Below are 114,008 nucleotides of genomic sequence, written 5' to 3'. Positions count from 1 at the left end.
CGTTGGTTGGGCCGGGTATACGCGCCCCTGATGCGACGCACGCTGTCTTCAGCCGACACCATCGTGGCTACCTCACCCAACTACGCCGCCAGCAGCCCGGTGCTGTCCGACCCGCACTGGAGCGGTAAGGTGCGCACCATTCCGCTGGGCATTCTCGAGTCCGAGGAACCCGAAGAGACGGGCGTGCTTGATCGGCTCGGCTTGCTCGAGGGACAGCCATTTTTCCTCTTTTTGGGGGCCTTGCGCTATTACAAGGGACTGCATACCCTGGTGGCCGCCGCCCGCCGTGTCAACGCACCCATTGTGATCGCCGGTTCGGGGACGGAGGAGTCGGCTCTACGCCTGCAGAGCATACGCCTGGGCGCTGACAATGTGCGGTTTGCCGGTCAGGTCTCGGACGCCGAAAAAACGGCGCTCATGCGGCGCTGCCACGCTTTTGTTCTACCCTCGCATTTGCGCTCGGAAGCCTACGGCATGGTGCTGGTCGAGGCGTCGAGATGGGGCCGGCCCCTGATCTGCTGCGAGATCGGGTCCGGGATGTCTTTTATCAACGTCCAAGGCGAGACCGGTTTGTTGGTGCCGCCAGAAAACCCGGAGGCCCTGGCGCGGGCCATGAATACATTGCTCGGCGACGGTGCGCTGGCGTCGCGGCTGGGCGATGGCGCTCGCGCGCGATACGAGCGGATGTTTTCGGGGCCCGCGTTGGGCGCTTCGTATGCCGCGTTATTCAAGGAACTCGCTGGGCGCTGAAGGCCCCGTGTCCGCTGTCGCCGCGTCAGCGTTTCAGCGTCACGCGTTCGGCGCTGAGTTCCTGGCCGACCCTGCCACGGTCCCGCCCCGCATCCTCCGGCCGCGGCGCCACCCAGCCCTGACCCAGCGCGTATAGCCACACGTTCGCCACGACAATCAACAGAAATAGCACACGCATGATGAGGCGCTCAAAAAGACAGGGGGTCGGGTTGCGCGGCGATCAACGCCAAGCCGTCCAGGACGGGCCGATCCAGATAATAGGCCGTGGGGTGCGTGTTTGGCGAGCCGCCGGTCTGTTTTAGCAGACGCTGCATTTCCTGCTCGACCTCCGGCCAGCTGCCGCCGGCCACGAAAAGCGTGGCGGCTTGGCCGTAGTAACGGCAGGCCGCCAGCCACTGGCGCAGGACAGCGCCGGCCTGCGCCGCGGCGATACCGGAGGCAATCGCCTGATGCGTGTCGGTCGGAAACTCGGTCACCTGCCCATTGGCCAGCGGCAGATGCGCGGTGCCTCGCGCCAGGGAGCTGCGCATCAGCACCGGGCCGGGGAGAATCAGGCCCCCGATGAAGCTGTCGTCCGGGCCGACCGTATCGATCGTGGTCGCCGTGCCGAACGACGCCAGCACATACGGCGGATGAGCGCTGGGCAGGCGACTGCGCACGCCCAGCAGCGCCACCAGGCGGTCCGCGCCCAGTTGGGTCGGCTCGGTGTAGCGGTTTTTCAGATAAAGCAGTTGTTCGCGCGAGGTGATCCACCGCACGGGACATCCGTGCCGGGCCAGGGCGTCATGAATGCCTTGCGCGCGTTCCGGACCCGCGACGTTTACCCCCAGCGCCAGACGCGGTGTCTGGGGCAGCGTGCCCAGCCAGTCGCCCAGCGCGTGCGGGTTCAGATTGTCGAACGCGACCGCGGCCGGCTCGCGACGCATGAGCGGCCCAGCAGTTTGCCCGTTCGCGGTTGTCTGCGTGGCGGCGTCTTCGGTGGCTGTCAGCCAGCCGACCTTCAGGCGGCTGTTGCCGGAGTCGATCAGCAGGATCAAGGTGTGTGCTCCGTCTGGCGCGGCCGAATGGAGATTTCTCCCACGGTGATGGGAACGCGCCGCCCGTCCGTCTGCACCATCAGCCGCCCATGCTCGTCCAGACCGTCCGCGATGCCGCGATATAGCACCGTCCCCCGGTCGATGACGTCGATTTCCCGTCCCGCCAGGGCGTCGAGGCGGCTGAAGCGTTCGATGAAGTGACCGAACCCATGTCTTTCCAATTCGTCTATGGCGTCGCGCCAGGCACAGACCGCGGCACAGACAAGATCGGCCGCGCTCACCGCTTGCGCGCCTGTGTGCTGGATGACGGTATGCCAGTCGGCAATTGGACGGCTCAGGACCTGCGACAGACGCTCGGCGTCCGACATATTCAAACCCATGCCGATAACGATGGTGGGCGTCTGCGGCAGGGTCGGGTGGCGGGCCGATTCCACCAGAATACCGGCTAATTTGGCGTCGTGCCATTGCAAGTCGTTCGGCCACTTGACGCGCAGAGCGTCTGGCTGGTGTGGCTCGGCCTCCTCTCCTGCGGGGCGCGCCAGGCGGCGCAGCGCCTCGGCGGCGGCCAATCCTGCCAGGGGCGAAAGTGCTGGCAGCCGGACCGAAGGCAGGCGCACCGGCAAGGCGCAAGAGAACATCAAAGTCGCGCCCGCGCGACATTGCCAGGGTCGTCCCGCGCGGCCGCGGCCCGCATCCTGATGGTGCGCGCCCAGCAGCATCGGGCCGGTACTGTGGCGGGCGCGCACGAGCAGGTCTGCATTGGTCGAGCCGGTCGAGACGGTCCAGTCAATACTTTCAAAGCCGTCCAATCGCGCGGACAGCTCGCGAGCCAGCGTTTCGGGTGCAGGCAGACCAGACGGAGGAGTGTCGATGAGCATGGCGGCGATTGTAGGACACGCAGGGCCGGCGAGGGGGCGCGGCGCGTCGCGAGCCGATCCACCTGGCGTGAGGCAGTTGTCGTCCGGGGTTGTTAACATGCAGGCTGCTTGTTTTTACTGCATACGCTCATGTCCGCTCGCACCGAAATCCAAGGCTTTGCCGGCCAAGCCGGTCGTATTGATTGCGCCATCGACTGGCCGGCGGACACGCCGCGTGGCTGGGCACTGGTGCTGCATCCCCATCCCTTGCAAGGCGGCGCGCGCGATAACAAGGTCGTGACCACGATCTCGCGCGCTTGCGTGCAGCATGGCCTGGTGGCCGTTCGGCCCAATTTCCGCGGTGTGGGCGCCTCCGAAGGCGAATTCGACCGCGCACGGGGCGAAACCGAAGACATGCTCGCGCTGGTCGAACAGATCCGCGCACAGTATCCGGAGTGGGCCAACGCCGCGTGGGCCCTGGCCGGCTTTTCGTTTGGCACCGCTGTGGCCGCGCGCACCTATGCCGGCCTGGCGGACGCGGGTGATACCGCGTTGCCGTCGGCGCTGATGTTGATGGGCGCGGCCGTTCAACGCTTTCAGGACAGCGAGGTCGCCGTGCCCGCCGATACGCTGATGGTGCATGGCGAACAAGACGAAGTCGTGCCGCTGTCTGAAACGCTGGACTGGGCACGCCCGCGTGATGTGCCCGTGGTCGTCGTGCCCGGCGCTTCGCATTTCTTCCATGGCAAATTACTGGTGCTGCGCGCGCTCGTTCAGGCGCGTTTGAAGGTTGCGCTGGATTGATGGGTGTGGCGTTCCTATTTGCTCCACGCGGAACGTTTGCGTTCGCGCGCGGTCTTATCGCCTGCCTATAATGATGCTGCTCTCTACGAGGCCGTGCGCTGGCCGACCCGCCTGGGCTGCCCCAGCAGTCCAGTGAACCGTATCCGGCCCGCCCGTATGGGCTGCTTTTGATTGTGGACCCTATTTGCTGATGAAACTCACTCGCTCCTTCTCGCTTTCCCCTGCGTGTTCCCGCCGTGCACTGGCTGGCGCTTTGTCGGCTGTATTAATGGCGTCCACGCCCGTGTGGGCGCAGCAGCAATCGGCGGCGCCCGCTGCCGCGACCAGCACGGCCGCCTCGGCCGTCTTGCCGCAGCTGGCGGAACTCTCATCGGTGCCGGCGCCGACCATCGCCGCCCGCGCGTGGATCACCATCGACGTCAACAGCGGCCAGGTGCTCGCCGCGAACAACGCCGATATGCAGATCGAGCCGGCGTCGCTGACCAAGATCATGACGGCCTATGTGGTGTTCAATGCCCTGAAGGAAAAGCGCATCACGCTGGATCAGCAGGTGCCCGTGTCCGAGCAGGCGTGGCGCACGGGAGGCTCGCGCATGTTCATCGAGCCGCGCAAGCCCGTGACCGTCAATGAACTGATCCAGGGCGTCATCGTGCAATCGGGTAACGACGCCTCGGTCGCGCTGGCCGAGGCCGTTGGCGGAACCGAGGAATCGTTCGCCACGCTGATGAATCAGGAAGCCGAACGCCTGGGGATGACCAGGACGCATTTCAAGAACGCCACCGGTCTGCCCGACCCCCAGCACGTAACCACCGTGCGGGATCTGGCCAAGCTTGCCGTGGCCTTGATCGACGATCATCCCGACTATTTCCACTACTACAAGCAGAAAGAGTTCTCCTATAACAAGATCACGCAACCGAATCGCAATCGCTTGTTGTGGGCAGATCCTTCAGTCGATGGCATGAAGACCGGGCATACCGATGCCGCCGGTTATTGCCTCGTCTCCACCGCGATGCGCGGTGACCGACGCGTGTTGAGCGTCCTGGCGGGCGCTGATAGCGAGGCCACCCGCGCCGAGGAAAGCCTGAAGCTGCTGAACTGGAGCTTCCAGAATTTCGATTCGGTGAAGCTTTACGATCAAAGCCAGCCCGGCCTGGAAGCGCGCGTCTGGGAAGGCGCCGTCGAAACCGTGAAACTGGGCCCGCCCGCGCCGATCTGGGTAGCCGTCCCGCGTGGCAAGGCAGCCGAAATCAAACCCGTCGCGCAGCGCACCGACCCGCTGGTCGCCCCGCTGGCCAAGGGTCAGGACGTGGGCACTTTGAACGTCACGCTCGACGCCAAGGTCCTGCGCACCGCGCCGTTGGTCGTGCAGGAGTCGGTCGAGCGCGCTGGCTTCTTCGGCCGTATGATCGATCTGGTCAAACGGCAGTTCCAATAGGATATTTTGAAATGGCGGACAGGGACATCGCGCATCGCATTGCCGCGGTGCCTGTCTGCCCACGTCGCAGGCACAGCGAAAAGGCGCTCAGAACGCGACCCGTGCTGTGCCTGATTGCTATCTAGCACTCTCTACAGCTTACTCAGGAGTTATCCCATGATCCCCGGCATGCCAGGTGAAAGCCAGGTCTATTTGAACGGTGAATTCACCAGGGCGGACGAGGCCAAAATCTCGGTACTGGATCGCGGCTTTATCTTTGGCGACGGTATTTACGAGGTCGTGCCGGTCTACAACGGCAAACCGTTTCGTATGACCGAACACCTGAACCGCCTGGACCGCAGTCTGAAGGCCTTGAGCATCCCGCAGCCCAAGTCGCGCGCGCAATGGGAAGCGTTGGTCGATGAACTCAGCCGCCGCTCGGGGCTTTCCGATTGCCTGGTCTATCTGCAGGTCACGCGAGGTGTTTACAAGCGCGACCATGCATTTCCGAAAACCGCGATCGAGCCCACCGTATTCGGTATGGCCACCGAGTTCAAACGCCCCGGCAGCCAGGTGCGCGAGCACGGCATGCGCACCATCAGCATCGTCGATGAACGTTGGTTGCACTGCGAAATCAAATCCACTTCCTTGCTAGGCAATGTGCTGGCGCGGCAGCGTGCCGTCGAAGCGGGCGTTGATGAAGTCGTGCAATTTCGCGATGGTTTTCTCACCGAGGGCTCGTCGAGCAATATCTGGGTCGTGTCGGGCGGCAAGCTGATGGCCCCGCCAAAGAACAACCTGATCCTGGAAGGCGTGCGCTATGGCTTTATGGCCGAGCTCGCCGAGGAAATCGGTATTCCGTTCGAGTCGCGTCGCATTACGCAGGACGAGGTTGTGCAGGCCGATGAACTCCTGTTGACCTCCGCGAGCAAAGAAGTCCTGCCGATCGTGGAAATGGATGGCCGCGCGATTGGCGCGGGTGTTCCGGGTCCGATTTATGCCAAATTGCGGGCGGCGTATGATGCCCGTATTGCGGCGTTATAAACCGGTAACGCCTTTGGCCTACGGTAGATTGCTATGAAGACGATTGCACCCGAAGACTCTCTGATCGAATATCCCTCGGACTTTCCTATCAAGGTGATGGGCAAACATCATCCGGAACTTGCCCAGATTCTCACCGAGGTCGTGCTGCAGTTCGATCCGGAATTCGATCCGGCGACCGTTGAGATGCGGCCGAGCAAGGGCGGCAACTATCTCGGCTTGACGTTCACCGTGAGGGCGACCTCGCGTGAACAGCTCGACGCGCTGTATCGCGCGCTGCATGGCCACGACATGGTGTCCATCGTTCTCTAAAAGCCGGCGGTTTGTTAGCAACATGATCAAATGGCTGCCCCGTCCTGCCGATTACGGTACTACTTGGCAGGACATGCGTGCTTTTACCGCGGCGCGCGATGCGACGACGGCCGATGAAATCTGGCTGTGCGAGCATGCCCCGGTGTATACGCTGGGGCAGGCCGGCAAAATGGAACACCTGCTCAACCCCGGCGCGATTCCGGTCGTGCCCTGTGACCGGGGCGGGCAGGTGACGTATCACGGCCCGGGTCAGGTCGTCGCCTATACCTTGTTTGATTTGCGCCGTGCCGGTTTGTACGTGCGCGATTATGTCCGCCTGTTGGAAGATGCCGCCCTGGACACCTTGCGCCATTTCGGCATCGACAACGCGTGTCGTCAGCCGGGCGCGCCCGGGGTTTATGTCCCCTACGGAGACGCGGGCCAATTGGCCAAAATTTCCGCCCTGGGCATCAAGATCCGGAATGGATGCGCCTATCATGGGCTGGCGCTGAATGTGGACATGGATCTTTCCCCGTTTCGGGGCATTAATCCCTGTGGCTACGAGGGTCTGGTGACCGTGGACATGGCCACCTGTGACGCCTCCTGTGACCTGCCCGAGGTGGGCGAGGTCCTGGCCGGCCGCCTGGCGGCCCTGCTGGCCGCGCGGGCCGCACAGCCGTTGGAAGTGTGACACGTTAAAATGCAGGTTTTCTCTCCCCGTCCCGCGCGCCTGGCCGCGCCGCGCGTCGGTCATGATGAAGGGTAATGTATGTCTACGCTTGAGCCTACCGCTGGATCCACCGATGTGACAGCGGCGGCGCCCGCTTCGGCGCCTTACGACGCCACCCAAAAGCAAAAATCCCAAGCCAAGACCGCCCGCATTCCGATCAAGGTGGTACCCGCAGAACGCCTGAAAAAGCCGGAATGGATCCGTGTCCGGGCCGCTGCGCCGGGTTCGCGTTTCTACGACATCAAACGTATCCTGCGCGAGCACAACCTGCATACCGTCTGCGAGGAAGCTTCTTGCCCCAACATCGGCGAATGTTTCGGCAAGGGCACGGCGACCTTCATGATCATGGGCGACAAGTGCACGCGCCGTTGCCCGTTCTGTGATGTTGGCCATGGCCGCCCCGATCCGCTCGACGCGAACGAGCCCGAAAATCTGGCACGCACCATCGCCGCGATGAAGCTGTCGTACGTCGTCATCACCTCGGTGGACCGTGATGATCTCCGCGACGGGGGTGCTGCGCATTTCGTGGACTGCATCTCGCGTATCCGCGCCTTGTCGCCCTCGACGCGCATCGAGATCCTGGTGCCCGATTTCCGTGGCCGTCTGGAGCGCGCGCTGGCGATTCTGAACGCCGGGCCTCCCGATGTGATGAACCACAACCTGGAGACCGTGCCGCGTTTGTACATGCAGGCGCGCCCGGGGTCGGACTACGCGCACTCGCTAAAGCTGCTGGCCGAATTCAAGCAGCTGCATCCCGAGGTGCCGACCAAGTCCGGGCTGATGCTGGGCTTGGGCGAAACGGACGAAGAGATCTTGCAAGTCATGCGCGATATGCGCGCGCATGGCGTGGACATGATTACCATCGGCCAGTATCTGCAGCCGTCAGAGCATCACCTGCCGGTGCTGCGCTACGTGCATCCGGATACCTTCGCGATGTTCGAGCGCGAGGCCTACGACATGGGCTTCACCCACGCTGCCGTGGGTGCGATGGTGCGGTCTTCCTATCATGCGGATGAGCAGGCGCACGCGGCGGGTGTGAATTAACCTGCCGGTTTGACCCTCGATTGGGGGCTGGTCCAGAACACATCCGGCACGTCTTGCGCCTGATTCAGCGCGCGCGCCAGGACAAACATCAGATCGGATAAGCGATTCAAGTATTGCTGGACCGATCGATTTACGGTGTCGCGCCGCCCCAGGCTCACCACCGAGCGTTCCGCCCGCCGGGCGACCGTGCGGGCCAGATGCGCCAGCGCGGCCTGTCGGCTGCCACCGGGCAGGATGAATTCGCGCAAAGGCGGCAGGCTGGCGTTGTAGTGCGCCAGTCGCTCATCGAGGAACGCGATACGTGCATCCGCCAACGCGGTGTGGCCGGGGATGCACAGTTCCGCGCCCAAGTCGAAGAGGTCGTGCTGGATCGCATTCAAGTCAGCTTGAACGCTAGCGGGTAGTGGCTCGGTGCGCAGCAGGCCGATGACGGTATTGAGCTCGTCCACATCGCCCATTGCGGCGATGCGCGGCTCGTCTTTAGCCACCCGGCTGCCATCGCCCAACCCGGTCGTGCCGTCGTCGCCCGTACGGGTGGCGATCACGGATAGTCGGTTACCCATAGGTATGTGTTCTCGCGGTGCTGACATGCCCGCTAGTGTAGTGCGCGCGAGCCGGAAGCCAGAAAGCGTTATCCTGTACGTATTACGCCAAACCGGAATTCCTCTTTGGGAAGCCGGCGGCAGGAATCAGGAGTTGCTGTATGAAAGGGATAGGAAAGCTGGCCAGGCAGACAATCGCAGCGGCCAGTCTGATCGGGGCAACCGGATTGGTATCAAGCGCGCCCGCCATGGCGGATGAAAGCAAGGCGAGCAGCAATGCCACCACGTCCAGCGCTCGCGATGCGACGGCCACGGCCAGTGGCGAGGTACGCCGCGTGGACAAGACTGCTGGCAAAGTGGCCCTCAAGCATGGTGAGATCGCGGCGCTGGAATTGCCCGCGATGACGCTGGTGTATCTGGCAACGCCGGCCATGCTGGTGGATATCGAGCCGGGCGACCGTGTCAGGTTCACAGCCGCCCGGCGTTCGGGTCAATATATCTTGCTGGAAATCGGCAAGTAGCGCCCGAGGGTTTATAGGACGTAGCGCGCCAGATCCTGGCTCGCCGCCGTCTCCGACAGCTGCGCGTCCACGTACGCCGCGTCGATCTTGACCGTCTTGCTGCCCGCGGACGCAGCGTCGAACGACAGCTCGTCCAAGAGCTTTTCCATGACCGTGTACAGACGGCGCGCGCCGATATTCTCGGTGCGCTCGTTGACCGAAAAGGCCAGCTCGGCCAGGCGCTCGATGCCGTCGGTCGTGAATTCGAGCTCCACATCCTCGGTCGCCAGCAAGGCCGAGTACTGCTTGATCAGCGAAGCGTCCGTATCGGACAGAATGCGCACGAAATCCTGTGCCGACAGCGATTCCAGTTCCACGCGGATCGGGAAACGGCCCTGCAGTTCTGGGATCAGATCCGACGGACGCGACAGGTGGAATGCGCCAGAGGCGATAAACAGGATGTGATCGGTGCGAACCATGCCGTAGCGCGTATTCACCGTGGTGCCTTCAACCAGCGGCAGCAGATCGCGCTGCACGCCCTGACGCGACACATCGGCGCCACCGCTTTCCTGACGGGCGGCGATCTTGTCGATTTCGTCCAGGAAAACGATGCCGTTCTGCTCGACGTTCGCGATGGCGGCCGTGCGCAGATCGTCTTCGTTGATGCGCTTGGCGGCTTCTTCCTCGACAATGAGCTTGAAGGCTTCTTTCACCTTCATTTTCTTGGGCTTTTTCTTGTCGCGCGCCAGGCCGGCGAACATGCCGCGCAGCTGCTCGGCCATTTCTTCCATGCCGGGCGGCGTCATGACATCCATCTGCGGCACGGCCTGGGAGACTTCGATCTCGATCTCCAGATCGTCGATCTTGCCTTCGCGCAGACGCTTGCGGAACGTCTGACGGGCGCTGCTGTCATCGTTGCGCTCGGGTTCGCCCGAGGCATTGCGGGCCGGCGGCACCAGGGCGTCGAGAATGCGATCCTCGGCGGCGTCTTCGGCCTGGGTGCGCACGCGGCGCATTTCCTGCTCGCGGGTCTGCTTGATCGAGTATTCGGTCAGGTCACGAATGATGGTGTCTACATCGCGGCCGACGTAGCCGACTTCGGTGAACTTGGTCGCTTCGATCTTGATGAAGGGCGCGTTGGCCAGTTTGGCCAAGCGGCGGGCGATTTCGGTTTTACCGACGCCCGTGGGCCCGATCATCAGAATATTTTTCGGGTGAATCTCATGGCGCAGGGGCTCGGGCACCTGCTGGCGGCGCCAGCGGTTACGCAGCGCCACGGCGACCGCGCGCTTGGCGCGCTGCTGGCCGATGATGTATTTGTCGAGCTCGGAGACAATCTCTCCGGGGGTCATGGAGGATGCGGACATTAGCGAAATCCTTCTGCAGTCGGCCGAAGAGGGCGGTTACTCGCCCAGCGTTTCGATGACGTGATTCTGATTGGTGTAGATGCACAGGTCGCCGGCGATTTCCAGCGACTGTTTGACGATGGCTTCGGGCGCGAGCTCGGTATTGCGCAACAGCGCGAGCGCTGCCGATTGCGCGTAGGCGCCACCGGAGCCGATGGCGGCCAGGCCATGCTCGGGCTCGAGCACGTCGCCATTGCCGGTCAGCACCAGCGTGTGTTCGGCATCCGCCACGATCAGCATGGCTTCCAGGCGGCGCAGCACGCGATCCGTGCGCCAGTCGCGCGTCAGTTCGACAGCGGCGCGCATCAGGTGACCCTGGTGTTTTTCCAGCTTGGCTTCGAAACGCTCTTGCAGCGTAAAGGCGTCGGCCGTGGCGCCGGCAAAACCCGCCAGGATTCTGTCGTGATACAGGCGACGGATCTTGCGCGCGGTGCCTTTGATGACGATATTGCCCAGCGTGACTTGGCCATCGCCGCCGAGGGCGACCCGGTTGCCGCGACGCACGCAGACGATGGTAGTGGCGTGAAATTGTTCCATGCGTTCCTTCCTATGAAGGGATGATATGGGGTCGCCTCTCACGGTTTCAAGGTGGAGCGCGAGCAAAACATTATCCGTCCCGGTTCAAGAGGACGCTATCGGACAAGCGTCGCGCACGCATGAAAAAGGGCCGTGGCGGAGATCGCCACGACCCTGCAAGACCAACAATCCAGAACGGATCAGTCGCCGTAGAGTTTCTGACGCATTTCGCGGCGCTCCTGCGCTTCCAGCGACAGGGTAGCGGTGGGGCGCGCGAGCAGGCGAGGAATACCGATGGGCTCGCCCGTTTCTTCACACCAGCCGTATTCGCCGGAATCGATGCGAGCAATCGATTGTTGCACCTTTTTCAAGAGCTTGCGTTCGCGGTCGCGCGTGCGCAGCTCGAGCGCGTGCTCTTCCTCGATGGTGGCGCGATCGGCCGGGTCGGGCACGAACTGCGTTTCGCGCAGGTGCTCCGTGGTCTCGCCAGCGTTAGCCAGGATGTCCTGTTCGAGTTGCTTGAGCCGCTCTTTGAAGAAAGCCAGCTGGCGATCATTCATATATTCAGACTCGGGCATGGCCAGCAATTCTTCTTCGCTGGGCAGATCAATCGCCGTATCGCTCGCCGACTGGTTTAATTGTTTGGTTGCTGCCTTGGTAGCCATGAAAACACTCCACTATGAATCGATCCTGGCGCGACACGCGCGTCGGGACGGGATGTCAACCCGCCAGGCACTGCTCTAGACCCCGGGTAAAAATCTCCTGGGGTAGTTTGCGGCCGATGAAAACCATCTTGGTGGATGGTTTCTCGGCTGCGGTCCACGGTTTGCCGGGTTCGGCGCCCATCATCATGTGCACGCCCTGGAACAACATGCGGCGGTTCAGGCCTTTCATGTACAGGATGCCCTTGTAACGCATCAAATCAGGGCCGTAGACCTGCACCACGCCGCCCAGGAATTCTTCCAGGCGCGCGGGGTCGAACGGCTTGTTCGAGCGGAACACGAACGCGCCGATCTCGTCGTCGTGGTGCTTGTGATGATGGTGATGATGTTCGTGATGGCAATGCGCCCCGCATTCGCCTTCGTGGTCATGATCGTGGTCGTGGCCATGTCCATGGTCGTGATCATGATCGTGCGCGGCGTCGGGGTGCTCATCGGCCAGGAATTCCGGGTCGATGTCGAGAATGGCATTCAGGTTAAAGCCGCTGATGTCGATGATGGACTTCAGATCGACTTCGCCAAAGTTCACGGGCGTGATCGGCGCGCGCGGATTCATACGCACCAGACGGGCGCGCAGGGCCTCGTAATCGGCATCGTTGACCAGATCGCGCTTGGAAATCAGGATGCGATCGGCGAAGCCGACTTGTTTCTGCGCCTCGCTCTGGGCGTCCAGCGTCGCCATGCCATGCTTGGCGTCAACCACCGTGACAACCGCGTCCAGGCGGTAGTATTCGGCGATTTCATCGTCCATGAAGAACGTCTGGCACACCGGGCCGGGGTTGGCCATGCCGGTCGTCTCCAGAATCACGCGTTCGAAATTCAGCTTGCCCGCCTGGCGCTTGGCGCGCAGATCGGCCAGCGTGCGCATCAGGTCGCCACGGACCGTGCAGCAAACGCAGCCATTGCTGAGCTCGACGATTTCTTCTTCGCTATCTTGCACCAGCAGATCGTTGTCGATGCTTTCCGGTCCGAATTCGTTTTCGATCACGGCGACGCGTCGACCGTGGAATTCGGTGAGGATGCGCTTGAGCAGGGTGGTCTTGCCCGCACCGAGAAAGCCGGTGAGGATGGTGACGGGAACCATTTTGTCCAAACTGCGCTGGGTATTCATGGCAAGGCGATAAGCTAAATGCTTCAGGCGCAGGAGGCGCCCGAGGCGGAAATGATGGCGGTCGCGGGTTGCGACCGGACGCAGGATTACAGCACAGTCGGCCCAGGGGGGCAAACTCGGGACAACCCCTGAATCTTTCTAGCGTTACGCAATGCAACTCTAGGCCGTGGACCGCGTGGAGCAACTATATGGAGGCTTTCAAGCAATTTTCAAGCCCAGGGATGAATCCCGGACTCGGCGCGCGTTGGCGGGCATACGGGCTGGCGCTAGTGCTCATGCGGGTGCGAGGAGCCCTCGGTTGCGTGAGCAGAGGATTTTTTCTGACATTGCGGGCAGAGCGCACGGATTTCCATCTCATGCGTGGCCAGGGCGAATCCGGTACGCGCCACGCGCTCGGCCAGTTGCCGGCTCATCGCCGGGTCGCTGACCTCGGCCACCGCGCCACAGCCGGTACACACCACCAGCAGATCGTGGGGCTCGCCCCCGGCGTCGTGGCAGGCGGTCCAGGCGTTGACGGCATCGAGGCGGTGGATCAGACCTTCGTCCACCAGAAAATCGAGCGCCCGATAGACGGTGGGAGGCGCCGCGCCAGGATGTTCAGCCCGCATCGCGTCCAGCAGTTCATAGGCCTTCAGGCTGCGGCCATGGCGTAGCAACAACTCCAGCACCTTGCGACGGATAGGCGTGAGCCTGCGGCCGCGCTCTTCGCAAAGCGAATCGGCGATGGTGAGTTGTTCGTCCACGGAATTCGGACGGGGTGTACGCGACGAAGTGTGCATTGAAACGGGGGGCAGCCAAAAAGCGGCGGTCAGGCAATGCTGCGAAGGTATCAGAAAACGGCGTTCTCGGGAGCAAAGGCGGACGCTAAGCCTACGCCAATTTGGAATGCATCCTGCAATTGAAATGTTATATCATTCCCATTCTTTGAAACGATATAACATTACATTAACAAGACGATGAACCCGACGCCATCCGCTCTGTGCCTTGTCCTGTCCTGCATGCTCGGGCACACCGCCCCATCGTTCGCCGAGACCGGCGAACGTCCTGATGCCGAATCCGCAGCAACCCTGAGCCCGATCCGGGTGGCCGCCAACCCGCTGGGCTTGACCAGTGACCTCATGGCGCTGCCCGCGCTGGTGTTGGACGGGCAACAACTCCTTATCCGTCGCCAAGGAACGTTGGGCGACACCTTGAACGGTCTGCCCGGCGTGCATGCGGATACCTTTGGCGGCGGCGCCAGCCGTCCGGTGATCCGGGGCCAGACGGCGCCGCGCGTCAAAGTGGTTTCGGACGGATCGGATCTGATGGACGCCTCGGCCATATCGCCAGACCACGCGATCACGATTGAACCGCTGCTGGCGGATCGCATCGAAGTGTTGCGAGGGCCATCGACGCTTTTATTTGGGGGCGGGGCCATAGGCGGGGTGGTAAACGTGCTCGACCGTCGCATTCCCACAGCCATCCCGGAGCGCGGCATCGAGGCCGACGCCGAAATACGTGGCGCGACTGGCACGGGCGAGCGCTCTGGCACGGTGGGTATCACCGCCGGCGCCGGCGAACTGGCGGTGCGGGTCGAAGGTTTGAGGCGACGCACCGACGACTATCGTGTGCCGGACTGGAGCAGCAAAACTCTGGCGGGCTCGTATAGCGAATCCTCGCAGGGCAGTCTGGGCTTGTCATGGGTGACGCCGCGAGGTTACGTGGGCGCGGCCTTTACCTATCTGGACAGCAAGTATGGGCTGCCCGGTCATAGCCACGAGTACGAGGATTGCCATCCGCACGGCTCGCATTTGCATTGCGGGGGGCATCATGATCACGACGAGGAGCATGACCATGGGCATGAGCACGAACATGGCGATGATCAAGCTCCCTACGTCAAATTGCGCAGTCAGCGCGTCGATGTCCGCGCGGGTTACACCGATCCGTTCGCGGGCGTCGAGGAGATCCGGTTTCGGGGTGGGCTGACCGACTATCAGCACCAGGAAATAGAACATGGTGAAGTCGCCACGACGTTCAAGAACCGAGGGTACGACGCCCGCCTGGAATTGGTTCATAAGCCGCTATACGGATGGCACGGCGTGATCGGGCTGCAGAATTCGTTCAGCAACTTTCGCGCCGACGGTGAGGAAGCCTTCTTGCCGCGCAGTGATACGCGGGCCACCGGTCTGTTTGTGCTCGAAGAATATCGGTGGCGCGACTGGCGATTCGAATTGGGCGCGCGCCATGATTGGCAACGCATCTCTCCGGAAGGCGGTAACGCGAGCACTCATCAATCAGGCACGTCTTTGTCGGCGGCAGCGATCTGGGACTTCGCGCCCGCCTACTCCATTGCGCTGTCCCTGGCTCGCTCGCAGCGCTTGCCCACGGCGCAGGAGCTGTATGCCGACGGCGTGCATCTGGCGACCAACACGTATGAGATTGGCAATGCTTCCTTGGGAAAAGAGACCTCGCACAATATCGATCTGACCTTGCGCAAGCATGAAGGCGACACGACCTTCAGCGTCAGTGCATTCCATAACCGGATCCATGACTACATCTACGCCCGCACGCTGGACCGGTTCGAGGATTTCCGCCTGATCGAGTATGCGCAGCATGATGCGGAGTTCACCGGGATCGAGGGCGAGGTCAATCATCAATTCACCAGCGTGTGGTCCGCCGGCGTATACGGCGACTACGTGCGGGGAAAACTCAGCTCTGGTGATGGCAACCTGCCGCGCATCCCGGCGGCGCGGCTCGGGGTGCGGGTCAACGCCAAATGGCAGGCGTGGGCGGCGGGGGTGGAATACGCCCACGTGTTTCGCCAGAGCCAAAACGCGGATGATGAATCCAGTACTGCGGGGTATGAGATGCTCAATGCCATGGTGAGCTATCGCGGACGGTGGGATTCCGACGTAGGGTACGAGGTGTATCTGCGCGGCACCAATCTGTTAGACCGGCTGGCGTATAACCATGCCTCGTTTCTCGCCACCAGCGCGCCGCTCGCGGGCCGCAGTGTCTTGCTGGGCGCGCGAGTCATGTACTAAAGCTAGGACTTACGACCGGCTCGCGGGTGTGCTTGGTCGTAGACCTGCGCCAGGTGCTGGAAATCCAGTCGTGTATAGATCTGCGTCGTGGAAATGTTGGCATGACCCAGCATTTCCTGCACGGCGCGCAGGTCTTGGGCCGATTGCAGCACGTGGCTGGCGAAACTGTGGCGCAGCACGTGGGGATGCACGTGGGTAGGCAGGCCCGCGGCCTGGGCCAGCTGCGCCAACTGCGCGCGTACGACGCGGGGGTTGATGCGTCGTCCTTGCTTGCCGATGAATAGCGCATACCGATCGCTCACCGTGGCGTGGGCAGCGCAGAGTTGCGCGCGGACTTCCATCCAGCTACGCACGGCGAGCAGGGCGGCCTGGCCCACCGGCACCGTGCGGCGTTTGCCGCCTTTGCCCAGCACGATGACTTCGGCTTCGTCGAAATGGATCCAGCCCATCGACTCGTAGTCTGTCGAGCGGGTGTATTGCAGGTCCAGACCGGTCAGCTCGGATAAGCGCAATCCGCTCGAATACAACAACTCGAACATGGCGATGTCGCGCAACCCAGCGGGGTCATTGGTCAGGCGCGCCGGGGCGTAGTCTAAGAGGGCCTGCGTTTGCTCCACGGACAACGCTTTAGGCAGGCCGCGAGGCGCTTTCGGCGCGCGTACCCCGGCAACCGGGTTCGCGGTCAGGCCGACAATCGGCGCCCACCATTGATAAAAGCCGCGCCAGGCGGCCAAGGTGCGAGCCAGGGTGCGCGGCCCGGCGCCTTGCGCGTGCAGCTTGGCCACGAATTGCCGGACATGGGTGTGCCCTAGCGTCTCGAGCGTCAGATTCGCGGACTGGACAAGGGAGTTCAGTTGGCGCAGATCGCGCCGGTAGGCGTCCAACGTACGCGGCGAATAACGTTTATGCGCGCGCAGATGCTCCAGCCAGTCCTTCAGCGACCCGGACAGCGTCGTATCGGGGGCGGATGCCGGCTCGACCATGTGCGCGGCAGATTCAGACCGCAGGAACCATCAGGCGGCGCAGCGCCGCCGAAGCGAGACGGCCGATGGCTTCGAGAAACACGGTGCCCATTTCCGGATTGAAGCGCGTGGGGTCGTCAGAGCCCAGTACCAGCAGGCCGACGCTAGGCCCATCGACCTCCAGCCGCAATGGGATGAGGGCCAGGGACTGCGGTTTGGCGTCGAGCCAGCTGACGGCTTCGAACGAGGTCTCGTTGCCGCAGTAAGGCGTTTTCAGACTATCGGTAAAGTCGCGCACATCCTGCGACACCGCTGCGCCATAACCGGTGGCGGGCTGACCGGGCAGATTCCACAGCCGCAGGCCCACATGGTTCAACTCGAACTGTTCCGCCAGGCCCAGGGCGATCTCGCCCGGCAGACGCTGAGGATCGCTTTCCCCCAGCAGCCGCGCACACCATTTGGACACATGGTCGCCGATGGTCTCGTTCGAATTCGCCTGATTGATGAGCTCATTGAGCTGCCATTCGAGCGCGCGATTGCGTTCGCGCAAGGTCAGGACTTGTCGCTCGCCCAACGAAATGGCCCGGCTGGCGTGGGGGTGCGGCACATGCAGTGCGGCGAAGACCTCGGCGTGCTGATCGAAGAACTCCGGATGGTTCTGCAGGAAATCGGCGATCTCCTGGGCGGTGTAAGCAGGTTCGGTCATGGTTCAGCTATCGGCCCAGGGCCATGGAGAAAACCAGCTTGTCGATATCGACCTGGCCGTTATAGACAGAAGTGGCGGGCCCGGTCATGCGCAGACGTTCGCCATTCCAATCGATGGTCAGCACGCCTCCCCGCGTATGCACCCGCACGGGCGTATCCAAGAGGTCGCGACGAATGCCCGCCGCCACGGCCGCGCACGCGCCGGTGCCGCAGGCCAGCGTTTCGCCGGCGCCGCGTTCATACACGCGCAGGCGGATCGTGTGGCGGTCCACGACTTGCATGAAGCCGGCGTTCACGCGCCGCGCGAAGCGTGGATGACTTTCCACCAAGGGGCCAACGATGGAGACTGGCGCCGTGTCCACGTCTGCCACTTGCTGCACTGCATGCGGGTTGGAAATCGCCACCGCCGACACCAGCACGCTGCGAGCAACGCCGTCGGGCGCGCCGGGCAGATCCAGCTCCCAGAGCGTGTCTTCGCCTTGGCGCTGCGATGCCAGCCCCTGCACGTCAAACGGCAGCGCCGACGGATCGAAACTGGTCACGCCCATGTCCACGGTGACTTGCTCGTCCGCGCCTTCGTCCAGCACGATCACGCCCGTGGCGATCTCCGCGCGCAGCGGGTTACGCTCTGACAGGCCTTGTTCATGCACGAAGCGCACGAAGCAGCGCGCACCGTTGCCGCAATGCTCGACCTCGGAGCCATCGGCGTTGAAGATGCGGTAGCGGAAATCCGCGTCGGCACGCGTGGCGGGCTCGACCAGCAGAATCTGATCCGCGCCGATGCCGAAGTGCCGATCGGCCAGCGCACGGGCGCGTTCGGCCGTGAGTTCGATGGTTTGGCGCACGCCGTCGAGCACGACAAAGTCGTTGCCCGCGCCGTGCATTTTGGTGAAGTTCCAGATCATCCGGGGATTATCGCCCATTACGCGCGGGGCGTGGGCGAGCCCCTGCCGGCGTTAATAGTATTTCTTCTCGCCCAACGGGCGCGTTTTAAAACGACGGTGCACCCAGTAGTACTGGCTGGGGCAGCGGCGCACCCAACTCTCGATATGCAGATTGAGCCGGGCGGTGGCTTCTTCCAACGACCCTTCGCCGGGGAAGTCGGCCAAGGGCGGCATGACCTGGACATGGTACTTGCCGGTGGCGGGATCCCAGAAATCGATCACCGGCAGTACCGCCGCGTCCCATTTGCGCGCCAACTGCGCGGTGGCTTCGAGTGTCGCGGCCGGAATGCCGAAAAACGGCACAAATACCGCGCCTTGACGACCAAAATCCATGTCCGGCAGGTAATACACCGGGCGCGGGGCGCGCAGATGCCGGATCAGATCGCGCACGCCATCCTTGCGGCTCACCAGGAACACTTCATTGAAACGGCCGCGACCGCGCCGCACGATCTCGTCAACGGCCGGGTCGCTCTGCGGCGTGTACATGGTGGCGCTGCTGGGCACCTCCATGGTCAACCGGGTCGCGGCGGCATCCAGCGCGACAAAGTGGGGCGCGAGCAAGAGGACGCGTCGCCCCTCGGCAATCAACGCATTGATGCGCTCGCTGCCTTCGGCCGTCACCATCTCGCGAATGGCCTCGGGTGTGCCATACCAAAGCACGCCACGGTCCACGATGGTTTGCGCCAGGGCGCGAAAGTGCGCGCGCATCAGGGATTCACGTTCGGCCTCGCTCAGTTCGGGAAAACAGAGCTTCAGATTCAGCCGAACGATACGCACGCGCGAGCGCGCCAGGTGACGTGTCAACCATCCCAAGGTCGCGCCGATGCGCTGCCGTGTCGCGGGACGCACGCGGCCAAACCACGCGAACAGCGCGTTGAGCAGCTTGAACTTCAGATCTGTCATGGGGTGTCGGTTCCGGTCGGCGTTTGCCCGGCCGTCGTGTTGTCCGGCATGGGTGGGGCAGGCGGTGCGCCGCGCGGGGTTTTGTAGCGGTTGTAGCTCCACAGGTACTGCTCTGGCATCTGCCGGATCAGCTTTTCCATGGCGGCGTTAAACAGGGTGGCCTGAGCTTGTGGATCGTCTGGCAGTGGCTCGGGCACGCGGGAGAAATGGATGCGCCAGCCCCGGCCGCGGGGCAGACGTTCGCCGGCCAGCACGATGACTGCCACGCCGGTCTGCGCGGCCAGCTTGCCGGCCAGCGTCATGGTGTAGGCCATGCGGCCGAAAAAGGGCGCCCAGACGCCGTCGCCTTCGCCCGGCGCCTGATCGGGCAATAAGCCCACCGTGCCGCCTCGGCGCAGCGTGCGCACGAACTCTCGCACGCCTTGCCTGTTGGCTGGCACCGCCTGAAGCCCCGGCGTGTTGCGCGCCGTGTCCAAGAGCGGCGCGAACGCCGCCATACGCGGCGGGCGGAACATCACTGTCACGGGGATATGACGCGCGATGGCGACATAGCGCGCCGTGATCTCAAAACATCCCAGGTGCGGCGTCAGAAACAGGATGCCGCGATTCTCGGCCAACGCCTGCTCGACTACGTGGAAATCGTCGCTGACGGTCTTGGCCAGGCTCTCCTCGGGTCGAAACCAGACCTTGGGCATCTCCATCATCATCGCGCCCGTCTCGGCGGCAGCCCGGCGCGCGAAAGACGGATCCGGGTAGCCCGCCTGAGCCGCATTGGCGCGCAGACGTTGCCGATAACGCCCAGGAAACGCATAGACCACACGGCCCAGGAATCGCCCCAGCACGTGCAACACGGGCAAAGGCAGCAGGGCGATGAAGCGAAACAGAGCTAGCAGCATGCGGGTCCGGGCAGGATCGCAGCAAGCGGCTGCGACAGGGCCAAAGATAAGCGTATGAATTTATGCAATAAGCATTGACCCGACATTTTCGCCTAAAATGGGTTCTGTCGCCGAGTTAACCGACAACTTGCGGGGCGACGTCCGTGACGCAGTTCGTGTCTCTGACAAAATCCGCTAAAGCGTCGCGCCCCGATCGTTCTTCATTCAGGTTCAGATCTGGCGCTACGCGCCTCGTAACCTGTGTTCCGGCTTTGCCGGTTTCGTAAGGACGTATCCGTGGCCAGTAACGATTTTCTTTTTACCTCTGAATCCGTCTCCGAAGGGCACCCGGACAAGGTCGCAGACCAGATTTCCGACGCCATTCTTGACGCCATTTTCACGCAAGACCCCAATGCCCGCGTGGCAGCCGAGACCTTGTGCAACACCGGCCTCGTGGTTTTGGCCGGTGAAATCACCACGACCGCCAACGTCGACTACATTCAGGTCGCGCGCGATACGATCCGTCGTATTGGCTATGACAATACGGAATACGGTATCGACTACAAAGGCTGCGCGGTGCTGGTGGCCTATGACAAGCAGTCTCCCGATATCGCTCAGGGCGTCGATCGCACCTCGGACGATTACCTGAATCAGGGCGCTGGCGACCAAGGCCTGATGTTCGGCTACGCCTGCGACGAAACGCCGGACCTGATGCCCGCACCGATCTGGTATGCGCACCGCCTGGTGCAGCGCCAGAGCGAGCTGCGCAAAGACGGCCGTCTGCCCTGGTTGCGTCCGGATGCCAAGTCGCAAGTGACCTTCCGTTATATCGATGGCCGCCCGGCCGAAGTCGATACGGTGGTGTTGTCGACCCAGCACGCGCCGGAAATCTCGCAGTCGGCGATCCGCGAGGCGGTGATCGAAGACATCATCAAGCCCAGCTTCCCCGAGGGCCTTATCACGCCCAAGACGAAATTCCTGGTCAACCCGACCGGCCGTTTCGTCATTGGCGGCCCGCAAGGCGACTGCGGCCTGACCGGTCGCAAGATCATCGTCGACACCTACGGCGGCGCTTGCCCGCACGGCGGCGGCGCGTTCTCGGGCAAGGATCCGTCCAAGGTGGACCGTTCGGCCGCTTACGCCGCGCGCTATGTGGCCAAGAACATCGTCGCGGCCGGTCTGGCCCGTCAGTGCCAGGTGCAGGTGAGCTACGCCATCGGGGTAGCCGAGCCGATCAACATCACGGTGTACACCGAAGGCACCAGCGTCATTCCTGACGACCAGATCGCCAAGCTCGTGCGTGAGCACTTCGACCTGCGTCCGAAGGGCATCGTCAACATGCTGGATCTGCTGCGTCCCATTTATTCCAAGACAGCGGCCTACGGTCACTTTGGCCGCGCCGAGCCGGAATTCTCGTGGGAAGCCATCGACAAGGCGCAGGATCTGAAAAAGAGCGTCTGATCGCACTCAGACACTGATCGGCCCGGGCGACTCATAAAGCCTCCCGGGCCGGCAGATGGATTGATAATCCGTCTCGCGTGATACGCCACGGGCCGCACTAGCGCGCCGCGTGGCGTTTTTATTTGGGGCGCCGCGGATATCCCTGGGCGCGGATCCGCGTCCAGACGATTTGTTTTTCTTCCTCGGTCATAAAGACCCAGTTGGACACTTCCATGGCGCTGCGACCGCAGCCGCGGCAGATTTCGTCGAACAGGGTCGAGCAGATTGCCACGCACGGAGAGTCGGTCGCGACAAAGGCTTTTTGGGTCGAATCGGGTTCGCTCGCGGCGGGGGCGTCGCCGACGGGGGGTGAAGAAGGGGTGTTACGCATTCGCCGCAGCTTAGCATCTCGCTTGCGTCCCCGATTGCATAGCCCTGGCGTAGCGTCGGATATCCGGGCTTCTCACGCGGTGCCGAATAGCCGGTGCGCCTCTTCGATGATCAGTTCGGGAACCTCCTCGGCCAGATAATGTGCGCCGGGTAGTGCTCGCCCGTCGACATCGTCCGCGATGGCACGCCACAATCCCAGCACATCGAAATTGCGCCCGACCGCGCCGCGCTCGCCCCAGAACACGCGCAGCGGCATGCGTAGGCGCTCGCCCCGCGCACGGCCTTCGCGGTCGTGGTCCAAATCGATCGTGGCGGCGGCGCGATAGTCTTCGCAAATGCCGGTGGCCGTACCGGGCAGGGCCGCGCATCGCTCATATTCCGCCAAGGCTCGCGGGTCGAACAGCGCCAGTCCGCCCGGCCGTCCGCCCATGATGGAACGCACATAGAACTTGGGGTCGTACGCGATCATCGTTTCCGGTCCGGGTGCGGGTTGAATGAGCCAGAACCAGTGATAGTAGGCTTGGGCAAAGGCGCGGGTCGTGCCTTCATACATGTCCAGCGTGGGTGCGATATCCAGCAGCATCATGCGGCGTACGCGTGACGCATGATCAAGCGCCAGACGATGCGCTACGCGCGCGCCACGATCATGCGCGAGCACATCGAATTGCGCATGGCCCAACGCCGTCATCAGTTCTGCCATATCGCGCGCCATTTCGCGTTTGGAATACGGCGCGTGGTCCGGCGTAGCCGCTGGTTTGTCGCTATCGCCATAGCCCCGCAGGTCCGCCGCCACGCAGGTGTGGTGGCGGGTCAGCTCGGGCCACACGCGATGCCAGATCACATGCGTTTGCGGATGTCCGTGCAACAGCAGCAGTGGTGGGCCATCGCCCGCTACCCGTGCTGCGATTTGCACGCCGTTGACGGTGTGTTTCTGGAGAGGCAGATCGAAAAGGCTCGGGCTCATGTCGGCTCCTAGGTGGTGGCTTATGGTAGCGTCCAAGGAATAGAGGCGTCACCTGCCCCCCGGCTCCTGGCCGCGCAACGACCGTGTGCCAGCCACGCGCGGGGCCTTGCCAGCGCACACGTAGATTGGATATTCACGGGCCTTCGGCTTGCGCAGTTTCATCCAACCGGTACAATTCATTTCAGTCCTGAGGAGCGCTGCGACGATCCCCGGCTGCCCTTTGCGGGCGCCAGGCGGGTTGCCAGGCTCAGGAATCTCACCAGACGTCGCCAGAGGCGGCGTCCAGCAACGGCGCTCACCTTTGTCGCGGCAGGCGGTAAAGGCGGGCGCCTTTTTCATGATCAGGTGTTCCGTACGGCTGTCCGCGGCATGCGTTGCCGTTGATATTTTGGAGCACTGATTACATGACTACCACCACTGATTATCTCGTTGCGGATCTCTCGTTGGCCGGCTGGGGCCGCCGCGAACTGGCGATCGCCGAAACCGAAATGCCCGGCCTGATGGCCATCCGCGAGGAATTCGCCGCCAGCCAGCCGCTCAAGGGCGCGCGCATCGCCGGCAGCCTGCACATGACCATTCAAACCGGCGTGCTGATCGAAACGCTGGTTGCGCTGGGCGCCGAAGTCCGCTGGGCTTCGTGCAATATTTTCTCGACGCAGGATCACGCAGCGGCCGCCATCGCCGAGGCCGGCATCCCCGTGTTCGCCGTCAAGGGTGAGACGCTCGAAGAATACTGGCAGTACACGCACCGCATTTTCGAATGGCCCGAAGGCCGTCACGCCAACATGATCCTGGATGACGGCGGCGACGCCACGCTGCTGCTGCACCTGGGCGCCCGCGCCGAGAAAGACGCGTCCGTGCTGGACAAGCCGGGCAGCGAAGAAGAGCGCGTGCTGTTTGCGGCCATCAAGGCCACGCTGGCGCGCGATCCCAAGTGGTATTCCACGCGTCTGGCCGAGATCAAGGGCGTGACCGAGGAAACCACCACCGGTGTTCATCGCCTCTACCAGATGTCGCAAAAGGGCGAGCTCGCCTTTGCCGCCATCAACGTCAACGATTCGGTCACCAAGTCCAAGTTCGACAACCTGTACGGTTGCCGTGAATCGCTGGTCGACGGCATCAAGCGCGCGACCGACGTGATGGTCGCCGGCAAGATCGCCGTGGTGGCGGGCTATGGCGACGTGGGCAAGGGCTGCGCGCAGGCGCTGGCCGCGCTGCGCGCCCAAGTCTGGGTCACCGAAGTCGACCCGATCTGCGCGCTGCAAGCCGCGATGGAAGGCTACAAGGTCGTCACGATGGAAGAAGCCGCGCCCATGGCCGACATCTTCGTCACGGCGACCGGCAACTATCACGTCATCACGCGCCAACACATGGAGGCCATGAAAGACCAGGCCATCGTGTGCAATATCGGTCACTTCGATAACGAGATCGACGTCGCCAGCATCGAAGACCTGCAATGGGAAGAGATCAAGCCCCAGGTCGATCACGTGGTGTTCCCCGATGGCAAGCGCATCATTCTGTTGGCCAAGGGCCGTCTGGTGAACCTGGGCTGCGCCACCGGCCACCCCTCGTTCGTGATGTCCTCGTCCTTTGCCAACCAGACCATCGCGCAAATCGAGCTCTTTACGCGCAACGACGCGTACGAGCGCGGTCAGGTCTATGTGCTGCCCAAGCATCTGGACGAGAAAGTCGCGCGTCTGCACTTGAAGAAACTCGGCGCCAATCTGACCACGCTGCGTCAGGATCAGGCCGACTACATCAACGTGCCGGTCGAAGGCCCCTTCAAGCCTGCGCACTATCGCTATTGATCGTGTAGCACAATAGGTGGATGCTTAAGGCTGTGCCGTGGCATCGTGGGGGCGCCTCTCGCGGGGGTCCCACGGTCATGGCACGGCGCCGTTCCATCTGGCCGTTGTACCTGAGGGTGTAATGGGTTCTGCCTGCCAGGGCGTTTTACCGGAGAGACCACGATGACTTTGATCTTAGTTTGGCTGTTGAATGCGGTAGCGTTGCTGATTGTGGCGTATCTGTTGCCCGGCATCACTGTGGTGGGCTTCGGGTCCGCACTGATCGCGGCCCTGGTGTTGGGCTTGTTGAACATGTTGGTCAAGCCGGTGCTGGTCTTGCTGACCTTGCCCATCACGATTGTCACGCTAGGCCTGTTCTTGCTGGTGCTCAACGCGCTGCTGTTCTGGCTGGCGGGGTCGATCTTGAAGGGTTTTCAGGTCAATGGATTCTGGTGGGCGGTGGCCGGCGCGTTGTTGTATAGCATCATCTCGGGCCTGCTCTCGCGCCTGATTCCCTGATTTGATATTCTTTTTTGATTTCTGATGACTGGACCTAATACTGCGGCTCTGAGCCTGGAGTTTTTCCCCCCGCGCGATATCGCCGCTCAAGAGCGGTTGGTACGCACGGCCAAGCAGCTGCTGGCGATTCAGCCACGTTATGTGAGTGTGACGTTCGGCGCGGGCGGGTCCACCCGCGCCGGCACGGCCGATACGGTGCGCATGCTGCAAAACCTCGGTTGCGACGCTGCGCCGCATTTGTCTTGCATTGGTTCGACCCGTCAGGATCTGCGTCAGATTCTGACGGCCTATCGTGATCAGGGCGTGCGTCGGCTGGTGGCGTTGCGTGGGGATTTGCCCTCAGGGATGGGGGGCGATGCGGGCGAGCTGCGGTATGCGGCGGATCTGGTGGCCTTTATTCGCCAGGAAATGGGCGATGCGTTTCACATCGAGGTTGCCGCCTATCCGGAAATGCACCCTCAGGCTTCGAGCCCGCAGGCGGATCTGGATCACTTCGTGACCAAGGTGAACGCCGGCGCGAATGCGGCGATCACGCAGTACTTCTTTAACGCGGATGCGTATTTTGATTTTGTTGATCGCGCGCAGAGTAAAGGAGTGACGATTCCGATTGTGCCGGGGATTATGCCGATTACCAACCATACGCAGTTGGTGCGGTTTTCGGAGATGTGCGGGGCGGAGATTCCGCGCTGGATTCGGCTGCGGTTGGCGGAGTTTGGGGATGACAAGGCGTCTATCCGCGCGTTTGGCGTGGATGTGGTCAGCCAGCTTTGCCAGAATTTGCTGGATAACGGGGCGCCGGGCTTGCATTTTTATACGCTGAATCAGGCGGATGCGGCGTTGGCGATCTGGCGGGAATTGGATTTGTAATCGCGTGAGTGGTCAGCGGCTCGCAGCGTGGAAAACCCTCATGCACTAACGCAGCATGAACGAGCCTATGACGCCGCCGGTCGGCGCGCTCGGTCCTAACAAGGGTGGCTCGGGTACCCATCCATCCGGGGTCAATATCGCGTCCAGACGTTCATCATGGGCGGCCGGAACGTACTCGTCTTCTAAAAAGCCCTCATTCCATGCAATACCGATACTGGTGAAGGCGTGTCCGGTCTGGCGCAGATCCGCCAGCGTGCGGTCATAGTATCCGCCGCCATAGCCCAGGCGATCCGCCTGCAGTGTGTACCCCAGCGTGGGCACCAGCACGACGTCGGGACGCACGACGGGGCGATCGGGGGAGGGTTCTTGTACGCCCATCGCGCCACGCTGCAGCGCGTCGCCGGGCACCCAGGCGCGAAATTCCAGCGGCGCATCCGGTTCACGGATGGCGGGCAGCGCGACAGAGATGCCGGCTTGGGCCCATTGCTTCAGTAAGGGCCGCAAATCCGGTTCTCCCGTCAGGGGCCAGAACGCCGCCACGGTGGCGGGGGCCGCGTTGCCTTGTTTGCTGGCCTGCTCGCGCACCGCGTTCAGCCAGGTAAAGAGGCGACCGCGCATCAAGAGCGCGCCCCGGCTGCGCTGCGCCTCCGGGATCTCGGTGCGGGCCTGGCGTAATCGCGTCCGTAACGCGACTGCGTTATTCTGTGCAGTATTTTGATCGTTCATGCGGGTCGGTGATGCAGCAGTGGCTTGAATCCAGACGTTATCAGAAATCGGCGACCGCGGAGTCTCGTCGCGCGCTGACCGCAGGCACGGGGGATCGGCGTTTCAGGCGGTGGTTGCCTGCGCTGGCCTTGATCACCGTGGCCTGTTCCTCTGTTGACGCGCAACAAAAGCAAGTGTCGGCCGCTGGGCCCGCGCATGCCTCGTCGGCCAGGCTGCATGTGCCGCCTGTCAAACTGGCGGGCTTGCCGCCGACGCCGCAAACACCCGCGTTCCAGGCCGTGATGGCCGCGCGCGAGGCGTACGAGCGCAAGCAATGGTCCGCGCTCGGCATGGTCGCGCCGCAGGCGCGTGGCGATGTTCTGGGCGATTATCCGCAGTTCTGGCTCTTGAATTATCAGGTTTGGAACGCGCCCGCGGCGCAGTTTCCCAAAGCCGAGGTGCAGCAGTTCCTGCGAGAAAAACAGAATACGTATCTTGGTGAGCGCCTGCGTGGCAATTGGATACTCGCCGCCACGCGCCGTGGTGATTTCGAAACCGCGCGTGAGCTGGGCGAGGTGCCAGAGGCCGGTTCGCAGACGCAATGCGCCATGCTCGAAGCCCGGCATATGACGGGCCAGCGCGCAAAGCCGCACGAGGCGCTGGCCGTCTTCAAGCCGGGTACGGATTGTTGGAAACTCTACGATCAGCTGGTGGCCGACGGCGTGCTGGGTTGGGAGCAACTACAACCCCAGCTTCGCGCGGCCATCGAGGTCAATGAGCTCGCGCACGCGCGCAAGTTCGCCGCCTATCTTTTCGAACCTCAAGACCAGAAAACCTACGACGCCTTGATGAAGAGCCCGATGAAATGGCTCACGCGTCAGGATCACCAGCGTATCGGCCGTAACGAAAAAGAGCTGGTGGCGATCGCGCTTGCACGGTTGGCGCGTCAGGATCTCGATGTGGGAGACAGCTATCTCCAGCGCGAATGGGCGTCGCACCTGACCAAGTCGGACCTGGCTTGGGTGCGCAGTCAGTTTGCGTTGATTGCTGCGCTGAATCTCGATAGCCGCGCGGATGCCTGGTATCGCCAGGCTGGCAACGCGGTGGAGCTGACTGAATACAACGCGGCGTGGCGTGTGAGGTCGGCACTGCGTCAACCAAAAATCGACTGGCGCTGGGTGGAGGACTCGATCAACCACATGCCGAAATCCCAACAAGAAGAACCCGTTTGGATCTACTGGAAAGCACGCGCCGACGCCGCGCGCGGCCGTCATGAACAGGCGCGTCGCGGCTATGCCAGCATTGCCGATCAATACAACTTCTATGGCCAACTGGCCGCCGAAGAGCTCGGCCGCAGCATCACGGTGCCGCCACGTCCGGCGCCCGTGACGGATGCCGAGATGCAAGAGGCCCGGGCCAACGCCAGCTTGCGCCGCGCGGTGCATCTGTTCCGCCTGGGATGGCGTTCGGAGGCGGTGGGAGAGTGGAATTACGCGCTGCGTGGCATGTCCGATCGTCAGCTGCTGGCCGCCGCCGAGCTGGCCCGCGCCGAAGACATTTACGATCGAGTGGTCAACACCTCGGAGCGCACTCGCAACGAGGTCGACTTTACGCAACGGTATATCGCCCCGTTCGAGGGTCGTGTCACCGCGCAAGCCAACTCGATCGGATTGGATCCGGCATGGGTGTATGGCTTGATCCGCCAGGAATCGCGATTCATCATGAATGCGCGCTCGCATGTCGGGGCATCGGGACTGATGCAGCTGATGCCCGCCACCGCCAAGTACGTGGCCAGCCGGATTGGCATGGCGGACTTCACGCCCGCTAGCGTCAACGATTTTGACACCAACACGATATTGGGCACGAACTATCTGAATATCGTGCTGCAGGGTTTAGACGGCTCGCAGGTGCTGGCCAGCGCGGGATATAACGCGGGCCCCGGGCGCCCCAAGACGTGGCGCGCCAAGCTCTCGCATCCCGTGGAAGGCGCGATATTCGCCGAGACGATTCCGTTTACGGAGACCCGTCTGTACGTTAAACACGTGCTGTCTAACGCCACTTACTACGCCGCCATGTTCTCCGGGCAACCCCAGTCTCTGAAGGCGCGCCTGGGCGAAATCGTCCCGCCTGGCGTTGTGCGGACTGCGGAGAGTCGGTGATGGTCGCGAGTTCTTCCTCTGCAGGGTCTGTCGCCGCCGCGGTGCAGGGTTTAGCGCACGACGACACCGTCACCGGCCTGCAGGTGTACATCGTGGGCGGTGCCGTGCGCGATGCGCTATTGGGTTTGCCCGCCGGCGACCGTGACTGGGTGGTCGTGGGCGCGGCCCCCGAGGAAATGACCCGGCGCGGCTTTATTCCGGTAGGCGGCGACTTTCCGGTGTTTCTTCATCCACGGACCAAAGAGGAATACGCGCTGGCTCGTACCGAGCGCAAATCCGGCCGTGGCTATAAAGGATTTACGTTCTACACCGGCGTTGATGTGACGCTTGAGCAGGATCTGCAGCGACGCGACCTTACGGTCAATGCGATCGCCTGCACACCGGATGGCCAACTGCAGGATCCGCTAAACGGCGCGCGCGATCTCGAAGCGCGCGTGTTGCGCCATGTAGGCGAGGCCTTTGCCGAAGACCCGGTGCGGATACTGCGCCTGGGCCGCTTCGCCGCGCGGTTCGCTGAGTTCCGCGTCGCTGACGAGACCATGGCGCTATGCCGGCGCATGGTCGAAGACGGCGAGGCCGATGCTCTTGTGCCGGAACGCGTATGGAAAGAACTGTCGCGTGGCCTCATGGCGGCGACACCGTCGCGCATGTTGGATGTGCTGGCACAATCCGGCGCGCTGGCGCGCGTGATGCCGGAACTGCAGGAGGTGGCGATTGTCGGCCAGGATCTTGATCGCGCCGCGGCACGCGAGCAACCTCTGCCCGGACGCTATGCCTTACTCTGCCGTCTGACGCCGGAGCGTGATGCTTTGGCCCGGCGCCTGCGCGTGCCGGGCGAATGTGCCGATCAGGCGCGTTTGCTGCCTTTGATGTTGGAGGCGTTGCACGCGGACGATGCCGAGGACCAACTGGGGCTGATCGAGCGCACCGACGGACTACGCAAGCCGGAGCGGTTCCTGGCAATGCTCGATGCCGCGACGGTGGTGATTGCGGCCGAGGTTAACGCGTGGCGCGCGCGGCTGGACACGGCCCGCGGGGTGGATGCGGGGGCAATCGCCAAACAACACAGTGGCAACCCTGGCGAGATCAAAGCGGCCGTACGTGCCGCGAGGTTGCAAGCGCTGCAATCGCTGCGGCATTAAGCCGCCGGATTCGCTGTGGAGCGCCGTTCAGTATGCGCTGCAGAACGTAGCCCGCCTTTTACCCGGCTTGCCTATAAGGTTGAAAGTCTGTCGCCGCGCGCGAATCCCAGCAGCGCGGTTTCGACTCCACGCCCTACAGCCAGCACTTTGAACAGCTCCCCCATCTCCGCTTCGCTGAGAAGCTTTTGCACCGGTGCGACGGCCTGCGCGTAGCTGCGCACGTCGGTCGGGTCGAGCTGCGCCAGCAACTCGGCCAGACCCGCGTTCATCAAAAACCGCGCTTGCGAGGTATAGCCCAGCACCTGCATGCCCGTCTCAAACGCGGCGTCCGCCATCGCGGTGAAGTCCACGTGCGCGGTGATGTCCTGCACGCCCGGCGCATAAAACGGGTTGTCATGCGCGTGATGATGCAGATGGCACATCAGCGTTCCGCCCGCGCGCTGCGGGTGGTAATACTCGCGACGAGGAAAGCCGTAGTCGAACAGCAAGGCAGCGCCTTTTTCCAGCCAGCCGCTCACACCGCGCATCCAGGCTTCGGCTTGGAGGTTGATCTCTGACACATAACCAGCCAAAGGCGGCATACGCGCCGTTACCGCGCGTGCAAGCTCAGGCCCCGCAGTGCGCTCCTGCCAACAAAACGCGCCTTGCGCATCGAGTGCGACACCCCGCTCCAGCACATCGCCATCCTCGCTCCAGCGAAACACCGACACGGGCATGGCGTCCAGCACTTCATTGGCGAGCACGCAGCCGGAAAAAGCCCCTGGCAAGGCGTCGAACCACTGTACGCGATCACCAAACTTCGCTAGCCGCGCCTGCTGACGAGCGCGCAGATCCGCCGAGATCTCCATGATGCGATATTGCACATCCGGCAGCAGCTCATCGAGCGCGTTGAGTACGCTCTCGGCCAGTGCCCCGGTCCCGGCGCCAAACTCCAGCACCGTGTGCGTGTCAGTCGCGGAAAGAATCTGCGCCACCTGCCGGGCTACCGACTGCCCAAACAGCGGTGTCAGTTCCGGCGCAGTCACAAAATCGCCCTCTGCGATCGGAGTGCCGCGCGCATCAGTGGCAGCCGCGGAAGCAAGCTTGACCGCGCCGGCCGCGTAATAACCCAGGCCCGGCGCATAGAGCGCCTGTGCCATCCATTGGTCAAAGGGCAGCCAGCCGCCCGCCGATTCAATCGCGAGACGCAAATGGGCCGCCGCGCGGGCGCTGTGGTTCGCGCTGTCCGTATCCAAGACAGGCAGTGAGGAAGACGTATTGCGTTGCATAGGCGCTATTGTCCCATGGTGACGGCATGCCGATACCAGAGCTATGCCCGCGCGTCATTGGAGACGGAAATGCTTGCGACGCTCCTCTCAAACGAAACGCCCGCCGAACCCGTCATGGAACGGGCAGGGCGGGCTGTGTGTGCTTTACAACGGGTTGCTTGCGTCAGGACTTCCTGCGTAACACCCCGATGTCAGTCGCGGATTTAGTCGCGACGTGCGCCAGCGGGCTTGTTAAAGCGCTTGGCCGGTGCGCCGTCGCGCGAGGCGAACGGCTTGGCCGACGGGCGGAAACCGCTGGGACGACGGTCGGCGCCGCGGAATTCACCTTCGGCACGGGCACGCGGGCGGAACTCGCCACGAGGTTGGAATTCGCCGCGAGGCTGGAACTCACCGCGTTGACCTTCACGCTGCGGGCGGCCGGCAAAACCGGCAGTCGGACGCGAGTCGCGTTCAGCACGCCAGTCGCCGCGAGGCGCACCAGTACGGGCGGGACGGAATTCGCGATCGCCAGCAGGGCGCTCGTCACGACTGCGCCATCCGCCTTCACGCGGTTGGAAATCGCCACGAGGACCGGCCGCACGCGGCGCGAACTCACCGCGCGGCTTGAACTCGCCACGGGGCTTGAATTCGCCGCGAGGCTGGAACTCACCACGGGGCTTGTGCTCGCCACGCGCTTGGAATTCGCCACGGGGCTTGAACTCACCGCGCGGTTGGAATTCACCACGCGGCTGGAAGTCACCACGTGCACCGCCTTCGCGAGCGCCTTCACCACGCGCGCTGTATCCGCCACGGCTTTCGCGGAACGGACGGTCACCACCGTGACCACCAGGACGCTTGCCAAACGGCTTGCCACCCCGGCCAGCACCAGCGCCGGTCGGACGCGGCGTGCGCTTCGGTTCCAGGCCCGCGATGATTTCGGGGGTGATGGATTGACCGATGTAGTGCTCGATGCGGCGAACCTTATGGCGTTCCGAGTGCGTAGCCAGCGTAAACGCCTGACCATCACGACCGGCACGACCGGTACGACCGATACGGTGCACATAGTCCTCGGCCTGCATGGGCAGGTCAAAGTTCACGGCATGGCTGATGCCTTGCACGTCGATACCGCGAGCGGCCACGTCGGTAGCCACCAGGATACGCAGCTGGCCGCGTTGCAACTGAGTCAGCGTGCGAGTGCGTTGACGCTGGTTCATGTCGCCATGCAGCGCCGCGGCGGCAAAGCCTTGATCGGCCAGGCGATCCGCCAGATCATCGGCACCACGCTTGGTCGCGGTAAACACAATGGCTTGATCCAGCTTCGCGTCACGCAACACGTGATCCAGCAACTGCATCTTGTGGCTCGCATCGTCCGCGTACAGCAGGCTTTGCGTGATATTCGTGTGCTTTTCTTTGTGGCCGGTGATCTCGATGCGTTGCGGTTCGCGCATCATCTTGGCGGCCAGCTTGGCCACCGTGCCATCGAGCGTGGCCGAGAACAACAGCGTCTGACGATCTTCCGGCAGACGCGAGACGATGGTCTCGATGTCCTCGATAAAGCCCATGTCCAGCATGCGATCGGCTTCGTCCAGCACCAGCGTGTGCACGGTGCTCAGTTTGACGCGACCGGCCTTCAGGTGATCCAGCAGACGGCCCGGGGTGGCGACCAGCACGTCCACGCGACGCGACAGGGCCTTCAATTGGGCGCCGTAGGGCATGCCGCCTACGACCGTGGCGGTACGCAGACCCGGCAGATTGCGGCCATACGAGGCGGTGGCTTCGGTCACTTGCAGCGCCAGTTCACGCGTCGGCGTGAGCACCAGCACTTGCACGCCCACACCCTTGTTGCCAGGCTGGCCCGCGATGCGGTTCAGCGCGGGCAGCATGAAGGCGGCGGTTTTGCCGCTACCGGTTTGCGAGGACACCATCAGGTCGTGGCCGGCCAGCGCTTGCGGGATGGCCTGAGCCTGCACCGAGGTGGGCGTGGTGAAACCGGCTTCTTGCAGAGCCGACAGAAGAGTGGGGGTTAAACCTAGGGATTCAAAAGACATTACTTGTCCTTACCGCAAATGCGGCGCATGTGCCGGGTACTGCCGGGAATATGCGGCGAAGTCCGGACGACGGTTGATGGAGCATCGGGCCGACCGGATCAACCGTGCGCACGGCGCGTTTTGCTACAACGCGAGGCGGAAGGAAAGGAGGTCAGGAATCGATGGTGTTCGGCATGAGGCCGGGCTTAATTCCCGACGATGACTGCGAATACCAATGGCGCTAAAACGCGCATGAATGCCGAAACAATTTGTGCAGTCCGAAGACTATAACGCGAATTCGCCCTGACGTACAGTCTTTTGAGATTTTTCCGTCGTCCAGTCAATAGGGGGTTTTCCCTGGTCCGCCAGCCAGGCATTGACCCGGGCGAAATGCCCACAGCCCAGGAAGGGGACAGGCGGACGGCGCGCCGACAGCGGCGAGGGGTGATTCGCCGTCAGCACCAAATGCGGGCTGTGGCTTGGCAGCAACGCTTGTTTTGCCTGAGCATGCGCGCCCCAAAGCAAAAAGGCCTTAGGCGTCGGATCCTCTGCCACGCACCGGATCAAAGCATCCGTCACGGTCTCCCAACCGCGCTTGGCGTGCGACGCCGGCTGGCCGTCTTCGACGGTCAGCGAGGTATTGAGCAGCAGGACTCCTTGGTCCGCCCAGCGCGACAGATCATTGCCCTGTGGCATGGGCGTGCCAGGGAACTCGGCCGCGATTTCGTTAAAAATGTTCCGCAGGCTCGGCGGGCGTTTGCAGTCGTCGGGGACGGAAAACGCGAGCCCTTGTGCCTGGCCCGGGCCGTGGTAGGGATCCTGGCCCAAAATCACGACACGCACCTCAGATGGCATCAACCCGGCGAGCGCGCGAAAAGGCGTGGCGGGGTACACCACCGCACCGTCCGCCAGTCGGGATTCGACATGCGCAATCACCCGCGATAACGCCTCGGCGACCGGCGGTGCGTCCAGCGCGGATCTCCAGGCAGCGTCCAGTTGCCGGGCTTGCTTGGCCAAGGTGTTGCTGATCAATTGATTGTCGTGTGCCATAACGCGATTTTGGCATACCGAATGCTGGCCCACGGGCCACGGGAGATGGGCGAGCCGGGAGTGCCCGGAGTCAGGTATGCCCATGACTAGGCCAGCCAAAATAGGACAGGCTAACCACCGACAGAGTCCCTCCCAACGTTGGCAAGAAAGTTTTTGCCGGTGGGAGTAAAGTAATCACAGCGATCAATGCTAGTTTGGCGGCGCGTACGCGGGCGCCAGACAAATTTTTTTGGAATACGAGTATGAAGTCCCGATTTTGGCGCGCGGCGGCGGTAGCCGTCGTGCTGGCGACCTGCAGTGCTCAAGTCGTGGCCGGTGGGCATCGTCATTACCACGGCTCGCGCTATTACGGTGGCGCCGGCTGGTGGGTGGGCGGTGCGCTCCTGGGCGCCGGAGTTGCCCTGGCGCTAAGCAGCGGTCCGCGTTATGCCTATAGTGGCGTGACCTACGTCTCGCCGCCGGTTGTCTATCCGGGGCCGACTTATGTGGCCCCGGCTTATGTCGCTCCGTCGTATGTGGCTCCCTCTGTCACCTACGTGACTCCAGCCCCCGTGGTGACATACGCGCCACCGCGGCTGGCCGTGGCCCCCTCGAGCTTGAATGTGGTGGCCTATCCCGCCAAGGGGCAAAGCGAATCGCAGCAAATGCAGGATCGCCAAGCCTGCGAAAACTGGGCCATGAATCAAAGTGGCCTGAATCCGAGCAACATTACCGAATACACGACCACGGCGTCAGCGGACTCCTACACGCGCGCGTTGGGTGCCTGCTTCAAGGGTCGCGGCTACAGCATAAATTAAGGCGGCAATGGCTCGGCGGGGGCACGCTTTGGAGGCAAGCGCCTCCAAAGCGCTAGCGATGAATTAATAAGAGCGAATTCGCCATACGTAATCCATCGTTGACCGGGAGGCCTGACTCGCGGTCCAGATTTGCCGACGCAGTATCGACGCCGCGTCGGCAAAGCCGAGATCACCGGATTGGCAACGCGTACATCAAACCGCCTTGCGTCCACTGCGCATTCAGGCCGCGAGGGATTTTCAGCGGGCTGGCTTCACCGACGTTGCGATCAAAGCTTTCGCCGTAATTGCCGACCTGCTTGATGATGTTGTAGGCCCATTTCTCATCCAGGCCGAGATTCGCGCCCGCGCCTGGTGTGACGCCCAAAATACGCTTGATATTGGGATTCTGGCTCTGCGTTTGCTCGTCCACGTTGGCAGACGTGATGCCGTATTCCTCGGCCTCGATCATCGCGTTCAAGGTCCAGGACACGATATTGCGCCAGCCGTCATCGCCCCGGCGCACGAAGGGCCCCAACGGCTCCTTCGAGATGATCTCGGGCAGCACAATGTAATCGTCCGGATTTTGCAGCTTCGAAATGCGGATGGATGCCAGACCCGATGCGTCGGTGCTGAATACATCACAACGGCCCGCGGCGAACGCATTGACCACCTCGTCAAAGGTCTCGATCACGACCGGCTTGTACTCGACATTGTGCGCACGCGCCCAGTCGGCCATGGTGTTTTCGTTCGACGTGCCGGTTTGCATGCAAATCGACGCGCCATTCAGCTCCGTGGCGCTTTTAACACCGAGCGCCTTGGGCACGAGAAAGCCCTGGCCGTCATAGAAGTTAATGCCAGCGTGAGTAATGCCAAGCGCCGTGTCACGCTGTTGTGTGACGGTCGTATTGCGCGTGAGTACATCGACTTCGCCCGACTGCAGCGCGGTGAAGCGCTGTTGTGAGTTCAATGGGACGACCTTGATCTTGTTCGCATCGCCGAATACCGCCGCCGCCACCGCACGGCAAAGGTCCACATCCAGACCTTGCCACACCCCCTTCGCATCGGGCGCGGAGAATCCCGCGAAGCCGGTCGTTGTGCCACAGCGAACCTCGCCGCGCTTTTGCACCACATCCAAGGTCGCGGCTTGTGCGCCGGCTAGCGCTCCCAGCGTCAGTGCCGCGCCGACCACGCTTTTTGTTATGAGTTTCATGATGAGCTTCTCCGTCTAGCTTGGGCCGGATAGCGTTGGCCCGTATTGGTATTCGATCCTACAGATTACCGGGCACTTCATGGCTTGCCAAATTACCAGCCGGAATAAGCTTGCATGTCGCGCCTGCAGCCTTCGCGCAGGCAGTGGCTCTAATCGGTTGGCGTGGCCGAAAGCGCGCGAATCAATTGTTCCCGATATTGCGGCAGCACAGCGCGTACCCGGTCTAGCCTGGCTCTCCATTCCGGAGGCTCCGTCCCAGGGACGATGCGAGGCGCGGCCCATACCGCATCGGGGAAATGCCGGTCACCGCGCCAACGCGGAATCACATGCCAGTGCAAGTGCGGCACCATATTGCCCAAGGAAGCGAGGTTCACTTTATCCGGATGGAACACCTCGCGCTGGATCTGCTCCACGATATATACCGTGCGCATCATCAGGTCGCGTTCGGACAGAGACAAATCTGTCATCTCCGCGTGATGTGCGTTCCAGACAACGCGCGTAAATCCGGGATAGTCGGCGTCTTCGACTTCGATTACGCGCAGTCGTGGGCCGCGCCAAAGCACAACGCCGCCGTCTTGTGCGCAGAGAGGACAATCGAAATCACATGCAGTCATGGCGTCAAAAATAGCGTCGAGTTCGTTGATTGGGAGAGATGCCTGGCGTGCTTAACTGCACACTGACGGCAATGGATGTGACTATAGCCTGCAAGAGGAACCGGAGGCTCCTTTTATATGGAACATCTCACCATCCCCTGTTACTCACGAGTGGCTGGATTAATCTTCATATCAAGGACACTTCATGACCACTCCCATTAGCCTGAGCAGCACCTGGGGCGACATACAGCAGACGATTCAGAGCTACGTCGCCCCGTTTGCGTCCAATGACGCTGCGGTGCGCGAAAGCTACAACGCCAAGGTTACCGAGGCTTACGTCGAATTCGTGAGAAAGGCCAAAGAGTTCCACGATAACGAGCAGTGCTTTGGCGAAGACCTCGCCCGCGAGGCGTTTGAAATCCGTAATGCCATCAAAGAGGCTCACCAGGCGCAAACCTCCTGGCTGGGACGCGCCGCGATCTTCGTGCGCAATGTCTTTACATACGGTTCTGGCAACGCCACGTTCGAAAGCCTGAGCAAGAAGAAAAACCCCGAAGAGCTGGCTTACTCGGCGTTCAGGACCGACGGCCGTGACCTGGGTTTGAAAGGCAACGAGCTGGCGGACGTTCTTGGCACGTGGTATGCCATCAAGGATGTCAGCACCCTCTATCCGGAAGACATCACTCGCGCGATGGTCGCAGCGTTCAAGGCTCAGCCCCTGGACAATATCAATCCGAATCCTATCCTCGCCGCTTACAGGCCGCCTGCCACGGCGAAACCGGTGAAGCTAGAGCATCCGCAGGAGACGGTGGCCGAGCGACTGGTTGCGCAGTTCATGATGAAAGACGAGCAGGAAAAAGCACCCGCGGTACTCTCCAAGGATGCGCTAATGGCCACGATCAAGCCCGCGCACCACCGCGACTACGCGTCGTACATGTAAGACCCGCTTGTAAGCGTGCAGCCCCGCGCGCGACTCTGCCGAAGCAGGCCGGGTCGTGCGCGGTTTTGTTTTTGTTTGCCGATTAAACGATCAAGCAGAAAGTCCATTCATCGCCAACCTTACAGCCAAGGCAATCATGATGAGCGCAATGACGCCATCAAGTACCCGCCAGGCCTTCGGGTTGGCAAAGTAGGGCGCAAACACACGTGAACCCACGCCCAGCACGATCAGCCACAACACACTGGCCGTGACGGCCCCGGCGGCGAACGCCAATCGAGCCTCGTCAAAGCCATGCGCCAAGGACCCCAACACCATGATGTCCAACCAAAAGTGGGGGTTCAAGAGCGTAAAGCCCGCTGCAGCCAAGAGTGCCGCCGACCGAGAGGGCACGGCATGTTTCGCGGCCACCAATCCGCCCTCGGCGCGGATCGCACGGCGAGCCGACTGAATCGCATACCACGATAGAAACAGCACGCCGAACCAAAGCACCGCATGCGTCAGCCACGGGAACCAGCTCACGACGGCTTGCAGGCCCCACACGCTGGCAAAAATACAGATGCCATCCAGCAGCGCGCAGATCGCGAGGATGCTGAGCAGGTGTGCACGCATCAAACCCTGACGCAGGATGAAGGCGCTTTGCGCGCCCACGACCGCGAACAGACCCAGCCCGGTGGCCGTGCCGCTGGCCCAGGCAGAAAACGTGGCAGGGGTAGAGATGAGCGAGAACATAACTGCAAGCCGAATTAAAAAATTACGCCGCAAAAGGGGCGGCGAGATGCAGCCATTCTGGACCATTCTCGATATGAAATGAAGCTAATTTAATTTAAGCTGATTTAGAATCTCTTAATCGTCACATATAGGGGTTCTCATGCGAATTGACCATGGCCATCTGCGCGCCTTGGCCGCCGTGGTGCGCGAAGGCACGTTCGAGCGGGCGGCGGCCGTCCTGCACGTCACGCCGTCCGCGGTCTCGCAACGCATCAAGACATTGGAAGAGCGCATGGGCCGCTTGCTGGTACAGCGTACGGTGCCAGCGGTGGCGACAGCAGATGGACAGGTACTGGTGCAGCTGGCCGAACAAACCGCCTTGCTGGAACACGATGCGCTAGGACGCCTGGGCCTGGATGGTGACGCGGCGGCACAAGTCAGTTTGACGGTGGCGGTCAATCACGACAGCCTGGAAACCTGGTTTATGGAAGCGGCACGCCAGTTCGCCAGCCGCAGCCGGACGACCCTCGAACTGCAATCCGAAGACCAGGACCATACTGCCGCGCTGTTGCGTAACGGGACCGTGCTCGGCGCGGTCACGGCCATGGGCGATCCGGTGCAGGGCTGTCGGGTCCACGCCTTGGGCAGCATGCGTTATGTGGCCACCTGCACGCCCGCGTTTCACGAAAAGTATTTTTCGTCGGGCGTGAGTGCCCGCACCTTGGCGCGCGCGCCGGTGCTCGTGTTTAACCGTAAGGACGCCATGCAGGCGCGTTTTGCGCGCAAGGTGATGGGCGACGAACCCTGGCAGCCACCGGTGTGGTGGTTGCCTTCATCGCGCGCCTTTGTGCAGGCGACGCTGGACGGGCTGGGTTGGACGATGAATCCATTGCCGCTGGTGCAGCAGGCATTGCAAGCAGGTGATTTAGTCCCATTACGCCCGCGCGCCACGGAAGACGTGCCGTTGTATTGGCAACATTGGGGGGTAAACTCAGAGGCTCTAAAGACTTTGACCGATTCGGTTCTGGCTGCTGCCAAGGCGGGCGGGTTGATCCGACGGCGTTAATCGTCAGCGCCGCATAGCGCTGATCAGTTCTCGGAGACGTATACATGAATTTCCGTCAGTGGGCGCTGGCTGCCACATTGGGTTTGTCCTCCATCGCGTCGGCTTGGGCGCACGATTACACCATCGGGCAGATTCGCGTCGATCATCCGTGGGTGCGTGCCACCGCGCCGGGTCAGGCCAATGGCGCTGGCTATATGGAGATCAAGAATTCCGGCGCCAACGCCGATCGCCTGCTATCGGTGAATTCGGATGCCGCCGCACGCGTCGAGTTGCACACCATCGAGACCGAGAACGGCGTGGCGCGGATGCGCCACGTGCCGGACGGAATTGCCGTGCCCGCCAATGGCGAGGTCAAGCTCGCCCCGGGTGGCTATCACGTGATGTTCCTGAATCTAAAGCAACCCTTTAGCCAGGATGGCGAAATTCCGGCCACGCTGAAATTCGAAAAGGCGGGCGAGGTGGCCGTGAAATTCCATGTCATGCCGATCGGTCACATGCAAAAAGGCGAGCATGATCACAGCTCGCATTCGATGAAGCACTAATTCAGGCGTAGTTCCGGGCGCCAAAAATGGCGCTGCCGATACGGACCTCGGTGGCGCCTTCTTCGATGGCGATTTCGAAATCGCCACTCATGCCCATGGATAGTCGGTCGAGCTCGACACCCTCGATGGCTTCCGCTTGCAGACGATCGCGCAAATCGCGCAGCGCGCGGAAACACGCGCGAACGGCCTGCACGTCATCGGACTGCACGGCCATCGTCATCAGGCCCTTCACGCGCAGGGCCGGGCAGTCGCTCGCGAGCGTACGTAGAAACGCGGCGGCCTCCTCGGGTGGCAATCCATGTTTGCTGGGCTCGGGCGAGGTCTTGATCTGAACCAGCACGTCCAGCTCGCGGCCTTCCGCGTCGAGGCGACGCTGCAACGCGTGAGCAAGCTCCAGACGATCGAGCGACTGGACTTCGGATGCGTCGCGCGCGGCGTCTTTGGCTTTATTGGTTTGCAGGTGTCCGATCATCACCCATTGCACCGCCGCGTCGGATAACGCTTCGCGCTTTTGCCGGATCTCCTGCGTTTTGTTCTCGCCAAATCGGGTGTAGCCCAGCGCGATGGCTTCGCGCACGGCTTCGGGTCCGAATGTTTTGCTGACAGGCAAAAGGGCGACGCTGCCGGCCGGGCGCCCAGCGCGGGCGCAGGCGGCGTCGATACGTTGCTGGATACGGGCCACGCGGGCCGACATCGTGTCCTCGATATTCATCGGAATGTGCTGACTGTGTCGAAAACACGATGATAAACGTCCCGGCGGCACCTCGTGGTTCTACCTCCACGGGCTCGCGTTGACCCTGGGCGGGGCCAGGCATAGAATCGTCGGGCTTTTGTTCCTGTATCCGTGCGCTACGTCATTGGTCGCCGGATTTTGCGCCGGCAGCCCGGCGCCCACTTTTTCGGCTATTTCGCTCCATGTCGCTCGCCGCACCCAACTACGCGTTCGCCGCGCCCTTTCAGAACCCGCCCGCCTCGCCTATCCGTTCGCTGATGCCTTACGCTTTGCAGCCGGGCAACATATCCGTCGCGGGCGGCTATCCCGCCCAGGAGTTGTTCGACGTGGAGGGTCTGAACGCCGCGGCCGAGCAGGTAGCGGGTCGTCTGGGCAGCTGTTTGCAGTATTCCAATATCGACGGACAGGCGAGCCTGCGGCATGCGTTGGCGGCCTTGACCGCCGAGCGGGGGCTGATTTGCGACCCCGACACGGAATTGGGCGTCACGGGCGGTTCGCAACAGGCGCTGGCCTTGGTGAGCCGCGTGATGTTGCAGCCGGGCGACCACGTCATTATCGAAAGCCCGGCCTTTCCCAACTCGGTGCAGGCGCTGCGCTATACCGGTGCCACTGTGCATACCGTGCCGTCGGGGCCGGATGGCGTGGATATCGACGCGCTGGATGAAATGGCCGCGCGGATCCGGCCCAAGATGGTTTGCGTGGTGGCTTCGTTCTCCAACCCCTGCGGCGCCACGATCAGTCGCGAACGCCGTTTGCGTCTATTGGAGCTGGCGGTCAAATACCAATTCCTGATCGTGGAAGACGATCCCTACGGCGAACTGCGCTTTGCTGGCGAGAGCGTGCCCCCGATCGCGGCGCTCGCCGAGGGCGAGGCGCGGCAGTGGGCGGTGTATCTGTCCACGATGTCCAAGACCATGGCGCCCTCCTTGCGTATCGGCTGGCTGGTGGCGCCGCCCGAGGTGCGCCGCCGCTGCGTGGGCGCAAAAGCGGCGGATGATATGGCGTCGTCGGCCTGGATCCAGGAAATCGTGGCGCAATACCTGGCCGATGGCCGCTACACCAAGCATGTGCCGCGTATCCGCGCCGCCTACGGCGCGCGCTGCGACGCGATGGCGCGATCGCTGCGTGAGTCGCTCTCGGACCGCATTGTATTTAGCCAACCCGAGGGCGGCATGTTTTTCTGGGCGCGGCTAAATGGGGATATCGACGCCACGCGGCTGTTGCCCTACGCCATCGAACACGGGGTGGTTTATGTGCCCGGTAAAGTGTTCTACGCGGATCCCGAGCAGGCCGATCTGCACGCAATGCGGATGTCGTTTGCCACCATGAACGAAGCCCAGATCGCCGAAGGCATGGCACGGCTGGGCCGGGCGCTGCAAGCCTGCGAGGCCAATGCGCCGGTGTCTATCACGTTGCCGTAACAGCGAGATCGGCGCAGCCGCGGCTGACCGGCCAGCCTCTGGCCTTTCAGCACACCGCGTCAGCCTACTGCTTGCGCCGATACAACAGCGAGATCTTCGCAAAGGCAATTTGCAATTCGCGTGTGCCGCCCTGGAACACCACGGGGCGGCCGCGCTGGGTAAAGACCACCAGACGTTTGGAAAAGAGCAGCGGCACGAATTTCGCGTAGTGCATCTCGTCCCAGGTCACCGCGCGTCGCGTGATCCAGGTCTGATGCAGCCCCGCCTCGTCGATCGTGGTGACGGATTTTTGCATGTGCCACGTCACCAGCGCGAGGCCAACGAAACACAGCAGAACAATTCCCGCAGCCGTGGCACTGATCTGTTCCGGCGACAGGCGGATGGCCGTCAGCACGATCTGCAAGCCGATGATGCCGAGAATGACCCACGCCAAGATGCGTACCCAGTCAGGCCAAGCCTGGCCGGATAAGGGCAAGGGACCGATTTCGCGTAACAGGGCCTGGCGCTCTTCGAGCGGGGGTATTGCAGTCAAAGGATGCATAAGTTCTACCGTCAGGCCGCCCGTTTAGCCGCGATGGCGTTGCCCGCGCGACTGCCGCTGGCTCGATTCAGATTCGCCGCCATCCACTGCCCGATATCGACGACCGCATCGAAATCGACGCCGGTTTCGATGTCCAGACCGCGCAGCATGTACAGCACGTCCTCGGTCGCCACATTGCCGGTGGCCCCGCGCGCGTAGGGGCAGCCGCCCAGCCCCGCCACGGAGGTATGGAATATAGCGATCCCCGTCTCTAATGCCGCGAGAATATTGGCCAGGGCTTGACCATAAGTGTCGTGGAAATGGCCAGAGATGCGCGCCGGATCGACGACTTGTGTGACCGCGCTCATCACTTCCCGCACACGTTTGGGCGTACCGACACCAATCGTGTCGGCCACGTCGATCTCATCGCATCCCAGGGCAAGGTAGCGCCGCGCCACATCGATGACGGCGGCCACCGGGACCTCGCCCTGATACGGGCAGCCCAGCGCACAGCTGATGCTGCCGCGCAAGCGCAAGCCCGCCGCCCGCGCTGCCTCGGCCACGGGCTCGAAACGCGCGATGGATTCGGCAATGGAGCAGTTGATGTTTTTGTGGGAGAACGCTTCGCTGGCCGCGCCGAAGATCACGACCTCGTCGGCTCGGGCGGCGATGGCCCCATCCAGCCCCTTCATATTCGGCGTCAGCACGGAGTAGATGACGCCCGGTTTGCGCTGGATCCGCGCCATGACATCGGCCGCATCGGCCATTTGGGGCACCCATTTGGGCGACACGAATGACGTGGTCTCGATATTTGGAAACCCAGCGGCGGTCAGCCGGTCGATCAGTTCCACCTTGATATCGGTGCTGATGAGCGATTTCTCGTTCTGCAGGCCATCGCGGGGCGAAACCTCGACGATCTTGGCGCGGGATGGCAAGCTCATGGCGTTTCCTCTGGTGCGCATCGTCGCGTGATGCGATTGGCTAAATCGGCAATGACGCGCGCGCATGACTCGGTAAATGATCGAGAAATCATATCGCAGTCGATTGGCATGGCAGTGGATGGGGGTAACCGAGGTGATCCTCGCCCGCCCGGCGCATGGGCGGAGACGAACTGTGGGGGCCTCCGCATTCGCGCAATTACGACTTTACGACTTCAGCCGCTGAAACCGGCCGCCCTCCAGGCGTGCAATGTGGCCTGCCAGTTCCAGTTCAAGCAGCTGTGCGGTCAAGGTCGGGATGTCCTGGCCGGTGCGTTCTTGTAATACGTCCAAATGCAGCGGGTCATAGCCCAGCGCACGCAGTAATGGCGTATCAGAAGGATCAGAAGGGTCGGAAGGATCGGAGGCATCCGTGTCGATGTGGTCAGGCGGCGGTGCGGCCTCCTCGTCGGACGTCGCGGGCGATTGCGAAGATCGAGCCACCGCTTTCGTTTGCCCACGAGCACGGCCCCGCGTTGAAGCGGCCGGTCGCCCGCTGTCGGCTGAGCGGCGTGTCCCACCCAGTTCATCGGTGATGTCTTGTGCGGTCTCCACGAGCTTGGCGCCCTGGCGGATCAGGGCATGACAGCCGCGCGACAGGGGTGAATGGATGGATCCTGGTATCGCGAACACCTCTCGGCCGCTTTCGCCCGCGAGACGCGCGGTAATCAGCGAACCACTTTGACGGGCCGCTTCTACGACGAGTACGCCACGCGCCAGTCCGGCCACGAGGCGATTACGCGCGGGGAAATGGTGTGGCAGGGCGCCCATGCCCAGCGGCAATTCGGATACCAGTGCACCACGCTCGGCGATACGGTGCGCGAGGTCGCGATGGCGCGCCGGGTAAACACGGTCGTCGATGCCCGTGCCCATGATGGCCACCGTGCCCGCGCCCTGGGAGCCGGCTTGCAGCGCGCCCTCGTGCGCGGCGGCATCGACGCCCTGCGCGAGACCGCTGACCACGCACCAGCCTTCGCCGGCCAGATACTGCGCAAAGGCGCGCGCGTTCTCGCAGCCGCCCGGCGTGGCGTTGCGCGCGCCCACTACGGCCAACGCGGGCCGGCTGAGATAGCCAGGGTCGCCGTTCACGTAGAGCAGCAAGGGCGGGTCAGCAATGGTGAGCAGGTTTTGCGGATATCCGGCGTCCGCCAGCGTCAGGATGGTATGGCCGGGTTGATCCACCCATTGCAGCGTGCGATCGATTTGTTCCTGTACTTCGGGCGGCGTGCTGGCGGCCAGTTGGATAGCCAGCGCTTGGGGCACTACTTTGGCCAGCGCCGACGCGCCGAGAGAATAGATGTGTTCGGGCAAGCCGAGCGTGGACAGCAGCGGGTAGCGCAGGGCGGGCGTGAGGCCCGGCTCGAGCGAAAAACGTAACCAGGCGGACAGCTCGGCAGGAGAATGGGTAAGCGGCATGGATCAACGAATGGCCCAACGAACGGATAGTGTCGCATGCGCCATCCGGGCGGTCGGGCGGAGATGGGACGAATTTAGCCCGCTTTGTGCATCGTTCTGTTAGAAGAAAACTATTAGAAATCAAGTGTCTAATGAATTATTATTAACGAACCGCTGAAATCTCAGCTTTAACACCTGTTTTTGCTATGGCTCTGCTTCCTATTCTTCATTACCCCGACCCGCGCCTGCACAAAAAGGCCAAGCCGGTTGCGGTGGTGGACGACCGCATCCGGAAGCTGGTGCGCGACATGGCCGAGACGATGTACGACGCCCCGGGCGTGGGCCTGGCCGCGACCCAGGTCGATGTGCATGAGCGCGTCGTGGTCATCGATGTGTCCGAACAGGGCAACGAGCTGCGTGTGCTGATCAACCCCGAGATCACCTGGAAAAGCGAAGAACTCCAGACGTATGAGGAAGGCTGTCTGTCGGTGCCTGGCATCTACGACGAGGTGCAACGCGCCGCCCGGATCCGCTATCGCGCGCTGGATGTTGAAGGCAATTCGTACGAGGCCGAAGCCGATGGTCTGCTGGCGGTGTGCGTTCAGCACGAGCTGGATCACCTGGACGGCAAGGTCTTTGTCGAGTACCTCTCGAACCTCAAACAGAATCGCATCAAGACCAAGCTGAAAAAAGCCGAACGCGAAGCGCTGCGAGCCTGATCCATGCGCCTGGTCTTTGCTGGTACGCCGGAATTCGCCCGCGTCGCGCTCGACGCGTTGTTGGCTGCGGGGCACGAGATCCCGCTCGTATTCACGCAGCCGGATCGGCCGGCCGGCCGTGGCTTGAAATTAACGCCGAGCCCGGTGAAACAAGCGGCCGTGGCAGCTGGGATCCCGGTCGCGCAACCTCGTAGCTTGCGCCTGGATGGCAAGTTCCCGGAGGATGCCGCCGAGGCACGCGCGCAGCTGGAGCAAGCGAACGCCGAGGTGATGATCGTCGCCGCCTACGGCTTGATCCTGCCGCGCTGGACGCTGGAGCTGCCGCCGCGCGGCTGCCTGAACATTCATGCGAGCTTACTGCCGCGCTGGCGCGGCGCTGCGCCGATTCAGCGCGCCATTGAAGCGGGCGACACCGAAACCGGCGTCACCATCATGCAGATGGACGAAGGCCTGGATACGGGCGATATGCTCTTGGAACGCCGTGTGCCCATTGGCCCGACCGACAGCGCAGCGCAATTGCATGATGCGCTGGCCGAGGCAGGCGGCGTCGCGATTGTAGAGGCCTTGCGGGCGTTGCAAGCCGAGGGTCTGACCGCACGCGCGCAGCCGGCCGAAGGCGTGACCTACGCGGCCAAACTCGACAAGGCCGAAGCCGCGCTGGATTGCACGCAACCTGCCAGCCTCCTGGCGCGGCGGGTACGTGCCTTCAATCCCGTGCCGGGCGCGACAGTACGTCTGCCTGGCTTAGACGCGCCTGTTAAAGTGTGGCGCGCCGAGGCCTTGGATACCGCTGCGCAGGCTGCACCGGGAACGATTTTGCAGGTATCTGGCCAAGGCATCGATGTGGCCACCGGGGCAGGCGTCTTGCGGCTGCTTGAACTGCAAAAAGCGGGCGGTAAGCGTCAGCCGGTTGATATTTTCGTGCGGGGCTGGCAGCTACCCGTTTGAGTCGCGCCACCCAGTGAAAAGCCGCGTCGAGCGTCATGCTTGCGCGGCCTGCCGCCCCTCAATACAGCGTTTTACGCACCCGATCCGCGAGTTCGCGGTCATAAGTCTCGCCGTCGAACGTCCCTGCGCTCAAGTCAGCCAGCATGCAGCCCACGCTGGGTAGGGTGGTGCGATCAACCTGCTTGTCGGCATCCCAAAGCGCGGAGCGCAGCAGTGCGCGCGAGCATTGAAAGTAGACCGTTTCTACCTCGACCACTACGACAGACCGAGGCGGCTTGTCGTTGAGGGCAAAGCGTGCGAGCAGATCGGGATCGACGCTGATACGCGCGCGGCCATTCACGCGCAGCGTTTCATTCACACCCGGCACCAGAAAAAGCAGCGCCACGCGCGGATCGGCCACGATGTTGCGCAGGCTGTCCAAACGGTTGTTGCCCCGACGGTCCGGAATCAGCAGAGTCTTGTCATCAGCGATGGTGACAAAACCCGCTGGGTCGCCACGCGGCGAGGCATCAAGGCCATCGGGGCCGACGGTGGCGAGAACGACAAAGGGCGCGGCCTCGATAAAGGCACGATAGTGCGGGTGAACGTGGTCCACTTCCTTGAGCAACGAGGCCGGAGCGGGCTCGCCGTAAAGCGCCTGGAGTGCTTCGGTATCATTAATGAAGTGGGTCTCGTTCAGGTCCATGGTTTCCTCTAGATGAGTCTGGCCGGCAGATCAGCAACGGTCAGAATGAGCTCGTCGGGTCCGTGCGCGCGCAAGGCATCGACATGGTTATAACCCCAGGCCACGGACGCCACGTTTACCCCCGCTTTGCGCGCCGCATCAATATCGCGCATCTCATCACCGACAAGCAAGCACCGTTGCGGCGCCAGGCGGTAACGGGCAAGCAGGCGTCGTAGCTTGGAGGCCTTGCCGAACATGTCCGTGCCACACTCGTAATCATCGAACCACGACGAGGCTTGCGGACCCAGCACACGCTGCACGTTTGCCTGCGAGTTGGAACTGAGCACCGTCATACGCAGTCCCGCCGCGCGCAGTTGGGTCAGTGCCTCGGGTATGCCGTCAAATAGCCGCACATCGGGTGCGACGTCGTGCATTTTTCTGCGCACATGCGCCATGATGGAGGGAAGCTTCCAGATCGGCACGCCCAGAAACGCCAGGATTTCGTGGGCGCTGCGGTATCGCAGCTGAGCGCGTTCCTCCGCGTTGGCTTTGCGAAACCCGTATTTCTCGGCCACCTCGTCCATGATGGACTCGAACCAGGGCAGCGTATTGGCCAAGGTCCCATCAAAGTCGAAGGCGACCAGGTCGTATTTCACGCGGTGCTGCCTACCGGGTCGGTAACGTGTCCGCGGCGCAGCCATTGCATGACCGGGGCCATGGCCTCGATAGGGGGCGCCGTCTGCACTACGCGCTCTGCATCCGTCCAGGGATAGGGCAGGGTGGTGATCCAGCCAAAGACAGAGGGCCCGGTGTCGGCCGGCAGGTCCAGCATGGTTTCGATTGTGATGACCAGGCTGGTTGCGAGATGCGGTTCGCGCTGGAATGTCCAGTCATAGCGCCCGCAGCCGATGCGAACGCGCCCGCTGGCTTTCTCGTTCATGGCGACGAACCAGTCGCATGCGTAGTCCTCCAGCAGGGCTTGCTCGCCGGGATGGTCCAGATAAAACGTGTAGACGTTCTCGTAGGTCTGTCCGAACGTTCTGACCAAGGTTTCGGTAATGGCCTCGCGGCCATGGGCATGCGGAGGAAAAGCGATGGCGGCCGTGCGCAACGTCATTTTCAACGAGGCGTCGGACGCAAAGGCACGCGTCATAAAGAATGGGCGATTCTCGTCCTTGGCGTGCAGGTAGTTCCGCATGACGGATGCGGTGGTGGGTGAGGAGGCGGAGGCGATGGACATAATCGATAAGGATGGGCAGAGCAGTCCGATTAATGCTCGCCTTGGTCTATCCATTTCGAGACCGTAGGCGGCGTGTAAGCGGCATAGCGATCCAGCAGAGTGGCGGGTTGTTGTTCGACGATGAGCATGGCGCGGTGCTCGGCGCGTATGAATGACTCTTGCACCGCGTGGTCGAGGAAGCCGGCCAATTGATCGTAATACCCGGCGATGTTCAGCATGCCGCAGGGCTTTTGGTGCATACCGAGCTGTGCCCAGGTCCACGTCTCGAATAGTTCTTCCAGCGTGCCCGCGCCGCCTGGCAGGGCAATAAAGCCGTCCGAACGCTCGGCCATCATGGTCTTGCGTTCGTGCATGGAGCCGACGATGTGCAGCTCGGTCAGCTCGCGGTGCCCGATTTCCTTGCGCATCAGACTTTCGGGAATGATCCCGACGGCCCGGCCGCCCTCGGCCAGCACCGCATCGGCCACCGCGCCCATGATGCCTACGCTGGCGCCGCCGTAGACCAGTCCGATATCGCGGCGGACCATCTCGCGCGCCAGCGCGCGGGCGGCTTCGATATAGTCGGGACGGTTGCCGGCGTTCGAGCCGCAATAGACACAGAGATTTTTGATTGTCATAGCGTTGAAAAGACAATGAACGGACTTTCCAATCGTGCAGAAAGCCCTCTTCCTAATCTCTTAGTTTACGCAAATGGCAGTTTGGCCGCGTGGCGGCCGGTTTTCTCGCGTGTCGGGGGGGGCAAACGGGCATGCGCGGGCGCTCGCCAGGAGCGCCCGCGCATGTGGTGGAGTGGGGGCGGGTTTAGATCAGGTCGCCGTGCAGATCGTACTCGTCAGCGTCGGTGACCCGCACGCGCACCAGTTCTCCCGGGCGCAGTTGGCGTTCGGCGCTGACATATACATTGCCGTCGATCTCGGGCGCATCGGCGCTCGAGCGGCCTATGGCGCCGTCCTCATCGACTTCGTCGATCAGCACATCGATCTCGCGACCGATGCGGTTTTGCAGACGCGCGGCGGAGATCGCTTGCTGATGTTCCATGAAGCGTTCCCAACGTTCCTGCTTGACCTCGTCGGGCACCGGATCGGCAAGCGCATTGGCTGGCGCGCCGTTGACCGGCGAATACTGGAAACAGCCGACGCGATCCAATTGCGCCTCGCTCATCCAGTCCAACAGGTATTGAAAGTCTTCTTCCGTTTCGCCGGGGAAGCCCACAATGAAGGTCGAACGCAGCGTCAGGTCCGGGCATTCCTCGCGCCAACGCTTGATGCGCGCCAGCGTTTTGTCTTCGAACGCCGGGCGCTTCATGGCCTTCAGAATGCGGGGGCTCGCATGTTGGAACGGGATGTCCAGATAAGGCAGGAGTTTGCCCTCGGTCATCAGCGGGATGACTTCGTCCACATGCGGATAGGGATAGACGTAATGCAGGCGCGTCCATACGCCTAGCTCGGACAAGGCCGAACAGAGTTCGGTCATGCGCGTTTTCACCGGACGGCCGTTCCAGAAGCCGCTGCGGTATTTCACGTCCACGCCATAGGCGCTGGTGTCTTGCGAGATGACGAGCAGTTCTTTTACGCCGGCTTTAACCAGGCGTTCGGCTTCGCTCAACACATCGCCCACGGGGCGGCTGACCAGATCGCCACGCATCGACGGGATGATGCAGAAGCTGCAACGGTGATTACAGCCTTCGGAGATCTTTAGATAGGCGTAGTGACGCGGGGTCAGTTTGATGCCTTGAGGGGGAACCAGGTCGATGTAGGGGTTGTGATCGGCCTTGGGCGGCGCGGCTTGGTGGACGGCGCGAACGACATCCTCGTATTGCTGCGGGCCGGTCACGGCCAGCACGCTGGGGTGCACCTCTCGAATGACGGATTCTTCAACGCCCATGCAGCCCGTCACGATGACTTTGCCGTTTTCCGCGATCGCCTCGCCGATGGCCTCGAGCGACTCGGCCTTGGCGCTATCGATAAAGCCACAGGTGTTTACGACAACCACGTCGGCGTCGTTGTATTCGGGCGTGACTTGATAACCCTCGGTGCGCAGTTGCGTGAGGATGCGTTCAGAGTCGACCAAGGCTTTAGGACAGCCGAGGCTGACAAAGCCGACTTTGGGGGAAGACATGGGGGATACCTCGAAGGGCGCTTGTGCGCTCGGGTCGAAAAAAGGGGATTTTACCGTGGGCGGATCGCCTCGATTGCAGGCGGGGGCAACAGGGGTTTTGTAGGTCTCAGTAGGGCTGGTCTGAGATGGGTCATCGGATGTGTGTCGGCAGGGGCGGGTGCGGCGCGACGAGACTCTGTCCCATGGCGCGAGCAGCGGCAATATCAGACCGATGCCAATCGAAATCGCGGCACGCTCATGATAATTTTTTGCCCTCATATTCCGTGCACGTTCTGGCTGCCAAAGCCACGCCTGATCCTTGCAATTCTCTTCGCGGGCTTTTCGATCGTGCAGGTCAAACCTCCTCTTTAGCATCCCCGTTTCGTGCTCAAACTCCCGTTCTTGCGGTTCTCATTTCTTTCTATTTGCCTGATCGGGATCACGTGTCTTGCTCATCCTTTGAGGGCTCAGTCACTGGCGACCGAGGCCGCGGATCATGCCGCTGACATCCAGCGCCGCCAAGATCAGCAGCTCGAATTGCAACGTGAACGTGCCGTGCAGCGGCCCGATGTGCTCTCGGATCCGGACGCGCCAGTGACTGGCTCAGAGGTGCTGCGGCTGCCGCAAGAATCCCCTTGTTTCGAAATACGGGAAGTGCTGTGGGACGGTGATTCCCCGCCGGCGCAATTGCGCCGTCAGGCAGAGGTGAGCACCGGGACTTGCGTGGGAGGGCGAGGTCTGCAGATGTTGCAACAGCGCTTGACTGCCATTTTGATCGAACGCGGGCAGATCACTGCCCGGGTGCTGATTCCAGAGCAGTCCTTGCGCGACGGACGCCTGATATTGCGTTATCTGCCTGGACGCATCTCAGCGGTCGAGGGCGACCCCACTATCGGTTGGTGGCGTACCGTCGTGCCGACCGGGCCCGGTGGCAACTTGAATCAGCGGGATCTGGATCAGGCGCTGGAGAATATGCGCCGGCTTAGCGGGCAGGCCGATGCCAGCATCGATGTGGTTCCGGGTGCGGGGCTAGGTGAGTCGGATATCCATATTCGTCCCGGCACGGGCAAGCGCTGGCATGGCTACGTTGGAGGCGATAACTCGGGCATGCAGAGCATAGGCAGAGAGCAAGTCTATGCCGGCTTGACGTTGGATTCCCCGCTATTTCTGTATGACCAGTTGTCCGTGTCGTGGAGTAGCAATGCCGGATGGCGCGATCACGATTCCAACACGCGTGCCGGGTCGATCAATTACAGCATCCCGTTCGGGTACTGGATGTTTTTCGCGGGCGCGGGCAAGTCGACGTATCGGCAGACGCTGCCGGGGTTTGATGAACCGCTTATCTACAGCGGTAGCACCAAGCAATGGCAAGCCGGTGTGTCCGTCGTACCGTATCGCGGACCCTCATATAAGGGCAGCGCCTCGTTGGCCGTGGTGCGCAAGCGCACATCCAGTGCGCTTAATGATGTGGCGATCGACGTGCAACGTCGGGATATCACGGGATACGAGTTCAATGTGGGCCATCGCCACTATGTGGGGCGGGCGGTGCTGGATATCGGCGGCGGCGTGCGCGGCACGATGCCACAGTTTTCCGATCGGCCGGGCTTTGTATTTGGCGACCCGGACTGGAATGGTCAAAGCACGATCCTGACCGCCCGTGCCGGTCTCTATTTGCCTTTTCGATGGGGCGAACAAGCGCTTGCCTATCAAGCCAATTGGCAGATCCAACACGCCAAGACAGCGATCATTCCCGCCGATTATTTCAACATCGGCAATCGATACACCGTGCGCGGTTTTGACGGCCAGATGACGCTGGCTGGTGAAGACGGATGGTATCTGCGCAATGACTTGTCGTTCAACCTCGATCGGCTGCTTCGCACGCCGGGGCATCAGCTATACGCCGCGCTGGATGCCGGCCGCGTGGGGGCGCTTCATCCCAGTATCTCACTGAACGGACCTTGGTTGGCACGGCGATCGGCGTGCGGGGACGATGGACTTTGCCGTATGTCACTGCGGGTTATGACCTCTCGGCCGGTTGGCCCTTGAAAAAGCCGCAGGCATTGAAGACGGCGCCTACCGTTTATTCGCTGGCAGTGATCTTCGAGTTCTGAGTATCACCTCAACTCGCCAGATCCATCGCGTTCATGGGATATGCCCGGTGGCCGATCGGCGTGCGGGCAAGTCTCAATAAAAACCTGCGTTACGAGGTAAGCATGTCAAAGCTGCGCTCATTCGTTGTCTGGCTCATCCTCTGCACTCAGGTGTGGACGCCCGTCATGGCGCAGACGTTGCCGATCTCGGTGGACAAGGGTGTGCCCGGACAAAAGCCGGTGGTCGTTCTACAGAACGGTGTCCCCGTCGTTCACATTGCACCGCCGTCGGCGGATGGCGTATCGGACAATCGATACACGCAATTCAACGTCGGGCCTGGCGGTGTGGTGTTGAACAATAGCGGTGGTGCAAGTCAGACACAGTTGGCCGGGAGAATCAGCGGCAATCCCATGCTGGGCAATCAGCGAGCGACCACCATCCTGAATCAGGTCACCGCGCCCAATCCCTCGCAACTGCTCGGCGTTTTGGAGGTCGCCGGGGGACGCGCGCGTGTCATCGTGGCTAATCCTGCCGGCATCACCTGTAGCGGCTGTGGGTTCTTGAACTCGGATCACGCGACGCTTACCACCGGCCGGCCGATCGTCGGGCCTGACGGCACCCTGCGCTTCGACGTGGCGACGGGCTACATTGCTGTGGCAGGCAACGGATTGTTAGGTGCTGACCTCAACCAGGTCGATCTGATCGCCCGGTCACTGGAAGTCAACGCCGGCATTTGGGCGCAGCGACTGAATGTGATCGCCGGCCCGTCTCAGGTGGACGATGTGACGGGGGCCGTCCAAACGCGCCCCGGCGAGGGCGCAGCACCTCCGTTCGCCCTGGACACAGGGGCTTTGGGGGGCATGTACGCCAATAGCATCCGGCTGATCGGCACCGAGGCCGGCGTGGGCGTCAATATCGCTGGCAACCTGATCGCCATGACGGGCGACCTGCATGTAAACGCGGCGGGCGATCTCACCATCCAGCCCGGCGGCACCGCGCAAGCCGCGGGCAACGCGCATCTGCATGCCGGACGCGATCTGGCCATGCACGGTAACGCGACGACCGTAAACACGTTAAAGCTCGCCGCAGGGCGTGATGCTTCGGTCTATGGCCTTGCAAGCAGCGGCGCAGGCCTGGACATCCTGGCGGACGGCGACTTGTCGATGGGCGCTCAGGCGGGCGTGATGTCGCAGGCCGCTGTGCAGTTGATCGCGGGCCGGAACTTGACGGCCCGTAACCGGTTAGTCCTCAGCGATGGCGACGTGACGGCATCCTCGGGCGGCAGCTTGCGATTTGAAACAGTGAGCGAGACGGAGTCGCAAACGCCGCCAGCCGCCGAGCAGCAGGGCGCATGCTCTGCCGCCGACGACGCCTCGCCATCGGCCATCAAACTCGCCACAGCGGGCGTGATTTCCAGCACAGGACCAATATTGCTGAAAGCGGGTGACGATGCGGTATTGCCGGGCCAAGTCACTACGGCTGGCAATTTGCAGGTTAATGCCGCGCGAGCGATGAGTGCGGATCATGGCGCCATCTTGCATGCGGGCAAGGAGATGAATTTGGGCGCAGGCGCGGACATGCGGCTGGCCGGGACATTGCAATCTGCGGATATCACGCTGAACACAGATTGGGATCTGAGCGTGGACGGCAGCGCCTTGGCTGAAAACGGCGTGTTGCGCATGACGGGCGGAAAAGATGTGGCGTTGGGCGCCGCCAGTCATGTCCAAGGCAATGACATCCAGATGACGGCGACGCGCGACCTTAAAGCGTCTGGCGCACTGGGCTCGGTCGGACCTGTGACAGCGCAGGCAGGCCGGGACGCTTGGTTGGACGGGCCTTTCGGGGCCGCTGGCGATTTGAGCGTAACCGCTCCGAATTCCATTGTGGTTGACCAGCGGGGGCAACTGAGCGCTGGCGGCAGTTTGACGCTGGCAGCGGATCAAGATCTCGACGTAAGAGGCGCCGTGCGAGGTCAAGGTGTCACGATGCTGACGGCGGGGAATGCGCTAAATGTGGGGGGTCTGGTTTCGTCTACGTTGGGGCCGCTTAATCTCGAAGCTGATGAATCCTTGACGATAGCTCCCCAGTCCTTCGTCGTGGCGGGCGGCAGGCTTAACTTGCGGTCGCTAGGCGAACTGCGTACCGCAGGCACGGTTTCATCCACGACTGACCTGACGCTACATGCCAAAAAGAACGCGTCGTTAGGCGGTCACATGCATGCGGACGGGACATTCAAGGCAAGCGCCGATGGTCACCTAGCGACCCGTCCGCTGTCCCGATTGGATTCGGGGGGGACGTTCAGCCTCACCGCGAAGAAGTCGATGTCCGTCGCTGGCTTCGCGCGCACGAACGGACGCCTGACGCTCTCGGCCGATGAGGACTTGCGCGTCAACGGCAACGCTCTTGCGCTGGGTGGCCTGAACATGACGGCCGGGCACGACCTGACGCTTGGGGAGAAGGGAGAAACGCAAGGCCGTGGCGTCGCCATGCGAGCGTGCAGAGACGTCCGCGCAGGCGGGCGCTTGACGTCAGCTGGCGGTCTGTCGGTGCAGGCGGGGCGTGATGTGCGCTTCGAGGGTGAAACCAGCGCGTTAGCCGGCATCGTGTTAAGCGCAGGTCGGGACATAATCGTTTCGTCGTCCGAGCAGCGCAAGACGCTGGGTCCTTCGACGCCGAGGGCCACAGGTACGGATTCCGCCGTAGGTGCACCCCGGCTTTTGATAGGAGACGGTCGCGCCGGCGGCTGGGAAAGCACCGAGTTGATCGGGTACAACGCGAGCCAGTCGGAGACTGCGTCGGCGGTGCAGTTGGCGCCGCGACCCCTGTTGCGGGGGCACCTCTATGCCGGAGATTCCTTGCTCATGTCCGCGGGTAGCACGCTGGACGTGAGCGCAGCGGCACGGGTGCAGGCCCAGGGTGACATGACGCTGAAAGCTCATGATATTTACTGGGCCGGGAAGGGTTTGACTCATGCAGCGTTGGAAGCGCATGGCCGGCACGATCTACAGCTGGACGGCGAATTCCAGGGCGATGGACTGGTGCGTTTAACAAGCGCCAATGATCTGTCTCTGCGGCGAGATAGCCAGATACAAGGTCCGAAAATTGTGGCACGCGCCGGGCGAGATGCGAGGATCGACGGGGTGATCGCATCGCACGGAGACGCCACGATCACGGCCAAGCGAGATGCGACGGTAGGCGGGCGTGTCCGCACGGATGGCGCGTTCGACTTGGGCGCTCATCGATCGGTTCGTTTCGATGAGAGCGGCGATGTCGTAGCAAAAAAACGGGCGAATCTGGAAACCGGAGGCGACATCGATGTAGCGGGTACGTTACGCGGTGACCGCGGTGTGCTGATGGACGCGGGCGCGTCCATGTCGGTGGACGGCGTGGCCAATGCTGCGTACGGCGCACTCGACCTTCTGGCCAATGAAGATCTCGCCATCGGCCAGCACGGCGATGTGTCGGCGTTCGAATCCATCCTCATCGACACGAAAGGCTCGCTGGACGTGGCCGGGTCGGTCACGTCCCGGTCGAACCTGACCATGCGTGCTCGACAGGATGCCACAGTCCTCGGGCAGCTCGACGCGGATGGCACCTCGACAATGACGGCGCAAGACGGTGTGGATCTGCTTTCGGGGTCACGATGGACATCGAAGGGCGCGTTGCGTATCGACTCCGCCGGCCCGATTGTGACGGCGGGCACGTTGCGCGGCACATCGGATGTGACGGTGGCCTCGGGAAAACAACTGCGAGTAGCCGGAAACGCGACTTCGGTTGAAGGCCTGTTGCGGCTGGACGCCGAGACCGACGTGACTTTAGGCAAGGCGAGCCACACTTATGGCCGCCGCGTCGCGGCAGTGGCGACACGTGATCTCAGGGCTGAGGGGGAAATAAATGTGTCCGGCCCGGCGTCATTCTCCGCGGGCGGCGCGACCTCTCTGACGGGCAAGATCGCAGCTGAGGGGCCGATTAACGTGAAGGCCGGCGGCGCATTTGACGCCATGGGCTCAATCTCGTCGCAGTCCAACCTGACGATACACGTCATACAGGATGCCGAGATCAACGGCCGATTGCATGCCGATGCTTATCTTTTGTTTACTGCCCTGGGCGATGTCCGGTCGGATGTTGCATCCCGCTGGACGTCAGGCGCTCTCATGTGGTTCGACGCGGGTGGCCCGCTAACCCTGGCTGGCATAGCGCGTAGTCAATCCGGGCTGCGCCTGGATGCGGGCGACACCCTGCGCTTGAAAGGCAGGGCTATCGCTCGGGGCGGTGCGCTGTATCTAGAGACCGCCACCGATATGCGCTTTGGCGGTGCGAGCAAAACCTATGGTCGACGCATCGTGGCGCATGCAGCACGCGACCTCCATGCGCGGGGCAAAATGGATTCGCCGGGCAGAGTAGATTTGGCGGCCGGACGAGACGCGACGATTGCCAACGAGCTCGACACGCAGGGCGCCCTGGATCTGTCCGCGGCCCGCGATATGAGGCTGGCGGCCCCCGCGCGAGTCAACGCCACCGGTCGCGTGACGGCCGATGCTGGCGAAGACATGTGGCTTGAAGGCACCCTGCACGGCGAGCGCGCGGTTCGGTTGGACGCGCTTGGCGCCATGACACTGAGCGGCTCGACGACTGCGAAGGAAGAGCTGGACCTGACGGCTAGCGCAGACCTCACCATCGCGGAGCAAGGCTACGCCTGGGCTGCGGGCCCTGTGTCCGTTTATACCGGGCGCGATCTGCTCATCTCGGGCGAGCTTCAGTCGCGCGCCGGCCTCACTGCGCAAGCCGCGCGGGCGGCCACTGTGGATGGGCACGTGCATACGGCGGGTGCCTTGGACGTGTCCTCGGGCGCTCAGCTCGCCACGCGTCAGACAGCGTATCTCGATGCCGACGGTCCAATGACATTGACCGTCCAGGACATGCATCTAGACGGTGAGGTATCGAGCGGTAGCGTCATGTCGATCGATGCCAGGGGACGCGTACACGTTGCGGGCAATGTGCTCGCGGAAAGTGTGCTGGCCATATCTGGTCTGAATGAGATCAACATGACTGCCGGCAGCAGCACGCAGGGACGCGGCATGACGATCGCAAGCGGGGCAGGCCTGCTGCTTGACGGCACGCTGGTGTCCCTCGAGGACATGATGTGGGCCGTCTCCCGCATCGCCCACGCGAGCGGCAATGCCACGTCTGCTGGTCGCTTTAGAGTGGCCACCGGCGATTTATTGGTGGATGCATCGGGCGCATTCAAAGCCGAGGACATGTTGATGGCCAGCGTGCGCGGTAACACCACGATGCGTGGGCGGATGCAAGCCTCCAATGCCGTGATGCTCAGCACAGGAGATACGCTGAGCAGTCCAGGCCATCTTCTCGCGCCCCAGGGGAGGCTGCATTTAAGCGCGACACGAGGCAGTGTGGTATTGCCCGCGCGCTCCGTCCAGCAGGCCGGCAGCTTAATTCGTGTTGACGCGGGCCAGAATATCGAGGCCGCCGGCACGACTACCGCCGGGCATGACGTCACATTGAATGCCGCCCGGCGTGCCGCACTGAGTGGTTTAGTGCTGGCGCAAGCCGGCGACCTGACCGCGACCGCGGCTGCGGACATGACTCTGGAAAAGCAAAGTCACGTGGAGTCTGGCGCATCGCTGTCTCTGGAAGCAAAGAATCTGACCAACGCAGGCACCGCATACGGCAAAGCCAGCGTCAGGCTGTTCGCCGACGAGGTATTGCGTAATACCGGCCTGGCGCGTTCGGAGGGAAATTTGACTGTCCACGCGGGCCGCAAGCTCTACCAGTCCGGTAAATTCGCTGCCGCCGCTGAAGTCGACAGCGCAGTCGGCATGCAAGCCGCTCTGGCCGTGACCTCGCCAGCGATTTATCACAGCGGACTCAGTCAATCCGGGCACGATCTGACTTTTACCGGCGACTCGCTGGATCTGGAAAATGGCACTGTGTCATCGGCGGCGCGGCTCGCATTACGCGGTACAGCGTCCATCAATACGCGTGGCGCGACCTTGTCGGGCGGCAGTGTCGATATCGCGGGCGGCGACCTGAGCAATCAAAACAGTCGGCTATCTTCCAGCGACGATGCGTCAATCAACCTGAGCGGACCGTTAGACAACACGGCCAGCGTTATCTCGGTTAATCATTCCGCCACCGTCGCAGCGAGCCGCATCTTGAATCCACGTGGCACGTTCGCCGCACGCCATCTCATCGTCCAGACCCCCAACGACGTGGTTAATCAGCGCGGTCTGATGCAAGGGTGGGATGTCTTGGATCTGCGTGCGCTGTTTGTCGACAACCGCGACACCGCCGACCAGATCCCGTCGCAATACGGATTGCTCGGGCGCGCGCTCAACATCACGACGGACAGCATCGACAATCGGCACGGCGCTATGTTGGCTGTCGATACGCTGACCGTCACCACGGCAAAGGATATCGACAACACCCATGGTGTGATGTCGAGCCAACACGCTGCTGTGGTCCACGCGTCCTCGCTACACAATTCCGATGGCCAGATGTTTGCTGATGAACAGCTCCGACTGACACTGGATCGCCTGCTGGGGTTGGGTGCTATCCAGTCCGTTGCGGACCTGTTCGTGACCATCAACGGCGACTTGACGCTTTCGCATCCCCTGACGGCCAACCGCGATCTGGGGCTGACGGTCTCACGTCGTTTCGAGAATCATGCCAAGGTCTCCGCCGGACGGGACATCACGATGCGAGCGGATCGTTTGCTCAACGGCCCATCGGGCAAAGTCATCGCTCAGCGTCATAACACCATCGTTGTGAACCAGGATCTGATAAACGATGGTTTGATCGATGGCGTGGTGACGAAACTTCACGCGCAGGAGATAAGCCAGCGCGGCCGTATCTACGGCGACCGCGTCTCCATCCAAACAGACGTACTCGAGAACGACGGGGCTTCGCCAGTGATCGCGTCGCGCGGCAGCCTGGACCTCGGCGTGGCGCGTCTGCTGGGGAACCGAAATCATGCGTTTATCTATGCCGCTGACGACATGCGTATCGGGCGGCAACTTGATGAAAACGGGCATCCGTATGGTTTGACGGACAACCTGATTAATCAATGGTCGACGATCGAGGCAGGGGGCAAGGCCGATATCGCGGCCGCGCATCTGCAGAATCTGAATCGGAATTTCGCCAGTGAGGTGGTGTATCGGAGTTCCACCCCCAAGATCTACTACCGGCCAGAGCATTCGACCGACATGTATGACGGTGCCACGACCTGGCTATGCGATCTTGTCACTGCAAGCTGTAGCAAAGACCCGGCTTGGCTCAAGGATGACCAGGAGCGGCGCCTGTTATTGCCCTCGGCCACATACCCCGAACACCGCTACGGGCCCCCGTTCGATTATGCGCGCGGCGGCCGTGGTGAGCGCGGAGTAACTGCTCCTATCTGGCCGGCATACTCGGCCCCTCGGCGTCGCTGCATCATCAACGATGCCGAAAGCGAATGCACCATGACGGCGGAAAAGTTCTTCTACTCGCCCGATGCGCGCATCTGGGCAGTGTTCGACGTTGTTCCGCCCTCTGGCCCACGGCCGGAGAAGCCGGTGGAAAAGCAGCCGTGCTGGAGCCGTCGCAGTTGTGATGATCAGCGTGCACGCCAGCAGGCCTACGAGGCCGCGCTTGCCTCCTACGTCGCGCCGTATGAGGAACTCAACAGACGCATCTTCGCCTTCAACGCCAACTTTGACGGGCGTATGGTGAAGAATTTTCACATCTATCGCGTCGACGAGACTGTATCCGAAAGTCGCATGGTGTCCTCCGATCCGGCGCTCATCGCTATCGGTGGCGATGCGGTCCTGCGAGGCAATGTCCTCAACGATAAAAGCCGCATCTTGGCGGGCGGCGCGCTGAACGTCTTGGGACAACTTCAAAATATTGGTGCGACGGGCGAAAGACGCGTCGAACAGCAGGGTACCGTACAGCGTACCTACGAGAAAAAAGACAAACGCAAATACGACGCCGCGCAGCCCTATACCGGTCAAACCAGCGTGACACCCATCGAACTGCCAGTTTTTATGGCGGCGGGCTATCAATCAGTAAGCACACGGGAAAAGCCAGGCGCTAGTACTCCTGACGCAGCCGAGCGAGCGCTCGAGGTCAAGCGGGTGGCATTGGACAATGGGGCCTTTGTCCTGACGACTCCACCTCCTGCTCTCCTACCGGATAGCCAACTCTTTGTCGTCTCGCGTGAGCCACAGGCCTTGCATCGGGTCAAGACGGACCCTGAATTCATCGGCGAGCGACCGGTCGTTTCCAGCGATTATTTACTGCGCCTGCTGGCCGACTGGCGCGGCGCAGACCGCGTAATTAAACCTTCTGGCATCGACAAGGAGGGGCCGCTGGATATCTGGACGCCACCCGTGGGTCTGAATCCGCATACCGTCTCGCCCATAGATGTCGATCTGAATTCGGATGGCGTGCGCATCGGCGTATCCGTGCCCGCGGCGGATAGCGCCGTGCTCTTGCATGGCGCAGCCGCCGGAGGCTGGGGCGCGCTGGCTCCGGCGGGGGCTCGTTTCCTCACCCCGGCGGGCCAACCCAAACGCCTGGGCGACGGCTTCTACGAGCAGAAGCTCGTACGAGACCAGATATACGCGGCCACCGGTCAACGCTATCTGGATAACTATCTGAACGCCACTCAGCAATTCCTGGACCTCATGGCTGCAGGTGCCGAGTTCGCCGCTGAACATGACCTCAAACTAGGGGCATCGCTTTCTGCGGAGCAGATGCGCCACCTGACCACCGATCTGATCTGGCTGGTCGAGCAGCCCATCACGCTACGCGATGGCACCATCGACCACGTGCTCGTTCCTCAGGTTTATCTCATCGTGCGCGATGGCGACCTCAAGACCGACGGCACCCTGATGGCCGGCGACACCGTCAACCTCTTCGCGGAGGGTGAAATCACCAACACCGGCAGCATCGGTGCCCGCCGCGCCACCGTCATCGCCGCCGACACCATCGTGAACCGTTCAGGAGGCAGCATTCATGGCGGCTCTATCGACCTGACAGCGCGAGACAGCATCGCGAATATCGCGGCGTTGATCAAAGGCGGAAACGTCACGCTGACGGCCGACCGCGACATTGCTTTGACCTCGACCACCAGCGATTACCATCATGGCCAGACGGCCGGTCGTGATCTAGCCGGTGTATCGCAAGTTCAGGCCGAGACGCTGCAAATCAACGCTGGCCAGGATATTCGTCTGACCGCAGCGTCCGTCAACGCCAAAGGAAGCGCCGGCCTGCAAGCCGGCCGCGACATTGAACTCGGCACGGTGACGCAGGCACACAGAGAATCCTACGCCTTTGGTAGACGCAATAGCGCCGAGTTCCGTATCGGTTCCGAGATCGGTAGCGGCCTAGCAGTAGGCGAGGATCTCAGCTTGCTAGCGGGGCGGGATGTCAATGTCCGTGCTTCCGAAGTCGCCGCCGGCGCGACCCTTTCGGTAGGTGCAGGCCGTGACATCCGGCTCACGGCAGGCGAGGCCACCGGTGCAGCTCGCGATGAGCGGTATTCCAAAACGCGGAAGTTCCTCTCTCGCAAGACAGAGCATTCGATACTCTCGGTCGAATGGTCACGTGCGCAAGCCACGACCTTCACCGCCGATGCCGCCATCCTGGTGGCCGGCCGTGACCTCGATGTCGCTGGTTCAACATTGGGCACGCAAGGCGATCTGATCTTGTCCGCCGAGCGCAATGTCAATCTCATACCGGGCCGCAACACTGCCGACAGCAGCCACTACGAGCGTGTTCGGAAAACCGGTTTCGGTGCGATGGGCGGACTCAGCTATGGTTCGCGCAAACAGACTGATTCGGTGGACAGCCAAGAGGTCTATCACACGGCTGGCACCCTTGGCAGCGTTGAAGGCGATGTGCACATCCATGCCGGTCGCGACGTCAACGTCACCGCCGGCCGCATTATCGCGCCACGCGGTGATATCAATCTGAACGCCCAGCACATCCATATCGGCGCGGCCCAGGAAAGCGCGCTGGATCGCGAGCGCCACGAACTGCGGCAATCTGGTCTGACCCTGACGGCCAGCAATCCCGTCGTCAGTGCCATGCAGACCGGCGCGCGCATGGCCGACGCCGCCAGCAGGACAGAAAACCCTGTCATGCAGGGCCTCGCCGCAGGCACCACCGCGTTGGCCGCAGCCAACGCCTACGACGCCGTCAAAGAGGCAGCCAGTGCAGAAAACGCATCTGACATAGCCAAAGTCGGCGGCGTCAGCGTCAAGCTAAGTCTCGGGTCTAACAAAAGCAGCAGTCGGTACGACAGCGCGGCGACCTCCGCAGTGGGTTCGGCCATGGCAGCCGGTCGCGATGTCAATCTCATGGCCGAAGGCGCCGGTCCACGCTCCGACATCAGCATCATTGGTTCCACGCTTTTGGCCGGCCGTAACGTATCGCTGATGGCCGAAGGCGATCTATTGCTACAAGCGGCCCGCAACGCCGCTGAGTTTCAGTCGAGTAGCAAGGACAGCGGCGGCAGTATTGGTATCGGTTACTCCACAGGCCAGACCACCGGCCTTACCCTCGAGTTGGGTGCCTCGATAGCGCGCGGCACAGAGCATGGTAAGGAAGAAACCTGGACCCATAGCCACGTCACAGCAGGCGAGACCCTACGCCTGCAGTCCGGTGGCGATACCGCCCTGCGCGGCGCTACCGGCCATGCCGAACAGATCGTGGCCAACATCGGCGGCGACTTGCGGATAGAGAGCTTGCAAGACAAGAGCCGCTACGCATCCAAGACACGTAACGGCGACATCGAGATAAGCCTGTGTCTTCCGCCATCCTGCGTCGGCAACAGCATCGCGGGCGGGTTCGGCGTGGGCCGGATGAAGAGCGACTTCGAATCCGTCACCGAGCAAAGCGGCCTGTGGGCGGGCGATGGTGGCTTTCAGATCGACGTTAAGAACAACACGCGTCTTATCGGCGGCGTGATCGCCAGCAGCGACGCGGCAATCGCGGATAAGTTAAACAAACTCGGCACCGGTACGCTAGTCACCGAAGATATCAAGAACACCGCGCGCTACAGCGCACATCAGGTGTCGGTCAGTGGTGGCGTGGGGTTTGGTGGCGGGAAGTCCAAGGATTCTGGCCTGGGCACCACGAAAGACGGCCAAGTCGCTGGCGGTACGACCAAAGAATCAAGCACGTCCGCCTCCACCGGTGCCGGCGGCCTCGGCATGGGTATGCCCATGGTCGCTGCCGCCAGCGGCAGCAGCAGCTCCATTACCTATAGCGCTATCAGCGCAGGTGACATCTTTATCCGCAATGAAGCCGCGCAGCAGGACCTGACCGGCATGACCGCGACGGAGACCATCGCGTCGCTGAATCGGGATACGTCCGATACGTTAAATACGCTCAGGCCTATCTTCGACAAGGAGAAGATCGAAGCCGGGTTCGAGATCGCACAAGAGGCGAGCCGGCAGGTGGGGCAGTTTTTGGAGAATCGGGCGAAGGAGATCGAAAACGCGAAGTCTCGCTCCGACGATCCCTCGCTGTCGTACGCCGAGCGTGCTCAGGCTGCTCAGCAATACGCCGATCTGGAAACGAAATGGGGGGCGCAAGGTACGCACAGTCGATGGGCGCCTATCATCCTCGGCGCCGCTAGTGGCAACGTCATGGGGGGAACCGGCCAATTCGTACAGGCCGCCGCCGTGAACTATCTGCAGGCCTTGGGTGCTGCCGAAATAAAAGAACTCAGTCATCACTTGGGTGGCGAAGGCTCCGTAGGCCATGCGGCATTACATGCCGTTTTGGGGTGCGCGGGTGCCGCTGCGCAAGGCGCCTCTTGTGGCGCGGGAGGAGCCGGCGCATTTGCCGGGGTAGTTCTCAACAGTCTCGTAGCCAGACTGGAGCAAGACAAAACTCAGCCGCGGTCGCCTGAAGAAGCCCAAGCCCGTGCAAACCTGGTCAGCAGCGTCGTGGCCGGTGTCGCCGCAGCGATCGACCCGGCCGCCGCCGTGCCTGCCGAGTTAGCCGCACGCATCGAAGTCGAGAACAACAGTCTTTACCGGCACCGCGACAAAGTCGCACGCCTGAAAGCCGAGGTGACCCGCATAGCACTCGAGTCTTGCGCAAGCGACAACGCTTGCCTACAAGCTGAGTTCGCCCGCGCCGACCGGGCGGCAGCAGCCTACGAAACCGTCCTGATGCTCAGGCATTACCCGGCAATGTCCAAGGAAAAAGCCGACATGCTCGCGCAGGCCGTGCTGGATATCGCGCCTGTGGTTTCCAGTGCTAGCGCGATGTACGAGCTCGTGACGGGGCTGACGGCGACCGGAGATGAGGCGAATCGCTTTCTAGCGTCTATTGGCGTGGTGCCGGTGGTGGGTGGCATCATGAAGAAGGGTACTCAAGCGATTCAGCAGTATGCTAAAGCAGATAAAGTGCTTGATGTTTCGAAGGTCGGGAGTCCTAAGGGGATCGCGAAGCATGCAAGGATAAATGCTAGCGAACTCAAGCTGACCAGAACTGTTGAGAATCACCTGAATGATCTAAATAAGGCCGGAGACCGGGCACGTCCATATGGTGATTCTCGAGCCTTGATGCAAGAGATTATCGATGCTAAGCCGCCATCCACGGATCCACGAGGCGTTCCGGGCGCTCTACGATGGGATGTTGAAGGGACTATGAACGGGAGCAAGGGTACATATGAATTGGTAGTGGATACGAATACGAATACAGTATTGCATTTCCTGTTCAAGAGCGGCCAGTAACCATGAGTAATGCTAGTTTTACGTGCGACTTGACCAAGCGACCTCTCTCTGGTCGATTGGTCTACAGGGCAGCGGAGTATGCGATAGATTTTGTAGATTGTGCACGTGACGAAATAGCATTGATGGCTGGGAATAGAGGATGCTGTTCTTTGTCGCTGGGTACCCTCCAAATTGAAGTTGGCGTGGAAACCGGGCGGTTGCTTTACCCTTGGGGATACTGTCCATTAATGAACTGTGAATTGAAGAGCCTGCCGATGAAGCAGATTGATGCGGGGGCTATATACGTCGGTTCATGCGGGGAGGGGCTAATTGCCGGAGTGGCATTAGAATTCCCTGGCTCGCGCCTTTGGAGAATGTTCAAAGATGAGGTGTCGGGCTGGATATGTATTGGAGATCCCGCGATAGGCGAAAACGTACACCTCATTCAATTCTCGACGGATGCACTGTTATCTTTCAGTGAAAAGAGGGTTACAGCACTATGGATTAAACCCGTTCTAGAGATGGACTGACTTCTAGCAGTTGGGCGGTAAGAAGCTAAAAGGCCTGGGCTTGGTATTGCTCCGAGCTTATGCCTTTAGATGTATTTTGGGATGCAAGCCTGCGACCGCTCGATGCAACGATGAACCGACTTGCTAGAAGCTAATACGGTCGTGCTTTTGTAAGACAAATGATCGTGAATGTTGGGGCCATTCGGGAATGAGAACAGCAGCTGCATTGTGCTGGCAGGTAACGTACAAGCCGCCGAGTACAGGCTCTAACGCAAGTGTTCAGGGAACCCACATCGCGAGTGGTGACGAAGTTTGTATTTGCGATGCCTTGGTGGCCCTTGCTTTTTATGAGGCGAACTGGAGACTAGCCCAGGACAAGCGCTCGGAACTTCTCAGTCACGGTAGCCCAGATGTTAGCGGTCTGGCCGCGACGTGCCTTGGCCATATCGCACGGATTCGCCACAAGCTAGATAAAGACAAGGGCCTTAGAGCTCTGCGTGGTTGTTTAGATGATGATGCTATTTCCGGTCGAGTAGCAGACGCACTTGATGACATCGAGCTGTTCTTGGAATGACCCCATTCAGTTGCTCTGCAAGGGCGTGGACACACTGCGCTAGTAATTTCCGTATCTGTATGAAGGGGGCTTACACCGTATGCTGAACCCCGAATCGGGAAACACGGAACACCACGCGGTTCGATTCCCTTTTAGCTGAGACACCACCCTGCGCGGCGCTACCGGTCATGCCGAACAGATCGTGGCCAACATCGGTGGCGACTTCCGGATAGAGAGCTTGTGACCTGCCCCCGGATTTAGTACGGCACCGACATAGAGTCCAGGGGTAAAAAACCTTCTTTCTGATGAGCCTGCACGAATTGCGCCGGGGTTAAGTATCCGAGCGCACTGTGGGGCCGATCGGTGTTGTACTCGACCCGCCAGTTCTCGATCAAGTCCTTGGCCTGTCGCAGGGACAAGAACCAATGCTCGTTAAGGCATTCGTCGCGGAACTTGCCGTTGAAACTTTCGATATAAGCGTTCTCCACAGGCTTGCCCGGCCGAATAAACGACAGCTTTACGCCGGCTTGGTAAGCCCAGGCATCCAAGGCTCTTCCGGCAAACTCCGGCCCATTGTCCACGGTAATAGAACGCGGCAGGCCACGCATTTCAGCCAGCCGTTGCAGCACCTTGGCAACACGCACTCCCGGCAACGACGTATCGACCTCGATGGCCAGGCATTCGCGAGTGTAGTCATCGACGATGTTCAAACAACGGAACCGGCGACCATAGGCCAGTCCGTCGGCCACAAAGTCCATTGACCAACTTTGATTCGGCGCAGTTGCCGCTGGGCGAACTACGCGCTCAGTCGCCGCGATGCGCTTACGCCTGCGTTTGCGCACGCTCAACCCTGCCAAGCTGTACAGCCGCCAGACACGCTTGTGATTTGCTTGCCAGCCTTCGCGACGTAAGAGCACATGGATCCTTCGATAGCCGTAGCGTCGTTTGACCACTGCCATCTCTTTCATGCGCTCGGTCAGCTCAGCATCGCCTGTGCGCGTGCTCTCGTAGGCAAACAACGAACGCGAAATTCCTACCAGCCCGCAGGCCCGGGTAACACCCATGCCGCGCTCGGCCATCAATGTCCTGACCGCCTCGCGCTTGGCCTGCGGGCTGACTACTTTCGGCTTAGCAGATCCTGAAGCGCCGCCTTGTCCAGCATCGACTCGGCCAACAGCTTCTTGAGCCTATTGTTCTCCTGCTCCAGCTCCTTGAGCCGCTGAGCGTCCGACACCGTCATGCCACCGAACTTCGCCTTCCAGTTGTAGTACGTTGCCTCGGAGATACCGTGCTTGCGACACAGTTCCGCGGGCTTTGCTCCTGCATCGGCCTCCTTGAGCACGCCGATGATCTGTTCTTCCGTGAATCGCTTCTTCATTGCCGTTCCTTTATGAACGGACTCTACAACAATTTCGTACTAATCACGGGGAGCAGGTCATCGAGACGACACGTCGCACTATACGATTGTCAAGAGCGTTGCGGAGGGCTTAGCGAAGGCGACTTCCTGCGGTAAGCCGCTCGCAATGCTGTCGAATTTCAATCAAACAGCAAATGCAGCGGTCGCAGTATTGGAATCGGTTGCTCCACCGGACAGACCACCGAAGCTGGCACGCCCGGCCCACGATCCCGGCGGCCTCGGCATGGGTATGCCCATGGTCACTGCTGCAAGCGGCAGCAACAGCTTCCTCACCTATAGCGCTATCAGCGCAGGCGAGATTTTTATGCGCCATGAAGCCACGCGGCCGGAATTAAGCAGCACGACTGCGACGGAGGCGATCGCATAGCTCAAGCGGGACACGTCCGATACGTTGAATTCACTCCGCCCAATCATACAGGCCGCTCCGGCACGGGCTCCGGCAAATGCGAACGCAATCTGATCGGAAAGGCCAGGGGATCGGCAGAGGGCAAATGCCTTTGGACCGGGCCAGCCAGATGGACCCCGGAGAGGAACAGTCCCTCGCGAGTCAAGATACGCGATTCGTTAAGTCTGATTTGATCGACTCATTCCGCTCCGTCGCTTCTGCGCTCCGCACCCAAAGGTAAAGTTGGAACCTAATTCGGTGTGGTGCTGCCCGAAGAAGCACCCCCCAAATTCTATCGTTGAGCAGAGGAAGTCGCAGAGATGAAAAACGAACGTCTAGGCTTTTTCCAAGAGGTGGAGATTGGCACCACTTCGCCCTATAGAGGCATGAAAGGATCAGTGGTGGGTGTCACTGAAGAGGATGGCGTTATAAACGGCTATGCCATATTGGTCCATGCTGAAAGCCGCGTGCTTTACTTCGACAAGCACGAAGTGGCGCCTACTGGCCTTCCGCGCTCGCGAGATAGCGTTGATTGAATGTTGCAGCCGCACAGCCCAAGCCTAGTGCCTGACCTCCACGACCACCCTCTCTTTACTAATTACTTTCAACATCTGATCGATCAGGCGGCGGTTTTCCTGGTCGAGGTTCGCATCCCATTCATCCAGTAGCAGATACTGAATCCCCGCGTCTTGCGTTAGCAGTTCTTCGATCAGCGCGCGGGCGCGTTGACCGGTGGATAGATTGCTATGCGTGGCTTCCCAACAGAGTTGTGTATAAGCCGCTGGCAGCAGGTACGTCTGCTCTGGAAAGGCCTGCTTGATCGCCAGCAGCAGCGTGGACTTCCCCGCGCCATTGTCACCGCGTATGGTCAAACGGCCGCAACGACGTTCGCTTAGTGCGTCGCAAACGGTCTGGTAGTCGGTGACGGGCTCGTCGTTGATGGTCATCGTGCCAATCGGCGCGCGAGGAAGACCGTCGTGAGATATGGGGCTGAGAAAACCGAACAGGTATCTTAGACGCGCCGTGGCCGAGGTCCATTCGACCCACTCATAGACCAGAGCACTCAAAGAATTCAGGATGTGGAAGATACGTGTGAGGTTAACAATGATGGCGGCGATAATGCCTGCCTCGGGGCCCTGGCGTACTAGTAGCTCGTACACGAGGTACGCCGTCGGGATCAAGGAGGCAAACGCAATGGCAATATTTCCGAGCTGTTTATAGACCGACAAGCGCTGCGTCGCGGCGTAGTAGGCATTGCTGTTGGCGTCGAACTCCTTGCGCCACAGGCGGCTGTTGTAGCTGTTGCCTAGCACCATGTTGTCCCACGCTTTGTGCAGGGTGCCGCCATAGTTTGAATAACGCTGTTCAACGTCGATGGACAAAGGTTTGACGAGCCGGGAGAGGCATGCCACCAGCCCTCCGCTAAGCACCAGGCTGATCACATAGCCCAGCGCGATTTCTGCGGGGAGGATGACGCCAATGACAATGATGCTAAGCAGACTGTTAAGCGCAAGACTAAGAAAGTCGTGCGCTAATGATATGTAGGAGGAGATGGTCGAGAACGCGTTGCGCGAAATTGCTGAATCGAACGCCGCCTTGCGGTCGGGGCTGCGGTACGCCTCCAGCTTGCCGTAGACCGCCTGCGCCATGGAAAGGCAAAACTTGCGGTGCACAGCGTTGATCCAGTGCTGTGTCGTGATGAACGATACACACCCAGGAACAAATGGCAGAATCATCGACAGGAAATACAAGACCAAAGGCGTGGCATACGGCTGATCCTGCTGATATCGGCTGATCGTCTGCGTCAAGAAGTAGGCAGACGAGGCAACGAGCGATTGGTGCACGATCACGAGCAGGATCGTGGCGACGGCGGGCAGGTTGGCGAACACCCGCGCTCGGGGTTGAAAGGTCGAGCGTTTCATAGAGCGCGGCTTACGCCGAAGAAATTTTTTTATTCTGTCAGAAGTCACAATGTCGCGCACTTGGTTAAGCAGGTCGCGCACGCGGGGAGACACGGGTGTCACGCCTTGGCGCAACAGCGCGGCGATTTGGTTTTCTACCGACTCCACGGATTGAGAGACTTGCGCGCAGATCTTGGCCGTTGGGGGATGCACTAAAGGAGCCGCAGGATGGCCCAGGCACTGCTCGCGGAACAGGATGATCTCGGTAGCGACGATAATGCTGTGAATGACCTTGTCCAACGGTCGAGGGGTTTTTAGCAACGCGGATTGTGCCCAGGTTTCCTGGTCGAGAATCACTGAGTAGTCGTAATGTCCGTAGCGATGTTCATCGATAAACAACGCATGGTGAGTCAGTTCATGGACCAGGAACTCGACGATATCGGGTACTCGGTAGCTGGTCTTCGGATTGGCCCAGATCACACCAATGGCCGATGAGGTGCTGCCACCTCGCGCCTCTTGCGACGGCATCAGAAAAATATCGGTGATCAGTAGATCGAACAGGTGCTTGTGCTGACGCGAAAGCGCCCCCAGACATTCCATCGCGGCAAGGAGCAGATCGGCTTTCTCTCGCGCATGGGGATCGCACGTTTGACTGATGACCTGATCCTGGTTCCTATCGTCGAGCAACGAAAGCGCATCGGAGGACAACATCCTGCAGAAAGCCGAGGCTTCGTGTGGGCCGACGATGAGGTTGACCGCCTGATATTGACCATCGATTTTGCGGCCCTGCAGATTCTCGAGAGCACGGGCATAGTTGACCCATAGCGTCGAGGCGTCGGAAATCTGCTTGGCCTGCAGCCCCGCCTTATGGCAGAACATCAAGACATTTTCGATATGGTGTTCAAGGGGAGACTGAAAGATCATGGTGTGAAGAATCCTCTGCGGGAGTGTGCCGCGCGCCCATGCCGCGCGCGGCGAATAAGGTCTATCAGTCCTCTTTCATCATGTCGTCATAGGCGATCATGCGCAGGGGCTTGGAGTCGTGTCCCCCGGGACACCAAGGGCCATCGGGAAAACTATGCGCGATACCTGCGCCCTGCGAGGCACAGGCCGTTGCGATATGGGTTGCCTTTTGCTGGATAAGCTCGTTTAAGTTTGTCGCCGACACAGTGTTCTCCTTGGTTTGAGGTTTACTGCCAGCCATGGCAGTAGCGCCATTGAACGGCAGTGCATGTCTGACTCGGCCGGCCAAGGCGCACAAGGCGAAAATATCGGACTAGGAAACGTCGATTCGTGTTCAACGCGCGAATTGCGCATTTTTGTCACTCTTCAATCATCGCGCCAGCGGCTACCATAGCGACATTGCATCGTTATTCGTAAACCTATGGCCTCTCGCTCTAGCTCAACTTCTTCTTCTGTTTCACAGCCGCTCAGGCAGCCTTTGTCTATGGTGATTCTGGCAGCGGCCGGCGCCGTACGCGCCGTCATGGAGGGCCGTTCTCTCAATGAGGCCTTGGGCGAGGTAAGCCCATCCATCCGTCCCGCGACACAAGCCGTGGCGTTCCATACCATGCGCCAGTTGGGCTGGGCCAGCGCCGTGGGCAGCGGCCTGGTGCTGCGCTCGCCGGGCCCGCATTTCGATGCTTTATTAAATGTCGCTCTGTCTTTGCTGAAGGTCCCAGCCCCAGAGCAGGACGGGGCGCAGGTGATGCCGGGCGCGCCCGTCTATGCCGCGCACACGGTGGTGAATCAGGCGGTCACCGCAGCCGCCGGGCAGCGCAATCTGGCTGCCTATAAAGGGTTGCTCAACGCCTGCCTGCGCCGCTATCTGCGCGAGCGCGACGCCATCGATGCGAAAGTCGCCGATCTGATCGAGGCGCGCTGGAACCATCCGCGTTGGTGGGTGGAACAGCTGCAGCAAGCTTACCCGGATCAGTGGGAGACGATCCTGACCGCTGCCAACGTGCCGCCGCCCATGACCTTGCGGGTCAATGTGCGTCGCGCCACGCCGGATCAGGTGCGTGAGGCGTTCGCGAAAGTGGGTATTGCTGCCGAGCCGGTGGGCGACGTTGGCCTGATGCTGGCCGAGCCTAAGCCCGTGTCGCAGCTGCCGGGTTTTCTAGAGGGTTGGTGGTCGGTGCAAGACGCGTCGGCGCAGCGTGCCGCGACGTTGCTAGGGGTGCGCGAGGGTGAGCGCGTGCTCGATGCGTGCGCCGCGCCTGGGGGCAAGACAGCGCACTTGCTCGAGAGCGCCGATATCGAGCTGATGGCTCTGGATTTTGATGCAGTGCGGCTTGCGCGCGTGGCCGACAACCTGAAACGCCTGGGCCTGCGTTCTGAGAAGGTCAGTCTGGTGACCGCGGATGCGGCCAATCTGGATGCGTGGTGGGACGGCCGGCCATTCGATGCGGTGCTGGCCGATGTACCGTGTACGGCTTCTGGCATCGTCCGGCGTCATCCCGACATCCGGTGGCTGCGGCGCGCGCCCGATATTGCCCGCACGGCAGAGCTGCAAACTCGGATTGTCGACGCCCTGTGGAAAACGGTGGCGCCGGGCGGCCGGTTGCTTTATGTGACGTGCTCGGTGTTTCCCGAAGAAGGCGAGCGTCAAGCCGAGGCTTTCGCGCTCAGGCATGAAGACGCCGTGCGTCAGGACGCGCCGGGGCAGCTGCTGCCGGTGGCCGTTTCCGGGTCCGCGCAAGGCGAGCAGGACGGCTTTTTTTACGCTTTGTTTGCCAAGCAGCGCTGAATCCCGAAGAATAGCCGCAGTTTGCTTTTCTGCTACGGTTGCTAATGATGTCGCGCCTGTTATGTGGGTTGTTGCTGTGGTTTCTGGTGGGTCCATTCGGACTCGGGCAGGCGTATGCCCAAGATCCTCGGGTGACGAGGATCGAACCCACGATCGTCGAGGGCAAGCTGGAGCTGGATGCGGACATCGAGATCCAGCTCAATGAACAGTTGCGCGACGCCGCCGAACGGGGGCTGGCGCTGTATTTCACCGCCGATATCGTGATCAACCGGGAGCGATGGTGGTGGTTCGACGAGTCGGTGGTCAATACCAGCCGTACTTGGCGCGTGCAGTACAACGCGCTGACGCGCCAGTGGCGGGTGGCCATGGATAGCCTGAGTTTGCCGGTGTCGTCCCTGGACGAAGCCATGGGGATGGTGCGGCATATTCGGCACTGGGTGCTGGCCGATGTGGACCAGTTGGACCGGGAGGTGGCCTATCAAGGCCAGTTGCGGATGCGGCTGGATACCTCGCATCTGACCCGGCCATTCCAGGTCAATGCGCTCAATAGCAGCTCCTGGTCGTTGGAAACCCCGTGGGCCGATTTTTCGTTTGAGCTCGCCAAGCCCCGGGATCCCTCATGAGAATCTTTCTACGGCTGGCCCTGATCGTTGGCGCAATCAGCGGCCTGAGTCTATTAGGCCTGTTGGCCTGGTCGACCGCGAACGCCTCCCGCTTCGCCCAGTATTACGACATGTTGCTGGTGCTCAACGGCATCTTCGCCTTGGCCCTCTTTGTCTGGGTGGTGGCGCTGACCACGCGGCTGGTGCGGCAGATTCGGCGGCGCCAGTTCGGTGCGAGGTTGACCGCAAGATTTGCGTTGGCGTTTGCACTGATCGGGGTGGTGCCCGGCGCATTGATTTACATCGTGTCGGTGCAGTTCATGTCGCGCTCGATCGAGTCTTGGTTCAACGTACGGGTCGATAGTGCGCTGGAGTCGGGCCTCAATCTGGGCAGGGCGGCGTTGGACTCCTTGTTGGCAGACCTTGATGCCAAGGCGCGTTCCATGGCGTCGGAGCTGAACAACACCACGGAAACCGATATTCCGCTCACGCTGACGCGCTTGCGCGAATCCAGCGGGGTCGAGGATGTCATGGTGTTTACGGGCAGCGGACGGCTGGTGGCGTTTTCCACGCATCAGTATGGCCAGTTGCTCCCCGAAATGCCGCCGCCCACGGTCCTGAATCAACTTCGGCTGGGCCGGGGTTATTCCGCCGCCGAAGCCGAGGATACCGGGATGGCGGGCGGCAAGGAAACGCTGATCCTGCGCGTGGTGATTCCGTTGACGCCGGCGCAACGGTTCGACACATTGATGTCATCCGCGTCCGAGCCGCGCTGGTTGCAACTGGTGCAGCCCGTTCCCCAGCAGATCGCCGACAACGCCAATCGTGTCCAACAGGGTTTTCGCGATTATCAGGAATTGGCGCTCTCGCGCCTTGGGCTGCGCAAGCTTTACGGCATTACCCTGACGCTGGCCCTGCTGCTGGCCGTGTTCGCGGCCATTGCGGTGGCGTTGTCGCTGTCCAAGCGTCTGGTGCGGCCGCTATTGCGGCTGGCGGCCGGGACACAGGCAGTCGGGGTGGGCGACTATCGGCCGCTGCCAGAACCGCCGGAACGCGACGAAGTCGGGCAGTTAACGCGGTCCTTCAACGCGATGACGCGGCAGTTGGAAGAAGCCCGCCGCATGGTCGAGAGCAATCGCCGGCAGTTGGAACGGTCTAATGTCTATCTGGAAAGCGTGCTGTCTAATCTGTCGTCAGGCGTGCTGGTGTTCGACGAAAGTTTTCGGGTCACCACGGTCAATCAGGGCGCGCAAGCGATTCTGCAGGCCGATTTGCGCGCTGTGATCGGGCGGCCGCTGGAGACGGTCGATGGCATGTTGGAGTTCATCCAAACCGTCCGGCAGGCGTTTGCCCAGCATGCCGCGGTGGGTTCGGAGCGATTGCATTGGCAGCAGCAGTTCGAGATTTCCCTGCCGCCGCCGCCCGATTCGCTGGAATCCGCGCAGGTGTTGACCTTGCTCGCGCGCGGTACGCATCTGCGCGTGGATGGTCGCGGGAATGGTTATCTGGTCGTCTTTGACGACATCACCGAGGTCATTTCGGCCAACCGCACCGTGGCATGGGGCGAAGTCGCCCGCCGCCTGGCGCACGAAATCAAGAACCCGTTGACGCCGATCCAGCTGTCGGCCGAACGGCTGGCCATGAAGCTCGCCGACCGTCTGGAACCCACCGACCGCCAAATGCTCGAGCGCTCCACCAATACGATCGTCAACCAAGTCGCCTCGCTCAAACAGATGGTGGACGATTTCCGCGAGTATGCCCGTACCCCGCCCGCGGTGATGCAGGTGCTCGATTTCAATGCGTTGGTGTCTGACGTGTTGGCGCTCTACGGCTGGGAGCCTGGCGAACGTCACTCTGCTGCCGCGCGCCCGCTGGCGCCAGCATTGAATCTGGACGTCAGCCTGGCACAAGAGTTGCCGTACATCGAGGGCGATCCCACCCAGCTGCGCCAAGTCATTCATAACCTGCTGTCCAATGCGCGTGATGCGGTGGCGGAACTGGGCGAAATGGGCCGTGTGCAGGTCAAGACCCAGCTGCTTGGCGAGTCGGACGGCGCAGCCTATCCCGCAGTGCGATTCATCGTGTCCGACAATGGGCAGGGTTTTTCGCCTAAAGTCATGCAGCGCGCCTTCGAGCCGTACGTCACGACCAAGGCGCACGGGACTGGGTTAGGATTGGCAATTGTGCGTAAGATCGTGGAAGAGCATGGAGGCAAGATCGATCTGGGCAACCGCAAGGAAGGCGGCGCTCGCGTTTCGATCTTATTAACCCGCGTCGTGGCTAAGACTGCGACTATGGACGTGGCCCCGCAAGAACGGGATAATGCGGCTACGCAATAGGTGGAAGGTTTATGGCCAGAATTCTGGTGGTTGACGACGAAGTTGGCATTCGTGAACTTTTGTCGGAGATTCTTTATGACGAAGGTCACACGGTCGAGTTAGCCGAAAATGCGGCGCAGGCACGTGCCGCGCGGCTGCGTTCGCGCCCCGATCTGGTGCTTTTGGATATCTGGATGCCCGACACGGACGGGGTGAGCTTGCTCAAGGAATGGGGCTCGCAAGGTCTGTTGGACATGCCAGTCATCATGATGAGTGGTCACGCCACCATCGATACCGCCGTCGAAGCCACCCGTATTGGCGCCATGGACTTTCTGGAAAAGCCCATCACCTTGCAGCGATTGCTCAAGACGATCGCGACAGGTCTGGCGCGCGGACGTGCGGCACAAACCGCGCCTATCACGACTCCCGCACCTGCCTTATCGCCCGCCATGCCGTCTGAGCCTGACCGCATGCCGGTCGTCTCGGCCGCTGCGCCGGTCAGCAGGCCGTTGCCCGTCGCAGAGCCCGCGCCAGCACAAAGCGGCCGGCTCGGTACCATCGCGCTGGATCAGCCCCTGCGCGAGGCGCGGGATGAGTTTGAGCGCATTTACTTCGAATATCATCTGGCGCGCGAAAATAACAGCATGACGCGCGTATCCGAGCGCACGGGTCTTGAACGTACCCACTTGTACCGCAAGCTCAAGCAACTGGGCATCGAATCGGCGCGCAAGCGTAACGCATGAAAATCCTCATCATGGGGGCCGGTCGCGTGGGCACAAGCGTGGCCGAGAACCTCGTGTCTGAGCAAAACGACATCACCGTGATCGACACCAATGTCGATCAACTGCGATATCTGCAGGAACGCCTGGATCTGCGCGTGGTTCACGGCGACGGCACCCAGGTAGCGGTGCTGGAGGCAGCCGGCGCTGCCGATGCGGATCTGTTCGTGGCGTGTTCGGCGTCGGATTCGGCGAATATGGTCAGCTGCAAGATCACGCGGCAGCTTTTTAATGTCCCGCGCCGCATCGCGCGCATTCGCATCCCTGATTTCGAAGACCATCCCGAACTGATGGGCGACGAGGGCTTTTGCATTGATGCGCTGATCAGCCCCGAACGCAGCGTGACGGCGTATCTGCATAGCTTGATCGAGTTTCCCGAGGCGCTGCAAGTCGTCGAGTTCGCGGACGGCCGTATCAGCGTGGTGACGGTGCGCGTGGGGCATGGTAGCGCGATGGCGCATCATCCTATCGCGCAACTGCGTGACGTGTGGCCGGATGTATCGGCGCGCGTGGTCGATGTGGTGCGCGATGGCAGGCCCTTGCAGGCGGATCGCGGCACGGTGATCGCGCCGGGGGACGAGGTGGTATTGGTGGTGGATTCACGCCATGCACGGCGTGCCATTCGGCAGCTGCGCGAGGCGGAAAAATCCGTGCATCGCGTCATGATCGCGGGCGGCGGCAATATCGGTCTGCGTCTGGCGCGCCAGTTGGCGAAAGAAAGCTACAGCGTGCGCATCATCGAACATGATCTCAAGCGCTGTGAATATTTGGTCGCCGAGCTGCCCCATAACGTGCTTGTGCTCCATGGTAGCGGCACCGACGAGGAACTGCTCGAGCGTGAGAACATCGGCGATATGGACACGTGGCTGGCGCTCACCAGCGACGACGAAGACAACATCATGTCCTCGCTGCTGGCCAAGCGTCTGGGTGCTCGCAAGGTGATCGCGCTGATCAACCGGCCCGCGTATGGCGAACTCATGCAGGGTAGCCACATCGATATCGCGGTCTCGCCCGCGCAGGCCACCATGAGCGAATTACTGCGGCATGTGCGGCGAGGCGACATCGTCGTGGCGCATCGTTTGCGCCAAGGTGTCGCTGAAGCCATCGAAGCCGTCGCGCATGGCGATCGGAGCAGCTCAAAAGTCGTGGGACGCACGGTGGGCAGTATCCGTTTACCCAAAGGCGCCAGTATCGGCGCGCTGGCGCGCGGCGACGAGATCATCATGCCGGACGACGATACGATTATTCAGACAGACGATCATGTGATCGTATTCGTGCCTTCACGCCAAATGATGCCGCGCGTGGAAAAGCTCTTCCAAGTCTCGGCGTCGTTTTTCTAAGCTCGGAATCCTGTTCCCATCATGTACCCGCTGGCCAGCTTCCTTTCTTTCCCGGTTGCGGTATGAAGCGGCTGCTGGCGACCTTTTACGTGGCGGGTCTGACCATGGTGGTGTTCTCGCTCACCATGCTGTTGCCGCTGGGGATGGCGTATCTGGGCGATGATGCCGGGCTGACCGCCTTTATCGATGGATTTCTGCTGGCGTTTGGCGGAGGCGGGGTGTTCTGGCTGGCGACGCATCGCGGGCGCAGCGAGCTGCATGCGCGCGACGGGTTTTTGCTGGTGTCGCTGGTGTGGACGCTGCTGCCGTTGCTGGCTGCGATCCCGTTTCTGATTTATTTCCACCGCGCCGACGTGCCGCTATCGTTTACCGACGCGTATTTCGAGGCCATGTCCGGGTTGACGACCACGGGCGCCACGGTGCTGACCGGACTGGACAACTTGCCGCCGTCGATCAATCTGTGGCGGGCCACACTGGTGTGGATCGGCGGGCTGGGCATCTTGGTGCTGGCCGTGGCGATTCTGCCTTTGCTGGGGGTGGGGGGACATCAGGTGGTCAGGGCCGAGACCCCTGGCCCGATGAAGGACGAGCGGTTGACGCCGCGTATCGCCAGTACCGCCAAGGCCTTGTACGCCGTTTATGCCGGCCTGTCCATGCTGTGTCTGTTCGCGTATCGCGCCGTCGGGATGTCTTGGTTTGACGCCTGGTGCCATACGGCAACCACGATGGGTCTGGGCGGGTTTTCGACCAAGGATGCGGGGTTCGCCTACTTCAATTCCGTGTCGGTGGAAATCGTCGCGATGGTGTTCATGACCTTGGCCGGCATCAATTTCGCGACGCACTTTAACGCCTTGCGCCAGGGAAGTTTGAGGGCCTATCGCGACTGCCCTCAGACCGTTCCTTATCTCACCATCATGCTTGGCGCCGGTCTGGCGATCTCCGCGTATCTTTATTTTCGGGGCGTCTATCACGACCCGCTTCAAGCGCTGCGCTATGGCATGTTCCATACGATCTCCGTGGCGACGACCACGGGTTATGCGAGCGCGGATTACGGGACATGGCCTTTGATCGCGCCGTTGACGATGTTGCTGCTGGCGGCGTTCGTGACCTCGGCGGGATCGACGGGAGGCGGCATCAAGATGGTCCGTGCGCTGCTGCTGGTGCGACAGGTGCGTAATGAGTTGGTGGTGATGCTGCATCCCAATGCCGTCAGTCCGATCCGGATGGGCGGCCGCCTCGTGGAGCAGCGCGTGATGGCCTCGGTGCTGGCCTTCATGATGGTGTATGCGTTGTCGATCGGGCTTTTCACCAGCCTGATGTTGATCTCCGGGCTGGAGCCTATTACGGCCTTTACTGCCGTGGTCGCCAGTCTCAACAACACGGGACCAGGACTGGGACCCGTGGGACCGATGGGCAATTACGCCATCTTGACCGACTTCCAGACCTGGGTCTGTACGTTTGCAATGTTAATTGGACGTTTGGAATTATTAACGGTCGTCGTCCTCTTCACGCCCATGTTTTGGCGTAAGTGAGCCAAGTTACGGCACGACGTCTTTCGTCATATGTTAGCCGTGCATCCGTCGGATTTTTCCTCCGCTGCGGCCCGTACAGCCATGCCGCCGCCCCAAACCCCGCGAAAATAAAGGCTTTCCGGTGCATGCTCTCTCCGCAGCCGGATATTGGCTCGCTAGTGTGCGCTCACTGCGCCGTCTGTCACAGATGAAAACGTGCAGACGTGGGAGGTTGCAGATAAATGTCACGATTTAGACGCTTTCTGGCGCAATTATGCGGCTATCATGGGCTCATAAGACGCCATCTAGCGCCACCCCGGGAGGTTGCCGGGCTTCCAGGCCGAATGGCGCATCCCTACAACTAAATAAGGAGTCAGAGATGGATCAAATTCCGTTCGTCTCGTCCGCCTCGAATTCGCTCGGCATTGAGTTGGAACTGCAGCTCATCAACCCACGTACTTTTGATTTGACTGCTGCCGCGGACGAATTACTGGTGCAACTGAGCAATCACCCTCTCGCGGATCGGATCAAACCCGAGATCACGCGTTCAATGATTGAATTGAACTCGTCGGTGCATGAACATCCCGTGGGCCTGCTGGCTGAGATGCGTGAAATGCGCGACGTCTTATGCGAGGCCGCCGACGCGGTAGGTGTCTCGGTCGCCGGTGGCGGCGCGCATCCCTTTATGCGCTGGCAGGACCGTTCGATTTCCGATACGCCGCGTTTTCAGTATCTGGCCGAAATGTATGGCTATCTGGCGCGGCAGTTCACGGTGTTTGGACAGCATATCCATTTGGGCGTGAACTCGGGCGACGCCGCGGTCCGGATGGTACAGGGCTTGTCTCCCTATATTCCCCATTTCATTGCGCTGTCGGCGTCTTCGCCCTATTACGAGGGCGTGGATACGCTTTTCTCATGCTGCCGGCTCAACGCGGTCAGCAGTTTCCCGCTGGCTGGCCATATGCCGCCGGAGGTGACTGACTGGTATCAGTTCGAGGCTTATATGGCGCAGCTGCGTCATAGCGGATTAGCCGAGAGCATCAAGGATCTTTACTGGGATGTCCGCCCCAAGCCTGAATTCGGGACGGTGGAAATCCGGGTCTGCGATACGCCGCTCACGGTGGAACGCGCGTGCCAGCTGGCGGCGTTTGCACAAGCGCTGTCGGTGCTGGTGACGCGCGAACCCCAGCCCGCGGCGAGCGCGTGGCTGGCCTATCGTAGCAATCACTTCCAGGCCTGCCGGTTTGGCTTGCAGGGCAGCTATGTCACGGCCGGCGGACAGCGCGTGCGTTTGATCGATCATGCCAGAGAGCTGTTCCGCAAGCTCGAGCCGATCGCCGAGGAACTGGGCACGGGCGACATGCTTGGCCAGTTGCGCGACGAGGCGCTGCGCAATGGCAATGATGCGCGTTGGCTGCGCGGTCAGTTCCACCGCGTGCGAGATTTGCCGACGGTGGTGGAATCCATGACGCGACTCTGGCGCGGCGAGCGCGATGTCAGCGCATCGACGGAAGTGCCGCGCCGCCGTATCCGCGCGACGTCGGTGCCGATGATGGGCGATGTTCAAGCGCTGGCCACGCCAGAGCCCGGGCTGAACGCCGGCTGGAACGCCGACAGGTTGCATTAAGCGGGTCAGCTTGGGCGTGGCTCAGCCGCCGGCACGGCGGCCGCCGATCGCGCTCACCGACAACCGGGTCTCGTTCGGAGCGGCCCGGCGGGCTGCGGCACGCCACGCATGACCGTAGGACACCTCTATTGTCAGGGGAATCACGCCATCGGCGTTGCGCTGCGCTTCGAGCGCGGCGTGCAGGCGGTGTAGCCAATCGCGTCCGACCAAGCCGCCGCGTCGCTCGCGCGCAGGGTTGCCGCCCAGCGCGCGCACGTCTTCGAGTAGGCGCTGCGGGGTGCGGTAAGTCAGCGTCAGCGTTTCCTGATCCATGACCGGATCTGAAAAACCGTTTTCCACGAGCAAGTCGCCGAAGTCGTGCATATCGACGAACGAAGGTGTGGCGGTGCGCAAACCGGCGTCGACCAACGCCTGTCGCAGTTCGCGTAGCGTGGCCGGCCCGAGACAGGAGAACATGGCCAAGCCGCCGACCTTGAGCACGCGTCTCCACTCGCCTAGTACGGCGTGGGGGGCAGGGTGCCAGTGCATGGCGAGGTTGGACCACACCAGGTCCAGGGTTTCGGGAGCGAGGCCGGTCTCGGCCAGGTCAGCTTGCAGGAATTGAGGCGCGGCTTGACCGCGCCCTACCAGTTTGTTCAACCAAGCTGACATGCCGCCGGGCGCATGGCGCGCGCGGGCGTGGGCGAGCAATGCCGCGCTCAGGTCCAGGCCGGTGTAGGCGGCGTCTGGATATCGTTCGCGCAGCAAAGGCAGGTTGTCACCCGCGCCGCAGCCGGCGTCCAGCAAGGCGGCGGGTTGCAGGCGGATGTACTGCAAGCGACCGAGCATGCGGCGTGCGATCTCGCCATAGAGGAACTGAGCCTCGGACAAATCCCCACGGCGCGAAAACTGTAGCGCGACGTGCGCGGGCACGAGCGGCAAGGTCGGGGGAGCGCTGGAAGAAGGGTGTGACATGAATGTCGCGCTACCGGTGGGCAGCGCCGAAAATCGTGGTGTGATGATGCTGTTCAGTTAAAAGGAACAGCGGGAATGCTATCCATTATTGCCGATTCGCGGGGGATGTTCTTTTGGCGTCGTATGGTGCGAGGGTGGCGCGACTGGATTCCCACGGATTGTCCGCTATGTGAAGGCAAGGCTGCGGGAGCGCGGCTCTGTGCGGGATGCGCGCATGACATCACGCAGGCGATGCGTGAGGCAGGCCCGCGATGCGCGCGGTGTGCCCAGCGGGGTACGGCGGGCACGCTGGTTTGCCGCGCGTGCGCGGCGGTGACCCCGAACTTCGAGAGTGTCATCGCGGCGTTCGATTATGAGGCGCCGTTTGATAGCTTGATCGCGCGGTATAAAACCGAGCATCGTTTCGGCCTGAGCACCACGCTTGCCCATTTGCTTGCGCAGGCTGTGGCACACGCGGGCGGCTTGAGCCCATGGCAAGGATCTACATCTGCTTCAGCAAGCGTTCTTGTGCCCATACCCTCCAGCGCCGCCTCGTTGCGCCGACGCGGCTTTAATCCCGCTGGAGAATTGGCGGCGAGTCTCGGCGCCGAACTTCACCTGCCGGTGCGACGGGATGTATTGCGTCGCCGACGCGAGGGGCCGCGTCAGGCTTACAGTGGCCGCGCCGCGCGGCATTTGGCGGCGCAAGGCTTGTTCGAGACGGTGGGGCGTCTGGAGGGCTGGTCGGTGGGCTTGGTCGATGACGTCATGACGACGGGAGCGACGGTCAATGCGGCGTCCGCGGCATTGCTACGCGCGGGGGCCGCGCGGGTCGTGGTCCTGGTGGCGGCGCGCACGCCCTGGCGTCAGCCACCGACGGATGGGGCGGAGGCCGCCGCACCGCAATAGCGCCCGTATCTTCGCAAAGAGGTAAAGATCACTTTTGGGTACGTGGTGCCAGCCCAGGGCGCCAGCCGCCGGTCCCTGGCAAAATAACGGCTTCGCGCGCCGCATGGGTGGCTGCGCCAGGATGAAATTCATGTTCCACGTCGTACTTGTCTGCCCCGAAATTCCGCCGAATACCGGCAACGTCATCCGTTTGTGCGCCAACACGGGCGCCCAGCTGCATCTGGTGCGGCCGCTGGGATTCGATTTGGATGACGCACGGTTAAAGCGCGCCGGCTTGGACTATCACGAGTGGCAACCGGTGCAGGTCCATGACTCGCTCGACGAGGCCTTGGCGGCGACCGGTGCTCCGCTAGATCGGTGTTTCGCCTTGACTACCCGCGCGCACCGCACGGTGGCCGAGGTGGCGTTTACGCCCGGCGATGTATTTGTGTTCGGCCGGGAGACGGCCGGTTTATCGGCCGAACAGCTGGCCACGTTCGGCGAGGACGAGCGCATCCGTTTGCCGATGCGGCCCGGGCAGCGCAGTCTGAACCTGTCGAACGCCGTGGCGATCACCGTGTTCGAAGCCTGGCGGCAGAACGGCTACGCCGGGGGCGTCTGAGCGGACGCCCCGAATCAGCGATCAATCCAGCGACAAGCCCAAGCGCTTGATCACCGCATTCCAGTTTGCCTGATCCTTGCGAATACGTTCGGTCAGCTCGGCCGGCGTGGACGGCGCGGCGGTGAAGTATTGCTTGGCCAGCTGCTCGCGCACGGTGTCGCTGTTAATGATCTGCGCCAGTTCGCGATTCAAGCGCTCCACAATGGGCGCGGGTGTGCCGGCCGGGGCCAGGATCGCGTTCCACGAGATGGCTTCAAAGCCGGGATACCCTTGCTTGTCCATCGTCGGGATGCCGGGCAGCGAGGGGCTGGGTTCCAGGCTGGTGATGGCCAGGGCTTTCACTTTACCGCTTTGCACTTGGGGCATGGCAATCGCGGGGACCATGAAGCCTGCTTGCACGTCGCCGGCGATGATGGCGCTGATCACTTGCGGGAAACCGGAATAGGGGATTTGCTCCAGCTCGATGCCGGCCTCGCTTTTGAACATTTCCATGGCCAGGTGGGCGGAACTGCCAGGTCCGACCGAGCCATAGTTCAGCGCGCCTTGACGTTCGCGGGCGAGTTTGACGAAGTCCTCCACGTTCTCGACGGGTAGCGCTGCCGGCACCGTCAGCACGTTGGGGCTGGTGGCAACCAGGGTGATGGGCTGCAAATCCGTCAGCGGGTCGTAGCCCAGCGTGTTTTTGTACAGCTCGGGCGCGGTGACGAGCGGGCCATTGATGGTGTAGACGAGCGTGTAGCCATCCGGCGTGCCCTTGGCGACCATGCGGGTGCCGATGTTGCCGCCTGCGCCCGGCTTGTTATCCACGACGATGGGTTGACCCAGGGCCTTTGACAGGGGGGCGGCGATGGTGCGCGCGAGCAGGTCCGGAGAGGAACCGGGCGGGTAGGGCACGACCACGTGAATGGGGCGCTCGGGCCATTCCGCCTGCGCGGCGGCGGGCACCAGCGCGGCGCCCAAGAGGAAAACGAGGCCGCGCAACGCGGCACCGATACGTGATGATCGGGCGATGGACATGTTGGACTCTTTCTAGTCGATAGAGGGGTAAAGAAGCGTAGCGCACTCGCGGTCGCGCGTGTGCATCGGGAATCAGGTTTCCAGGCGGGCTTCGCGCGCCAGGAGCGCAGAGACGGCAGTAACAGGAGCGACGCCGTCGAACAGCACGGCGCAGACGGCTTCGGTGATGGGCAGCTCGACGCCGAGCGACTGGGCGCGCTGCAGCGCGGCGCGCGCGCAGCGCACCCCCTCGGCAGTCATGCCGCTGGCGAGGATGTCGGCGAGCTTGCGTCCGGCACCGATTTCCAGACCGACGCGCCGATTGCGCGAGAGTTCGCCGGTCGCGGTCAGCACTAAATCGCCCAAGCCGGTCAGGCCGGCAAAGGTTTCGGGTTGAGCGCCTAGCGCCACGCCGAATCGGCTCATTTCCGCCAGGCCGCGCGTGATCAGCGCGGCACGGGCGTTGGTGCCCAGCGCCAGGCCGTCGGCAATGCCGCAAGCCACGGCGATGACGTTTTTCAGCGCGCCGCCCAGTTCGACGCCGACGATGTCCGTGCTGGAATACACGCGTACGGCGCCGCCATGCAAAGCCGTGGTGGTGGCAAGTCGGACATTTTCATGGACGCTGGCGACAGTCAGCGCCACGGGCAGACCTTGCGCGACTTCCCGTGCGAAGGACGGCCCTGACAAGACGCCGCCCGGGATGCCGGCGCGGCCCAAGGTCTCCACCACCATTTCATGCGGAAGGCGGGCCGTTTCGGCCTCGAACCCCTTACAGGTCCAGACGACCGGGACGTTGTGTAAATTCAGCGCGGTTAAGCGGTTGGCCAGTTCGCGGCAAATACTATCGAGGCCGGCCACGGGCACACCGAGGATGATCAGCGATTGCTCGGGTGCGGCAGCCAGCGGCGCAAGAGCCGCGTCCAGCTCGTGCGTGATCGCCAACGAACCGGGCAAGGCGATATCGGGGAGATAGCGCGCGTTTTCGTGCGATTGCGCCATTGCCTGCGCCTGTGCGGCGTCACGCGCCCACAGGGTGGTCAGATGGCGGCGGCTGGCCGCGGCGGCCAGCGCCGTGCCCCAGCTGCCCGCGCCGAGAACGGCGATGTTCAGAGGAACGGACGGCGGGGTCATCGTGACAGCGGAATTATTGGCGGGTTGCGCCCGGGGGCAGGATGATGCCCGAATCCGCGCCGTTAGCGTTGCCTTGTTGTTGCTGCTGCTGCGCCAGCTCGGCGATGCGCTGCTCGTACAAGGCCTGGAAGTTCACTTCGGCCAGGTGCAGGGCGGGCAGCGAGGTGCGCGTGATCGCATCGGCGATGTTGGCGCGCAGGTAGGGATACAGCATGGTCGGGCACACGATGCCCAACAGCGGATCCATTTGCTCGGCCGGGATGTTGGCCAGTTCAAAGATACCGGCTTGCGTGCCTTCGACCAGGTACATGACCTTGTCGTTGACGCGGGTGGTGACGGTGGCGGTCACGGTCGATTCGAAAATCGTTTCGGCCAGACGCTGACCGCCCACGTTGATGCTGACCTCGACTTGCGGCTGTTCTTGTTCCAGGAACACGTGCGGGGCGTTGGGCATTTCCACAGACAGGTCTTTCAGGTAGACGCGCTGCATGTTGAACGCAGGGGCTTGTTCGCCTGTCTGCTGGGTGTTTTGATCCTGTTCAGCCATGAGTAATTCCGGTTAGGAGTGAGCAAATAGAAAGGCTTTCGGCGCGGGCCGTCAGCCGTTGAGCAGGGGCACGAGGCCACCCGAGCGGTCCAGCGCGATGAGGTCATCGCAGCCACCCACATGTTTTTCGCCGATAAAGATCTGCGGCACGGTGCGGCGACCGGTGCGCTCGATCATGACGTCGCGCTGGGCGGGATCCTGATCGATGTGGATGATCTCCAGGTCCGTCACGCCGCGTTCGGTCAGCAAGGCCTTGGCGCGCGAGCAGTAGGGGCAGTAATCCTTGGCATACATCACGACTTTGGTCATGCGAGGCTCCTTAAGGTTTCTGGGTGACGGGCAGGCCGGCTCCGGTCCAGGCACGCATGCCGCCTTCGAGAACAGAGACGTCGGCAAAGCCCAGGGCGCGCAGACGAGCAGCAATGCGATTGGAATCGCGGCCCGTTTCGCAAACGAGCAATAGCGGCTTGTTTTTCGGCAGCGCGCTGGCTTTTTGCTCGATTTCGGCAGCTGGCAAGCTGCGTGCCTGTGCGATATGTCCGGCGCGGAATTGTTCGGCGGGGCGCACATCGACCCAAACCCCTTGGCGTTGGTTGATCAGCTGAATGGCTTCGGCCGTGGACAGGCCCTTGCCGCCACGGCCTTTACGCAGCGACGGGAACGCCAACAGCACGCCGGAGACCACGGCGACCGCGACGATGAAAATGTTTTCTTTAGCTACCAAGAATTGCAGAAGATCCACAGAGGTTCCTCAAAGGGAGACGAGCTAGCACAATACGCAGCACTCGTCGGAAACGGCGAGCCTGATCGGGACCCGCATCATACTGGGTTCACGGCAAAGCGCCATAGGCGCGCGCCGGACCCCGGTTGGCGACGGGAAAAACCAGGAGCAAATCGCTCAATTATAAAATGAGCGCATTCATTAACCACGAGCCTGCCTTTGGGTGGCCAAAAACCATGTACAAACTCGTTTTGATGCGTCACGGCGAAAGCCAATGGAACCTTGAAAACCGTTTTACCGGCTGGACCGACGTCGACCTGACGGACACCGGCCGCGAGCAGGCCCGCAAAGCCGGTGAGCTGCTCAAGAAGGAAGGCTTCGAGTTCGATGTGGCCTTTACCTCCGTCCTCAAGCGCGCCATCCGCACGCTGTGGATCACGCTGGATGCCATGGACGCGATGTACACCCCGGTGGGCAATAGCTGGCGTCTGAACGAGCGCCACTACGGCAATCTGCAAGGCCTGAACAAATCCGAAACCGCCGCGAAGTATGGCGACGAGCAAGTCCTGATCTGGCGCCGTGCGTACGCCATCGCCCCGGACCCCCTGGCGCTGGACGATGAACGTCACCCGCGTTTCGACAAGCGCTACGCCAAGATCCCGGCCGATCAGCTGCCTGCTACCGAGTGCCTGCAAGACACCGTCGCGCGTGTGCTGCCGTTCTGGAACGACTCCATCGCCCCGGCCATCCGCGCCGGACGCCGCGTGCTGGTCGCCGCGCACGGCAACAGCCTGCGCGCGCTGATCAAGCATCTGGACAATATCTCCGATGACGACATCGTGGGCCTGAACATCCCGACCGGTCAGCCCCTCGTGTACGAATTGGATGCAGACCTGCGCCCGATCCGCCATTACTATCTGGGCGATGCCGCGGAAATCGAAGCCGCGATGGCGGCCGTGGCTGCCCAGGGCAAGGCGAAAAAGGACTGATAGATGCGGTGGATGGCCGGTTTGCTGTTGGCGATGGTGGTGGGCTCGGCCCCACTGCCGGGCATCGCGGCGCCCTCGGATCTGGCAATTCGCCAGTCCGAAGCCGAACGGCAGCAAGCGGCCTTGCGCGATCGGATCGACGCGCTCCATAAATCGCTGGAGGACCGCGAGGCCGCGCGCAGCGAAGCCGTGGATTCGCTCAAGGCCTCCGAGCTCTCGATCTCGCGCATCAATCGCCGCTTGAGGGAATTGCAGGCTGAACAGGATCGGGCCGAAGACGATCTGCTCAGCCTGGAAAAACAAATCCAGTCGCAGCAGCAAGCCTTGCAGCAGCGCCGCAGCGAATTAAGCGATCAGCTGCGCACGCAATACGCGAGCGGCTTGTCGCCGTGGACCGCCCTGCTATCGGGCGATGATCCTCAACAATTGGGTCGCAACCTCGGTTACCTGGGCTATGTATCGCGCGCCCGCGCCGAGGCCGTCCAGAGCCTGCGCGCCGATCTGGAGCGCCTGGCGTCGCTACAACAGCGCGCGGAGTCGCGCCGCGCGGACCTCGCGCGTACGGTCGAAGAGACCTCCAAACAAAAGACCGAGCTCGTCAAACAGCAGTCCGAGCACGCCACCCTGGTCGCCGAACTGGAAGGCCAGATCGCCGCGCAGCGGGCCGAGGCGCGCAAGTTAGGGCGCGACGACAGCCGCTTGTCCACGCTGATTGTCGATCTGGAAAAAGCCATTGCCGAGCAAGCCGCCGCCGCCAAGCGTGCCGAAGAGGCCCGTTTGCGTGCCGAGGCCGTGCGCCGGGCCGAGCAGGCGCGGCTTGCCGAAGAAGCTCGCATCAAGGCCGAGGCCGAACGTCAGGCCGCCGCCGCCCGTGCCGCGGCCGCCGCGAAAGCGCAGGCTGAAGCCGAACGCGCCGCGCTCGCGGCCAAGACTGAACAGGCTCGTGCCGCCGCGCAGGCCGAGCGCGAAAAAGCCGAGCGTGCCGCCGCCTTGGCACGCGAGCAAGTCGAAGCCGCACGCGAGCAGGAGCGTCAAGCCCGCGCGCGCGGCAACGTGGCACTCGGAGATTTCGGCGATTTGCGTCCTGTCAGTTCTGGCGAGGTGCGCACCGCGCCCACGCCGGCCCCAGCCGCCACATCGAGCGCGTCCTCGACCCGCACGTCCCCAAGCCGGGCGACCGCGGCAGACGATGACGCGCGCAGCGAGACCAGCGCTGGCGATACGGAAGCCGAACGTCGCCCGCCGCCCGTGGCCCGCAGCGCGCCACCACCGCCCGTCACCGGAGGTGGCCTGCGGCATGGCATGACGCCGCCCGTGCGCGGCGCGGTGCAAGGCCGATTTGGCGTGGATCGTCCGGATGGCGGTGTTTGGCGCGGCATCGTGTTGCGGACATCGGCCGGCACGCCAGTCAAGGCCGTCGCACCCGGCACCGTGGTTTATGCCAATTGGCTGCGCGGCTTTGGTAACCTGATCATCATCGATCACGGCAAACAATATATGACGGTATATGCCTACAACCAGAGCCTGCTCAAGCAGGTGGGCGACTCCATTGCGGCGGGCGACACCATCGCCACAGTGGGCTCCACCGGCGGACAGGTGGAATCGGGCCTATACTTTGAAATTCGATATCGAGGCACTCCGGTCGATCCAACCCAATGGTTGGCTCTTTAAATCCGGCTCAACATCAGGAAGTGTGCATGAGCACTCGCAAGTTTCGTGGTTTCGGTTTGATAGCTATCGGCGTGGTAGCGGGCGTCCTGCTTAGTGTAGGCGTGTCCGCCATCGCGCAACGGGGCAGCCCATTGCCGTTGGATGAACTGCGGCAACTGAGCAATGTTTTCGCCGCGATCAAGAACAACTACGTCGAGGCGGTCGATGACAAGACGCTGATCGACAATGCGATCTCGGGCATGGTGTCCAACTTGGACCCGCACTCGGCGTATCTGGATGCCGATGCCTTCCGCGATATGCAGAGCACGACGCAAGGCGAATTCGGCGGCCTGGGCATAGAGGTCGGATCCGAAGACGGCTTTGTCAAAGTGATCTCGCCCATTGAAGACACCCCGGCCGCGCGCGCGGGCGTGATGGCGGGCGACTTGATCATCAAGATCGATGACACCCCCACCAAGGGGATGGCGTTGAACGAAGCGGTCAAGCTCATGCGCGGTGCGCCTAAAACGCCCATCACGCTCACGCTGATGCGCGCGGATAATCCGCAGCCCATCGTGGTCAAGATCGTGCGCGACGTCATCAAGGTGCGCAGCGTGCGCAGCAAGATGCTCGACGGCGACATTGGCTATGTTCGCATCGCTCAGTTCCAGGAAAAAACGGGCTCCGATCTCGCGCGCCATCTGAAGGAACTTGGTGCCAAGGGCGCGCCCAAGGGTCTGATCCTGGATCTGCGCAATGATCCGGGCGGCCTCTTGACCAGCGCTATCGGTGTAGCGGCCGCCTTCCTGCCGCCGGATGTGTTGATCGTGTCCACCGATGGCCGCACGCCGGATTCCAAACACAAATACATGGCAACGCCCGCCGAATACTCGCGCGGCGAGGGCAACTATCTGGCCGGTCTGCCTGCATGGGTGAAGACCGTGCCGATGGTGGTGCTGGTCAACGTAGGCTCGGCCTCGGCTTCCGAAATCGTGGCGGGTGCGCTGCAAGACTATAAGCGCGCCAAGGTCTTGGGCAACCGCACGTTTGGCAAGGGCTCGGTGCAAATCATCCTGCCGCTGAGCCAGGACACGGGCGTGAAACTCACCACCTCGCGTTATTTCACGCCTAAGGGCCGTTCGATTCAGGCTACCGGCATCGAACCGGACTATGTGGTCGCCGACACGGCCGAAGGCGATTTGTTCCGCCTGCCGCGTGAAGCCGACCTGCAGCGTCACCTGTCCAATAGTCAGGCCGAAGAAGTGAAATCGATGTTGGACGAGGATGTGCCGCCGCCCCCAGCCGGCAAAGTCTTTGAATTTGGTGGCAAGGATGACTTCCAGCTGCAACAAGCACTGAATCTGCTGGCCGGCAAACCCGTGCAAAAGGGCTCGGCCCGCGCGCAGGCGCAGGCCAATGCCAAGCCGACGCTTAGCGGCGAAACCGAACGCAAGACCATCACGCCCAATGGCGTGGAGCCCGCTCAGAAGAAATGATCGACCGGCGGTTGAGCAAATGAACGACCAACAGTTACTCCGATACGCCCGGCATATCCTTTTGGACGAGCTGGGCATCGAGGGGCAGGAACGCTTTCTCTCCGCCCGGGTGCTGGTGGTCGGGGCAGGGGGCCTGGGTTCGCCTGCCGCGCTCTATCTGACTACCGCCGGCGTGGGCGATATCACGCTGGCCGACGATGACATTGTCGAGCTGAGCAACCTGCAACGCCAGATCCTGCATGTGGAATCGAGCGTGGGCCGGCCCAAGGCCGAATCGGGGCGCGACATGCTGGCCGCGTTCAATCCCGAAACCCACGTGACCGCGCGCGTGGAGCGGCTGGACGGTGTGAAGTTGGACGAGGCCGTCGCTGCAGCCGATCTGGTGCTCGATTGCACGGATAACTTCAAAACCCGGCACGCCATCAATCGCGCCTGCGTGCATCATCGCAAGCCGCTCGTGTCCGGCGCGGCGATCCGGTTCGACGGGCAGGTGAGCGTGTACGACCTGCGCCATGATGACGCGCCGTGCTATCACTGTTTGTTTCCCGAAGCGGATGATGTCGAGGCCGTTAACTGCGCCACGACCGGGGTTTTCGCGCCGCTGGTTGGCATCATCGGCGCCATGCAGGCGGCCGAAGCGTTGAAGCTGCTGGCCGGTATCGGTGAGAGCCTGTCTGGCCGGCTGCTGTGGCTGGATGTGCGCACGATGCAGTGGCGTAGCGTGAACGTGCGCCGCGATCCAGAGTGCGAGGTGTGCAAGGATCGGGAACATCACGCGGTGGCCGCGTGAGCGCGGATCGTGCGCTTTAGCATCATTGTGGGTCTAGCCTGACTGGCCCACGCAAACACATACCAAATCCACCACAAGCACCAGCACCGCGGCGTTATACGGCTCGGCCTGGCCACGCTGCCCACCCGCGCCCAACACGCAGACTTGCACCACCTGTGCTTCACAAAGTTTTCAGATAACCTGAAAATTCTTCTACAATCGTTGGATGCTGACGAAATCCACAACCCTTACCGAGCAGGTAGCGAGCCAACTGGTGGCAGAGATCGCCGCTGGCGTGCATCCCGTGGGCGGGAAGCTTCCGACCGGCAAAGCGCTCGCCCAGCGCTATGGCGTCAGTGCCGCCGTGATCCGCGAAGCGACGGAGCGGCTGCGCGCGCAGGGCCTGGTGGCGAGCCGACAGGGTGCGGGTTGCACGGTGATTGCGCGTACGGCCAGCGGCGGTTTTCAGGTGCCTGGGCGCAGCTTGTTGACACGGCAGCAACTGGCCGATGTGTTCGAGTTGCGGATGGAGCTCGAAGGCAGCGCGGCGGCGTTAGCGGCGTTGCGCCGCGATGCCGCGGATCTGGCCGAAATGCAGCGCTGCCTGACTTTGCTCGAGCAGCATTTGCATCATCCCGAGCTCGCGGTCGAGCACGACATCGCGTTTCATGCCGCGATTGCCGTGGCCACGCATAACGCCTACTACCAGCAGCTGCTGCAGTATTTGAATCTGCAGGTACGAGCCGCCGTGCGCATGGCGCGCGAAAACACGCTGCAGCATCCATCGGCAAGCGTGGACGAGGTCCATCAAGAACACGTCGCCGTGCATCAGGCCATCGTCGCGGGCGATGCGGCGTTGGCCCGGCAGGCGGCGCGGCGGCATTTGCGGCGCGCCGCGGCTCGGCTCGCATTGAATCTTTCCGAGGTGGACGGCGCATCTGGCCACTCGACCGAGGCTACATCTTTATCTACCGGACAGACACCATGACGACTTCCGATTTCTCGCAGCGCCTGATCGAGGCGTTGGGGCCAGACACCGTATTCACCGCGCCTGATGACATCGAGCCGTGGTTAACCGACTGGCGTGGCCTGTACAAGGGTCAGGCGCAGGCCGTCGTGCGCCCTCGCACCACGGAAGAGGTCGCCAAGTGTCTGGCGCTTTGTCAGCAGGCGGGGGTGCCGGTCGTGCCACGTGGGGGCAATACTGGCCTTTGCGGTGGCGCGACGCCCGACGGCGCACCGGCCAACGTCGTGCTGTCGTTGGATCGCATGAACAAGGTGCGTTCTGTCGACACGATCGCCAATACGCTGGTGGCAGAGGCAGGGTGCATACTCGGCAATCTGCGGCGCGTGGCGGAGGAGGCCAACCGTATGCTGCCGTTGAGCCTCGCCGCCGAGGATTCATGTCAGATCGGCGGCAACGTCTCCACCAATGCGGGCGGTGTGAACGTGGTGCGCTATGGCATGACGCGCGAGCTGGTCTTGGGCATCGAGGCCGTGTTGCCAACGGGCGAGATTTTTCACGGCCTGCGCACCCTACGCAAGGACAACACCGGCTACGATCTGAAGCAGTTATTAATCGGCGCCGAAGGCACCTTGGGCGTCATCACGGCGGTGGCGTTGCGGCTCTTCCCCCGCAATAGCGTACGGTCTGTCGTGTTGGCCGCGGTGCAATCGCCGCAGCAGGCATTGGAACTCGCTGAACTCGTCAACGATCAGTGCGGCCCACGTCTGCAAGCCTATGAGTTTTTCACCGGCGACTGCGTGGACCTCGTGCTCGCACATGCGCAAGGCGTGCAGGAGCCGTTCGCACAGCGTTATCCCGGCTATGTGTTGATGGAGCTGGCCGACACCGCCGACGAAGACGCGTTGAATGCATTGTTGGAAAACGTGATGGGTGCGGCGCTCGAACGCGAACTGTGCCTGGATGCGGCGGTATCGACCTCGATGGCGCAGCTGCAAGCGCTGTGGAAGCTGCGTGAAGAAATCTCCGAGGCGCAGCGTGCGGACGGTCCGCATTTAAAGCACGATATCTCGCTGCCTATCGAACAGATCCCCGCCTTCATGGAGTCGGCCGAAAAGCGCGTGCGCGAGGCGTATCCCGATATCCGTCCGTTTATCTTTGGCCATTTCGGCGACGGCAATCTGCACTACAACTTGTCGCGTCCGGCGGGCGCGCCGCGCGAGTGGGCGCAGCAGCAGGGCGATGCCGTAACCGATATCGTGCTGGATGAGGTCAATCGCTATGGCGGCAGCATCAGCGCCGAGCATGGGATCGGCCAGCTCAAGCGCGATCACTTCCTGCATAGCAAGGACCCGCTGGAGCTGCGTTTGATGCGCGATATCAAGCGGCTGTTCGATCCCGCTGGGATCCTGAATCCGGGCAAGCTGCTGTAAGGGTGAGTGCGTCAACGATGGGCCGATTGGAGTTGACGCACTCAGCAGGTGCATAGGCACCGTATGAGCGCGCGCGGGTGAATACCGGGGCCAGATGCGCGCGCACCATGCATGGTGGCGTCACCCTGACGCCACCCTTTGATCAACGTCGCTTCGATTCAAACAAGATCGGTTGCTGCAACGCGGCCGGCGATGGCGCCGGAACGCTGACCTCCGCGATGATCGCATCGCTCTGGATGGGCTGCGGGGCGCTGGCATCATCGCGCACGTTCTGCGTGATCTTCATGCTGCAGAACTGAGGACCACACATCGAGCAGAATTGCGCCGTCTTCATCGAGTCCTTGGGCAAGGTCTCATCGTGAAACTTGCGCGCGGTATCGGGGTCCAGGCTGAGGTTGAATTGATCCTCCCAACGGAACTCGTATCGCGCTTTCGAAAGCGCGTTATCGCGCATCGCAGCGCCGGGGTGTCCCTTCGCGAGATCGGCGGCATGGGCGGCGATCTTGTAGGTGATCAGTCCGTCCTTGACGTCTTGCTTGTTGGGTAGCCCCAGATGTTCCTTGGGCGTGACATAGCAAAGCATGGCCGTGCCATACCACGCGATCATCGCCGCGCCGATGCCTGAGGTGATGTGGTCGTAGCCGGGGGCAATGTCCGTGGTCAGCGGCCCCAGCGTATAGAAAGGCGCCTCATGACAATGCTCGAGCTGCAGCGTCATGTTTTCCTGGATCAAGTGCATCGGCACATGGCCGGGGCCTTCGATCATCACCTGTACATCGTGTTTCCACGCGACCTGTGCGAGTTCGCCCAGGGTCTTTAGCTCCGCGAATTGCGCGGCGTCATTGGCATCATAGCCAGAGCCAGGACGCAGGCCATCGCCAAGCGAAAAGCTGACGTCGTAAGCTTTCATGATCTCGCAGATGTCTTCGAAGTGCTCGTACAAAAAGCTCTCTCGGTGATGGGCGAGACACCATTGCGCCATGATGGCCCCGCCGCGCGACACGATCCCGGTCAGGCGATCCGTGGTCAATGGAATAAACGGCAGTCGTACGCCGGCATGGATGGTGAAATAGTCCACGCCCTGTTCAGCCTGTTCGATCAGCGTATCGCGAAAGATCTCCCAGCTGAGTTCTTCGGCTTTACCGCCGACCTTTTCCAGCGCCTGATAAATAGGTACCGTCCCAATGGGCACCGGTGAATTGCGGATGATCCATTCACGCGTCTCATGAATGTGTTTGCCGGTGGAAAGATCCATCACCGTATCGGCGCCCCAGCGGGTCGCCCAGGTCATTTTCTCGACTTCCTCGCCCACGCCGGAACTCACGGCCGAGTTGCCGATGTTGGCATTGACCTTGACCAGAAAATTGCGCCCGATGATCATCGGTTCGAGTTCCGGGTGGTTCACGTTGGCGGGAATAATGGCTCGCCCACGTGCGACTTCATCGCGCACGAACTCGGGCGTGATCACGGCGGGCAATGCCGCGCCAAACGACTGCCCCGGATGTTGCCGTGCCAGCCTCTGCGCGAGTTTTTCGCCTTGCGGGCCGGTCGCGCGAAGCGCCTCCAGATCGTGCTCACGGCGCAGGTTTTCGCGCAAGGCCACGAACTCCATCTCGGGCGTCACGATACCGCGCCGCGCATAGTGCATTTGCGTGACGTTATGTCCGTGCCGCGCGCGCCGTGGCGGGCGCTGCGCGATAAAGCGCATGGCCGAGGTGGCGATATCCTCGAGCCGGGCGCGGCCATAGGCGCTGGTGGGGCCTTGCAGTCGTTCGGTGTCGTCCCGATCGGCAATCCAGGGCTCGCGCAGCGCGGGCAGGCCTTGTTGGATATCGATCTTCGCCTCGGGGTCCGTGTAGGGGCCGCTGGTGTCGTAGGCCGTCAGCGGGGGATGTTGTGTGCCGCCATACTGGGCAGGTGCCGGGCTTTGCGCGATTTCCCGAAACGGCACGCGTATGTCCGCGCGCGAGCCCGTGACGTAGACCTTGCGTGATTGGGGAAAAGGGACAGTGACTGCTGCATCGACGGCCGCTGTGGCCGCGACGAACTTCGGGGAGGGGTTCATTGAATGCTCCAAAAAGACGTTGGAGCCGAACGGGGGGAATTCCAGGCGTGACCGGGCAGGGCGAACCCGCCGGCGTGGCATTGGAAGACGCTCCCAGCATCGGCATTATCCGTACTGGTACGAAGGGACTCTCTCAACACGTCGCCATCACTGCGCGACGAGTACCCCTGCGTGGGAATGAGTATAGACTGCTTAAGGGATGTCGTTTGTCCTTACGGTTTACAACTGCACACGGATGAAACTATTGTGACCCTCGCCAGCCCGCTACACTTTTTGTAAATTGGAACTCAGGCGGGGCGCTGATCCGCAGTACCCTTGTATCAATCAAAAAGGAATAATCACCATGCAATTCACTATGCGCAAGTTAGCGCCCGCAGTGGCCGTACTCACGTTCGCGCTCGCAGGCTGCCAGACCTCGCCCAAGCAAACGGCCAAGACCGACGAAGCGGCGCAGTCGACGCAGGCGCAAGGTCAGGCGGTGACGGCTTCCTCGGTTGAGTTTTATGTGGCCCGTACCGCTTCGGCTCCTGGCCTGATGGAAATCAAGGTGCCGGACGGCTCGCTGTTCCTGGAGCGTCAGCCCGCGCTCACGCGTGCGGATCTGAGCGAGGCGGCGGCGCTGGTTGATCGTGATGGACAAAACTATGTGGGCCTGCGCTTTACCGAAGGCGGTGCGCGCAAGCTCAACGATGTGAGCAACCAGAACGTCGGCAATATGCTGGCCCTGGTGATTGATCGCGAACTGGTGGCCGCGCCGCGCATCGCCGAGACGCTCAATCGGGGTGTATTGGCCTTTGGTGTGCCCTCGGCCCAGGCGGCATCCGAAATTGCGGCCAAGATCCGCGGTGATCAAGCTTCTGCCGCGCAGCCCAACGGATCGTCCGCGCCCAACGTGCCGAACCCGGCATCTCCCACCGCGCCGGCACCGCTGACGCCGCGCTGATCGCCGGGACTGCAGGGTCGGTGCCACGCGCCGACCCCGTGGCAGTATCAAATAGAAAAGGCCTGGGATGTGACATCCCAGGCCTTTTTGTTCACCGATTCAAGCGACCGGTCATCGCAATGCCGTGACCGGGGCAACCCGGGGCGAACCCCGCGCTGCCCTCGATGCATCAGTCTTCTTCGACGAAGGCTTCCTGACGCTTCTTGCGAATCGACGGCAGGGCCACGAGCACGACAAGGATCAACGCCGCACCCAGCAACGAGGCCGACAATGGCCGCGTCACAAACGTCGTGAAATCGCCGCGCGACAGCAGCAGGGCACGACGGAAGTTTTCTTCCATCATGGGTCCCAGCACCAGACCCAGCAGCAGCGGGGCGCCTTCGCACTTCAGCTTGGCCCAGATATAGCCGATGATGCCGAAGATCGCGGTGACGTAGATGTCGAACACGTTGTAGTTCAACGAGTACACGCCGATCGTGCAGAACACCAGAATGGCCGGGAACAGGATGCGATAGGGCACTTTCAGCAGCTTGACCCAAACGCCGATCAGCGGCAGGTTGAGCACCACCAGCATCAGGTTACCGATCCACATGGAGGCGATCAGACCCCAGAACAGTTCCGGGTGGCTGGTCATGACCTGCGGGCCGGGCTGAATGTTGTGGATCGTCATCGCGCCCACCATCAGCGCCATCACGGCGTTACCCGGGATACCCAAGGTCAAGAGCGGGATAAACGAAGCCTGTGCGCCGGCGTTGTTGGCCGATTCGGGACCAGCCAGACCTGCGGGGTGGCCTTTACCGAAGCGTTCCGGTTCCTTGGACAGTTTCTTTTCCAGGGTGTAGGAGGCGAACGCCGACAGCACAGAACCGCCGCCGGGCAGGATACCCAGAACCGAGCCCAGCGCCGTGCCGCGAACGATGGCCGGGACCGCTTCACGGATTTCCTGCTTGTTGGGGTAAAGCGAGCCGATCTTGTCTTCGAGCTGGACGCGGTTTTCTTTTTGCTCCAGGTTCGACAGGATCTCTGCGAAACCAAACACGCCCATGGCCACGATGGCGAAGTCGATACCGTCTTGCAGCTCGGGGATGCCGAAGTCATAGCGCGCCACGCCCGAGTTCACGTCGGTACCCACCATGCCCAGCAGCAGGCCCAGCAGAATCATGCAGATTGCCTTGGGCAGCGAACCCGAGGCCAGCACCACGGCACCGATCAGACCCAGGGTCATCAGCGAGAAGTATTCGGCGGGACCGAACTTGAAGGCGATTTCCGACAGCGGAGGCGCGAACGCGGCGATCAGCAGCGTGGCCACGCAACCGGCAAAGAACGACCCGATAGCCGCCAGCGACAGCGCCGCGCCCGCACGGCCATTACGTGCCATCTGGTGACCGTCGAGCACGGTCACCACCGCTGAGGTTTCGCCTGGCAGGTTAACCAGAATCGCGGTGGTGGAGCCGCCATACTGCGTACCGTAGTAAATCCCGGCCAGCATGATCAGGCCAGCCACCGGCGGCAGCACATAGGTGATCGGCAGCAGCATCGCGATGGTGGGCACGGGCCCCAAGCCAGGCAATACGCCGACCAGGGTGCCCAGAATGCAGCCCAGCAAGGCGTACAGCAGGTTCTCAGGCGTGAACGCTACGGAAAAACCGAGCGCCAAGTGTTCCATCAATTCCATGATTGTCTCTCTTCCCCGTGTGTTTTAGTTCATGCCCAGAAACGACGGCCATAGCGGGAAAATCAATCCCAAGCCCTTGATGAACGCCAGCCAGCAGAACACCACCAGGAAGATGGCGTTGACCAGCGCGACGCGGAAGCTGTACTCGTAGCTGGCCACACTGCTGGCCATGACGAGCAGGAACAGCGAGAGATACAGACCGAGCGGCCGCAGCAAGGCGCCGAACAGAATGACGGAGCCGATAATGATGAACAGGATTTTGAAGTCGAAGCGATCCACCGTGGTCTTGGTGGCCTTGGGCGACATGGCGCCCAGCGCGACGACCGCGCCCAGTACGGCCAGACAGATGCCTAGCCAGAAGGGGAAATAGCCTGGGCCCATGCGGGCAGACGTTCCCATTTGATACTGAGTGGCGATGAACGCAAAACCCAGGCCAAGCAGCGTAAACATCGCTCCTGCCCAGAAATCTTGCTTATTCCTTAGCTGCATAGAAGGTCTCCGTATTGTGTCATGCCTACTGCTTCGGCACGGTTAATGGCCACGCAATGTCTAAGGACGCAAGCAGCTTGGACCAGAACAAAAAAAATATGGCGCGGCAATTCGAGCCATATTCGGGTGCACAAGCGTCCGGACATGTCACGCGCCACCAGCACGCAAAGTCCAAGTCGGGGTGGATCGTATCACGATGTACTTGGGATTTCTGTTGGTGAATCCTCTAAGTATTGAACCTTCGGGTATGTCCCTATCTGGCCCAATACGCTGTGCGCAAAGCCTGCTTTTATAGGGATCCGGCGCCTGAATATCGCGTTGTCGCGACGGCGCTGCCCGTGTGGAAAACGTCCCCGATTAGTCGGCGCGGACAATGTGATGTCCCATGCTGCGCTTTATTGTTTACAGTGACGGCGTCAGCTGTGCCCGTCAACTCTTTGTAAAAGCGACCATCAGATGGACATCCTTCCGGAAATACGCGCGGCGTTCGCGCCCACGGGGCGCCTGCGCGCTTCGATCAACCTTGGTAATCCTATTTTGGCGGGGCGTAATGCGGCCGGCGAACCCGCGGGCGTGTCCATCGATCTGGCACGTGAGTTTGCCCGGCGGATTGGGCTCGAATTGGAACTCGTGGTGTTCGACACGGCGGGCAAGTCGGTGGACGCCGTCACGGCGGAGAGCGCCGACATCGGGTTTTTCGCGGTGGATCCCGTGCGTGGCGCAGGCATTCGCTTTACCGCGCCCTACGTGCTGATCGAAGGGGCCTACCTGGTCAGGCAGGATTCGCCGCTGCGAGAAAACGACGAGGTGGATCGTGCCGGACATCGTGTCGTGGTCGGCAAGGGCAGCGCCTATGACCTGTACCTGACGCGCGAGTTAAAGCAGGCGGAGATCGTACGCGCACCCAGTTCGCCCGCGGTCGTCGAGACGTTCTTGGCGCAGAACCTGGAGGTGGCCGCGGGAGTGAAACAACAATTGGAAGCCGATGCGCAGCGCGTCGGTGGCGTGCGGCTGCTGCCGGGACGTTTTATGGTGATCCGTCAGGCCATGGGTCTACCCAAGGGGCGCGATGCGCGCGCGGCGGCATTTCTGGTCGCGTTTGTAGAGGATATGAAAGCCAGCGGCTTCGTCGCCGAGGCGATGAAGCGCCACGGCATCCAAGGCGCCTCGGTCGCACCACCCGAAGCACCGCCGACATTCTGATTAGGGAAAATCCCAACCCGGTTTTGCCGGATTCGTTGTGTCCGGGCGACACATTTGGAGGCTGTCGGTACGAGCCAATCCCGATGCGGGCGCACCGGCAGCGTTACGACGCGGCCCCCGGCACCGGGTCTTGTACCCGCTGCTTGATCTCTTCGTGGTGCCGTTCCATCGCTTGACGCAATTCGCGCCGCTGGCGCGCTGCCTCGTAGCGCTGGCGCTGTTCCAGGGTTTTCAGCTCCAGCTGCGGCACGGGCGTGGGCTGCCCGTTTTCGTCCACCGCCACCATCGTGAAATAGCAGCTGTTGGCGTGACGCACGACTTGTTTGCGAATGTCCTCGGTGATCACCTTGATACCGATTTCCATTGAGGTCCTGCCGGTGTAGTTGACCGAGGCCAGAAAGGTCACCAGCTCTCCCACATGAATGGGTTGCCGGAACATCACCTGATCGACCGACAGCGTCACGACATACTGGCCGGCGTAACGGCTCGCGCAAGCGTAGGCCACCTGGTCCAGGTACTTCAGAATCGTGCCGCCGTGCACATTCCCGGCAAAATTCGCCATATCCGGCGTCATCAGGATGGTCATGGAAAGCTGGTGCGTGGTGTCTTGCATGGCGGTGCCGGGCGAGTGAAAAACGTCATGGTACTGCGTGCGCACGGCGCTTGGCCGCAGCAGCCCTCAATATCCTGCTCAACTGGTGTACTGTCGGGGTTGAGGCGCTGCGCGGATGGACGCGAGCGCGCATCACGGCAAGGAGCAAGGCGTGTCTGAATCTCGGAAAGTCATGATCGTCACCGGCGGTAGCCGGGGTATCGGCGCGGCGGTAGCGCGTCTGGCTGCGCGACGCGGTTATGCGGTCTGCGTGAACTATCGCCAGCGCAGCGATGCGGCCGACGAGGTGGTGCGCGCCATCGAGGCCGAGGGTGGCCAGGCCATCGCGGTGGCGGCCGATGTCGCTGACGAGGGTCAGGTGGTGCAGCTTTTTAAAACCGTCGACCGCGAGCTGGGGCGTGTCGATGCGTTGATCAATAATGCGGGCGTGCTGGAGACGCAATGCCGTCTGGAGGATATGGATGCGGCGCGCATGACCCGCATCCTGACCACCAACGTCGTGAGCGCGATGGTGTGCTGTCGCGAAGCGGTGCGACGCATGGCGCCCCGGCATGGCGGACGCGGCGGCTCCATCGTTAATGTCTCGTCGGTGGCCTCGCGCCTGGGGTCGCCGGGCGAATACATCGACTACGCGGCGTCCAAGGGCGCCATGGACACATTGACCATCGGCTTGTCCAAAGAAGTCGCCGCTGATCAGATTCGCGTGAATGGGGTGCGGCCCGGAACGATCTATACCGAGATGCATGCCAGTGGCGGCGAGCCAGGGCGCGTGGATCGGTTGGCCAGCTCCATCCCGCTGCAGCGCGGCGGCACGGTCGAGGAAGTAGCTGGCGCCGTGATGTGGTTCTGCTCGGACGAGGCGGGCTATACGACGGGGTCGTTTATCGAAGTGTCCGGGGGCAAATGACCGCGCACGTCATACAGCCGCTCAGTGGCGCCGTGCCGTCATCTCCCTGTGTCTGGATAGTTTGGCCCGGCGTCGTGGAAGCCGCCATTGCTATAGGGATTGACCGCGCCGGGATGCGGCGGGCCCGGGTTGTCGCCGAGTGCGCAGCCCGACAATAGTCCGGCGAGCGCCAATGCCGCCAGGACAGGCGGTCGAAGTGTAAAGGCTTTCAAGTATCGCGACATGTTGGTCTCCGGAATGCGCTGCGCCAGACGCGAGCGTTCGCAGCTGGATCAGCGCATGAGTCGTGCCAGCTCCGCGCCCGGGTCCTCGGCGCGCATGAATGCCTCGCCCACCAGGAACGCGTGCACGTCGTGCTTGCGCATCAACTGCACGTCATCGCGGCTCAGAATGCCGCTTTCAGTCACCACGCGCTTGCCGGCGGGGATGCGCGGCAGCAGGTCGATCGTGTTCTGCAGGCTGGTCTCGAACGTACGCAGATTGCGGTTGTTGATACCAATCAGATTGGTCTTGAGCGACAGCGCCGTATCCAGTTCCTCGGCATCGTGCACCTCGACTAGCACATCCATGCCCAGTTCCATCGCCAGCTGTTCCAGGTCGCGCAGCTGATTGGGCGCCAAGGCCGCCACGATCAACAGCACGCAGTCGGCACCCATGGCGCGGGCGGAGATCACTTGGTAGGTATCGACAATGAAGTCTTTGCGCAGCACGGGCAGCGGGCAGGCCGCGCGCGCGCGGCGCAGATTGTCATGCGAACCCTGGAAGAACTGCACGTCCGTCAGCACCGACAGGCAGGCCGCGCCATGCACGGCATAGGTGGCGGCGATGGCGGCCGGATCGAAGTTTTCGCGCAGCACGCCCTTGGAGGGCGAGGCCTTTTTGACTTCGGCGATGACCCCGGCGTGACCCTGGGCGATTTTGTCTTCGATAGCCTGGGCAAAGCCTCGTACGTCTTGGCGGGCCTGTGCTTCGCGCAGCAGTTCTGCTTCGCTGCGCAACTGGCGAGCCGTGGCGACTTCCTCGGCTTTGACGGCCAGGATCTTCGCAAGAATGTCGTTCATTTCAAAAATTTCCGGGTATAGGCGCAGAATTCTTCCAACTTGGCGCGCGCCGAGCCATTAGACAAGGTTTCAAATGCCAGCGAAAGAGCTTCGCCGATATTGTCGGCCTTATTGCCTGCATAAATCGCCAGCCCCGCGTTAAAGGCCACGATGTCGCGCGCCACGCCTTCGACATTATCCAGCGCTTCGATGACCAGCTCACGCGATTCCTCGCGATTGCTGACTTTGATGGCTCGATTAGACACCATCGCCAGGCCGTAGTCTTCGGGGTGGATCTCGTACTCGCGGACTTGTCCGTCTTTCAGTTCGCCCACCAGGGTGGCACTGCCCAGCGATGCCTCGTCCATGCCGTCACGACCATGCACGATCAGCACATGGCGCGAGCCCAGCCGCTGCAAGACGCGTACCTGGATGCCGACCAGATCGGGGTGGAATACGCCCATCAGCTGATTGGCCGCGCCCGCCGGGTTGGTGAGCGGGCCCAGGATGTTGAAGATCGTGCGCACGCCCAGTTCCTTGCGGATAGGGGCGACGTTTTTCATGGCACTGTGGTGGGCGGGGGCATACATGAAACCGATGCCGGTCGCCTGCAGGCATTCGGCGACTTGTTCCGGGCTCAGCTCCAGGTTGGCACCCAGGGCTTCGAGCACGTCGGCGCTACCCGAGGACGACGAGGCGCTGCGCCCGCCGTGTTTGGCGATGGGCACGCCAGCGGCTGCCGCGACAAACATGGCGGCGGTAGAAATGTTGAAGGTATGGCTGCCGTCGCCGCCCGTGCCGCACATATCCAGCAGGTCTTCGGGGTTGGGGGTGACGACCGGCGTGGCGAATTCGCGCATGACCTGCGCCGCCGCGGTGATCTCGCCGATGGTTTCTTTCTTGACGCGCAAACCCATGATGAGAGCGCTGGCCATCTGCGGGGACAACTCGCCGCGCATCAGCATGCGCATCAGGTGCAGCATTTCATCGTGGAAGATTTCGCGGTGCTCGATGCAGCGTACGAGCGCTTCGGTGCAGGTGATAGACATAAAGGTATTCCCCGAGGATCAGATATTCAAAAAGTTTTGCAGCATGGCGTGCCCGTGTTCGCTCAACACCGATTCCGGATGGAACTGTACGCCGTAAATGGGCAAGGTTTTATGACGAACCCCCATGATGTCGCCATCCGGCGCGGTGGCCGTGACTTCCAGGCACTCGGGCAGTGTGGCGGGATCGATGGTCAGCGAGTTGTAGCGGATGACCGTGTAGGGGGAGGGCAGGTCTGTGAATATATCGGTGCCGGTGTGGGTGATCTGAACCGTTTTGCCGTGCATGATCTGCTGCGCGCGCACGATGCGTCCGCCATGGGCGGCGCCGATGGCCTGATGGCCCAGGCACACGCCCAGAATAGGCACTTCGCCAGCAAAGCGCTGGATGAGCGGTACTGACACGCCGGCCTCGGCCGGCGAGCACGGGCCTGGCGACACGCAGATGCGATCCGGTCGCAGCGCGGCGATTTCATCCAGCGTGATCTGGTCATTGCGGGCGACGCGGACGTCTTCGCCGAGTTCGCCGAAATACTGCACCAGGTTGTAGGTGAAGGAGTCGTAGTTATCCAACATCAAAAGCATGAGGCACCTGTAGCGGTGAGGGCGCGAAGGGTAGGCCTGGGAGCGCCGAGATTCTGAAAAGCGAGGGGGAGGCTTATCCTCGCGTGTGTGGGTCGGGTCTGATTCGGTCTGTGTCCGGAGTGGGGCATGTCGAACGCGGTTCAGTCGTATTCAACGCGCTTTCGGTATGCCTGGTTGGCCGCGCTCGGCTCAGATCGGTTCGTCCAGCCCATGTTGCACCTGTTCAGCCGCACGCAAAACCGCGCGCGCCTTGGCCTCGGTTTCGGCCCATTCGGCTTCGGGGTTCGAGTCGGCGACGATGCCGGCGGCCGCCTGCACATACAGCATGCCGTTTTTGATTACGCCGGTGCGGATGGCGATGGCGACATCCATCTCGCCGCCGTAGCTCAGGTAGCCGGCCGCACCGCCATAGATGCCACGGCGTACCGGCTCGAGTTCGTCGATGATTTCCATGGCGCGTACCTTGGGTGCGCCCGTGAGCGTGCCAGCGGGGAACGCGGCGCGCAGCACATCCATGCTGCTCATGCCGGCATGCAGGTTGCCCGTCACATTAGAGACCAGGTGCATGACGTGCGAATACCGCTCGATGGTCATGGTGTCGGTGACTTTGACCGAGCCAACTTCGGCCACGCGGCCCACGTCGTTGCGCGCCAGATCGATCAGCATGACGTGTTCGGCGATTTCCTTCGGGTCGGCCTTCAGCTCCTCGGCCAGCGCCAGATCCTGCTCGGGCGTGGCGCCGCGTTTACGCGTACCGGCCAGCGGGCGGATGGTGACTTGCGATTTGGTCACGCCCTCGTCCTGGATTTTTTCCTGACGCACCAGGATTTCGGGCGAGGAGCCGACCACCTGGAAGTCACCGAAATTCCAGAAATACATGTACGGAGACGGATTCAGCGAACGCAGCGCGCGATAGAGCGACAGCGGCGAATCGCGGAAAGGCTTGGCGATGACCTGGCCGATCTGCACCTGCATGAGGTCGCCGGCGGCGATGTATTCCTTGGCGCGATGCACGGCGGCCAGATAGTCCGTTTTGCTGAAATCGCGGCGTTCCTCGGTCAGCATGCTGGGATGGCTGTAGGGGATATCCACCGGGCGGCGCAGGCGGGCGCGCAGATCGCGCAGCCGGGTCTGCGCGCGGCTATAGGTCTCGGGTTGACGCGGATCGGCGTACACCATCAGGTAGGTGCGACCGGCGAGGTTGTCGATGATGACCAGTTCGTCCACGTGCATCAGCATGATGTCGGGGGTGCCGTCATCCATGCCCGCCGGAAACGGCTTCACGGCAGGGCCCAGGCGCGGTTCGATGTGGCGCACGGTGTCATAGCCAAAATACCCGGCCAGCCCGCCGCAGAAACGCGGCATGCCCGGAGGCAGGGCGACCTTGAAACGCGCTTGATATTGTTCGATGAACGCCAGCGGGTCGCCTTCGTGGGTTTCTGTCACGTGGCCATCGCGCAGGACCTCGGTGTGCGTGCCGCGAGCGCGAATGACGGTGTGCGAGGGCAGGCCGATGAACGAGTAGCGGCCAAAACGCTCGCCGCCCACCACGGATTCCATCAGGCAGCTCATCGCGCCATTCTGCGGACCGGCGTGGGCCAGTTTCAGATAGATGGACAGCGGCGTGTCCAGATCGGCGTAGGTCTCGGAGATCAGCGGGATTCGGTTGTACCCCTGGGCCGCCAGGGCATTGAATTCGATTTCGGTCATGTCAGGTCTCTTGGTAGGGGGTCCAGGGACCGGACAGATACAAAAAAGCCCGGTCCAAGTTGTTGGGTCCGGGCTTTGGCGCTGTTTTTACAGCTGCGGCGCTGGGAGGCTTTACGCGTCCAGGCCGGGAAGGTCTATCGCCACCCGGAAGACAAACGCCACCAACGCCACGAGGCGCTGAGCATTTGGTTCGAGAGGCGAGCAGTCATGTAATCAGGTCTGAGTCAAAAAAGCTCAATACAGGAAAGGGCGGGTGTCGTCGCAGTACTGCTGTTGCGACTGACGCTCCGGCCTATCAGGCCTGCTGCAGTGTGGCGTTTTGTTCGGCAATCCACTCGGCTGCATGAGCAATGCTGTTTACTATAGCATCGACATCCAGAGTTTGTACATCTTGCCCTTCGTTATAGCCATAAGGCACCGCCAGCACGCGCATGCCTGCCGCGCGCGCGGCCAGGGCGTCATTGACCGAGTCGCCGATGGCGACGGTCTGCTGGGGAGTCACGCCCAGGCGCTCGCAGGCGTAGAACATTTGATCGGGGTCGGGTTTGCGTCGCACGCAGGTGTCCCCGCACACGACTTCCTGGAAAAAACCAGACAAACCCGTACGCTCCAAGAGCGGCAGGGTGAATTCGGTGGGCTTGTTCGTGACCACGGCGAGCTTCAAACCCCGCTCGCGCATGGTCTTCAATCCCTCGATGACGCCGTCAAACACGGTGGCTTTGTCGCCATTGACCAAGTGGTAATGGCGATAAAACGAGGTGCGTGCCTGTTCAAAGGCCTGCGGTTCGGGATCGGGGGCGTGCAAGGACCCTGCCAGGGCGCGGCGCACCAGATTGTCCACGCCCTTGCCGACGAAGGTTGCCACCACATCGATGTGCAGCGCGGGCATACCGAGTTCGATACGCATGGCGTTGGCCGCATGGGCCAGATCGGGGATGGAGTCCAACAGGGTTCCGTCCAGGTCGAGCAACGCGGCTTGGAAAGTGGTCATTGCAATCTCAATCGTTAAGGCTAAGGGTCGTCGGAGGGGAAACAGGGCTTACACCGATACCGTGTCGGCGCGTCCGATTTCGCGGCGCAGATCTTGGATGACCTGGGTGTAATCCGGTTTGCCAAAAATGGCCGAACCGGCGACAAACGTGTCGGCGCCAGCCGCGCGGATTTCAGCGATATTGTCGACTTTCACGCCGCCATCGACTTCCAGCAAAATGGGCTGACCACCGGCCTGAACCCAACGGTCGATGCGGCCGCGCGCGTCGCGCAGCTTGGTCAGCGTGGAAGGAATAAAGCTCTGGCCGCCAAAGCCGGGGTTGACCGACATCAACAACACCACATCGAGCAGTTCCATGACGTGGTCCATCGCATCCAGCGAACTGGCCGGGTTGAACACCAGGCCGGCCTTGCAGCCGTTATCGCGGATCAGCGACAGCGTGCGATGGACGTGGCGCGAGGCTTCGGGGTGAAAGGTAATGATGTCCGCGCCCGCTTTGGCGAATTGCGGAATCAGCTCATCCACCGGTTCGACCATCAGGTGCACGTCGATCGGCACCTGGACGTGCGGCCGAATGGCGGCACATACCATCGGGCCGATGGTCAGGTTGGGCACATAGTGATTGTCCATGACATCGAAGTGGATCCAGTCGGCGCCAGCGGCGACGACATTACGCACTTCTTCGCCCAGACGGGCAAAGTCGGCGGACAGAATACTGGGGGCGATACGGGCTTGGGCCGGGGACGAGGCGGGCATGATGGTCGGAGTTTCCACGGGCATAATGTGCCATTATTGTAGTTTGCGCGTGTGACACTTGTCCGTCGGGGCGGTGTGTCGCGCGGCGCGCCGTTCAACCGCCTCTGTGCTCACCGGGAAAGGCCCGTGAAACCCTACGACCTGACCGTCACCGTCACGCCCCAATTCGTGCCCGAGCAATCGGACCCCGCCGAACAGCAATACGTGTTCGCCTATACCGTGCGTATTACCAACACCGGCGAGCATCCGGCCCAGGTGATCAGCCGCCACTGGATCATCACCGATGGTCATCAGCGCGTGCAGGAAGTGCGCGGCCTGGGCGTGGTGGGCCAGCAGCCGCTTTTGGCTCCCGGGGAAACCTTCGAATACACCAGCGGCTGCCCGCTGCCTACCCCGGTAGGCACCATGCGCGGCACGTATCACTGCGTGGGCGAGAATGGCATTCCCTTCGAAGTGCAGATTGCCGAGTTCATGCTCGCCATGCCACGCACCTTGCATTGACGGCGTACGTTTTTCCCTATCGATCGCTCATGAATCGTTATTTGAAATTATTGTGCCTGCCACCCCTGCTGGCGGCCCTGGCGGCGTGTACGACGCCCGCACAGTCCCCAGAGGAAACGCTGCCGGGCCAGCCCGCGCCCGTGGAGGCCAGCGATAACGCACCGCTGGTGGTGCCAGATCTCAATGCGCTGCGCGATACGCCGGCGCGTAAACTCGCCGGCCGGTTCCAGCGGGCCAATTGGGCGGAGATGCCGGGTTGGTCGAATGACGATCTGTCGAATTTCTGGCCCTTGTTCGTGCGTAATTGCCGAGGACTGATGCGTCAGACTTCGGGCAATCTCGCCGCACCGGCGCGCGCCACGCCCCGCGCCTGGCAGCCGGTGTGCGCGGCGGCGGCCAAGCTGGAAGGGACCCCGATGGACGCGGCGGCGGTACGGCAATTCCTGCAGATGCATTTGCAGCCCTGGCAGCTCAACGGCGCCGATAATCGGCAGGCCGCCAACACAGTGACCGGCTATTACGAACCCTTGGTGCGCGGCTCGCGCCGTCAGGGCGGGGTGTATCAATGGCCGCTATACGGTGTGCCAGAGGATCTGCTCACGATCGACCTGGGTTCGGTCTACCCGGAGCTGGCCGGCAAGCGCGTGCGCGGCAAGCTCGTGGGCAAGCGCGTCGTGCCCTACGACACGCGCGCGAGCATCGAGGCCAGCGGCAAGCGCCCGCCCGTGATTGCGTGGGTGGACGATCCCGTGGATAACTTCTTCTTGCAGGTGCAGGGTTCGGGTCGCGTTCTATTGACCGATGGGCCCGACGCGGGCACGACGATGCGGGTCGCATACGCCGATCACAACGGCCAGCCGTATGTGTCCATCGGCCGCTGGCTGATCGACAAGGGCGAGCTGCGCGCCAACGAGGCATCGATGCAGAATATCCGCGCCTGGGCGCAACGTAATCCGGCGCGTGTGCGCGAGATGCTCAACGCCAACCCCGCTGTGGTGTTCTTCCGCGAGGAGGTCGTTACCGACCCGGAACTCGGACCCAAGGGGGCATACGGTATTCCGCTGGTGGCGAAGCGTTCGATCGCGGTGGATGCCAGTTTCGTGCCGCTGGGCACGCCGGTTTATCTGTCGACCACCTGGCCCTCCTCGGATCGACCGCTCCAGGGTCTGGTTTTTGCGCAAGATACCGGGGCGGCGATCAAAGGCGCCGCGCGTGCTGACCTATATTGGGGTTTTGGCGACGAGGCAGGAGCCCAGGCTGGCCGCATGAAACAACGGGGTCAGATGTGGGTGTTGTGGCCCAAGCAGGCCGGGGAGCCTACTGCGCGATGAGTACACCGATTGTTATTTGCGGGGCCGGGATTGTCGGGCTGGCCAGTGCGCTGGCGCTGGCCCGTCGCGGGCAGCGCGTCACCTTGCTGGCGCCCGCGCGCACGGTGCCGCCCGCGAGCGCGGACGTTTATCACCCCCGCGTGTATGCCATCTCGCCCGCCAGCCAGCGGTTCCTGAACGAGATCGGCGTCTGGGACGCCATGCCGGCCGAGCGCATCACGCCGGTCGAGGCGATGGAAATCCACGGCGACGCGGATGGACGGGTGGAGCTCAACGCCTGGCAAGCCGCCCAGCCCCAGCTGGCCTGGATCGTCGAGTCCGGCGAAATCGAACGGGTGCTGTTGCAGGCGGTGCGCATGTTTGGCATCGCGTGGATCCAGGATCGGGCGGTCGCTTATCGCCCGGGCGCGGTGCAAACCAGCGCGGGCGACTGGATAGAAACCGAGCTCGTGGTCGCCGCGGACGGCGCGTCGTCGCCTTTGCGTACGGCTGCCGGGATTCCCCATACCTCGGTGCCTTATCACGACACGGGTCTGGTCGTGCATTTGGAGACCGAGCGTCCCCATCAGGGTACGGCGTTTCAGTGGTTCCGCGATGATGGCGTGCTGGCCTTGCTGCCGATGCCCGATATCGCGGGCACGCATCAGGTTTCCATGGTGTGGTCGATGCGGGAAAAACAGGCTGCCGAGTTGCAGGCCTTGCCCGCCGATGAACAGACCGCACGGCTCGAACGTTGGCTACTAGAGGCCTCGCAGGGCCGCCTCGGCCGCTTGAAGGTGCGCAGCAAGCTGCATGGCTTCCCGCTGACGCTCGATCAGTCGCGCATGACCGCGCCCGGCATCGCGCTGGCCGGAGACGCCGCGCATCGCGTGCACCCGCTGGCCGGCCAGGGCCTGAATCTGGGCCTGGGCGATGTCGAAGCACTGGCCCGCGTCGTGGCCGAGCGCGAGTCATATCGGCCGGCCGGGGATGAGCGCGTGCTGCGCCGCTATCAGCGCGCGCGCGCCGAGTCGGTGCTGGCGATGCGGGTGGCCACCGATGGCCTGCACAAATTGTTCCGTGCGCCGCAGGCGCCCCTGGCATGGCTGCGTAATGTAGGCATGCGCTGGGTCGACGGCGCACCGGTGTTAAAGCGTTATTTGATCGATGGCGCCTCGCGTAACTGAGTCGTCACTAGGAGTTGTTATGCGTAAGCGCGTTATTTCTTATCTGGCACCTGTTCTTTGCGCCGTGGGGCTGGCGCTGTCGGCCGGCGCCGGGGCACAGACGGCGGCCAAGCCCCAGCCCGCCGCTGCCGCTACCGATCCGCGCGAGGCGGCAGTCGCCAAGCGTTTTGGCGAAATTTTCAGCAATCTGGACGTCGCCGGCGCGCGCCGCACGCCCTATGGCATTTACGAGGTGCAGGTCGGATCGGACCTCGTCTACACCGATGAGGGCGTGACCTGGGTCATGGAAGGCCCGCTCATCGACGTGGCGACGCGCCGCGACATGACGCGCGAGCGACTGGAACAGCTCGGCTCCATCCCGTTCGATCAGTTTCCCTTCGAGTTGGCCGTCAAACAGGTGCGGGGCAATGGCGCGCGCAAAATGGTCGTGTTCGAAGACCCGAACTGCGGCTATTGCAAGCAACTGCACAAAACCCTGAAGGACGAGAACAACGTCACGATCTACACGTTCCTCTATCCGATTTTGTCGCAGGATTCCGTCACCAAGTCGCGCGACATCTGGTGCGCGAAAGACCGCGCACGTGTCTGGCGTGAGTGGATGGTAGAGGGCAACGCCCCACCCACGGCCGAATGCGATGCGCCCATCCAGGAGGTCACGGCGCTGGGCCGTAAATTGATGGTGCGCGGCACGCCCGCCATATTCTTTCCGGACGGTAGCCGTCTGAATGGCGCGGCGCCCATCGCGACGATACGCAGCCATCTCGGGAAATGATCACGATCGAGGCGATAACAACAGGAGACTAGCCGTGAGCGACGACACGATTCGCATTGCAGTACTGGACGATTATCACGGCGTGGCCGAACGCTACGCCGATTGGACGACCTTGGGGCCGCGGGCGCAGGTACAGACGTTTCGCGACTATCTGCCCGAAAGCGCGCGCGCGGCGGCTCTGGCGCCGTTCGATGTGATCGTGGCGATGCGAGAGCGTACGCCGTTTCCGGCGGACTTGATCAATGCCTTGCCCCAATTGCGGCTGCTGATTACGACAGGCATGCGTAATCTCGCCATCGATATGGATGCCTGCCGCGGGCGCGGCATCGTGGTCTGCGGCGCGCCTGGCAGTGCCGACGCGAACACCGCCACGGCCGAGCTCGCCTGGGCGCATATTTTGGCGCTGTTCAAGAATCTGACGACCGAAGACGCCAATATGCGGCGCGGTCTGTGGCAAACCGGCATGCCCCGGCCACTCGCTGGAAAACGCCTGGGCGTCGTGGGGCTGGGTAAGCTCGGCACCGCCGTCGCGCAAGTCGGTCGCGCATTTGGGATGACGGTGCAGGCCTGGAGTCCGAACCTGACGCCCGAGCGCGCCGCCCAAGCGGGCGTGCAATACGCGGACAAGCACACGCTGTTCGCCGATTCGGATGTGGTCAGCCTGCATCTGATCTTGAGCGAGCGTACCCGCAACGTCGTGGACGCGGCCGCGCTGGCGGCAATGAAGCCCACGGCGTTTCTGGTGAATACCTCGCGCGCGGGGCTGGTGGATCAGGAGGCGTTGTTCGACGCCCTGCGTAAAGGCCGTCTCGCCGGCGCGGGCCTGGACGTTTTTGACGAGGAACCGTTATCGGCCACGAGCCCCTGGCGTGCCCTGGATAACGTCATCCTGACGCCGCATCTGGGTTACGTCAGCGAGGAAAACTTCACCGCGTTCTATCGCAACGCGGTTCAGGCCGTGCAGGCCTGGATGTCGGGTGAGCCGAAACGCGTGTTGAACGCCGAGGCCTGATGGCTGCTGTGATGGCGTAAAAAGCGGCGTGCAAGCGGAGCGCGGATCAGCACGGCGGATCGTCAGACCTGCCGTGCGCGGCACACCATGCGTTTAACGCCGGGTGAATACGATCTTCTGCTCCGTCATCAGCGAGCCGTCGTCAGCCCCGGTGTCATGACACCCCGCGTCGCTCTGCTGTTCCTGCGCATCATTGGTGGGATCGATCGTGTCGAACGCCGTGTCGCCATTTTCATCGGGGACGCCCGTCGGCTTGAGCCCCACGAAATCGAACAGCTCGCGGTCCATCAGGTGCGAGGGCACCACACGCGCCAGCGCATTGAACACGTTCCACGACCGGCCGGGATGTTTGCGATCCCATTCCTGGATCATCCGCCCGACCTCCTGGCGCTTCAGGTTTTCCTGTGAGCCGCACAGGTTGCACGGAATGATGGGGAACTGCTTGAGCTGTGCGTAGGCGATCAGGTCGCTTTCGGGGATATACGCGAGCGGCCGGATGACGGTATGGCGGCCGTCGTCGGAGACGAG

At 62.1% G+C, this 114,008-nt stretch carries 103 protein-coding genes and 1 riboswitch (2 of these 104 running past the window's edge); of the genes, 50 read left to right on the top strand and 53 right to left on the bottom strand.

The genetic code is table 11. The features are described 5' to 3' along the window. Positions 1-750 carry the 3' portion of a glycosyltransferase gene (locus GOQ28_RS10735; protein WP_336603763.1) on the top strand. The gene continues 381 nt to the left of window position 1, outside the view, so the window shows 750 of its 1,131 coding nt (coding positions 382-1,131); the start codon falls outside the window, past its left edge; its stop codon occupies positions 748-750. A 25-nt stretch (positions 751-775) separates the two neighbouring features. Here the strand turns inward: GOQ28_RS10735 and GOQ28_RS18530 are convergent, their stop codons facing one another. From GOQ28_RS18530 to GOQ28_RS10725, 3 genes are read right to left on the bottom strand one after another with little or no spacing between them, the layout of a single operon-like run. Continuing rightward, positions 776-928: a hypothetical protein gene (locus GOQ28_RS18530; RefSeq protein WP_202109691.1), complete on the bottom strand. Its 153-nt coding sequence runs from the start codon at positions 926-928 to the stop codon at positions 776-778. Between the two features lie 10 nt (positions 929-938). Then, the gene (locus GOQ28_RS10730) at positions 939-1,787 is read right to left on the bottom strand and encodes a type III pantothenate kinase (RefSeq protein WP_160356423.1); all 849 of its coding nucleotides are present in this window, start codon (positions 1,785-1,787) and stop codon (positions 939-941) included. Beyond that, positions 1,784-2,665: a biotin--[acetyl-CoA-carboxylase] ligase gene (locus GOQ28_RS10725; RefSeq protein ID WP_160356422.1), complete on the bottom strand. Its 882-nt coding sequence runs from the start codon at positions 2,663-2,665 to the stop codon at positions 1,784-1,786. Before GOQ28_RS10725 ends, GOQ28_RS10730 begins: the two co-directional genes overlap by 4 nt. A 129-nt stretch (positions 2,666-2,794) precedes the next feature. Between GOQ28_RS10725 and GOQ28_RS10720 the strand changes: the two genes are divergently transcribed. From GOQ28_RS10720 to lipA, 6 genes are all read left to right on the top strand, one after another. Beyond that, the gene (locus GOQ28_RS10720; RefSeq protein ID WP_160356421.1) at positions 2,795-3,448 is read left to right on the top strand and encodes an alpha/beta hydrolase; all 654 of its coding nucleotides are present in this window, start codon (positions 2,795-2,797) and stop codon (positions 3,446-3,448) included. 190 nt (positions 3,449-3,638) lie between these two features. After that, positions 3,639-4,883, top strand: coding sequence for a D-alanyl-D-alanine carboxypeptidase family protein (locus tag GOQ28_RS10715; protein WP_160356420.1), 1,245 nt, complete (start codon positions 3,639-3,641; stop codon positions 4,881-4,883). A 156-nt stretch (positions 4,884-5,039) separates the two neighbouring features. Continuing rightward, the gene (locus GOQ28_RS10710) at positions 5,040-5,906 is read left to right on the top strand and encodes a D-amino acid aminotransferase (protein WP_160349850.1); all 867 of its coding nucleotides are present in this window, start codon (positions 5,040-5,042) and stop codon (positions 5,904-5,906) included. A gap of 33 nt (positions 5,907-5,939) precedes the next feature. After that, positions 5,940-6,215: a DUF493 family protein gene (locus tag GOQ28_RS10705; protein ID WP_160349851.1), complete on the top strand. Its 276-nt coding sequence runs from the start codon at positions 5,940-5,942 to the stop codon at positions 6,213-6,215. A 22-nt stretch (positions 6,216-6,237) separates the two neighbouring features. Continuing rightward, positions 6,238-6,885 carry a lipoyl(octanoyl) transferase LipB gene (gene lipB / locus GOQ28_RS10700; RefSeq protein ID WP_160356419.1) on the top strand — a complete coding sequence of 216 codons (648 nt, stop codon included), beginning with the start codon at positions 6,238-6,240 and terminating at the stop codon, positions 6,883-6,885. A 78-nt stretch (positions 6,886-6,963) separates the two neighbouring features. Then, the gene (lipA, locus tag GOQ28_RS10695) at positions 6,964-7,968 is read left to right on the top strand and encodes a lipoyl synthase (protein ID WP_160356418.1); all 1,005 of its coding nucleotides are present in this window, start codon (positions 6,964-6,966) and stop codon (positions 7,966-7,968) included. Here the strand turns inward: lipA and GOQ28_RS10690 are convergent. After that, the gene (locus GOQ28_RS10690) at positions 7,965-8,531 is read right to left on the bottom strand and encodes a cob(I)yrinic acid a,c-diamide adenosyltransferase (RefSeq protein ID WP_160356417.1); all 567 of its coding nucleotides are present in this window, start codon (positions 8,529-8,531) and stop codon (positions 7,965-7,967) included. The genes lipA and GOQ28_RS10690 overlap by 4 nt on opposite strands. A 227-nt stretch (positions 8,532-8,758) precedes the next feature. Between GOQ28_RS10690 and GOQ28_RS10685 the strand changes: the two genes are divergently transcribed. Then, entirely contained in the window at positions 8,759-9,031 is a 273-nt protein-coding gene (locus tag GOQ28_RS10685; protein ID WP_236844313.1) for a copper-binding protein, read from the top strand. 11 nt (positions 9,032-9,042) lie between these two features. Here GOQ28_RS10685 and hslU read toward each other — a convergent pair whose 3' ends face one another. The 5 genes from hslU to GOQ28_RS10660 all read right to left on the bottom strand — a co-directional run bounded on the left by hslU (position 9,043) and on the right by GOQ28_RS10660 (position 13,541). Beyond that, entirely contained in the window at positions 9,043-10,377 is a 1,335-nt protein-coding gene (gene hslU / locus GOQ28_RS10680) for an ATP-dependent protease ATPase subunit HslU (protein WP_160349856.1), read from the bottom strand. A 36-nt stretch (positions 10,378-10,413) separates the two neighbouring features. Then, entirely contained in the window at positions 10,414-10,953 is a 540-nt protein-coding gene (gene hslV, locus GOQ28_RS10675; RefSeq protein ID WP_160356415.1) for an ATP-dependent protease subunit HslV, read from the bottom strand. A 179-nt stretch (positions 10,954-11,132) separates the two neighbouring features. Then, entirely contained in the window at positions 11,133-11,597 is a 465-nt protein-coding gene (gene dksA, locus GOQ28_RS10670) for an RNA polymerase-binding protein DksA (protein ID WP_160349858.1), read from the bottom strand. Between the two features lie 55 nt (positions 11,598-11,652). Continuing rightward, positions 11,653-12,762, bottom strand: coding sequence for a CobW family GTP-binding protein (locus tag GOQ28_RS10665; protein WP_160349859.1), 1,110 nt, complete (start codon positions 12,760-12,762; stop codon positions 11,653-11,655). A 266-nt stretch (positions 12,763-13,028) separates the two neighbouring features. Beyond that, on the bottom strand, positions 13,029-13,541 hold the full coding sequence (locus tag GOQ28_RS10660; protein WP_160349860.1) for a Fur family transcriptional regulator: 513 nt from the start codon (positions 13,539-13,541) through the stop codon (positions 13,029-13,031). A 219-nt stretch (positions 13,542-13,760) separates the two neighbouring features. Between GOQ28_RS10660 and GOQ28_RS10655 the strand changes: the two genes are divergently transcribed. Beyond that, the gene (locus GOQ28_RS10655; protein ID WP_236844303.1) at positions 13,761-15,785 is read left to right on the top strand and encodes a TonB-dependent receptor domain-containing protein; all 2,025 of its coding nucleotides are present in this window, start codon (positions 13,761-13,763) and stop codon (positions 15,783-15,785) included. A 2-nt stretch (positions 15,786-15,787) separates the two neighbouring features. Here the strand turns inward: GOQ28_RS10655 and xerC are convergent, their stop codons facing one another. The 5 genes from xerC to GOQ28_RS10630 are packed head-to-tail and all read right to left on the bottom strand — an operon-like array spanning position 15,788 to position 20,195. Then, complete coding sequence (gene xerC / locus GOQ28_RS10650) at positions 15,788-16,768, bottom strand: tyrosine recombinase XerC (protein ID WP_160349862.1); 981 nt, start codon at positions 16,766-16,768, stop codon at positions 15,788-15,790. 13 nt (positions 16,769-16,781) lie between these two features. Beyond that, positions 16,782-17,453: a DUF484 family protein gene (locus GOQ28_RS10645; protein ID WP_160356413.1), complete on the bottom strand. Its 672-nt coding sequence runs from the start codon at positions 17,451-17,453 to the stop codon at positions 16,782-16,784. A 7-nt stretch (positions 17,454-17,460) separates the two neighbouring features. Then, positions 17,461-18,375, bottom strand: coding sequence for a diaminopimelate epimerase (gene dapF, locus GOQ28_RS10640; protein ID WP_160356412.1), 915 nt, complete (start codon positions 18,373-18,375; stop codon positions 17,461-17,463). A gap of 33 nt (positions 18,376-18,408) precedes the next feature. After that, a complete protein-coding gene (locus GOQ28_RS10635) occupies positions 18,409-19,299 on the bottom strand; it encodes a lysophospholipid acyltransferase family protein (RefSeq protein WP_160356411.1) in 891 nt (296 codons plus the stop codon). Continuing rightward, on the bottom strand, positions 19,296-20,195 hold the full coding sequence (locus GOQ28_RS10630) for a lysophospholipid acyltransferase family protein (protein WP_160356410.1): 900 nt from the start codon (positions 20,193-20,195) through the stop codon (positions 19,296-19,298). Before GOQ28_RS10630 ends, GOQ28_RS10635 begins: the two co-directional genes overlap by 4 nt. Positions 20,196-20,471: 276 nt before the next feature. On the opposite strand from GOQ28_RS10630, the gene metK reads away from it, so the two are divergent. Beyond that, positions 20,472-21,635 (top strand): methionine adenosyltransferase, encoded by a 1,164-nt coding sequence (gene metK / locus GOQ28_RS10625; protein WP_160356409.1) that lies wholly within the window; start codon positions 20,472-20,474, stop codon positions 21,633-21,635. A 118-nt stretch (positions 21,636-21,753) separates the two neighbouring features. Here the strand turns inward: metK and GOQ28_RS10620 are convergent, their stop codons facing one another. Both GOQ28_RS10620 and GOQ28_RS10615 read right to left on the bottom strand, forming a co-directional pair. Next, entirely contained in the window at positions 21,754-22,005 is a 252-nt protein-coding gene (locus GOQ28_RS10620; protein ID WP_160356408.1) for a DUF1289 domain-containing protein, read from the bottom strand. A 72-nt stretch (positions 22,006-22,077) separates the two neighbouring features. Continuing rightward, entirely contained in the window at positions 22,078-22,968 is an 891-nt protein-coding gene (locus tag GOQ28_RS10615; protein ID WP_160356407.1) for an alpha/beta fold hydrolase, read from the bottom strand. 183 nt (positions 22,969-23,151) lie between these two features. Further along, a riboswitch (S-adenosyl-L-homocysteine riboswitch) is annotated at positions 23,152-23,272 on the top strand. Positions 23,273-23,372: 100 nt separating this feature from the next. On the opposite strand from GOQ28_RS10615, the gene ahcY reads away from it, so the two are divergent. The 3 genes from ahcY to metF all read left to right on the top strand — a co-directional run bounded on the left by ahcY (position 23,373) and on the right by metF (position 26,141). Further along, on the top strand, positions 23,373-24,776 hold the full coding sequence (gene ahcY, locus GOQ28_RS10610) for an adenosylhomocysteinase (RefSeq protein WP_160349870.1): 1,404 nt from the start codon (positions 23,373-23,375) through the stop codon (positions 24,774-24,776). A gap of 162 nt (positions 24,777-24,938) precedes the next feature. Next, entirely contained in the window at positions 24,939-25,274 is a 336-nt protein-coding gene (locus tag GOQ28_RS10605) for a phage holin family protein (RefSeq protein WP_160349871.1), read from the top strand. 24 nt (positions 25,275-25,298) lie between these two features. Next, the gene (gene metF / locus GOQ28_RS10600; RefSeq protein WP_160356406.1) at positions 25,299-26,141 is read left to right on the top strand and encodes a methylenetetrahydrofolate reductase [NAD(P)H]; all 843 of its coding nucleotides are present in this window, start codon (positions 25,299-25,301) and stop codon (positions 26,139-26,141) included. Positions 26,142-26,186: 45 nt separating this feature from the next. On the opposite strand, the gene GOQ28_RS10595 is transcribed toward metF, so the two are convergent. After that, positions 26,187-26,867 carry a 5-formyltetrahydrofolate cyclo-ligase gene (locus GOQ28_RS10595; RefSeq protein WP_160356405.1) on the bottom strand — a complete coding sequence of 227 codons (681 nt, stop codon included), beginning with the start codon at positions 26,865-26,867 and terminating at the stop codon, positions 26,187-26,189. A gap of 11 nt (positions 26,868-26,878) precedes the next feature. Here GOQ28_RS10595 and GOQ28_RS10590 point away from each other — a divergent pair, with 11 nt between their 5' ends. Beyond that, entirely contained in the window at positions 26,879-29,005 is a 2,127-nt protein-coding gene (locus tag GOQ28_RS10590; RefSeq protein ID WP_160356404.1) for a lytic transglycosylase domain-containing protein, read from the top strand. Continuing rightward, entirely contained in the window at positions 29,005-30,147 is a 1,143-nt protein-coding gene (locus tag GOQ28_RS10585; RefSeq protein WP_160356403.1) for a CCA tRNA nucleotidyltransferase, read from the top strand. Before GOQ28_RS10590 ends, GOQ28_RS10585 begins: the two co-directional genes overlap by 1 nt. A 71-nt stretch (positions 30,148-30,218) precedes the next feature. On the opposite strand, the gene GOQ28_RS10580 is transcribed toward GOQ28_RS10585, so the two are convergent. From GOQ28_RS10580 to GOQ28_RS10570, 3 genes are all read right to left on the bottom strand, one after another. Further along, a complete protein-coding gene (locus GOQ28_RS10580; protein WP_160356402.1) occupies positions 30,219-31,415 on the bottom strand; it encodes a class I SAM-dependent methyltransferase in 1,197 nt (398 codons plus the stop codon). 203 nt (positions 31,416-31,618) lie between these two features. Further along, positions 31,619-33,442 (bottom strand): DEAD/DEAH box helicase, encoded by a 1,824-nt coding sequence (locus tag GOQ28_RS10575; protein WP_160356401.1) that lies wholly within the window; start codon positions 33,440-33,442, stop codon positions 31,619-31,621. A 264-nt stretch (positions 33,443-33,706) separates the two neighbouring features. Further along, entirely contained in the window at positions 33,707-34,471 is a 765-nt protein-coding gene (locus GOQ28_RS10570) for a uracil-DNA glycosylase (protein ID WP_160356400.1), read from the bottom strand. A 242-nt stretch (positions 34,472-34,713) separates the two neighbouring features. Between GOQ28_RS10570 and GOQ28_RS10565 the strand changes: the two genes are divergently transcribed. Then, positions 34,714-35,268 (top strand): hypothetical protein, encoded by a 555-nt coding sequence (locus GOQ28_RS10565; protein WP_160356399.1) that lies wholly within the window; start codon positions 34,714-34,716, stop codon positions 35,266-35,268. A 169-nt stretch (positions 35,269-35,437) separates the two neighbouring features. Here GOQ28_RS10565 and GOQ28_RS10560 read toward each other — a convergent pair whose 3' ends face one another. Further along, positions 35,438-36,457, bottom strand: a complete 1,020-nt coding sequence (locus tag GOQ28_RS10560; protein WP_160356398.1) for an amino acid ABC transporter substrate-binding protein — start codon at positions 36,455-36,457, stop codon at positions 35,438-35,440. A 149-nt stretch (positions 36,458-36,606) separates the two neighbouring features. Continuing rightward, complete coding sequence (locus GOQ28_RS10555) at positions 36,607-37,071, bottom strand: HIT family protein (RefSeq protein WP_160349881.1); 465 nt, start codon at positions 37,069-37,071, stop codon at positions 36,607-36,609. A 184-nt stretch (positions 37,072-37,255) separates the two neighbouring features. Between GOQ28_RS10555 and GOQ28_RS10550 the strand changes: the two genes are divergently transcribed. Continuing rightward, the gene (locus GOQ28_RS10550) at positions 37,256-37,990 is read left to right on the top strand and encodes a hypothetical protein (protein WP_160356397.1); all 735 of its coding nucleotides are present in this window, start codon (positions 37,256-37,258) and stop codon (positions 37,988-37,990) included. 90 nt (positions 37,991-38,080) lie between these two features. On the opposite strand, the gene GOQ28_RS10545 is transcribed toward GOQ28_RS10550, so the two are convergent. Further along, complete coding sequence (locus GOQ28_RS10545; protein WP_160349883.1) at positions 38,081-38,719, bottom strand: LysE/ArgO family amino acid transporter; 639 nt, start codon at positions 38,717-38,719, stop codon at positions 38,081-38,083. 139 nt (positions 38,720-38,858) lie between these two features. On the opposite strand from GOQ28_RS10545, the gene GOQ28_RS10540 reads away from it, so the two are divergent. Together GOQ28_RS10540 and GOQ28_RS10535 are read left to right on the top strand one after the other, a co-directional pair. Then, positions 38,859-39,764 (top strand): LysR family transcriptional regulator ArgP, encoded by a 906-nt coding sequence (locus tag GOQ28_RS10540; RefSeq protein ID WP_160356396.1) that lies wholly within the window; start codon positions 38,859-38,861, stop codon positions 39,762-39,764. A 44-nt stretch (positions 39,765-39,808) separates the two neighbouring features. Beyond that, positions 39,809-40,306, top strand: coding sequence for a copper chaperone PCu(A)C (locus GOQ28_RS10535; protein WP_160349885.1), 498 nt, complete (start codon positions 39,809-39,811; stop codon positions 40,304-40,306). A gap of 1 nt (position 40,307) precedes the next feature. Here the strand turns inward: GOQ28_RS10535 and GOQ28_RS10530 are convergent, their stop codons facing one another. Continuing rightward, positions 40,308-41,018 carry a YggS family pyridoxal phosphate-dependent enzyme gene (locus GOQ28_RS10530; protein ID WP_160356395.1) on the bottom strand — a complete coding sequence of 237 codons (711 nt, stop codon included), beginning with the start codon at positions 41,016-41,018 and terminating at the stop codon, positions 40,308-40,310. A 203-nt stretch (positions 41,019-41,221) separates the two neighbouring features. On the opposite strand from GOQ28_RS10530, the gene GOQ28_RS10525 reads away from it, so the two are divergent. Beyond that, on the top strand, positions 41,222-42,460 hold the full coding sequence (locus GOQ28_RS10525) for an aminotransferase-like domain-containing protein (RefSeq protein WP_160356394.1): 1,239 nt from the start codon (positions 41,222-41,224) through the stop codon (positions 42,458-42,460). 64 nt (positions 42,461-42,524) lie between these two features. Here the strand turns inward: GOQ28_RS10525 and GOQ28_RS10520 are convergent, their stop codons facing one another. From GOQ28_RS10520 to dprA, 3 genes are all read right to left on the bottom strand, one after another. Beyond that, positions 42,525-43,001 (bottom strand): hypothetical protein, encoded by a 477-nt coding sequence (locus tag GOQ28_RS10520; protein WP_160356393.1) that lies wholly within the window; start codon positions 42,999-43,001, stop codon positions 42,525-42,527. A gap of 11 nt (positions 43,002-43,012) precedes the next feature. Next, the gene (locus tag GOQ28_RS10515) at positions 43,013-43,921 is read right to left on the bottom strand and encodes a hydroxymethylglutaryl-CoA lyase (protein WP_160356392.1); all 909 of its coding nucleotides are present in this window, start codon (positions 43,919-43,921) and stop codon (positions 43,013-43,015) included. 204 nt (positions 43,922-44,125) lie between these two features. Continuing rightward, complete coding sequence (dprA, locus tag GOQ28_RS10510) at positions 44,126-45,373, bottom strand: DNA-processing protein DprA (protein ID WP_160356391.1); 1,248 nt, start codon at positions 45,371-45,373, stop codon at positions 44,126-44,128. Positions 45,374-45,558: 185 nt separating this feature from the next. On the opposite strand from dprA, the gene def reads away from it, so the two are divergent. Both def and fmt read left to right on the top strand, forming a co-directional pair. After that, positions 45,559-46,071, top strand: a complete 513-nt coding sequence (gene def, locus GOQ28_RS10505) for a peptide deformylase (protein WP_160356390.1) — start codon at positions 45,559-45,561, stop codon at positions 46,069-46,071. Positions 46,072-46,074: 3 nt separating this feature from the next. Then, complete coding sequence (gene fmt, locus GOQ28_RS10500; protein WP_160349892.1) at positions 46,075-47,019, top strand: methionyl-tRNA formyltransferase; 945 nt, start codon at positions 46,075-46,077, stop codon at positions 47,017-47,019. A gap of 58 nt (positions 47,020-47,077) precedes the next feature. Here fmt and GOQ28_RS10495 read toward each other — a convergent pair whose 3' ends face one another. The 5 genes from GOQ28_RS10495 to rimO all read right to left on the bottom strand — a co-directional run bounded on the left by GOQ28_RS10495 (position 47,078) and on the right by rimO (position 51,041). After that, the gene (locus GOQ28_RS10495; RefSeq protein ID WP_160349893.1) at positions 47,078-47,704 is read right to left on the bottom strand and encodes a pyridoxamine 5'-phosphate oxidase family protein; all 627 of its coding nucleotides are present in this window, start codon (positions 47,702-47,704) and stop codon (positions 47,078-47,080) included. Between the two features lie 8 nt (positions 47,705-47,712). After that, complete coding sequence (locus GOQ28_RS10490) at positions 47,713-48,339, bottom strand: HAD-IA family hydrolase (protein WP_160349894.1); 627 nt, start codon at positions 48,337-48,339, stop codon at positions 47,713-47,715. Continuing rightward, positions 48,336-48,923: a hypothetical protein gene (locus tag GOQ28_RS10485; RefSeq protein WP_202109689.1), complete on the bottom strand. Its 588-nt coding sequence runs from the start codon at positions 48,921-48,923 to the stop codon at positions 48,336-48,338. The genes GOQ28_RS10490 and GOQ28_RS10485 overlap by 4 nt, the downstream gene beginning before the upstream one ends. A gap of 29 nt (positions 48,924-48,952) precedes the next feature. Further along, the gene (locus GOQ28_RS10480) at positions 48,953-49,540 is read right to left on the bottom strand and encodes a TIGR00730 family Rossman fold protein (protein WP_160356389.1); all 588 of its coding nucleotides are present in this window, start codon (positions 49,538-49,540) and stop codon (positions 48,953-48,955) included. Between the two features lie 184 nt (positions 49,541-49,724). Then, positions 49,725-51,041, bottom strand: coding sequence for a 30S ribosomal protein S12 methylthiotransferase RimO (rimO, locus tag GOQ28_RS10475; RefSeq protein ID WP_160356388.1), 1,317 nt, complete (start codon positions 51,039-51,041; stop codon positions 49,725-49,727). Between the two features lie 438 nt (positions 51,042-51,479). Between rimO and GOQ28_RS10470 the strand changes: the two genes are divergently transcribed. The 3 genes from GOQ28_RS10470 to GOQ28_RS18795 all read left to right on the top strand — a co-directional run bounded on the left by GOQ28_RS10470 (position 51,480) and on the right by GOQ28_RS18795 (position 67,148). Next, entirely contained in the window at positions 51,480-53,066 is a 1,587-nt protein-coding gene (locus GOQ28_RS10470; protein WP_236844302.1) for a ShlB/FhaC/HecB family hemolysin secretion/activation protein, read from the top strand. A 167-nt stretch (positions 53,067-53,233) separates the two neighbouring features. Next, positions 53,234-65,863, top strand: coding sequence for a hemagglutinin repeat-containing protein (locus GOQ28_RS10465; RefSeq protein ID WP_160356387.1), 12,630 nt, complete (start codon positions 53,234-53,236; stop codon positions 65,861-65,863). A gap of 1,210 nt (positions 65,864-67,073) precedes the next feature. Further along, the gene (locus tag GOQ28_RS18795; protein ID WP_442862097.1) at positions 67,074-67,148 is read left to right on the top strand and encodes a hypothetical protein; all 75 of its coding nucleotides are present in this window, start codon (positions 67,074-67,076) and stop codon (positions 67,146-67,148) included. A 13-nt stretch (positions 67,149-67,161) separates the two neighbouring features. Here the strand turns inward: GOQ28_RS18795 and GOQ28_RS10460 are convergent. After that, a protein-coding gene (locus GOQ28_RS10460; protein ID WP_442862096.1) for an IS3 family transposase occupies positions 67,162-68,282 on the bottom strand; the annotation gives its coding sequence in 2 pieces (ribosomal slippage) (positions 67,162-68,042 and positions 68,042-68,282; 1,122 coding nt in all). A gap of 145 nt (positions 68,283-68,427) precedes the next feature. Between GOQ28_RS10460 and GOQ28_RS10450 the strand changes: the two genes are divergently transcribed. Together GOQ28_RS10450 and GOQ28_RS10445 are read left to right on the top strand one after the other, a co-directional pair. Continuing rightward, positions 68,428-68,688: a hypothetical protein gene (locus tag GOQ28_RS10450; protein ID WP_160356385.1), complete on the top strand. Its 261-nt coding sequence runs from the start codon at positions 68,428-68,430 to the stop codon at positions 68,686-68,688. A 338-nt stretch (positions 68,689-69,026) separates the two neighbouring features. After that, positions 69,027-69,242 carry a hypothetical protein gene (locus tag GOQ28_RS10445; RefSeq protein ID WP_160356384.1) on the top strand — a complete coding sequence of 72 codons (216 nt, stop codon included), beginning with the start codon at positions 69,027-69,029 and terminating at the stop codon, positions 69,240-69,242. A gap of 24 nt (positions 69,243-69,266) precedes the next feature. Here GOQ28_RS10445 and GOQ28_RS10440 read toward each other — a convergent pair whose 3' ends face one another. Together GOQ28_RS10440 and GOQ28_RS10435 are read right to left on the bottom strand one after the other, a co-directional pair. After that, positions 69,267-71,531, bottom strand: a complete 2,265-nt coding sequence (locus GOQ28_RS10440) for an aKG-HExxH-type peptide beta-hydroxylase (RefSeq protein ID WP_160356383.1) — start codon at positions 71,529-71,531, stop codon at positions 69,267-69,269. A gap of 64 nt (positions 71,532-71,595) precedes the next feature. After that, positions 71,596-71,775, bottom strand: a complete 180-nt coding sequence (locus tag GOQ28_RS10435) for a hypothetical protein (protein WP_160356382.1) — start codon at positions 71,773-71,775, stop codon at positions 71,596-71,598. Between the two features lie 279 nt (positions 71,776-72,054). Between GOQ28_RS10435 and rsmB the strand changes: the two genes are divergently transcribed. From rsmB to GOQ28_RS10400, 7 genes are all read left to right on the top strand, one after another. Further along, positions 72,055-73,356 (top strand): 16S rRNA (cytosine(967)-C(5))-methyltransferase RsmB, encoded by a 1,302-nt coding sequence (gene rsmB / locus GOQ28_RS10430; protein ID WP_442862095.1) that lies wholly within the window; start codon positions 72,055-72,057, stop codon positions 73,354-73,356. Between the two features lie 44 nt (positions 73,357-73,400). After that, entirely contained in the window at positions 73,401-73,979 is a 579-nt protein-coding gene (locus tag GOQ28_RS10425; RefSeq protein WP_160356380.1) for a DUF4390 domain-containing protein, read from the top strand. After that, positions 73,976-76,297, top strand: coding sequence for a sensor histidine kinase (locus GOQ28_RS10420; protein ID WP_160349904.1), 2,322 nt, complete (start codon positions 73,976-73,978; stop codon positions 76,295-76,297). The genes GOQ28_RS10425 and GOQ28_RS10420 overlap by 4 nt, the downstream gene beginning before the upstream one ends. An 11-nt stretch (positions 76,298-76,308) precedes the next feature. Beyond that, a complete protein-coding gene (locus GOQ28_RS10415) occupies positions 76,309-77,019 on the top strand; it encodes a response regulator (protein ID WP_160356379.1) in 711 nt (236 codons plus the stop codon). Beyond that, positions 77,016-78,395, top strand: coding sequence for a Trk system potassium transporter TrkA (trkA, locus tag GOQ28_RS10410; protein WP_160356378.1), 1,380 nt, complete (start codon positions 77,016-77,018; stop codon positions 78,393-78,395). Before GOQ28_RS10415 ends, trkA begins: the two co-directional genes overlap by 4 nt. A gap of 62 nt (positions 78,396-78,457) precedes the next feature. Further along, complete coding sequence (locus tag GOQ28_RS10405) at positions 78,458-79,927, top strand: TrkH family potassium uptake protein (RefSeq protein ID WP_160349907.1); 1,470 nt, start codon at positions 78,458-78,460, stop codon at positions 79,925-79,927. A 358-nt stretch (positions 79,928-80,285) separates the two neighbouring features. Further along, positions 80,286-81,533 (top strand): YbdK family carboxylate-amine ligase, encoded by a 1,248-nt coding sequence (locus GOQ28_RS10400; RefSeq protein ID WP_160356377.1) that lies wholly within the window; start codon positions 80,286-80,288, stop codon positions 81,531-81,533. A 21-nt stretch (positions 81,534-81,554) separates the two neighbouring features. Here the strand turns inward: GOQ28_RS10400 and GOQ28_RS10395 are convergent, their stop codons facing one another. Next, entirely contained in the window at positions 81,555-82,487 is a 933-nt protein-coding gene (locus GOQ28_RS10395; protein WP_160349909.1) for a methyltransferase domain-containing protein, read from the bottom strand. Positions 82,488-82,562: 75 nt separating this feature from the next. Between GOQ28_RS10395 and GOQ28_RS10390 the strand changes: the two genes are divergently transcribed. Both GOQ28_RS10390 and GOQ28_RS10385 read left to right on the top strand, forming a co-directional pair. Next, positions 82,563-83,375, top strand: a complete 813-nt coding sequence (locus GOQ28_RS10390; RefSeq protein ID WP_160356376.1) for a ComF family protein — start codon at positions 82,563-82,565, stop codon at positions 83,373-83,375. A 130-nt stretch (positions 83,376-83,505) separates the two neighbouring features. Further along, positions 83,506-83,976 (top strand): tRNA (cytidine(34)-2'-O)-methyltransferase, encoded by a 471-nt coding sequence (locus GOQ28_RS10385; protein ID WP_160356375.1) that lies wholly within the window; start codon positions 83,506-83,508, stop codon positions 83,974-83,976. A gap of 21 nt (positions 83,977-83,997) precedes the next feature. Here the strand turns inward: GOQ28_RS10385 and GOQ28_RS10380 are convergent, their stop codons facing one another. From GOQ28_RS10380 to GOQ28_RS10360, 5 genes are all read right to left on the bottom strand, one after another. Beyond that, positions 83,998-84,993 (bottom strand): Bug family tripartite tricarboxylate transporter substrate binding protein, encoded by a 996-nt coding sequence (locus GOQ28_RS10380; RefSeq protein ID WP_160356374.1) that lies wholly within the window; start codon positions 84,991-84,993, stop codon positions 83,998-84,000. Positions 84,994-85,065: 72 nt separating this feature from the next. Beyond that, the gene (locus tag GOQ28_RS10375) at positions 85,066-86,106 is read right to left on the bottom strand and encodes an NAD(P)H-dependent glycerol-3-phosphate dehydrogenase (protein ID WP_160356373.1); all 1,041 of its coding nucleotides are present in this window, start codon (positions 86,104-86,106) and stop codon (positions 85,066-85,068) included. Positions 86,107-86,119: 13 nt separating this feature from the next. Beyond that, positions 86,120-86,653 carry a protein-export chaperone SecB gene (gene secB / locus GOQ28_RS10370; RefSeq protein WP_160349914.1) on the bottom strand — a complete coding sequence of 178 codons (534 nt, stop codon included), beginning with the start codon at positions 86,651-86,653 and terminating at the stop codon, positions 86,120-86,122. Positions 86,654-86,704: 51 nt separating this feature from the next. Then, on the bottom strand, positions 86,705-86,962 hold the full coding sequence (grxC, locus tag GOQ28_RS10365) for a glutaredoxin 3 (RefSeq protein ID WP_160349915.1): 258 nt from the start codon (positions 86,960-86,962) through the stop codon (positions 86,705-86,707). A 10-nt stretch (positions 86,963-86,972) separates the two neighbouring features. After that, positions 86,973-87,395 (bottom strand): rhodanese-like domain-containing protein, encoded by a 423-nt coding sequence (locus tag GOQ28_RS10360; protein WP_160349916.1) that lies wholly within the window; start codon positions 87,393-87,395, stop codon positions 86,973-86,975. 215 nt (positions 87,396-87,610) lie between these two features. Between GOQ28_RS10360 and gpmA the strand changes: the two genes are divergently transcribed. The 6 genes from gpmA (at position 87,611) to GOQ28_RS10330 (ending at position 94,675) form a co-directional block, all read left to right on the top strand. Then, positions 87,611-88,363, top strand: coding sequence for a 2,3-diphosphoglycerate-dependent phosphoglycerate mutase (gene gpmA / locus GOQ28_RS10355; RefSeq protein ID WP_160356372.1), 753 nt, complete (start codon positions 87,611-87,613; stop codon positions 88,361-88,363). Positions 88,364-88,366: 3 nt separating this feature from the next. Continuing rightward, positions 88,367-90,034, top strand: coding sequence for a murein hydrolase activator EnvC family protein (locus tag GOQ28_RS10350; RefSeq protein WP_160356371.1), 1,668 nt, complete (start codon positions 88,367-88,369; stop codon positions 90,032-90,034). A gap of 26 nt (positions 90,035-90,060) precedes the next feature. Then, entirely contained in the window at positions 90,061-91,509 is a 1,449-nt protein-coding gene (locus GOQ28_RS10345; protein WP_160356370.1) for a S41 family peptidase, read from the top strand. Between the two features lie 19 nt (positions 91,510-91,528). Beyond that, a complete protein-coding gene (locus GOQ28_RS10340; protein WP_160356369.1) occupies positions 91,529-92,299 on the top strand; it encodes a HesA/MoeB/ThiF family protein in 771 nt (256 codons plus the stop codon). Between the two features lie 205 nt (positions 92,300-92,504). Then, positions 92,505-93,266, top strand: a complete 762-nt coding sequence (locus GOQ28_RS10335) for a FadR/GntR family transcriptional regulator (protein WP_160356368.1) — start codon at positions 92,505-92,507, stop codon at positions 93,264-93,266. Next, positions 93,263-94,675, top strand: a complete 1,413-nt coding sequence (locus GOQ28_RS10330; RefSeq protein WP_160349922.1) for an FAD-binding oxidoreductase — start codon at positions 93,263-93,265, stop codon at positions 94,673-94,675. Before GOQ28_RS10335 ends, GOQ28_RS10330 begins: the two co-directional genes overlap by 4 nt. A 142-nt stretch (positions 94,676-94,817) precedes the next feature. Here GOQ28_RS10330 and thiC read toward each other — a convergent pair whose 3' ends face one another. Next, positions 94,818-96,740 (bottom strand): phosphomethylpyrimidine synthase ThiC, encoded by a 1,923-nt coding sequence (gene thiC, locus GOQ28_RS10325; protein ID WP_160356367.1) that lies wholly within the window; start codon positions 96,738-96,740, stop codon positions 94,818-94,820. A 343-nt stretch (positions 96,741-97,083) separates the two neighbouring features. Here thiC and GOQ28_RS10320 point away from each other — a divergent pair, with 343 nt between their 5' ends. Then, positions 97,084-97,683, top strand: a complete 600-nt coding sequence (locus GOQ28_RS10320; RefSeq protein ID WP_160349924.1) for a SecDF P1 head subdomain-containing protein — start codon at positions 97,084-97,086, stop codon at positions 97,681-97,683. Between the two features lie 169 nt (positions 97,684-97,852). On the opposite strand, the gene GOQ28_RS10315 is transcribed toward GOQ28_RS10320, so the two are convergent. Together GOQ28_RS10315 and GOQ28_RS10310 are read right to left on the bottom strand one after the other, a co-directional pair. Further along, the gene (locus tag GOQ28_RS10315; protein WP_160349925.1) at positions 97,853-99,358 is read right to left on the bottom strand and encodes a tripartite tricarboxylate transporter permease; all 1,506 of its coding nucleotides are present in this window, start codon (positions 99,356-99,358) and stop codon (positions 97,853-97,855) included. Positions 99,359-99,382: 24 nt separating this feature from the next. Then, a complete protein-coding gene (locus GOQ28_RS10310) occupies positions 99,383-99,847 on the bottom strand; it encodes a tripartite tricarboxylate transporter TctB family protein (protein ID WP_160349926.1) in 465 nt (154 codons plus the stop codon). A 456-nt stretch (positions 99,848-100,303) separates the two neighbouring features. Here GOQ28_RS10310 and GOQ28_RS10305 point away from each other — a divergent pair, with 456 nt between their 5' ends. After that, positions 100,304-101,050: an ABC transporter substrate-binding protein gene (locus tag GOQ28_RS10305; protein ID WP_160356366.1), complete on the top strand. Its 747-nt coding sequence runs from the start codon at positions 100,304-100,306 to the stop codon at positions 101,048-101,050. A 103-nt stretch (positions 101,051-101,153) separates the two neighbouring features. On the opposite strand, the gene GOQ28_RS10300 is transcribed toward GOQ28_RS10305, so the two are convergent. Next, entirely contained in the window at positions 101,154-101,663 is a 510-nt protein-coding gene (locus tag GOQ28_RS10300; protein WP_160349928.1) for an acyl-CoA thioesterase, read from the bottom strand. A 115-nt stretch (positions 101,664-101,778) separates the two neighbouring features. Here GOQ28_RS10300 and GOQ28_RS10295 point away from each other — a divergent pair, with 115 nt between their 5' ends. After that, entirely contained in the window at positions 101,779-102,570 is a 792-nt protein-coding gene (locus GOQ28_RS10295) for an SDR family oxidoreductase (protein ID WP_160349929.1), read from the top strand. 38 nt (positions 102,571-102,608) lie between these two features. Here the strand turns inward: GOQ28_RS10295 and GOQ28_RS10290 are convergent, their stop codons facing one another. The 7 genes from GOQ28_RS10290 to rpe all read right to left on the bottom strand — a co-directional run bounded on the left by GOQ28_RS10290 (position 102,609) and on the right by rpe (position 108,722). Further along, on the bottom strand, positions 102,609-102,794 hold the full coding sequence (locus GOQ28_RS10290; protein WP_160349930.1) for a hypothetical protein: 186 nt from the start codon (positions 102,792-102,794) through the stop codon (positions 102,609-102,611). A gap of 48 nt (positions 102,795-102,842) precedes the next feature. Beyond that, positions 102,843-103,631, bottom strand: coding sequence for an indole-3-glycerol phosphate synthase TrpC (gene trpC / locus GOQ28_RS10285; RefSeq protein WP_160356365.1), 789 nt, complete (start codon positions 103,629-103,631; stop codon positions 102,843-102,845). Next, entirely contained in the window at positions 103,628-104,659 is a 1,032-nt protein-coding gene (trpD, locus tag GOQ28_RS10280; protein ID WP_160349932.1) for an anthranilate phosphoribosyltransferase, read from the bottom strand. The genes trpC and trpD overlap by 4 nt, the downstream gene beginning before the upstream one ends. 18 nt (positions 104,660-104,677) lie before the next feature. Next, entirely contained in the window at positions 104,678-105,241 is a 564-nt protein-coding gene (locus GOQ28_RS10275) for an aminodeoxychorismate/anthranilate synthase component II (RefSeq protein WP_160356364.1), read from the bottom strand. 189 nt (positions 105,242-105,430) lie between these two features. Further along, positions 105,431-106,951 (bottom strand): anthranilate synthase component I, encoded by a 1,521-nt coding sequence (gene trpE / locus GOQ28_RS10270; RefSeq protein ID WP_160356363.1) that lies wholly within the window; start codon positions 106,949-106,951, stop codon positions 105,431-105,433. A gap of 295 nt (positions 106,952-107,246) precedes the next feature. Next, entirely contained in the window at positions 107,247-107,942 is a 696-nt protein-coding gene (locus GOQ28_RS10265; protein WP_160356362.1) for a phosphoglycolate phosphatase, read from the bottom strand. A 48-nt stretch (positions 107,943-107,990) separates the two neighbouring features. After that, entirely contained in the window at positions 107,991-108,722 is a 732-nt protein-coding gene (gene rpe, locus GOQ28_RS10260) for a ribulose-phosphate 3-epimerase (protein WP_160356361.1), read from the bottom strand. Between the two features lie 102 nt (positions 108,723-108,824). Here rpe and apaG point away from each other — a divergent pair, with 102 nt between their 5' ends. From apaG to GOQ28_RS10235, 5 genes are read left to right on the top strand one after another with little or no spacing between them, the layout of a single operon-like run. Continuing rightward, positions 108,825-109,199, top strand: a complete 375-nt coding sequence (gene apaG / locus GOQ28_RS10255) for a Co2+/Mg2+ efflux protein ApaG (protein ID WP_160349937.1) — start codon at positions 108,825-108,827, stop codon at positions 109,197-109,199. Positions 109,200-109,228: 29 nt separating this feature from the next. Then, positions 109,229-110,530, top strand: a complete 1,302-nt coding sequence (gene mltA, locus GOQ28_RS10250) for a murein transglycosylase A (protein WP_160356360.1) — start codon at positions 109,229-109,231, stop codon at positions 110,528-110,530. Further along, positions 110,527-111,696, top strand: coding sequence for a UbiH/UbiF family hydroxylase (locus GOQ28_RS10245; protein WP_160356359.1), 1,170 nt, complete (start codon positions 110,527-110,529; stop codon positions 111,694-111,696). The genes mltA and GOQ28_RS10245 overlap by 4 nt, the downstream gene beginning before the upstream one ends. 19 nt (positions 111,697-111,715) lie before the next feature. Next, positions 111,716-112,468: a DsbC family protein gene (locus tag GOQ28_RS10240; RefSeq protein WP_160356358.1), complete on the top strand. Its 753-nt coding sequence runs from the start codon at positions 111,716-111,718 to the stop codon at positions 112,466-112,468. A 49-nt stretch (positions 112,469-112,517) separates the two neighbouring features. Beyond that, entirely contained in the window at positions 112,518-113,480 is a 963-nt protein-coding gene (locus tag GOQ28_RS10235; protein WP_160356468.1) for an NAD(P)-dependent oxidoreductase, read from the top strand. Between the two features lie 93 nt (positions 113,481-113,573). On the opposite strand, the gene ttcA is transcribed toward GOQ28_RS10235, so the two are convergent. Beyond that, on the bottom strand, positions 113,574-114,008 hold the final stretch of the coding sequence (gene ttcA / locus GOQ28_RS10230) for a tRNA 2-thiocytidine(32) synthetase TtcA (protein ID WP_160356357.1). 534 nt of this gene lie beyond the right edge of the window; the window shows 435 of its 969 coding nt (coding positions 535-969); the start codon falls outside the window, past its right edge — the gene reads right to left on this strand; it ends in the stop codon at positions 113,574-113,576.

The organism is Bordetella sp. 02P26C-1 (assembly GCF_009763255.1).
Lineage (GTDB): Bacteria > Pseudomonadota > Gammaproteobacteria > Burkholderiales > Burkholderiaceae_B > Bordetella_A.
Note: the sequence above shows the minus strand (reverse complement) of the source record. Positions and strands in the feature narration are given on the sequence as shown.

What these genes read in the sequence shown, in the direction of transcription:
- GOQ28_RS18530 (WP_202109691.1), bottom strand. Translation starts at nt 928, where the DNA reads ATGCGTGTGCTATTTCTGTTGATTGTCGTGGCGAACGTGTGGCTATAC.
- GOQ28_RS10725 (WP_160356422.1), bottom strand. Translation starts at nt 2,665, where the DNA reads ATGCTCATCGACACTCCTCCGTCTGGTCTGCCTGCACCCGAAACGCTG.
- GOQ28_RS10720 (WP_160356421.1), top strand. Translation starts at nt 2,795, where the DNA reads ATGTCCGCTCGCACCGAAATCCAAGGCTTTGCCGGCCAAGCCGGTCGT.
- GOQ28_RS10715 (WP_160356420.1), top strand. Translation starts at nt 3,639, where the DNA reads ATGAAACTCACTCGCTCCTTCTCGCTTTCCCCTGCGTGTTCCCGCCGT.
- GOQ28_RS10710 (WP_160349850.1), top strand. Translation starts at nt 5,040, where the DNA reads ATGATCCCCGGCATGCCAGGTGAAAGCCAGGTCTATTTGAACGGTGAA.
- GOQ28_RS10705 (WP_160349851.1), top strand. Translation starts at nt 5,940, where the DNA reads ATGAAGACGATTGCACCCGAAGACTCTCTGATCGAATATCCCTCGGAC.
- lipB (WP_160356419.1), top strand. Translation starts at nt 6,238, where the DNA reads ATGATCAAATGGCTGCCCCGTCCTGCCGATTACGGTACTACTTGGCAG.
- lipA (WP_160356418.1), top strand. Translation starts at nt 6,964, where the DNA reads ATGTCTACGCTTGAGCCTACCGCTGGATCCACCGATGTGACAGCGGCG.
- GOQ28_RS10690 (WP_160356417.1), bottom strand. Translation starts at nt 8,531, where the DNA reads ATGGGTAACCGACTATCCGTGATCGCCACCCGTACGGGCGACGACGGC.
- GOQ28_RS10685 (WP_236844313.1), top strand. Translation starts at nt 8,759, where the DNA reads ATGGCGGATGAAAGCAAGGCGAGCAGCAATGCCACCACGTCCAGCGCT.
- hslU (WP_160349856.1), bottom strand. Translation starts at nt 10,377, where the DNA reads ATGTCCGCATCCTCCATGACCCCCGGAGAGATTGTCTCCGAGCTCGAC.
- hslV (WP_160356415.1), bottom strand. Translation starts at nt 10,953, where the DNA reads ATGGAACAATTTCACGCCACTACCATCGTCTGCGTGCGTCGCGGCAAC.
- dksA (WP_160349858.1), bottom strand. Translation starts at nt 11,597, where the DNA reads ATGGCTACCAAGGCAGCAACCAAACAATTAAACCAGTCGGCGAGCGAT.
- GOQ28_RS10665 (WP_160349859.1), bottom strand. Translation starts at nt 12,762, where the DNA reads ATGAATACCCAGCGCAGTTTGGACAAAATGGTTCCCGTCACCATCCTC.
- GOQ28_RS10660 (WP_160349860.1), bottom strand. Translation starts at nt 13,541, where the DNA reads ATGCACACTTCGTCGCGTACACCCCGTCCGAATTCCGTGGACGAACAA.
- GOQ28_RS10655 (WP_236844303.1), top strand. Translation starts at nt 13,761, where the DNA reads ATGCTCGGGCACACCGCCCCATCGTTCGCCGAGACCGGCGAACGTCCT.
- xerC (WP_160349862.1), bottom strand. Translation starts at nt 16,768, where the DNA reads ATGGTCGAGCCGGCATCCGCCCCCGATACGACGCTGTCCGGGTCGCTG.
- GOQ28_RS10645 (WP_160356413.1), bottom strand. Translation starts at nt 17,453, where the DNA reads ATGACCGAACCTGCTTACACCGCCCAGGAGATCGCCGATTTCCTGCAG.
- dapF (WP_160356412.1), bottom strand. Translation starts at nt 18,375, where the DNA reads ATGGGCGATAATCCCCGGATGATCTGGAACTTCACCAAAATGCACGGC.
- GOQ28_RS10635 (WP_160356411.1), bottom strand. Translation starts at nt 19,299, where the DNA reads ATGACAGATCTGAAGTTCAAGCTGCTCAACGCGCTGTTCGCGTGGTTT.
- GOQ28_RS10630 (WP_160356410.1), bottom strand. Translation starts at nt 20,195, where the DNA reads ATGCTGCTAGCTCTGTTTCGCTTCATCGCCCTGCTGCCTTTGCCCGTG.
- GOQ28_RS10620 (WP_160356408.1), bottom strand. Translation starts at nt 22,005, where the DNA reads ATGCGTAACACCCCTTCTTCACCCCCCGTCGGCGACGCCCCCGCCGCG.
- GOQ28_RS10615 (WP_160356407.1), bottom strand. Translation starts at nt 22,968, where the DNA reads ATGAGCCCGAGCCTTTTCGATCTGCCTCTCCAGAAACACACCGTCAAC.
- ahcY (WP_160349870.1), top strand. Translation starts at nt 23,373, where the DNA reads ATGACTACCACCACTGATTATCTCGTTGCGGATCTCTCGTTGGCCGGC.
- GOQ28_RS10605 (WP_160349871.1), top strand. Translation starts at nt 24,939, where the DNA reads ATGACTTTGATCTTAGTTTGGCTGTTGAATGCGGTAGCGTTGCTGATT.
- metF (WP_160356406.1), top strand. Translation starts at nt 25,299, where the DNA reads ATGACTGGACCTAATACTGCGGCTCTGAGCCTGGAGTTTTTCCCCCCG.
- GOQ28_RS10595 (WP_160356405.1), bottom strand. Translation starts at nt 26,867, where the DNA reads ATGAACGATCAAAATACTGCACAGAATAACGCAGTCGCGTTACGGACG.
- GOQ28_RS10590 (WP_160356404.1), top strand. Translation starts at nt 26,879, where the DNA reads ATGCAGCAGTGGCTTGAATCCAGACGTTATCAGAAATCGGCGACCGCG.
- GOQ28_RS10585 (WP_160356403.1), top strand. Translation starts at nt 29,005, where the DNA reads ATGGTCGCGAGTTCTTCCTCTGCAGGGTCTGTCGCCGCCGCGGTGCAG.
- GOQ28_RS10580 (WP_160356402.1), bottom strand. Translation starts at nt 31,415, where the DNA reads ATGCAACGCAATACGTCTTCCTCACTGCCTGTCTTGGATACGGACAGC.
- GOQ28_RS10575 (WP_160356401.1), bottom strand. Translation starts at nt 33,442, where the DNA reads ATGTCTTTTGAATCCCTAGGTTTAACCCCCACTCTTCTGTCGGCTCTG.
- GOQ28_RS10570 (WP_160356400.1), bottom strand. Translation starts at nt 34,471, where the DNA reads ATGGCACACGACAATCAATTGATCAGCAACACCTTGGCCAAGCAAGCC.
- GOQ28_RS10565 (WP_160356399.1), top strand. Translation starts at nt 34,714, where the DNA reads ATGAAGTCCCGATTTTGGCGCGCGGCGGCGGTAGCCGTCGTGCTGGCG.
- GOQ28_RS10560 (WP_160356398.1), bottom strand. Translation starts at nt 36,457, where the DNA reads ATGAAACTCATAACAAAAAGCGTGGTCGGCGCGGCACTGACGCTGGGA.
- GOQ28_RS10555 (WP_160349881.1), bottom strand. Translation starts at nt 37,071, where the DNA reads ATGACTGCATGTGATTTCGATTGTCCTCTCTGCGCACAAGACGGCGGC.
- GOQ28_RS10550 (WP_160356397.1), top strand. Translation starts at nt 37,256, where the DNA reads ATGACCACTCCCATTAGCCTGAGCAGCACCTGGGGCGACATACAGCAG.
- GOQ28_RS10545 (WP_160349883.1), bottom strand. Translation starts at nt 38,719, where the DNA reads ATGTTCTCGCTCATCTCTACCCCTGCCACGTTTTCTGCCTGGGCCAGC.
- GOQ28_RS10540 (WP_160356396.1), top strand. Translation starts at nt 38,859, where the DNA reads ATGCGAATTGACCATGGCCATCTGCGCGCCTTGGCCGCCGTGGTGCGC.
- GOQ28_RS10535 (WP_160349885.1), top strand. Translation starts at nt 39,809, where the DNA reads ATGAATTTCCGTCAGTGGGCGCTGGCTGCCACATTGGGTTTGTCCTCC.
- GOQ28_RS10530 (WP_160356395.1), bottom strand. Translation starts at nt 41,018, where the DNA reads ATGAATATCGAGGACACGATGTCGGCCCGCGTGGCCCGTATCCAGCAA.
- GOQ28_RS10525 (WP_160356394.1), top strand. Translation starts at nt 41,222, where the DNA reads ATGTCGCTCGCCGCACCCAACTACGCGTTCGCCGCGCCCTTTCAGAAC.
- GOQ28_RS10520 (WP_160356393.1), bottom strand. Translation starts at nt 43,001, where the DNA reads ATGCATCCTTTGACTGCAATACCCCCGCTCGAAGAGCGCCAGGCCCTG.
- GOQ28_RS10515 (WP_160356392.1), bottom strand. Translation starts at nt 43,921, where the DNA reads ATGAGCTTGCCATCCCGCGCCAAGATCGTCGAGGTTTCGCCCCGCGAT.
- dprA (WP_160356391.1), bottom strand. Translation starts at nt 45,373, where the DNA reads ATGCCGCTTACCCATTCTCCTGCCGAGCTGTCCGCCTGGTTACGTTTT.
- def (WP_160356390.1), top strand. Translation starts at nt 45,559, where the DNA reads ATGGCTCTGCTTCCTATTCTTCATTACCCCGACCCGCGCCTGCACAAA.
- fmt (WP_160349892.1), top strand. Translation starts at nt 46,075, where the DNA reads ATGCGCCTGGTCTTTGCTGGTACGCCGGAATTCGCCCGCGTCGCGCTC.
- GOQ28_RS10495 (WP_160349893.1), bottom strand. Translation starts at nt 47,704, where the DNA reads ATGGACCTGAACGAGACCCACTTCATTAATGATACCGAAGCACTCCAG.
- GOQ28_RS10485 (WP_202109689.1), bottom strand. Translation starts at nt 48,923, where the DNA reads ATGTCCATCGCCTCCGCCTCCTCACCCACCACCGCATCCGTCATGCGG.
- GOQ28_RS10480 (WP_160356389.1), bottom strand. Translation starts at nt 49,540, where the DNA reads ATGACAATCAAAAATCTCTGTGTCTATTGCGGCTCGAACGCCGGCAAC.
- rimO (WP_160356388.1), bottom strand. Translation starts at nt 51,041, where the DNA reads ATGTCTTCCCCCAAAGTCGGCTTTGTCAGCCTCGGCTGTCCTAAAGCC.
- GOQ28_RS10465 (WP_160356387.1), top strand. Translation starts at nt 53,234, where the DNA reads ATGTCAAAGCTGCGCTCATTCGTTGTCTGGCTCATCCTCTGCACTCAG.
- GOQ28_RS10450 (WP_160356385.1), top strand. Translation starts at nt 68,428, where the DNA reads ATGCTGTCGAATTTCAATCAAACAGCAAATGCAGCGGTCGCAGTATTG.
- GOQ28_RS10445 (WP_160356384.1), top strand. Translation starts at nt 69,027, where the DNA reads ATGAAAAACGAACGTCTAGGCTTTTTCCAAGAGGTGGAGATTGGCACC.
- GOQ28_RS10440 (WP_160356383.1), bottom strand. Translation starts at nt 71,531, where the DNA reads ATGATCTTTCAGTCTCCCCTTGAACACCATATCGAAAATGTCTTGATG.
- rsmB (WP_442862095.1), top strand. Translation starts at nt 72,055, where the DNA reads ATGGTGATTCTGGCAGCGGCCGGCGCCGTACGCGCCGTCATGGAGGGC.
- GOQ28_RS10425 (WP_160356380.1), top strand. Translation starts at nt 73,401, where the DNA reads ATGATGTCGCGCCTGTTATGTGGGTTGTTGCTGTGGTTTCTGGTGGGT.
- GOQ28_RS10420 (WP_160349904.1), top strand. Translation starts at nt 73,976, where the DNA reads ATGAGAATCTTTCTACGGCTGGCCCTGATCGTTGGCGCAATCAGCGGC.
- GOQ28_RS10415 (WP_160356379.1), top strand. Translation starts at nt 76,309, where the DNA reads ATGGCCAGAATTCTGGTGGTTGACGACGAAGTTGGCATTCGTGAACTT.
- trkA (WP_160356378.1), top strand. Translation starts at nt 77,016, where the DNA reads ATGAAAATCCTCATCATGGGGGCCGGTCGCGTGGGCACAAGCGTGGCC.
- GOQ28_RS10405 (WP_160349907.1), top strand. Translation starts at nt 78,458, where the DNA reads ATGAAGCGGCTGCTGGCGACCTTTTACGTGGCGGGTCTGACCATGGTG.
- GOQ28_RS10400 (WP_160356377.1), top strand. Translation starts at nt 80,286, where the DNA reads ATGGATCAAATTCCGTTCGTCTCGTCCGCCTCGAATTCGCTCGGCATT.
- GOQ28_RS10395 (WP_160349909.1), bottom strand. Translation starts at nt 82,487, where the DNA reads ATGTCACACCCTTCTTCCAGCGCTCCCCCGACCTTGCCGCTCGTGCCC.
- GOQ28_RS10390 (WP_160356376.1), top strand. Translation starts at nt 82,563, where the DNA reads ATGCTATCCATTATTGCCGATTCGCGGGGGATGTTCTTTTGGCGTCGT.
- GOQ28_RS10385 (WP_160356375.1), top strand. Translation starts at nt 83,506, where the DNA reads ATGTTCCACGTCGTACTTGTCTGCCCCGAAATTCCGCCGAATACCGGC.
- GOQ28_RS10380 (WP_160356374.1), bottom strand. Translation starts at nt 84,993, where the DNA reads ATGTCCATCGCCCGATCATCACGTATCGGTGCCGCGTTGCGCGGCCTC.
- GOQ28_RS10375 (WP_160356373.1), bottom strand. Translation starts at nt 86,106, where the DNA reads ATGACCCCGCCGTCCGTTCCTCTGAACATCGCCGTTCTCGGCGCGGGC.
- secB (WP_160349914.1), bottom strand. Translation starts at nt 86,653, where the DNA reads ATGGCTGAACAGGATCAAAACACCCAGCAGACAGGCGAACAAGCCCCT.
- grxC (WP_160349915.1), bottom strand. Translation starts at nt 86,962, where the DNA reads ATGACCAAAGTCGTGATGTATGCCAAGGATTACTGCCCCTACTGCTCG.
- gpmA (WP_160356372.1), top strand. Translation starts at nt 87,611, where the DNA reads ATGTACAAACTCGTTTTGATGCGTCACGGCGAAAGCCAATGGAACCTT.
- GOQ28_RS10350 (WP_160356371.1), top strand. Translation starts at nt 88,367, where the DNA reads ATGCGGTGGATGGCCGGTTTGCTGTTGGCGATGGTGGTGGGCTCGGCC.
- GOQ28_RS10345 (WP_160356370.1), top strand. Translation starts at nt 90,061, where the DNA reads ATGAGCACTCGCAAGTTTCGTGGTTTCGGTTTGATAGCTATCGGCGTG.
- GOQ28_RS10340 (WP_160356369.1), top strand. Translation starts at nt 91,529, where the DNA reads ATGAACGACCAACAGTTACTCCGATACGCCCGGCATATCCTTTTGGAC.
- GOQ28_RS10335 (WP_160356368.1), top strand. Translation starts at nt 92,505, where the DNA reads ATGCTGACGAAATCCACAACCCTTACCGAGCAGGTAGCGAGCCAACTG.
- GOQ28_RS10330 (WP_160349922.1), top strand. Translation starts at nt 93,263, where the DNA reads ATGACGACTTCCGATTTCTCGCAGCGCCTGATCGAGGCGTTGGGGCCA.
- thiC (WP_160356367.1), bottom strand. Translation starts at nt 96,740, where the DNA reads ATGAACCCCTCCCCGAAGTTCGTCGCGGCCACAGCGGCCGTCGATGCA.
- GOQ28_RS10320 (WP_160349924.1), top strand. Translation starts at nt 97,084, where the DNA reads ATGCAATTCACTATGCGCAAGTTAGCGCCCGCAGTGGCCGTACTCACG.
- GOQ28_RS10315 (WP_160349925.1), bottom strand. Translation starts at nt 99,358, where the DNA reads ATGGAATTGATGGAACACTTGGCGCTCGGTTTTTCCGTAGCGTTCACG.
- GOQ28_RS10310 (WP_160349926.1), bottom strand. Translation starts at nt 99,847, where the DNA reads ATGCAGCTAAGGAATAAGCAAGATTTCTGGGCAGGAGCGATGTTTACG.
- GOQ28_RS10305 (WP_160356366.1), top strand. Translation starts at nt 100,304, where the DNA reads ATGGACATCCTTCCGGAAATACGCGCGGCGTTCGCGCCCACGGGGCGC.
- GOQ28_RS10300 (WP_160349928.1), bottom strand. Translation starts at nt 101,663, where the DNA reads ATGCAAGACACCACGCACCAGCTTTCCATGACCATCCTGATGACGCCG.
- GOQ28_RS10295 (WP_160349929.1), top strand. Translation starts at nt 101,779, where the DNA reads ATGGACGCGAGCGCGCATCACGGCAAGGAGCAAGGCGTGTCTGAATCT.
- GOQ28_RS10290 (WP_160349930.1), bottom strand. Translation starts at nt 102,794, where the DNA reads ATGTCGCGATACTTGAAAGCCTTTACACTTCGACCGCCTGTCCTGGCG.
- trpC (WP_160356365.1), bottom strand. Translation starts at nt 103,631, where the DNA reads ATGAACGACATTCTTGCGAAGATCCTGGCCGTCAAAGCCGAGGAAGTC.
- trpD (WP_160349932.1), bottom strand. Translation starts at nt 104,659, where the DNA reads ATGTCTATCACCTGCACCGAAGCGCTCGTACGCTGCATCGAGCACCGC.
- GOQ28_RS10275 (WP_160356364.1), bottom strand. Translation starts at nt 105,241, where the DNA reads ATGCTTTTGATGTTGGATAACTACGACTCCTTCACCTACAACCTGGTG.
- trpE (WP_160356363.1), bottom strand. Translation starts at nt 106,951, where the DNA reads ATGACCGAAATCGAATTCAATGCCCTGGCGGCCCAGGGGTACAACCGA.
- GOQ28_RS10265 (WP_160356362.1), bottom strand. Translation starts at nt 107,942, where the DNA reads ATGACCACTTTCCAAGCCGCGTTGCTCGACCTGGACGGAACCCTGTTG.
- rpe (WP_160356361.1), bottom strand. Translation starts at nt 108,722, where the DNA reads ATGCCCGTGGAAACTCCGACCATCATGCCCGCCTCGTCCCCGGCCCAA.
- mltA (WP_160356360.1), top strand. Translation starts at nt 109,229, where the DNA reads ATGAATCGTTATTTGAAATTATTGTGCCTGCCACCCCTGCTGGCGGCC.
- GOQ28_RS10245 (WP_160356359.1), top strand. Translation starts at nt 110,527, where the DNA reads ATGAGTACACCGATTGTTATTTGCGGGGCCGGGATTGTCGGGCTGGCC.
- GOQ28_RS10240 (WP_160356358.1), top strand. Translation starts at nt 111,716, where the DNA reads ATGCGTAAGCGCGTTATTTCTTATCTGGCACCTGTTCTTTGCGCCGTG.